General features: G+C 47.7%; 116 protein-coding genes and 2 pseudogenes (1 of these 118 running past the window's edge). 55 read left to right on the top strand and 63 right to left on the bottom strand.

Annotated features, from left to right (window positions below; translation table 11 throughout):
- Positions 1–463, bottom strand: the 5' portion of a protein-coding gene (locus KIU71_RS15935) for a DUF1285 domain-containing protein (protein WP_214132282.1). It extends 98 nt beyond the left edge of the window; the window shows 463 of its 561 coding nt (coding positions 1–463); it begins with the start codon at positions 461–463; its stop codon lies off the left edge, out of view.
- Positions 450–1,325, bottom strand: a complete 876-nt coding sequence (locus KIU71_RS15930; RefSeq protein ID WP_214132281.1) for a DUF3014 domain-containing protein — start codon at positions 1,323–1,325, stop codon at positions 450–452. The genes KIU71_RS15935 and KIU71_RS15930 overlap by 14 nt, the downstream gene beginning before the upstream one ends.
- A gap of 167 nt (positions 1,326–1,492) precedes the next feature.
- Here KIU71_RS15930 and KIU71_RS15925 point away from each other — a divergent pair, with 167 nt between their 5' ends.
- Both KIU71_RS15925 and KIU71_RS15920 read left to right on the top strand, forming a co-directional pair.
- Positions 1,493–2,713: a sterol desaturase family protein gene (locus KIU71_RS15925; RefSeq protein WP_214132280.1), complete on the top strand. Its 1,221-nt coding sequence runs from the start codon at positions 1,493–1,495 to the stop codon at positions 2,711–2,713.
- 100 nt (positions 2,714–2,813) lie between these two features.
- Positions 2,814–3,119 (top strand): DUF6482 family protein, encoded by a 306-nt coding sequence (locus KIU71_RS15920; RefSeq protein ID WP_214132279.1) that lies wholly within the window; start codon positions 2,814–2,816, stop codon positions 3,117–3,119.
- 7 nt (positions 3,120–3,126) lie between these two features.
- Here the strand turns inward: KIU71_RS15920 and KIU71_RS15915 are convergent, their stop codons facing one another.
- From KIU71_RS15915 to KIU71_RS15905, 3 genes are all read right to left on the bottom strand, one after another.
- Complete coding sequence (locus KIU71_RS15915; RefSeq protein WP_214132278.1) at positions 3,127–4,440, bottom strand: ABC1 kinase family protein; 1,314 nt, start codon at positions 4,438–4,440, stop codon at positions 3,127–3,129.
- Positions 4,441–4,512: 72 nt separating this feature from the next.
- Positions 4,513–5,028 (bottom strand): DUF6702 family protein, encoded by a 516-nt coding sequence (locus tag KIU71_RS15910; protein WP_250207576.1) that lies wholly within the window; start codon positions 5,026–5,028, stop codon positions 4,513–4,515.
- Positions 5,000–7,429, bottom strand: a complete 2,430-nt coding sequence (locus KIU71_RS15905) for a M1 family aminopeptidase (RefSeq protein WP_214132312.1) — start codon at positions 7,427–7,429, stop codon at positions 5,000–5,002. Before KIU71_RS15905 ends, KIU71_RS15910 begins: the two co-directional genes overlap by 29 nt.
- Positions 7,430–7,725: 296 nt before the next feature.
- On the opposite strand from KIU71_RS15905, the gene proB reads away from it, so the two are divergent.
- From proB to KIU71_RS15890, 3 genes are read left to right on the top strand one after another with little or no spacing between them, the layout of a single operon-like run.
- Positions 7,726–8,865, top strand: coding sequence for a glutamate 5-kinase (proB, locus tag KIU71_RS15900; protein ID WP_214132277.1), 1,140 nt, complete (start codon positions 7,726–7,728; stop codon positions 8,863–8,865).
- Positions 8,862–9,857 carry a D-2-hydroxyacid dehydrogenase gene (locus tag KIU71_RS15895; RefSeq protein WP_214132276.1) on the top strand — a complete coding sequence of 332 codons (996 nt, stop codon included), beginning with the start codon at positions 8,862–8,864 and terminating at the stop codon, positions 9,855–9,857. The genes proB and KIU71_RS15895 overlap by 4 nt, the downstream gene beginning before the upstream one ends.
- 25 nt (positions 9,858–9,882) lie before the next feature.
- Entirely contained in the window at positions 9,883–10,773 is an 891-nt protein-coding gene (locus tag KIU71_RS15890; RefSeq protein WP_214132275.1) for a DMT family transporter, read from the top strand.
- A 49-nt stretch (positions 10,774–10,822) separates the two neighbouring features.
- Here KIU71_RS15890 and KIU71_RS15885 read toward each other — a convergent pair whose 3' ends face one another.
- The 3 genes from KIU71_RS15885 to KIU71_RS15875 form a co-directional block, all read right to left on the bottom strand.
- Positions 10,823–11,587 (bottom strand): MipA/OmpV family protein, encoded by a 765-nt coding sequence (locus KIU71_RS15885; protein WP_214132274.1) that lies wholly within the window; start codon positions 11,585–11,587, stop codon positions 10,823–10,825.
- Positions 11,588–11,694: 107 nt separating this feature from the next.
- Positions 11,695–12,255 (bottom strand): hypothetical protein, encoded by a 561-nt coding sequence (locus KIU71_RS15880; protein ID WP_214132273.1) that lies wholly within the window; start codon positions 12,253–12,255, stop codon positions 11,695–11,697.
- 105 nt (positions 12,256–12,360) lie between these two features.
- Positions 12,361–12,762 carry a DUF2177 family protein gene (locus KIU71_RS15875; protein ID WP_214132272.1) on the bottom strand — a complete coding sequence of 134 codons (402 nt, stop codon included), beginning with the start codon at positions 12,760–12,762 and terminating at the stop codon, positions 12,361–12,363.
- Positions 12,763–12,909: 147 nt separating this feature from the next.
- On the opposite strand from KIU71_RS15875, the gene lexA reads away from it, so the two are divergent.
- The 5 genes from lexA (at position 12,910) to KIU71_RS15850 (ending at position 18,225) form a co-directional block, all read left to right on the top strand.
- Positions 12,910–13,536 carry a transcriptional repressor LexA gene (lexA, locus tag KIU71_RS15870; protein ID WP_214132271.1) on the top strand — a complete coding sequence of 209 codons (627 nt, stop codon included), beginning with the start codon at positions 12,910–12,912 and terminating at the stop codon, positions 13,534–13,536.
- A 432-nt stretch (positions 13,537–13,968) separates the two neighbouring features.
- Positions 13,969–15,084 carry a cytochrome c oxidase subunit II gene (gene coxB / locus KIU71_RS15865; RefSeq protein ID WP_250207584.1) on the top strand — a complete coding sequence of 372 codons (1,116 nt, stop codon included), beginning with the start codon at positions 13,969–13,971 and terminating at the stop codon, positions 15,082–15,084.
- Positions 15,085–15,093: 9 nt separating this feature from the next.
- Positions 15,094–16,701 (top strand): cytochrome c oxidase subunit I, encoded by a 1,608-nt coding sequence (ctaD, locus tag KIU71_RS15860; RefSeq protein ID WP_214132269.1) that lies wholly within the window; start codon positions 15,094–15,096, stop codon positions 16,699–16,701.
- A gap of 18 nt (positions 16,702–16,719) precedes the next feature.
- Positions 16,720–17,319, top strand: a complete 600-nt coding sequence (locus KIU71_RS15855; protein WP_214132268.1) for a cytochrome c oxidase assembly protein — start codon at positions 16,720–16,722, stop codon at positions 17,317–17,319.
- A 12-nt stretch (positions 17,320–17,331) separates the two neighbouring features.
- Positions 17,332–18,225, top strand: a complete 894-nt coding sequence (locus KIU71_RS15850; RefSeq protein WP_214132267.1) for a cytochrome c oxidase subunit 3 — start codon at positions 17,332–17,334, stop codon at positions 18,223–18,225.
- A 68-nt stretch (positions 18,226–18,293) separates the two neighbouring features.
- Here the strand turns inward: KIU71_RS15850 and KIU71_RS15845 are convergent, their stop codons facing one another.
- A complete protein-coding gene (locus tag KIU71_RS15845) occupies positions 18,294–18,503 on the bottom strand; it encodes a DUF2909 domain-containing protein (RefSeq protein WP_214132266.1) in 210 nt (69 codons plus the stop codon).
- Here KIU71_RS15845 and KIU71_RS15840 point away from each other — a divergent pair, their 5' ends adjacent.
- The 7 genes from KIU71_RS15840 to KIU71_RS15810 all read left to right on the top strand — a co-directional run bounded on the left by KIU71_RS15840 (position 18,504) and on the right by KIU71_RS15810 (position 24,274).
- Positions 18,504–19,220 (top strand): SURF1 family protein, encoded by a 717-nt coding sequence (locus tag KIU71_RS15840; RefSeq protein WP_214132265.1) that lies wholly within the window; start codon positions 18,504–18,506, stop codon positions 19,218–19,220.
- Positions 19,204–19,758: a hypothetical protein gene (locus KIU71_RS15835; protein ID WP_214132264.1), complete on the top strand. Its 555-nt coding sequence runs from the start codon at positions 19,204–19,206 to the stop codon at positions 19,756–19,758. The genes KIU71_RS15840 and KIU71_RS15835 overlap by 17 nt, the downstream gene beginning before the upstream one ends.
- A gap of 12 nt (positions 19,759–19,770) precedes the next feature.
- Positions 19,771–20,748, top strand: a complete 978-nt coding sequence (locus tag KIU71_RS15830) for a COX15/CtaA family protein (RefSeq protein WP_214132263.1) — start codon at positions 19,771–19,773, stop codon at positions 20,746–20,748.
- Positions 20,749–20,781: 33 nt separating this feature from the next.
- A complete protein-coding gene (cyoE, locus tag KIU71_RS15825) occupies positions 20,782–21,684 on the top strand; it encodes a heme o synthase (protein WP_315853309.1) in 903 nt (300 codons plus the stop codon).
- 2 nt (positions 21,685–21,686) lie between these two features.
- Positions 21,687–22,355 (top strand): SCO family protein, encoded by a 669-nt coding sequence (locus KIU71_RS15820; RefSeq protein ID WP_214132311.1) that lies wholly within the window; start codon positions 21,687–21,689, stop codon positions 22,353–22,355.
- A gap of 18 nt (positions 22,356–22,373) precedes the next feature.
- Entirely contained in the window at positions 22,374–22,997 is a 624-nt protein-coding gene (locus tag KIU71_RS15815; RefSeq protein WP_214132261.1) for a GNAT family N-acetyltransferase, read from the top strand.
- Positions 22,998–23,173: 176 nt separating this feature from the next.
- Positions 23,174–24,274 (top strand): energy transducer TonB, encoded by a 1,101-nt coding sequence (locus tag KIU71_RS15810; RefSeq protein WP_214132260.1) that lies wholly within the window; start codon positions 23,174–23,176, stop codon positions 24,272–24,274.
- A gap of 144 nt (positions 24,275–24,418) precedes the next feature.
- Here the strand turns inward: KIU71_RS15810 and KIU71_RS15805 are convergent, their stop codons facing one another.
- On the bottom strand, positions 24,419–25,489 hold the full coding sequence (locus KIU71_RS15805) for a polysaccharide deacetylase family protein (RefSeq protein ID WP_214132259.1): 1,071 nt from the start codon (positions 25,487–25,489) through the stop codon (positions 24,419–24,421).
- A 108-nt stretch (positions 25,490–25,597) separates the two neighbouring features.
- Here KIU71_RS15805 and KIU71_RS15800 point away from each other — a divergent pair, with 108 nt between their 5' ends.
- Complete coding sequence (locus tag KIU71_RS15800; RefSeq protein ID WP_250207575.1) at positions 25,598–26,893, top strand: MATE family efflux transporter; 1,296 nt, start codon at positions 25,598–25,600, stop codon at positions 26,891–26,893.
- Between the two features lie 259 nt (positions 26,894–27,152).
- Here the strand turns inward: KIU71_RS15800 and nfuA are convergent, their stop codons facing one another.
- Positions 27,153–27,731 (bottom strand): Fe-S biogenesis protein NfuA, encoded by a 579-nt coding sequence (gene nfuA, locus KIU71_RS15795; protein WP_214132258.1) that lies wholly within the window; start codon positions 27,729–27,731, stop codon positions 27,153–27,155.
- 163 nt (positions 27,732–27,894) lie between these two features.
- Between nfuA and KIU71_RS15790 the strand changes: the two genes are divergently transcribed.
- Entirely contained in the window at positions 27,895–30,465 is a 2,571-nt protein-coding gene (locus KIU71_RS15790; RefSeq protein ID WP_250207574.1) for a M14 family zinc carboxypeptidase, read from the top strand.
- A 19-nt stretch (positions 30,466–30,484) separates the two neighbouring features.
- On the opposite strand, the gene KIU71_RS15785 is transcribed toward KIU71_RS15790, so the two are convergent.
- Positions 30,485–31,174 carry a ComF family protein gene (locus KIU71_RS15785; RefSeq protein WP_214132257.1) on the bottom strand — a complete coding sequence of 230 codons (690 nt, stop codon included), beginning with the start codon at positions 31,172–31,174 and terminating at the stop codon, positions 30,485–30,487.
- Positions 31,175–31,209: 35 nt separating this feature from the next.
- On the opposite strand from KIU71_RS15785, the gene bioH reads away from it, so the two are divergent.
- The 3 genes from bioH to KIU71_RS15770 all read left to right on the top strand — a co-directional run bounded on the left by bioH (position 31,210) and on the right by KIU71_RS15770 (position 33,390).
- Positions 31,210–32,013 carry a pimeloyl-ACP methyl ester esterase BioH gene (bioH, locus tag KIU71_RS15780; RefSeq protein ID WP_315853308.1) on the top strand — a complete coding sequence of 268 codons (804 nt, stop codon included), beginning with the start codon at positions 31,210–31,212 and terminating at the stop codon, positions 32,011–32,013.
- Between the two features lie 84 nt (positions 32,014–32,097).
- Positions 32,098–32,430: a hypothetical protein gene (locus KIU71_RS15775; protein ID WP_214132256.1), complete on the top strand. Its 333-nt coding sequence runs from the start codon at positions 32,098–32,100 to the stop codon at positions 32,428–32,430.
- A gap of 33 nt (positions 32,431–32,463) precedes the next feature.
- The gene (locus KIU71_RS15770; protein ID WP_214132255.1) at positions 32,464–33,390 is read left to right on the top strand and encodes a putative metalloprotease CJM1_0395 family protein; all 927 of its coding nucleotides are present in this window, start codon (positions 32,464–32,466) and stop codon (positions 33,388–33,390) included.
- 10 nt (positions 33,391–33,400) lie between these two features.
- On the opposite strand, the gene KIU71_RS15765 is transcribed toward KIU71_RS15770, so the two are convergent.
- Positions 33,401–33,625 (bottom strand): YheV family putative zinc ribbon protein, encoded by a 225-nt coding sequence (locus KIU71_RS15765; protein ID WP_214132254.1) that lies wholly within the window; start codon positions 33,623–33,625, stop codon positions 33,401–33,403.
- 176 nt (positions 33,626–33,801) lie between these two features.
- On the opposite strand from KIU71_RS15765, the gene KIU71_RS15760 reads away from it, so the two are divergent.
- Genes KIU71_RS15760 through KIU71_RS15745 form a run of 4 tightly spaced genes read left to right on the top strand, consistent with a single transcriptional unit; the run spans position 33,802 to position 37,454 of the window.
- Positions 33,802–35,727 carry an ATP-binding cassette domain-containing protein gene (locus tag KIU71_RS15760; protein WP_214132253.1) on the top strand — a complete coding sequence of 642 codons (1,926 nt, stop codon included), beginning with the start codon at positions 33,802–33,804 and terminating at the stop codon, positions 35,725–35,727.
- A gap of 1 nt (position 35,728) precedes the next feature.
- Positions 35,729–36,223 (top strand): DUF2390 domain-containing protein, encoded by a 495-nt coding sequence (locus KIU71_RS15755; RefSeq protein ID WP_214132252.1) that lies wholly within the window; start codon positions 35,729–35,731, stop codon positions 36,221–36,223.
- 5 nt (positions 36,224–36,228) lie between these two features.
- Positions 36,229–37,242, top strand: coding sequence for a hydrolase (locus tag KIU71_RS15750; protein ID WP_214132303.1), 1,014 nt, complete (start codon positions 36,229–36,231; stop codon positions 37,240–37,242).
- Complete coding sequence (locus tag KIU71_RS15745) at positions 37,239–37,454, top strand: YheU family protein (protein WP_214132251.1); 216 nt, start codon at positions 37,239–37,241, stop codon at positions 37,452–37,454. The genes KIU71_RS15750 and KIU71_RS15745 overlap by 4 nt, the downstream gene beginning before the upstream one ends.
- A gap of 12 nt (positions 37,455–37,466) precedes the next feature.
- Here KIU71_RS15745 and KIU71_RS15740 read toward each other — a convergent pair whose 3' ends face one another.
- The 4 genes from KIU71_RS15740 to nudE all read right to left on the bottom strand — a co-directional run bounded on the left by KIU71_RS15740 (position 37,467) and on the right by nudE (position 40,568).
- Positions 37,467–38,261, bottom strand: a complete 795-nt coding sequence (locus tag KIU71_RS15740; RefSeq protein WP_250207581.1) for a dihydrodipicolinate synthase family protein — start codon at positions 38,259–38,261, stop codon at positions 37,467–37,469.
- A gap of 333 nt (positions 38,262–38,594) precedes the next feature.
- Positions 38,595–39,221, bottom strand: a complete 627-nt coding sequence (locus KIU71_RS15735; RefSeq protein WP_250207572.1) for a YceI family protein — start codon at positions 39,219–39,221, stop codon at positions 38,595–38,597.
- Positions 39,181–40,002: a 3'(2'),5'-bisphosphate nucleotidase CysQ gene (cysQ, locus tag KIU71_RS15730; RefSeq protein WP_214132249.1), complete on the bottom strand. Its 822-nt coding sequence runs from the start codon at positions 40,000–40,002 to the stop codon at positions 39,181–39,183. The genes KIU71_RS15735 and cysQ overlap by 41 nt, the downstream gene beginning before the upstream one ends.
- A 2-nt stretch (positions 40,003–40,004) precedes the next feature.
- Entirely contained in the window at positions 40,005–40,568 is a 564-nt protein-coding gene (gene nudE / locus KIU71_RS15725) for an ADP compounds hydrolase NudE (RefSeq protein ID WP_214132248.1), read from the bottom strand.
- 111 nt (positions 40,569–40,679) lie between these two features.
- Between nudE and yrfG the strand changes: the two genes are divergently transcribed.
- A complete protein-coding gene (yrfG, locus tag KIU71_RS15720; RefSeq protein WP_214132247.1) occupies positions 40,680–41,369 on the top strand; it encodes a GMP/IMP nucleotidase in 690 nt (229 codons plus the stop codon).
- 4 nt (positions 41,370–41,373) lie between these two features.
- Positions 41,374–41,907 carry an inosine/xanthosine triphosphatase gene (yjjX, locus tag KIU71_RS15715; protein WP_214132246.1) on the top strand — a complete coding sequence of 178 codons (534 nt, stop codon included), beginning with the start codon at positions 41,374–41,376 and terminating at the stop codon, positions 41,905–41,907.
- On the opposite strand, the gene KIU71_RS15710 is transcribed toward yjjX, so the two are convergent.
- The 12 genes from KIU71_RS15710 to gspC are packed head-to-tail and all read right to left on the bottom strand — an operon-like array spanning position 41,897 to position 53,291.
- Positions 41,897–42,649 (bottom strand): type II secretion system protein N, encoded by a 753-nt coding sequence (locus tag KIU71_RS15710; RefSeq protein ID WP_214132245.1) that lies wholly within the window; start codon positions 42,647–42,649, stop codon positions 41,897–41,899. The genes yjjX and KIU71_RS15710 overlap by 11 nt on opposite strands.
- Positions 42,646–43,125, bottom strand: coding sequence for a type II secretion system protein GspM (gspM, locus tag KIU71_RS15705; protein WP_214132244.1), 480 nt, complete (start codon positions 43,123–43,125; stop codon positions 42,646–42,648). The genes KIU71_RS15710 and gspM overlap by 4 nt, the downstream gene beginning before the upstream one ends.
- Positions 43,126–43,127: 2 nt before the next feature.
- A complete protein-coding gene (gspL, locus tag KIU71_RS15700) occupies positions 43,128–44,321 on the bottom strand; it encodes a type II secretion system protein GspL (protein ID WP_214132243.1) in 1,194 nt (397 codons plus the stop codon).
- Positions 44,322–45,362 carry a type II secretion system minor pseudopilin GspK gene (gene gspK / locus KIU71_RS15695; protein ID WP_214132242.1) on the bottom strand — a complete coding sequence of 347 codons (1,041 nt, stop codon included), beginning with the start codon at positions 45,360–45,362 and terminating at the stop codon, positions 44,322–44,324.
- A complete protein-coding gene (gene gspJ / locus KIU71_RS15690; protein WP_214132241.1) occupies positions 45,359–46,003 on the bottom strand; it encodes a type II secretion system minor pseudopilin GspJ in 645 nt (214 codons plus the stop codon). The genes gspK and gspJ overlap by 4 nt, the downstream gene beginning before the upstream one ends.
- Before the next feature lies 1 nt (position 46,004).
- Complete coding sequence (gene gspI, locus KIU71_RS15685) at positions 46,005–46,406, bottom strand: type II secretion system minor pseudopilin GspI (RefSeq protein ID WP_250207571.1); 402 nt, start codon at positions 46,404–46,406, stop codon at positions 46,005–46,007.
- On the bottom strand, positions 46,403–47,041 hold the full coding sequence (gspH, locus tag KIU71_RS15680) for a type II secretion system minor pseudopilin GspH (RefSeq protein WP_315853305.1): 639 nt from the start codon (positions 47,039–47,041) through the stop codon (positions 46,403–46,405). The genes gspI and gspH overlap by 4 nt, the downstream gene beginning before the upstream one ends.
- Positions 47,041–47,466: a type II secretion system major pseudopilin GspG gene (gspG, locus tag KIU71_RS15675; RefSeq protein WP_214132240.1), complete on the bottom strand. Its 426-nt coding sequence runs from the start codon at positions 47,464–47,466 to the stop codon at positions 47,041–47,043. The genes gspH and gspG overlap by 1 nt, the downstream gene beginning before the upstream one ends.
- Positions 47,467–47,479: 13 nt before the next feature.
- Positions 47,480–48,700, bottom strand: a complete 1,221-nt coding sequence (gspF, locus tag KIU71_RS15670; RefSeq protein ID WP_214132239.1) for a type II secretion system inner membrane protein GspF — start codon at positions 48,698–48,700, stop codon at positions 47,480–47,482.
- Positions 48,701–48,702: 2 nt separating this feature from the next.
- A complete protein-coding gene (gene gspE, locus KIU71_RS15665; RefSeq protein ID WP_214132238.1) occupies positions 48,703–50,310 on the bottom strand; it encodes a type II secretion system ATPase GspE in 1,608 nt (535 codons plus the stop codon).
- A 1-nt stretch (position 50,311) separates the two neighbouring features.
- Complete coding sequence (gene gspD / locus KIU71_RS15660; protein WP_214132237.1) at positions 50,312–52,363, bottom strand: type II secretion system secretin GspD; 2,052 nt, start codon at positions 52,361–52,363, stop codon at positions 50,312–50,314.
- Positions 52,364–52,373: 10 nt separating this feature from the next.
- Positions 52,374–53,291 (bottom strand): type II secretion system protein GspC, encoded by a 918-nt coding sequence (gene gspC / locus KIU71_RS15655; protein WP_214132236.1) that lies wholly within the window; start codon positions 53,289–53,291, stop codon positions 52,374–52,376.
- Positions 53,292–53,456: 165 nt separating this feature from the next.
- On the opposite strand from gspC, the gene hslR reads away from it, so the two are divergent.
- The 5 genes from hslR to KIU71_RS18145 all read left to right on the top strand — a co-directional run bounded on the left by hslR (position 53,457) and on the right by KIU71_RS18145 (position 56,707).
- Positions 53,457–53,861: a ribosome-associated heat shock protein Hsp15 gene (gene hslR, locus KIU71_RS15650; RefSeq protein ID WP_214132235.1), complete on the top strand. Its 405-nt coding sequence runs from the start codon at positions 53,457–53,459 to the stop codon at positions 53,859–53,861.
- Positions 53,862–53,879: 18 nt separating this feature from the next.
- Positions 53,880–54,797 (top strand): Hsp33 family molecular chaperone HslO, encoded by a 918-nt coding sequence (gene hslO, locus KIU71_RS15645; protein WP_214132234.1) that lies wholly within the window; start codon positions 53,880–53,882, stop codon positions 54,795–54,797.
- A 39-nt stretch (positions 54,798–54,836) separates the two neighbouring features.
- Positions 54,837–55,097, top strand: a complete 261-nt coding sequence (locus tag KIU71_RS15640; RefSeq protein WP_214132233.1) for a Rho-binding antiterminator — start codon at positions 54,837–54,839, stop codon at positions 55,095–55,097.
- 72 nt (positions 55,098–55,169) lie between these two features.
- On the top strand, positions 55,170–56,375 hold the full coding sequence (locus KIU71_RS15635; protein WP_214132232.1) for a hypothetical protein: 1,206 nt from the start codon (positions 55,170–55,172) through the stop codon (positions 56,373–56,375).
- Positions 56,372–56,707 carry a helix-turn-helix domain-containing protein gene (locus KIU71_RS18145; protein WP_214132231.1) on the top strand — a complete coding sequence of 112 codons (336 nt, stop codon included), beginning with the start codon at positions 56,372–56,374 and terminating at the stop codon, positions 56,705–56,707. Before KIU71_RS15635 ends, KIU71_RS18145 begins: the two co-directional genes overlap by 4 nt.
- Here KIU71_RS18145 and KIU71_RS15625 read toward each other — a convergent pair.
- Positions 56,700–57,932 carry an HD-GYP domain-containing protein gene (locus KIU71_RS15625; protein WP_214132230.1) on the bottom strand — a complete coding sequence of 411 codons (1,233 nt, stop codon included), beginning with the start codon at positions 57,930–57,932 and terminating at the stop codon, positions 56,700–56,702. The genes KIU71_RS18145 and KIU71_RS15625 overlap by 8 nt on opposite strands.
- An 85-nt stretch (positions 57,933–58,017) precedes the next feature.
- A complete protein-coding gene (locus KIU71_RS15620) occupies positions 58,018–58,395 on the bottom strand; it encodes an MGMT family protein (RefSeq protein ID WP_250207570.1) in 378 nt (125 codons plus the stop codon).
- A 470-nt stretch (positions 58,396–58,865) separates the two neighbouring features.
- Here KIU71_RS15620 and KIU71_RS15615 point away from each other — a divergent pair, with 470 nt between their 5' ends.
- Positions 58,866–60,302 carry a sulfatase-like hydrolase/transferase gene (locus tag KIU71_RS15615; RefSeq protein WP_214132229.1) on the top strand — a complete coding sequence of 479 codons (1,437 nt, stop codon included), beginning with the start codon at positions 58,866–58,868 and terminating at the stop codon, positions 60,300–60,302.
- 711 nt (positions 60,303–61,013) lie between these two features.
- Here the strand turns inward: KIU71_RS15615 and KIU71_RS15610 are convergent.
- Positions 61,014–61,526 carry an HAD family hydrolase gene (locus KIU71_RS15610; RefSeq protein WP_214132228.1) on the bottom strand — a complete coding sequence of 171 codons (513 nt, stop codon included), beginning with the start codon at positions 61,524–61,526 and terminating at the stop codon, positions 61,014–61,016.
- 93 nt (positions 61,527–61,619) lie between these two features.
- Between KIU71_RS15610 and KIU71_RS15605 the strand changes: the two genes are divergently transcribed.
- The gene (locus KIU71_RS15605; protein WP_214132227.1) at positions 61,620–61,907 is read left to right on the top strand and encodes a YebG family protein; all 288 of its coding nucleotides are present in this window, start codon (positions 61,620–61,622) and stop codon (positions 61,905–61,907) included.
- Positions 61,908–61,942: 35 nt separating this feature from the next.
- Here KIU71_RS15605 and KIU71_RS15600 read toward each other — a convergent pair whose 3' ends face one another.
- The 5 genes from KIU71_RS15600 to hppD form a co-directional block, all read right to left on the bottom strand.
- Positions 61,943–63,883, bottom strand: a complete 1,941-nt coding sequence (locus tag KIU71_RS15600) for a sensor histidine kinase (protein WP_214132226.1) — start codon at positions 63,881–63,883, stop codon at positions 61,943–61,945.
- Positions 63,883–65,028 (bottom strand): sugar ABC transporter substrate-binding protein, encoded by a 1,146-nt coding sequence (locus tag KIU71_RS15595; protein ID WP_214132225.1) that lies wholly within the window; start codon positions 65,026–65,028, stop codon positions 63,883–63,885. The genes KIU71_RS15600 and KIU71_RS15595 overlap by 1 nt, the downstream gene beginning before the upstream one ends.
- A 192-nt stretch (positions 65,029–65,220) precedes the next feature.
- On the bottom strand, positions 65,221–66,231 hold the full coding sequence (locus KIU71_RS15590; RefSeq protein ID WP_214132224.1) for a fumarylacetoacetate hydrolase family protein: 1,011 nt from the start codon (positions 66,229–66,231) through the stop codon (positions 65,221–65,223).
- Positions 66,228–66,791 (bottom strand): VOC family protein, encoded by a 564-nt coding sequence (locus KIU71_RS15585; RefSeq protein ID WP_214132223.1) that lies wholly within the window; start codon positions 66,789–66,791, stop codon positions 66,228–66,230. The genes KIU71_RS15590 and KIU71_RS15585 overlap by 4 nt, the downstream gene beginning before the upstream one ends.
- 2 nt (positions 66,792–66,793) lie before the next feature.
- A complete protein-coding gene (gene hppD / locus KIU71_RS15580; protein ID WP_214132222.1) occupies positions 66,794–67,882 on the bottom strand; it encodes a 4-hydroxyphenylpyruvate dioxygenase in 1,089 nt (362 codons plus the stop codon).
- Positions 67,883–67,942: 60 nt separating this feature from the next.
- Here hppD and KIU71_RS15575 point away from each other — a divergent pair, with 60 nt between their 5' ends.
- A complete protein-coding gene (locus KIU71_RS15575; RefSeq protein ID WP_250207567.1) occupies positions 67,943–68,503 on the top strand; it encodes a MarR family winged helix-turn-helix transcriptional regulator in 561 nt (186 codons plus the stop codon).
- 1 nt (position 68,504) lies between these two features.
- Here KIU71_RS15575 and KIU71_RS15570 read toward each other — a convergent pair whose 3' ends face one another.
- Positions 68,505–69,377 (bottom strand): alpha/beta hydrolase family protein, encoded by an 873-nt coding sequence (locus KIU71_RS15570; protein WP_214132221.1) that lies wholly within the window; start codon positions 69,375–69,377, stop codon positions 68,505–68,507.
- A gap of 87 nt (positions 69,378–69,464) precedes the next feature.
- Here KIU71_RS15570 and KIU71_RS15565 point away from each other — a divergent pair, with 87 nt between their 5' ends.
- On the top strand, positions 69,465–69,635 hold the full coding sequence (locus KIU71_RS15565; protein WP_214132220.1) for a hypothetical protein: 171 nt from the start codon (positions 69,465–69,467) through the stop codon (positions 69,633–69,635).
- On the opposite strand, the gene KIU71_RS15560 is transcribed toward KIU71_RS15565, so the two are convergent.
- Positions 69,627–70,226, bottom strand: a complete 600-nt coding sequence (locus KIU71_RS15560) for a uracil-DNA glycosylase family protein (protein ID WP_214132219.1) — start codon at positions 70,224–70,226, stop codon at positions 69,627–69,629. The two genes, KIU71_RS15565 and KIU71_RS15560, sit on opposite strands and share 9 nt — an antisense overlap.
- 67 nt (positions 70,227–70,293) lie before the next feature.
- Here KIU71_RS15560 and KIU71_RS15555 point away from each other — a divergent pair, with 67 nt between their 5' ends.
- Together KIU71_RS15555 and KIU71_RS15550 are read left to right on the top strand one after the other, a co-directional pair.
- Positions 70,294–70,704, top strand: coding sequence for a response regulator (locus KIU71_RS15555; RefSeq protein WP_214132218.1), 411 nt, complete (start codon positions 70,294–70,296; stop codon positions 70,702–70,704).
- Positions 70,705–70,730: 26 nt separating this feature from the next.
- Positions 70,731–72,275 (top strand): sensor histidine kinase, encoded by a 1,545-nt coding sequence (locus KIU71_RS15550; protein ID WP_214132217.1) that lies wholly within the window; start codon positions 70,731–70,733, stop codon positions 72,273–72,275.
- A gap of 44 nt (positions 72,276–72,319) precedes the next feature.
- Here the strand turns inward: KIU71_RS15550 and KIU71_RS15545 are convergent, their stop codons facing one another.
- Positions 72,320–73,396, bottom strand: a complete 1,077-nt coding sequence (locus tag KIU71_RS15545; protein ID WP_214132216.1) for a methyl-accepting chemotaxis protein — start codon at positions 73,394–73,396, stop codon at positions 72,320–72,322.
- Positions 73,397–73,497: 101 nt separating this feature from the next.
- On the opposite strand from KIU71_RS15545, the gene KIU71_RS15540 reads away from it, so the two are divergent.
- Positions 73,498–73,785 carry a SemiSWEET transporter gene (locus KIU71_RS15540; protein ID WP_214132215.1) on the top strand — a complete coding sequence of 96 codons (288 nt, stop codon included), beginning with the start codon at positions 73,498–73,500 and terminating at the stop codon, positions 73,783–73,785.
- On the opposite strand, the gene KIU71_RS15535 is transcribed toward KIU71_RS15540, so the two are convergent.
- From KIU71_RS15535 to xylB, 4 genes are all read right to left on the bottom strand, one after another.
- Positions 73,782–77,096 carry a S41 family peptidase gene (locus tag KIU71_RS15535; protein WP_214132214.1) on the bottom strand — a complete coding sequence of 1,105 codons (3,315 nt, stop codon included), beginning with the start codon at positions 77,094–77,096 and terminating at the stop codon, positions 73,782–73,784. The two genes, KIU71_RS15540 and KIU71_RS15535, sit on opposite strands and share 4 nt — an antisense overlap.
- 55 nt (positions 77,097–77,151) lie before the next feature.
- Positions 77,152–77,856 (bottom strand): hypothetical protein, encoded by a 705-nt coding sequence (locus KIU71_RS15530; RefSeq protein WP_214132213.1) that lies wholly within the window; start codon positions 77,854–77,856, stop codon positions 77,152–77,154.
- Between the two features lie 101 nt (positions 77,857–77,957).
- A complete protein-coding gene (gene xylA, locus KIU71_RS15525) occupies positions 77,958–79,277 on the bottom strand; it encodes a xylose isomerase (protein WP_214132212.1) in 1,320 nt (439 codons plus the stop codon).
- A 14-nt stretch (positions 79,278–79,291) separates the two neighbouring features.
- Positions 79,292–80,752 (bottom strand): xylulokinase, encoded by a 1,461-nt coding sequence (xylB, locus tag KIU71_RS15520; protein WP_214132297.1) that lies wholly within the window; start codon positions 80,750–80,752, stop codon positions 79,292–79,294.
- A gap of 155 nt (positions 80,753–80,907) precedes the next feature.
- Here xylB and KIU71_RS15515 point away from each other — a divergent pair, with 155 nt between their 5' ends.
- Positions 80,908–82,080, top strand: coding sequence for a XylR family transcriptional regulator (locus KIU71_RS15515; RefSeq protein WP_214132211.1), 1,173 nt, complete (start codon positions 80,908–80,910; stop codon positions 82,078–82,080).
- Between the two features lie 86 nt (positions 82,081–82,166).
- Positions 82,167–83,183: a glycoside hydrolase family 5 protein gene (locus KIU71_RS15510; protein ID WP_214132210.1), complete on the top strand. Its 1,017-nt coding sequence runs from the start codon at positions 82,167–82,169 to the stop codon at positions 83,181–83,183.
- A 15-nt stretch (positions 83,184–83,198) separates the two neighbouring features.
- On the opposite strand, the gene KIU71_RS15505 is transcribed toward KIU71_RS15510, so the two are convergent.
- On the bottom strand, positions 83,199–85,619 hold the full coding sequence (locus KIU71_RS15505) for a PilZ domain-containing protein (RefSeq protein ID WP_214132209.1): 2,421 nt from the start codon (positions 85,617–85,619) through the stop codon (positions 83,199–83,201).
- 103 nt (positions 85,620–85,722) lie between these two features.
- On the opposite strand from KIU71_RS15505, the gene KIU71_RS15500 reads away from it, so the two are divergent.
- The 6 genes from KIU71_RS15500 to ylqF all read left to right on the top strand — a co-directional run bounded on the left by KIU71_RS15500 (position 85,723) and on the right by ylqF (position 90,884).
- Positions 85,723–87,123 (top strand): NAD(P)/FAD-dependent oxidoreductase, encoded by a 1,401-nt coding sequence (locus tag KIU71_RS15500; RefSeq protein WP_250207566.1) that lies wholly within the window; start codon positions 85,723–85,725, stop codon positions 87,121–87,123.
- A 124-nt stretch (positions 87,124–87,247) separates the two neighbouring features.
- A complete protein-coding gene (locus tag KIU71_RS15495) occupies positions 87,248–87,892 on the top strand; it encodes a YceI family protein (RefSeq protein WP_214132208.1) in 645 nt (214 codons plus the stop codon).
- An 11-nt stretch (positions 87,893–87,903) separates the two neighbouring features.
- Complete coding sequence (locus tag KIU71_RS15490; protein WP_214132207.1) at positions 87,904–88,467, top strand: cytochrome b; 564 nt, start codon at positions 87,904–87,906, stop codon at positions 88,465–88,467.
- 73 nt (positions 88,468–88,540) lie between these two features.
- Positions 88,541–89,032 carry a YceI family protein gene (locus KIU71_RS15485; RefSeq protein ID WP_250207565.1) on the top strand — a complete coding sequence of 164 codons (492 nt, stop codon included), beginning with the start codon at positions 88,541–88,543 and terminating at the stop codon, positions 89,030–89,032.
- Positions 89,033–89,053: 21 nt separating this feature from the next.
- On the top strand, positions 89,054–89,743 hold the full coding sequence (locus tag KIU71_RS15480) for an extensin-like domain-containing protein (protein WP_214132205.1): 690 nt from the start codon (positions 89,054–89,056) through the stop codon (positions 89,741–89,743).
- Between the two features lie 118 nt (positions 89,744–89,861).
- The gene (ylqF, locus tag KIU71_RS15475; protein ID WP_214132204.1) at positions 89,862–90,884 is read left to right on the top strand and encodes a ribosome biogenesis GTPase YlqF; all 1,023 of its coding nucleotides are present in this window, start codon (positions 89,862–89,864) and stop codon (positions 90,882–90,884) included.
- A 17-nt stretch (positions 90,885–90,901) separates the two neighbouring features.
- On the opposite strand, the gene KIU71_RS15470 is transcribed toward ylqF, so the two are convergent.
- Positions 90,902–92,578, bottom strand: coding sequence for an NAD(P)/FAD-dependent oxidoreductase (locus tag KIU71_RS15470; protein ID WP_214132203.1), 1,677 nt, complete (start codon positions 92,576–92,578; stop codon positions 90,902–90,904).
- Between the two features lie 165 nt (positions 92,579–92,743).
- Here KIU71_RS15470 and fdxA point away from each other — a divergent pair, with 165 nt between their 5' ends.
- Positions 92,744–93,070 (top strand): ferredoxin FdxA, encoded by a 327-nt coding sequence (gene fdxA / locus KIU71_RS15465; RefSeq protein ID WP_214132202.1) that lies wholly within the window; start codon positions 92,744–92,746, stop codon positions 93,068–93,070.
- Positions 93,071–93,076: 6 nt separating this feature from the next.
- Here the strand turns inward: fdxA and rlmE are convergent, their stop codons facing one another.
- Positions 93,077–93,697: a 23S rRNA (uridine(2552)-2'-O)-methyltransferase RlmE gene (rlmE, locus tag KIU71_RS15460; RefSeq protein ID WP_214132201.1), complete on the bottom strand. Its 621-nt coding sequence runs from the start codon at positions 93,695–93,697 to the stop codon at positions 93,077–93,079.
- A gap of 140 nt (positions 93,698–93,837) precedes the next feature.
- On the opposite strand from rlmE, the gene KIU71_RS15455 reads away from it, so the two are divergent.
- The 6 genes and pseudogenes from KIU71_RS15455 to KIU71_RS15430 form a co-directional block, all read left to right on the top strand.
- A complete protein-coding gene (locus tag KIU71_RS15455; protein ID WP_214132200.1) occupies positions 93,838–94,581 on the top strand; it encodes a TrmH family RNA methyltransferase in 744 nt (247 codons plus the stop codon).
- Between the two features lie 43 nt (positions 94,582–94,624).
- Positions 94,625–95,050: a DUF1801 domain-containing protein gene (locus tag KIU71_RS15450; protein WP_214132199.1), complete on the top strand. Its 426-nt coding sequence runs from the start codon at positions 94,625–94,627 to the stop codon at positions 95,048–95,050.
- A 25-nt stretch (positions 95,051–95,075) separates the two neighbouring features.
- The gene (locus KIU71_RS15445) at positions 95,076–95,354 is read left to right on the top strand and encodes a hypothetical protein (protein WP_214132198.1); all 279 of its coding nucleotides are present in this window, start codon (positions 95,076–95,078) and stop codon (positions 95,352–95,354) included.
- A gap of 15 nt (positions 95,355–95,369) precedes the next feature.
- Positions 95,370–95,786, top strand: coding sequence for a DUF5412 family protein (locus KIU71_RS15440; RefSeq protein ID WP_214132197.1), 417 nt, complete (start codon positions 95,370–95,372; stop codon positions 95,784–95,786).
- A 311-nt stretch (positions 95,787–96,097) separates the two neighbouring features.
- A complete protein-coding gene (locus KIU71_RS15435) occupies positions 96,098–96,610 on the top strand; it encodes an OmpH family outer membrane protein (protein WP_214132196.1) in 513 nt (170 codons plus the stop codon).
- Positions 96,611–96,779: 169 nt separating this feature from the next.
- A pseudogene (locus tag KIU71_RS15430) lies at positions 96,780–96,923 on the top strand (IS481 family transposase); the annotation flags it as partial.
- A gap of 531 nt (positions 96,924–97,454) precedes the next feature.
- Here KIU71_RS15430 and KIU71_RS15425 read toward each other — a convergent pair.
- The 16 genes and pseudogenes from KIU71_RS15425 to tnpB all read right to left on the bottom strand — a co-directional run bounded on the left by KIU71_RS15425 (position 97,455) and on the right by tnpB (position 115,340).
- Positions 97,455–98,123 carry a hypothetical protein gene (locus tag KIU71_RS15425; RefSeq protein WP_214132195.1) on the bottom strand — a complete coding sequence of 223 codons (669 nt, stop codon included), beginning with the start codon at positions 98,121–98,123 and terminating at the stop codon, positions 97,455–97,457.
- Positions 98,124–99,314, bottom strand: a complete 1,191-nt coding sequence (locus KIU71_RS15420) for a nucleotidyltransferase domain-containing protein (protein ID WP_214132194.1) — start codon at positions 99,312–99,314, stop codon at positions 98,124–98,126.
- Positions 99,307–100,461 carry an HNH endonuclease gene (locus tag KIU71_RS15415; RefSeq protein ID WP_214132193.1) on the bottom strand — a complete coding sequence of 385 codons (1,155 nt, stop codon included), beginning with the start codon at positions 100,459–100,461 and terminating at the stop codon, positions 99,307–99,309. The genes KIU71_RS15420 and KIU71_RS15415 overlap by 8 nt, the downstream gene beginning before the upstream one ends.
- A 9-nt stretch (positions 100,462–100,470) precedes the next feature.
- Positions 100,471–100,839: a metal-dependent hydrolase gene (locus KIU71_RS15410; protein WP_214132192.1), complete on the bottom strand. Its 369-nt coding sequence runs from the start codon at positions 100,837–100,839 to the stop codon at positions 100,471–100,473.
- A 1-nt stretch (position 100,840) separates the two neighbouring features.
- Positions 100,841–101,014: a hypothetical protein gene (locus tag KIU71_RS15405; protein ID WP_000224748.1), complete on the bottom strand. Its 174-nt coding sequence runs from the start codon at positions 101,012–101,014 to the stop codon at positions 100,841–100,843.
- Positions 101,015–101,142: 128 nt separating this feature from the next.
- Complete coding sequence (locus KIU71_RS15400) at positions 101,143–101,694, bottom strand: MarR family transcriptional regulator (RefSeq protein ID WP_214132191.1); 552 nt, start codon at positions 101,692–101,694, stop codon at positions 101,143–101,145.
- A 22-nt stretch (positions 101,695–101,716) separates the two neighbouring features.
- Positions 101,717–102,760 carry an ATP-binding protein gene (locus KIU71_RS15395; protein ID WP_250207564.1) on the bottom strand — a complete coding sequence of 348 codons (1,044 nt, stop codon included), beginning with the start codon at positions 102,758–102,760 and terminating at the stop codon, positions 101,717–101,719.
- A 79-nt stretch (positions 102,761–102,839) separates the two neighbouring features.
- Positions 102,840–105,953, bottom strand: a complete 3,114-nt coding sequence (locus KIU71_RS15390; RefSeq protein ID WP_214132190.1) for an HsdR family type I site-specific deoxyribonuclease — start codon at positions 105,951–105,953, stop codon at positions 102,840–102,842.
- Positions 105,950–107,023 (bottom strand): virulence RhuM family protein, encoded by a 1,074-nt coding sequence (locus KIU71_RS15385; RefSeq protein WP_214132189.1) that lies wholly within the window; start codon positions 107,021–107,023, stop codon positions 105,950–105,952. The genes KIU71_RS15390 and KIU71_RS15385 overlap by 4 nt, the downstream gene beginning before the upstream one ends.
- Entirely contained in the window at positions 106,986–108,227 is a 1,242-nt protein-coding gene (locus KIU71_RS15380) for an AAA family ATPase (protein WP_214132188.1), read from the bottom strand. Before KIU71_RS15380 ends, KIU71_RS15385 begins: the two co-directional genes overlap by 38 nt.
- The gene (locus KIU71_RS15375) at positions 108,227–109,429 is read right to left on the bottom strand and encodes a restriction endonuclease subunit S (protein WP_214132187.1); all 1,203 of its coding nucleotides are present in this window, start codon (positions 109,427–109,429) and stop codon (positions 108,227–108,229) included. Before KIU71_RS15375 ends, KIU71_RS15380 begins: the two co-directional genes overlap by 1 nt.
- Positions 109,426–111,006, bottom strand: a complete 1,581-nt coding sequence (locus KIU71_RS15370) for a type I restriction-modification system subunit M (protein ID WP_214132186.1) — start codon at positions 111,004–111,006, stop codon at positions 109,426–109,428. The genes KIU71_RS15375 and KIU71_RS15370 overlap by 4 nt, the downstream gene beginning before the upstream one ends.
- Before the next feature lie 69 nt (positions 111,007–111,075).
- On the bottom strand, positions 111,076–112,029 hold the full coding sequence (locus KIU71_RS15365) for a WYL domain-containing protein (RefSeq protein WP_214132185.1): 954 nt from the start codon (positions 112,027–112,029) through the stop codon (positions 111,076–111,078).
- Between the two features lie 256 nt (positions 112,030–112,285).
- On the bottom strand, positions 112,286–113,476 hold the full coding sequence (locus KIU71_RS15360) for a Tn7-like element transposition protein TnsE (RefSeq protein ID WP_214132184.1): 1,191 nt from the start codon (positions 113,474–113,476) through the stop codon (positions 112,286–112,288).
- 108 nt (positions 113,477–113,584) lie between these two features.
- Positions 113,585–115,115, bottom strand: a pseudogene (tnpC, locus tag KIU71_RS15355) (IS66 family transposase).
- A 72-nt stretch (positions 115,116–115,187) separates the two neighbouring features.
- Positions 115,188–115,340 (bottom strand): IS66 family insertion sequence element accessory protein TnpB, encoded by a 153-nt coding sequence (gene tnpB, locus KIU71_RS18070; RefSeq protein ID WP_315853307.1) that lies wholly within the window; start codon positions 115,338–115,340, stop codon positions 115,188–115,190.
- Positions 115,341–115,343: the final 3 nt, after the last annotated feature.

The following is a 115,343-nucleotide window of genomic DNA, read 5'->3' as shown; positions in this document are numbered from 1 at the left end:
CAGCCCATTGGTAAAATACATTCTGATGTACGCGAGCCCACAAATTTCTGCGTACGTTTACGTAAGGTATGTGAGTGCTGCTGTCATCATCCCAGCGCAGTTCTACCGGATGCTTTTCACTGATGATGAAACTATCTTGGGTTTGCGTGCTGACCTGAATAGCGCCATCATCGAGCCGCTGCCATTGAGTAATAATAAAGGGTACATCTTCGACGGACAGCGCTATTTTTTCAACGGGCGTTACCAAAAAATAGCGATCACCTTCGCGCTTGATGATGGTGGAAAAAAGCTTAACCAACTTGGCTCGGCCGATGGGAGAGTCGTTGGTCAACCATTGGCCGCTGCGATTGACGGCAAGGCCAATGTCACCGCAGTAGTCGGGGTCCCAATCTTCAACCGGTGGCAAGTTAGCAGAACCACCGGTTGATCCGTCGATTGATGAGGCTAGCTTATTGAGATCCATCTTCAAGCAGTTGTTGTAGTTCGCGCAATTTAGCTTTGATCCGGCGCATATTGTCAGGGCCCGTTCGCAGAAGCTGTTTTTGCGGCTCACTTAAATTTTCAATACGCTCGTCAGCGAACTTGTACGTTACACTATCACTGTAAACTTCCACTGGCGTGGGGATCTCGGGTGTATCCAAAAGCTCGTCAATTGCATTAACAAACACATCAGTGAACGGTTTATCCGGGTCACCAATTTCCGAGTATTTTTCCTGAATTTCCGGAAGGTACGTTTGATACAGAGAGATCAATTGGTCGTTGTCAAGGGTTTCAAGCGCCTCGACATAATCGTTGTAACGCTTATAGCTTGCGGGATCTATCCATTCTTTGCCGGCCTGCTGATAAACACGAAATGACTGTTCGGGCACAACAACCAACTCGTGATTGGGCGCTCTGTCTTCATTCGCTAGATTGGTTACGTTAACGACAAAACGTTGCAATAAGCTGTCATTCACCAACAGTCGCCCGATAACAGGGGCTTGGGCGATTTCGAGTAGTGCGCTCTTAATGGCGGCATCAGATGTGTCAACAATAGTCGATAAATCTGGTATCACAGGTTCTTGAGGCTCAGGATCTTCAACCGGATCCAAAACAACTTCACCGGGCGTTGGGGGGGGCTCAAATGCCTCTGGCTCGGTAAGCGTTTCAGCCTCTTCTAAAGGTTGTTCATTAACATCGGGAGGGGTTGCTGGCATGACCACATCTTCTTCTGGAAGTTGTTCAGAAGCGGGCCACAGCAGTACGACTGCAATGATCGCAATAAAGATTGCCCCCAACACAATGTGTGGAATCATAGTCTTTTTCTGTTCAGCGCCGTTGCTCATAGGCTTCCCTCTTTAATGTTTTGCACACTACTAGTGTAGTAGACATATTGTTAAACCGTGAAAATTCAAGAGTCTACATTTATTCGGGCGTTCGACGGTTCGGATATTTTGTCACACCCCTGAATTTAATTTAGGATAGCAAGAGTCGCCTGAATTAACGATGAACAATGACTATAATTCTTTTTGCCATTCCTGCGTTTTTTCTTCTAATCGCTATTGAGTTGGTTGTTGATCGCATAAGACGCACCGGTTATTACACCCTCAGTGACGCCGTTAGTAGCCTCAGTGTCGGCATGATGAGTCGGGTAGCAACGCTGCTTTATACACTTATTCCACTCAGTATATACGCGTTAATCGTTGAAGATATAGCACTGTTCAGTTGGCCGACTGGCTTGCTGGGCTGGGTCGTGGCATTCGTGCTGTACGATTTCTTATACTATTGGAATCATCGTTTGGGGCATGAAGTAGCCGTGCTCTGGGCAGCCCACGTTGTGCACCATTCCAGCGAGGAATACAATTTAACCACGGCATTGCGCCAGACCAGCGGTTCGATCCTGAACTGGATATTTTTCATTCCTCTGGCACTCATTGGCGTGCCGCTGGAAATGATGTTAAGTATTGCCGCGCTGAATTTGGTCTATCAATTTTGGGTGCATACTCGCCATGTGGGTAAGCTGGGCATATGGGATCGCATCTTGGTGACTCCGTCCAACCACCGTGTGCATCATGCACAAAATCAGCGATACATTGACAAAAATTACGGTGGTGTTTTTATTCTTTGGGATAGACTTTTTGGTACGTTTCAGGACGAAATTGATACTGATCCACCCGTTTACGGGATCCGTTCGGCGCTACGCAGTTACAATCCCATCAGAGCAAACATTCAGGTGTATCGCCAACTACTTAGTGATTCGTGGCACACCGTGCACTGGAATGATAAGTTTAAAGTCTGGTTTGCGCGTACTGGGTGGCGACCACAGGACATCAGCGCGAGCTTACCGGCAAAGCCAGCATTTGATGCAACCAATTTCAGTAAGTTCGTTGTGCCTATCACGCCGCAGCGAAGCGTTTATGCCTTGCTACAATTATTTCTCTCATTTGCGCTGACACTGTCAGTCCTGCTTACCATTGATGTGCTTGAGCCCGCTCAAATTCTGGCTTGGGCACTGGTTTTATTTTGCAGTCTGGTCAGCATAGGCTTGTTGCTTGAAGATCACGCGCTGGCACGTTGGGCTGAAACTACAAAATGGCTTTTGGTAGTCTCAGCGCTGATGTTTTTACCTCAACAAAGTTGGTTAGCACCGGCTTTCGCTGCGCTGTTAGTCATGCATCTGGTCTGGCTCATGTGGAAATGGAGCGATCCTGCACGTCGCATAAACCGTATCTAAACTAAATTTGGGATAAGAAAATCTGAGGAAATTTCAATCTTCTTATTCATCCCGAGTTTAGGTTATTGAGTGCCTTTTCCATTTTTGATGAGTTGTGCCGGTGAAATTTAAATATTCAAGCATCCCTTTGCAGGGCTTTCAGATTGATTTATTAGAAGTTCATTCGTTTGAAATGAACGTGTACCTTGTGGCGCTAAATGTTGGTCGAAACAGCGGTATGGTGTATGACGATAAGAACAAGCCTAAGCGGTTTTATAGCACACAGCAAATACGTGAGGCCTTTGCTGATTGCAGGGTAGAAAAAGCCGTTATGGTGCACGACACCCCTTATGACGAGATGATTGGAAACCCACCTAAGGCGAGCAATAAGATGGCACTGCCTTTCTCTATGCAGCAGCCCTATTAACGCCATCTCATGGCAGTAAAAAAGGCTTAGCTATCTGATACAGGTTCACTTGTGCTTTTAACCGACAGGCAAGCAAAAGTAGGCCGCCTAGTTTTCGGTGTAAGAATACGGAGTCTGCGGGTGGCACATGCCAAAATGCATCGTTGTCACTCAGTGCCATGCCCTTCTCTTGAAGGCGTTGGCTTAAATCGCTGCTACCGAAATCGTAGGTCGTATCGTTTTGCAGTGGCTCACACGCATCAAAGCACATTTGTACAACGAATTGTTGTAAATCTTCATCAAGTGACTCGCTGATAAGCCCAATATTTTGGAGCGCTTCTGCGACGCGCGCGGGTTGATTATGCATCACGCCACTCATTAGCTGCTGATACTTGTGCACGAATGCTCCGGGATACGCTCGCGTTGCGCCGAAATCAAGCAACACAATACGCTGGTCGTCGGGGTCGTACCGATAATTAGCGAAGTTTGGGTCGGTTTGTATCAGCCTAAATTCAAAGGTTTCTTTAAAAAACAGCTCGAACAGGGCGGCGATCACGGCATTGCGCTCAGATTGTGATGCATGCTCAAGTGATTCAATCGGGTCACTTTTCATGAATGACATCGCCAGCACATTCTCTCGCGTAAAATCAGCATAGAGCGCGGGGATGGCGAAGCGCTCATCGTTACCAACCTGCGTGCGATACCGTTGCAACATATCGGCTTCCTGTTGATAGTCGGCCTCACTGTGCAACTGGCGTTTGGCTTCATCCAGTAGGGGCGTAAAATCGACGCCTTTTGGCAGTAGCCCGGTGATGGATAGCAAGGTTGCTACGTTATCAACGTCGCTATCGATACTCTGTTTTACGCCGGGATATTGGATTTTCAATGCGAGCATGTCGCCGTTGGGTAATATGGCCTTGTGCACCTGGCCAATTGACGCCGCCGCTATCGGCGCATAACTAAAATACAAAAACTGGTCAGCCCAGCCGGCGCCCAAGGCGTCATCCAGTACTCTCTGCAATTGCGATTTTGGCATGGGGTCGGCATCGTTACGCAATCGAGCCAGAATGGCAGAAAGTTCAGGCGGTAAGAGGTCGCCTGCATCCATCGAAATCAACTGGCCGACCTTCATTGCTGCGCCGCGCATATTGGCGAGTTGATCAGCGATACGAGCGGCATTACCCGGTGTCAGCAACAAATTTTTGAGTGCTGGTTTTTCGCCCCGGGCAAGTTGCGCTGCGCCATGAAACAGCATATTGCCTGCAACCCGAGTTGCCAGCGAGCCAAGCATGCCAACACGAGACACTCTTCCGGTCGGTACCGCACGAGATTTCTTAGTCATAATTGCCTATCACGCAACGTCAATAGGGTTAGATTACACTGGATCCTCTGCAAATAGCCAATCGCAACTAACCTACTCGAATGTCACTTGTTGCGCCGAGTCATTCGCACCGAACATGAGAGTTTGAACGGGGCCCTTGCCCTCTACATTGACCGTGTTTGTCTGCGCAGGCCATAAATCATGAAGCGCACGGTGTTCAACGATCAAACCTTGAATATCGGGCTGTTGAGGTGTCTCTTGATAGACCCACATAAATTTCCCATCCACTTCAAAACCGACTTCGCTGAGCGGTAAGACGTTACCGTTTTGGTCGCTAAGCGAGAAGCGATCCAGCACATAGTCACTAAATTGCCTCTGCGTTTGGGCGGAACGATAAATGTCGGCATCACCATCAAATAGTCGTTTTACGGCGTGCTCTGCATCGTGGAGTATAAAACGATGCATCACCTCAATATTGTTCGTGCGTGGGTTAAACAGAACTTTCGTAATGGCCGCCTTTTGTTGATGCGCTGCCACAGGGCAGCACACCAATACCAACGCGAGTAAGAGTACCTTAATTTTACTCAGTTTCACCATCGTTCTCGTCATCACTGGTCAATTCAGTTTTACTGTCATGCATAATGTCACGATACACTTTGCCGCTACGAGGCTCAGATTTGTACGCTTCGATCCGCGAAGGAATGATACGGCGCGGATAGTGATTGTTTTCTACGTTAACGTCAGCGGTTTCCCAACGCGGATCAACCGTAACCGAGATAAGCTCTTTGTCTTTCTCAGTGACAATCAATTTGCTCACAGCCTTAGGCGTCCGACGCCAGATTTCAGCGGGAATGCGCAGCATTTCTGTACTTTCATCGGCAAACGTCAGCTCAAGGATAATTGGCATGACCAAACCACCTTGATTTGAAAATTCAAGCACGTAGTAATTCTTGTCTTCTTTGACTGCGCGTTCAAACGCTTTTCGCTCCCAGGGCTCCAAGCTTTTAAGGAATTTCTGGTAGGCGTTACGCTCTTTGTTGGTTACCGTGAACCGGTCATTCTCATCATAAAAGTCAGTAATGTCTGAGAAGCGCTCAATCCACAACTGCTTGCCTTCTGCACGATTACGTTCATCCGTGAGCGACAGCGGCTTGTCCTTTTCAGCTTGACGTTCGCGAGCGAAATCAATATCGGGGTTTTCCGTATCAAGTCTTAGCTTATAAACGCTGTCGAGCGAGATATCTACGTGATCGGTGGAATAGAACCAACCCCGCCAAAACCAATCCAAATCCACCCCGCTAGCTTCTTCCATCGTGCGGAAAAAATCCGCGGGCGTAGGGCGCTTGTATTTCCATCGTTGGGCGTATTCTTTAAAAGCAAAGTCGAACAATTCTCTGCCCAAAATCGTTTCACGTAATATATTCAACGCCGCCGCGGGTTTCGTGTAAGCATTGGGTCCGAGGCGCAACACGGAGTCCGACTGAGTCATAATCGGCACTTGGCTACTGGATTTCATATAGTCAACGATGTCGCGAGGTTCAACGCCCCAGGGGATATTTGGGTCCCATTCTCGACCCGCAACGCCATCCAAAAACGAATTCAAGCCTTCGTCCATCCATGTCCACTGGCGCTCATCGGAGTTCACTATCATCGGAAAATAAATATGACCAATTTCATGGATAACTACGCCAATCAGAAAGCGTTTTTCAGCCTGCGAATACGTGCGACTGCCATCGTCTCGCAATTCAGTACGTGGCCCGTTGAATGTGATCATGGGATATTCCATACCACCGACTGGGCCATTCACTGACTGGGCTACAGGGTAGGGGTAGTCGAAAGAAAATCGAGAGTACACATCCATGGTGTGGATCACCGCCTCGGTGGAATACTTCTTCCATAGGTCACCACCTTCTTTGGGATAAAATGACATCGCCATGACCAGCGGCTGAACATCTCCACCCTGCTGATAACCACGCGCATCCCACATGAATTTACGCGACGACGCCCAAGCAAAATCGCGAACATTATCCGCAGTGAATCGCCATGTCTTCTGCTCTGAAGTGCCCTCTTTTTCGTTCTCCAATGCCTCTTCTTCGGTCACGACAAACACAATCCGTTCAGCGGTTTTCGCCTGTTCTAAACGATCTTGCTGTTTCTGGGTGAGGACATCGCCTGGGTTTTGAAGGACGCCGGTAGAAGAGACGATATGATCAGCGGGAACAGTAATGCTCACATCATAATCACCAAACTCTAGGGTAAACTCACCGCGGCCGATAAATTCTTTGTTGGTCCAGGCTTCATAGTCGGTATAGGCAGCGAGACGCGGAAACCACTGCGCCAAGAGAAAAATATCGTTACCGCCTTCACGTGCGTCGTCAGGAAAATGCTCATAACCAGCGCGGGCAGAAACGGCATCTTCTTCAACGATATTAAAGCCAAAATCGATATTAAATATCACACTTGAGCCGGGTTTGAGCGGCTGCGCGAGATCCACGCGCATCAACGTTCCCACTACGGTGTACTGAAGTGGTCTGCCATTCGCATCGGTTACCGCGTTGAGTTGATAGCCTAATTCGTTGTCTTCAACAAATTGTTGGCGACGCAGTGCGCCAATACTCAGTCGGGCGGGCTTGTCGCCTGAGGCACCTTGCGTAGCTGGCCCTCGATTACCAATGCCTCCAAACGTGGTGGTAAGCGCTGACATCGAGTCGTCGCGGAACTTGTTTTGATCAAGTTGTACCCATAAATACTTGAGCGTGTCGGGCGAATTATTTTGATAAACAATGTTTTGCTGAGCGTCTAAACGACGCTTTTCTTCATCTAATGTCACGTTGATCTGATAGTCGACCTGCTGCTGCCAGTATTGGTGACCGGGTTCCCCGGCCGCATTACGATAAACATTTGGTGTGGGTAAGACTTCATCAAGTTGACGGAACTTGTCTTCGAAATCGCCTTTGGTTTGTTGAATAGCAGCGCTGGCTGCCGTGGCAAAAAAGCAGGCTATAACCATTAAAGCCCGACGTAGTACATACGATGCACCTGAGCAGCGCACTGAGGGTTGATTGTTCATTGAGTATTCCCGTGATCTTTACATTGCCCCTCTGGCGGGGGCATTGTTACTGTCTATCAGTGTTATAATATAACAAAAGTTGAGCCTGTAATGCAGAGGCTTAACCGTGTTTTTTGCTCACTTTGTCTCGTACAAGCGGCGTTGGTCAACGATGAAATGACCTCTCCCACGCATTCACCGCTTGTGTATTTAGCCAATTTTCGTATTCTCTGATATTTTACAGGCAAGGTCTTATCATGCAGCGGTTTACGTGGCAGCGGGCGGTCGTCAAAGTGGGTAGTTCGCTGGTGGCGCCGACAGGCTCGAAATGCACCGGTCAGTTTATTCTTCCGCTTGTGCGTTTTATCTCAGAGAGCCGAGCACTAGGAAAAGAGGTGATCATTGTCTCGTCCGGCAGTGTTGCCGCTGGTCGCGAGGCTGTGCCCGTTACCCACGTACCCAGTATCGCTGAAAAGCAAGCCATGGCGGCCATCGGACAGATGCAAATGATGGCAAATTGGGCGCGGTTTTTCGATGTGCCTTGCGCGCAAATCTTGCTGACAGCGGACGATTTTGCCAATCGCACTCGCTACGTCAATATTCAAAATACCTTACGCGAACTGTTTAAACACGGAGCTATGCCCATCGTGAATGAGAACGATACGGTAGCGACTGCCGAGTTAAAAGTGGGTGACAATGATAATCTTGGCGCTTATACCGCTTTGGTTGCTCAGGCGGATACCCTGATCATGTGCTCAGATATCGATGGTTTATACACTGCCGATCCGCGTAAAACGGTGGACGCTAAGTTGATACCTCGAGTCGAGGAGATTGATGAATCCATCCATGCGCTAGCCGGTGGGGCAGGCTCGACCGTCGGTACGGGCGGCATGAGAACCAAAATCCAAGCGGCCGAGAAATGTGCTAACAGCGGCATCCAAACGCTCATCGTCAATGGCAGGAAAAGCGACGTGTTTGACAGCCTTTTGTCCGGAGTTTGCCCTGGCACAGTGTTTGTTGCCAGTCGTTCACCTGACAGTGCTCGCGCAAAATGGTTGCGATATTCTCTTCGCTCAAGAGGACAGCTCACCATCGATAGTGGTGCGGCGCATGCTTTAAGAAATAGAGGTTCTTCACTTCTTTGCGCAGGTATTGAGAAAGTGAGTGGTCACTTCGATGCCGGGGATTGTGTTGAATTTGTGTTCCGCGATGAGGTTTTAGGCCAAGGGCTTTGCCTTTACAATAGTCAGGACTTGCAGCGAGTGAAAGGCCTACACAGCCAGCAAATCAGTGATGTGTTGGGCTACAGTCATGGCAAAGTCGCTGTGCACAAAGATGACTTAATCATTATGGGGAAAAACACCACCACAATCCAACCGATAAAGGAAGAAGAGTGAACCCCCACAACCGTAACGCTGCGCATTTAACCGGTGTGGTACTTGATTTTGATTCTCTCTCGCCAGAATCACTCGATCTGACCGCGTTGGAACAGTTGCAAGGAGTCAAATGGCAGTTTTACTCGACGACATCAGCACAGGAGGTCGCCGAGCGCATACGTGAGGCGCACATTATTCTTGTCAATAAGGTACCGTTAACGCAAGCCATTTTGCAGGATCAACCCCAGTTAAAGTACATCGGTGTTTTGGCTACTGGCATGAACAATATCGATCTCGATGCATGCGACAAACTCGGGATCTGCGTGCGCAATGTGGAAGGTTATGGCACAGCATCGGTAGCCCAGCATACGTTAATGCTGATCCTTACCCTGGCATGCTCAGCGCACCGCTATTTCGCAGACGTCAGAGACGAGCGGTGGTCAGCATCCAAACAGTTCTGTTTGCTCGATCACCCAGTGATGGAACTTGAAGGCAAGCATCTTGTCATCGTTGGTTATGGTGAGCTGGGGCAAGCGGTCGCCAAACTCGCGAAGGCATTTGGTATGCGCGTTTCTGTGGCACAAAGACCGGGAACTGAGCGGGCTGCCCATCAGGTTAACGATGTTTCTCGTCTGCCATTGGACGAGCTATTACCCGAAGCTGATGTGATTAGTCTACATTGCTTGCTTTCTGATCAAACGGCGTTGCTGATAAACCGTGAGCGTTTGGCAAAATTAAAACCAAATGCATTTATCGTGAATACCGCCAGAGGTGGGTTGATTGATGAGAATGCGCTGCTGCAAGCCTTACAGTCAAATCAGCTCGGTGGGGCAGCGCTTGATGTGCTAAGCCAAGAGCCCCCGCCGAAACATCATGTCCTTCTCAATACGGGGTTGCCCAACCTGATTATTACGCCGCATACCGCGTGGGCAGCGCAACAAGCAAGACAAAGACTGTTAAATATCGCCGTCGAGCATTTACAACAATTTTTAGGGTGCGAGTTGGATCAATGATGAACAAAATGAGTAATTACCGCGCATGAACGCAGCACTTTTTATTGCGTGTACATTAATATGGGGCTCAACATGGATTGCGATTTCATTTCAGATCGGTGAAGTCGAGCCAGTAGTTGCCGTCGCCTGGCGCTTTAGTATTGCCGTGGTGTGCTTGGGACTGTGGTGTTTGTTGACTCGAAGACCGCTACGGTTACCAGCGCACATTCATGTAAAGGCGGCGCTGGTGGGATTGTTTCTGTACACGCTGGACTATTCGTTTCTCTATGCTGCTCAACAACACATTGTAAGCGCCTTACTTGCGGTTTTAAGCTCCAGTGTCATCTATTTTACCGTGTTATTTCGGCGTGTATTACTGGAGAAGCCGATGCGCATGGAAGTTATTATTGGGGCGACGCTGGGCTTGGTAGGAATTATCTGCATTTTTATGCCAGAGTTTACCAAAATGTCTGCCCAGCAAGGTCTTGCGCTAGGTTTATTGTGGGCCTTGATAAGCTTCACCTGTGCGGCCATTGGTAACATTATCTCTGAACGTATTCTCGATGAAGGCACGCCCGTGGTGCAAATGAACTTCTATGCAATGGGATACGGCTTAATCTTTATGTACGGGTTTGGGCTTGTGTCCGGCGCGTCTTACACATTACCTACCGAGCCAGATTTTTACATCGCCTTGTTCTATCTTGCCGTGTTTGGTTCCGTACTGGCGTTTGGTTCCTATATGAAGTTGTTGCAGCGAATTGGTTCAGACAAATCCACCTATGTGGTACTGGTGTATCCGATTGTCGCTTTAGGTATATCTACGCTGTTCGAAGGGTATCAATGGACAGCAGTAGCGGGCATTGGGGTGGTGATAGTGTTGTTAGGAAACGCGGTGGCCATGGGCAAGCTGAACGTGCTATTCCGGTCATCGCAATGATCGGCCATTGCACCGTACGAAAGCGTGCCCATTACTGATAGCGGCCTCATCAGAACGAATAAGTGACACCCAAAAATGCATCCAGTGAGTGATTACTGTCAACAATCGGGCTATCCTTGATGTCACTGGCCAGACTCTGAACTCGTGTATTGGCGATGATGCGCCAGCGTTGATCAAAGCGGTAAAATCCACCTAGTGTGAGTGCTGGCTGGAACACACCACCCACATCGTATGTGGCTAAACCGGTGGTTGCTGCTTCGTCTTCAGTAACGCCGAAATAGTAATCAGCATAACGATCAGTTAGGTATTCTATTTCAACGCCCGTATTCACTGCCCATTTAAATTGCGGGTGGTGAAACAAGGTTTTCTCAAAGGTCGCTTGGAAGCGTTGTCCATTGTGCTTACCCGTTACGTCACTTTGTGCCCTAAGCATGAAGTTTCCCCAATCACTGGGGTATTCATATCGGATCCCGGCAAGTACTGAAAAGTCTCGGCGATCAATACCCTGTAATTGATCGCTGTCGTCAGGATCAAACTCATTGGGCGCCAATCCTACGTCGATGGACCAACTCGGTGTGGGTTGACTCTGGCGAACACCATAACCCGTTAATTTGTATTGCAATGAGGGGCCGCGCCAAGTCAATCGCTCGCCTTCGTACGCTACGATGGGTATCACCTGCACATTGACGTCAGCCCCAGCGTAGGGAGTGCCAGGAACAATTGAACCTACACCCACTGACCATTGCGCAGCGCTATAAAACGGCATCAATATCAGAAGACCAGTCAGGCTAGAGAACGGAATAATCTTTTTCATATCAAACTCTGTGTTTAACGGATATCACTCGTACGCGTGGCATCGCGGTAAAGTTTATTGATGACAAAAGCGTAATACTTTTCACTCGCTTGTGCGGCGTAGTGCGGCTATTTAACAAGATCCTTTATTGGATGAGACACGTTCGCTTCGTCTAAAACATCAACTAGCTTTTGATACTGTCGGCGGTCGCTTTGCAACATAGTAAGTCGAGAGGCTGTCTGTAGAAACTCAGTGAGTTGTGTGAGCAAATCCATTAATTCTTGTTGCGCTTCTGCCTTGATAAACAGCTCAGCTAACAACGTTCCAGCATACAAAACCGTATCCGTGTGCCGGTGCTCTAATGCAACGGAAAGGCCGTTATGAGCCGCCGCCAATGCTTTTTCCTTTTCACCCGCGTGGCGGTAATAAAAAGCTAAACTGACATAAAAATCAGCAATTTGTGCCTTCGCGTTATGGGCTTTAGCCAATGCTAATCCGTCGGATAGCATCTTGAATGCAGTATCTTGTTTGTCCAACAAATAATAATTGCTTGCCGCATTTTTAAGTGCATTTAATTTGACGATAGTATTGCCAGAAGCCAAAGCCGAACGGATGGAAAACAAAGTACTTTGCTCTAACTCCGCCAGATTTTGGCTGGTTGAAGCTCGCATCATAATACTTTGCATCATTGCCGCCGTTGCTTTTCTCGACAAATTAGGCCACGCGTGTTTATTAATGTTGGGAAAATTGGGCGCAGTATGATCGGGTATCAATATTTGCGATTACAGGCAATGTCATTTCAGTATACGCTTTATGCCAAAACCACAGAGACTGATAACGCCCGTTACAAACGTACCCCACGCCCAATCTTTAACAGTAATACTTAACGGCCAAGACTCTAAAATAGCGTAGTTGGTCATGTTGTATGCACCATATGCTGCCAGCCCTAGACACACACCATTAATAAATGCAGTTCGCGCCTTACCGTTAGGTGGTATAGGCTGAATCACCAGACGCACAACCACGGCGCTGTAAACACTATAGAATGTGACCCATGGCCACACAGGAATTTGCTCGCGCATTAAATGCCCGATGGCGCTTTGGTAACTTGCTTGAGACACAAGTCCAAGCCAGATAAAGTCCAGCAACAAGTAGCTCCCTAACACGGCGAGATACACCACAAAATACTGCTTCATACATGCCTCCACTGATTAAATTTATGCCGTTTTTGATTATCATCGCTTTCTCACCACATAGCATGCAACGATTATGCTCAACAATCGCTTGTTATTTCACTTCGACGGGGTATACTTTGTTGAACTGTATAGAAAAACAGGCTGTTTATGCGTCCATTAACTCAACGTCAAGAGCAAGTGCTCTCGCTGGTCAAAAACACTATGGCGACCACGGGTATGCCGCCAACGCGCAAAGAAATTGCAGATCAGTTAGGCTTCAGATCAGCGAATGCCGCTGAGGAACACCTTAAGGCGCTAGCGAAGAAAGGCGTTATTGATATCTTGCCTGGCACTTCGCGTGGTATTCGGTTGAACATCCCGCTGGATGAGGCGGAGGCCGAGGAAACGGGTTTGCCTCTGATCGGCCGTGTCGCTGCTGGGGAACCGATTCTTGCGCAAGAACACATTGAATCGCACTATAAAGTTGACCCAGAGCTATTCAAGCCGCGAGCTGACTTTCTGCTTAGGGTGAACGGCATGAGCATGAAGGACATCGGTATTTTAGATGGTGATTTGCTCGCCGTACACCGCACGTTGGATGTGCATAACGGTCAGGTGGTGGTTGCCCGCGTTGATGAAGACGTGACCGTAAAGCGCATCGAAAAGCGGGGTAGAGAAGTAGTGCTGCACGCTGAAAACGAAGACTTTTCGCCTATCAGAGTCGATCTGGCATCACAGCCTTTTTCGATTGAAGGTATCGCAGTGGGTATTATTCGCAACGCGGATTGGATGTAATTCTCTGTTGGTCCGAGCGCAGGTTAAATAAGTTTGTTCTTTCATAAACCGCGCTGTAGCGTTTAGCTACAGTGCGGTTTTTTGTTTCTGCACTCAACTTCGGTGAAGCCGGTATTTGAAATTTGATGGCTCAATTTTGAATAAACGGGGTAGAGCATAGAGAGTTATCTATATTTCATATCAAAATGCTTAAAAAACAACCGACTGGTAAAAAAAACCGAAGAAAACACTAGACTCAGCCTACCTATCTGAGTAATTCTTATACACCTCTTTACATAAGAATAACAATAGCCTGTTAAACTGTTTACACGGGTGTCTCGAATAGTCATCTCGCTAACGAAACCCCATGCGCACAATGCGTAACGTTTGACCAGACATTCACGGAGGTGTTGAGTGAAATCGCTCATCTATTCATCGATAGCAACGGTGGGACTGTTATCTGCCGGTGCCGCATTTGCGCAAACCGGTACAAAGTCCGATCCGTACCAATTGAATCTAACCAATGGCGTCACCGACATCAGTAACCAAGTCTACGGTTTGCACATGTTGATGTTTACCATTTGCGTAGTGATTGCAGTGTTAGTGTTCGGCGTGATGTTTGTGTCCATGTACCTGCATCGCAAGTCGAGAGGCGCGAAGCCCGCTAACTTCCATGAAAGTGTCAAAGTTGAAATAGCATGGACAGTGGTGCCTTTCGTGATCCTGATTTTGATGGCGATCCCTGCGACAAAAACCCTCATTGCGATGGAAGACACTACCGAACCTGACATGTCAGTGCTGGTTACGGGCTCGCAGTGGAAATGGCACTACAAGTATATGGATAACGACGTTGAGTATTTCTCATTGTTAGCCACACCGCGAGAGCAAATCGGTAATCGTTATAGTAAAGGCGAAAATTATCTTCTTGAAGTTGATAGACCATTGGTGATCCCAACGGGTCAGAAAGTGCGGTTCTTGATCACGTCTGACGACGTGATTCATTCATGGTGGGTGCCCGATTTCGCGGTCAAAAAAGACGCCAATCCCGGTTTTATCAATGAAGCATGGACCATGGTCAACGAACCGGGTGTCTATCGTGGCCAATGCACCGAGTTGTGCGGCAAAGACCACGGCTTTATGCCGGTGGTGGTGATTGCCAAAGAGCCTGCTGAGTATGAAGCGTGGATCACCGCTAGAGAAACAGAACAACGCAAAGCGAAGGAAGAAGAGCAACGCCTATTGGCCATGAGCATGAGCATGGAAGAGCTAATGAGCGAGGGTGAGCGAGTGTACAACGCGGCGTGCGCTGCTTGTCATATGCCCAATGGTGAAGGCTTACCAGGGGTGTTCCCAGCCCTGAAAGGCAGCTCAATGGCGCTAAATGATATTCCCGGCCATATTGATATCGTACTCAATGGTAAAGCCGGTACAGCAATGCAAGCGTTTGCCAAGCAATTAACATTGTCAGAAATCGCAGCGGTCGTTACCTATGAGCGAAACGCGTGGGGTAATAACACCGGCGAAATGGTGCAAGCCAAAGATGTAAACGCCATCGCAACAGGGCAATAGGAGATCATCATGAGTACTGCAACTGAACACGTCGGCCACGATGCCGAGCACGCTCACGGCGAGCATCATCATGGCGCCCCAGCGGGTATAAAACGCTGGCTGTTTACTACCAATCACAAAGATATCGGGACTCTGTACCTATGGTTCGCGTTTATCATGTTTTTGGTGGGTGGCGCGATGGCGATGGTCATCCGTGCAGAATTGTTCCAGCCCGGTTTGCAAATTGTTGAGCCTAACTTTTTTAACCAAATGACGACAGTTCATGGCCTCATTATGGTTTTCGGTGCGGTCATGCCAGCGTTTACCGGGTTAGCGAACTGGTTAATACCTATGATGATCGGTGCGCCCGACATGGCGCTGCCACGTATGAATAACTGGAGCTTCTGGATTTTACCCTTCGCTTTCCTTATTCTGCTGTCGTCATTGTTTGTCGAGGGTGGCGGTCCTGCGTTCGGCTGGACATTCTACGCACCTCTTTCGACCACATACAGCGGTGATAGCACGGCATTGTTCGTATTCTCTGTGCATATTATGGGTATCAGCTCAATCATGGGTGCAATTAACGTGATTGTGACGATTTTCAACATGCGTGCACCGGGCATGACATGGATGAAAATGCCATTATTCGTCTGGACCTGGCTAATCACAGCATTCCTGCTGATCGCGGTAATGCCGGTGCTAGCAGGTGCAGTCACCATGGTATTGACCGACAAATTTTTCGGTACGCACTTCTTCGATGCGGCCGGTGGTGGCGACCCTGTGATGTTCCAGCACATTTTCTGGTTCTTTGGTCATCCTGAAGTGTACATCATGATTTTGCCAGCCTTCGGTATCATCTCGCAAATTATCCCAACGTTCGCGCGAAAACGCTTGTTCGGCTATGCATCAATGGTCTATGCCACTGCATCCATCGCCTTATTGTCATTTATCGTATGGGCTCACCATATGTTTACCACCGGAATGCCGCTGGCTGCCGAAATGTTCTTTATGTTCGCAACCATGCTGATTTCGGTGCCAACAGGGGTGAAAGTGTTTAACTGGGTGGCCACTATGTGGCGCGGCTCCATGACGTTTGAAGTGCCCATGCTGTTTGCACTGGCATTTATTGTTCTATTCACCATTGGTGGCTTATCAGGATTAATGTTAGCTATCACGCCAGTGGACTTTCAGTACCATGACACCTATTTTGTGGTGGCGCATTTCCACTATGTATTGGTGACCGGCGCGGTCTTTTCCATCATGGCGGCGGTGTATTACTGGTTGCCTAAATGGACGGGTCGGATGTTTGATATTACGTTGGCTAAGTGGCATTTTTGGTGCTCACTCATTTCAGTCAACGTTTTATTCTTCCCTATGCACTTTGTTGGCCTGGCAGGTATGCCACGCCGTATCCCGGATTATGCGTTGCAGTTTGCTGATTTTAACAAGTGGATCAGCATCGGTGGCTTCGCGTTTGGGCTGTCGCAACTTATTTTCTTGGCGTTGTTGATCAAAGCGTGCCGTCATCAAGGCGAGAAGGTGTCTGATCAAGTGTGGGAAGGTGCAGAAGGACTAGAGTGGGAAATACCCTCGCCAGCGCCTTATCACACATTTGATACACCGCCAGTGATTAAGTAGCACTCAGGACAATTTTTGATGACACAGCCTAAAACCACGAATCCCAACAACCGACTTGTGCTTAAGTTGGTTGGGATTGTGCTTGGCATGTTTGGTTTCGGTTTTGCGCTGGTACCCTTGTATGACGTGTTTTGTGATATCACGGGGATTAATGGCAAAACCGAAAACACGGCGGCGACCTATACTGCTGTTGATGTGGATGAGTCCCGGTGGGTCACAATCGAGTTTCTAACGCGCACCAACAGTGGTATGCCTTGGGAGTTTGAAGCTAAAACCAAACGAGTACGGGTTAATCCGGGAGCACTGAATACGGTTGAGTTCTATGTGCGTAATCCAGCACGTCGAGATATCGTCGCTCAGGCGATACCGTCAGTCTCGCCAGGAACTGCAGCGCTGTATATCAATAAGACGGAATGCTTCTGTTTTAATCATCAACCACTCGGTGCGGGTGAGGAGGCTTTAATGCCGATGCGATTTTATATCGACCCTCAGTTGCCGGAAGATATCACCTTTTTCACATTACAATACACGCTGTATGACGTTACCGAAGCTGCACAGAAGAATGCACAGTCTACAGTCGCGAAAACAACATCATATTTAACCGATAAAAATGGTTAGCAGGAGAACATCATGGCTCAGCAAGAAGCGCCCGTAGCGTACGAAAAATATTATGTACCTGACCAGAGTCCTTGGCCTATCGTAGGGGCTGTTGCACTATTTCTTATTGCCGTTGGCGCAGGCAATTTCACTATTGAAATGACAAAGGGTAAAGAAGGCTTTGGCGGCTACACGTTGGCGGCAGGGTTGTTCCTTTTGATGGTCATGCTGGTTGGCTGGTTTAAAAATCAGATTGATGAAAGTATGAGTGGGCTATACAGCGCTCAGTTAGGGCGTTCATATCGGCAGGGCATGCTGTGGTTCATTTTCTCTGAAGTCATGTTCTTCGCAGCCTTCTTCGGTGCATTGTTCTACGCGCGGATGATTGCGATTCCCTGGCTCGGTGGCGCTTCAAACAACGCGATGACTAATGAAGTATTATGGCCGGGTTTTGAAGCGATGTGGCCGTTAGTGTCGACTCCAGGTGGTATTCAAACTCAGGCGATGGGCTGGATGGGGTTGCCTGCTATCAATACCGTGATATTGCTTATTTCATCGGTCACTCTGCACTATGCCCATGTGGGCCTTGAGCAGGCTAAGCGTAAGCAGTTGACCGTGATGCTAGGTGTCACTATTTTGCTCGGCTGTATTTTCCTTGGCTTACAAGTTCAGGAATATGTACACGCCTACCGCGATCTAGGCCTTACCCTGCAAAGTGGAATTTATGGCAATACCTTTTTCTTACTTACTGGTTTCCATGGTCTGCACGTCACACTAGGAACCATTATTCTTATTGTATTGTTTTTCCGCGTGTTGAAAGGTCACTTCACGCCGAAAGAACATTTCGCATTTCAGGCGGGCAGCTGGTACTGGCACTTTGTTGATGTAGTTTGGGTCATGCTGTTTTTCTTTGTTTATATTTTGTAGGACTCGCAGGGTTCTCATACAGCCACTCCTAATGGAGTGGCTTTTTGTTCAACACGGGGAATATTTTGTTAGTAAGGGCGAGGATTGGGAGTGATGATACCCATGGCCATCGCTAACAATATCATGACAACAATGATCAGCGACGTTATTACTCGTCGGCCGATGTATTTGCTCATCGGAGCTCCGTCAGGATCATGCTTAAGCATAATTCTCATCGCCATAAATAGGTTGTAAACCATATACAGCAGTAACCCACCCACAATGACTTTGACTAACATATGAAATCTACTTTTCCAACGATTGCTCTGTTATTGACGATAGCAGCTATCGGAGTGATGCTAAAGCTAGGATTTTGGCAATTAGATCGAATGCAGGAAAAAGAGCAAAGGCTTGCTACGATTGAGCAGCGCAACACACTCACACCGATGACGCTGACCGAGTTGCTTGACGCGTTCGATGACCCTCGCGATGTGGCCGTTTCGTTTTTGGGTACACCTGATCTTAGCCGCGTCTTCTACCTTGATAATCGAATCGTCGATGGCAGTGTTGGCTATGAGTTGATTGTACCGGTCGACACGAATATTGGGCCAGTCTTAGTGAATTATGGGTGGCTAGCTGGCGGTACGGATCGACGCTATTTACCCGGTTTTCAAGTCGATGACGGCTTGCAACGTTTTGACGGTGTAGTCTACCAACCTAGTCATAACCCCGCGATCCGTGAAACTGCAGATGCTGAAGACGGGTTTCCAATGCGGATCCAACAAATCGACCTTGACCGTATGGGGACTTTGGCAGGTGCCCCATTCGAATCATTTGTTGTGGTTCTGCCAACGGGTTTCAATGAGCAGTTTTCAGGAAACTGGCAGCCTGTTGTTATGCCACCGGAAAAACACTTAGGTTATGCTGTGCAATGGTTTGGTCTGGCATTAGCTGCCGCAATTATTTTTATTTTTGCCGTTATAAAAAGGAAAGGGCGTTATGAAAAACAACAGTAGAACTTCCGCTATTTTGCTCGCGGTAGTTTTCGTGTTACCCGTTGTGCTTGCTTGGTTTGCATTACAGAACGACTGGTTTACGAAAGGCTCAACCAATCGGGGTGAGTTGCTACAACCAACGTTAAATGCACAATCCTTGTTGTCTGAACAGACGCCATTGTGGCGTATTCTGTATGTTGTTCCTGCCGACTGCGACGCCGAATGCACCAACGCGTTGTATAGTATTGAGCAAATTTGGCTTGCTTTGGGCAAAGAGTCTGACCGCGCTCAAGCAACAGTATTTGTCACGGAAGAAAGCGATCCATCGGCAAGCTCAATTGATGAGCGGTACACGCACGTCAAGGTGTTAACGGTTGATCAGCAAAATGTTAAACAAGTGTTTAAAGATGGGGCGAGTGATGGTATTTTCTTGGTCGATACATTGAATAACGTCGTGCTACGTTATCCTGTGCATCAAGAACAACAACAAGCAGTTATGCACAGTCGCGATATTCTGGCGGACTTAAAAAAGTTGCTTAAGTTATCGCGTATCGGTTAGGGGCAGTATTGAATGAGAAAGCTGGTTTTAACGAGTATTTTACTAGCACTCGTGGTGATCGTGTTGGGTGCCTATACGCGCTTAACTGATGCAGGTCTGGGCTGTCCTGATTGGCCTGGCTGCTATGGCCATCTTATCGTGCCGCAAACAGAAGTCCTCATTGATCAAGCAAACACGGCATTTCCTGAACGGCCGGTTGAAGCAGAGAAAGCGTGGAATGAGATGGTACATCGCTACTTTGCAGCGGCGCTGGGGCTACTTGTTCTCATTATTGCGGCGCTGGCTTTCATTAAACGCAGTCATCATACACCACTCAAGTTACCCCTTTTACTGGTTGGTTTAGTTTGTTTTCAAGGCGCATTGGGCATGTGGACAGTTACGCTGAATTTGCTGCCCGCCGTAGTGATGGGGCATCTGCTGGGTGGCTTTACGGTATTATCTTGCCTGTTTCTTTTGTACCTACGTCTGACTCATTACCGCATACCCGGTGGTGACCCGCAGTTAAAGCCCTACGCAAAGTACGCCGCCATTGGCATCGTGATTTTGGTCGGTCAAATTGCGCTAGGCGGGTGGACATCGGCCAACTACGCTGCGTTAGCGTGCACTGAATTTCCATTGTGCGAAGGAAATTGGTTCGATAGGATTGATGTGCTTGGGGCTTTTTCAATCCCTGAAGCGCAAAATTATGAATTCGGAGCGCACAGCTACCCTGAGCGGATGACAATGCATATTGCACATCGGATAGGTGCCATATTTACTGCTGCCTATTTGCTCTGGTTGGCCTTCACATTGCACCGCAAAGCGTCGTCCGGTGTGATCAAGAGTCTGAGTGTTTTGATCGTTGTTATGCTAAGTGCACAAGTTCTTCTTGGTATCAGCAATATTGTGTACAGCTTGCCGTTAGCGGTCGCTGTTGCGCATAACGCTGTCGCCGCTTGTTTGCTGTTAGTCATGGTGTTGGTGACGTACAGCTTGTATCGAAAGATTTAATTTTAGGAGGCTTTTGTGGCTCGTTCAGCTTCAATTTCCGCTGCCGAAGCGCGCAGCGCAGCAAATCATCAGAGCGCCACTTGGCGTGACTATTACGAGCTAACCAAACCTCGCGTGGTTATGTTGTTGTTGCTTACAGCACTTGTGGGGATGTGTTTAGCCAGTGATACGTGGATCGCTTGGGATATTTTGGTTGCAGGCATTATGGGAATTGGCTTTTTGTCTTCCTCGGCTGCCGTTGTGAATCACGCTGTTGATCATCGTATCGATAGCCAGATGGCCCGCACCTTTAACCGGCCTGTAGCGAAAGGCAAAGTTTCTATTCAACGGGCCTTGGTGTTTGCTGCTGTGCTGGGAATTGTTGGGTTTGCGGTGCTGATGTTGTTCGTTAATGCATTGACTGCATGGTTAACGTTGGCGAGCCTGGTCGGCTACGCGGGTGTGTACACCATGTTTTTAAAACGCGCCACGCCGCAGAATATTGTGATTGGCGGGCTTGCGGGCGCAGCACCCCCACTGTTGGGCTGGGTTGCTGTTACCGGTGAAGTGCATGCATACAGTCTTCTCCTTGTGTTGATCATCTTCACATGGACACCACCTCACTTTTGGGCACTGGCGATCCACCGTGAGAAAGATTACGCCAAGGCGAAAATTCCGATGTTACCGGTGACGCATGGTGTCGAATTTACGAAAACGTCGGTATTACTCTACACCGTGTTGTTATGCCTCGTGTGTTTGTTGCCTTATCTAGTGGGAATGACAGGTATTATTTACCTGGCTGGATCATCCGTATTGAATTTGATTTTTCTATACTACGCTTGCAAACTTAAATTTGCGGCTGAAGCTGGTACAGCGATGCGTACGTTTACCTTTTCGATTATTCATTTGATGTTACTCTTCGTGGTACTACTCATCGACCATTACGTGACAATTTGATGATGAAACAAAAAACGATTGCGGGCATAGTGGCGGCGATAGCACTGGTTATTGGTGTTTATGCTGCCACCATCATCGCGCCGCCCAAGCAGGGGATCGGAGAACAACCTGGTAGCGCTGGCGATACAGCTTTCATGCAACGTTACCCTCAGCCTCGTGAGCTCAGCGAATTCACACTAACGTCGCACGACAGTGAAGTTTTCACTAAAGATGATTTTCGCGGAAAATGGTCTCTGCTATTTGTCGGGTACACATACTGCCCCGATATTTGCCCAACCACATTAGCCGAACTCAATAATGCATATCCTGATATTATAGCCGCTGCGGGCAACGAGCCTCTGCAAATTGTTTTCTTGTCGGTTGACCCGAAACGGGATACGCCAGAACGGCTTAAGCAATATATGCAATTCTTCAATGAAAAATTTGTTGGTGTGACTGGCGAGCATAGTGAGCTGTTTCCGCTGGTCAGAAGCATGGGCATGATGTACTCGATGACAGAGAGCACAGATAATCCAAACTACTTGGTTGATCATAGTGCTTCCGTAGTGGTCATTAACCCACAAGCGCAGGTCATAGGGCGTTTTAAGCCAGAGCACAAGCCCGGTGCGATACCCATCAGCGACACTGCACAGATTATCGCCGACCTCCCTCGTATTATGGGTAGCCGTTGAACAGTGCCGCACTAGCCTGTGACTATTTCGATTTTTCGGGCAACGCCGGACAATAGTCGCGTTTGTGCAGCGTTACTGCTCTCGTCAGCGCCGAAAACGCTAACGCATTTGCTGGCGCAAGGGAATACCCAAAGGGCGTTCGATTATTTGACTCAAGCATGGGCGTTCGGTGGCGGTCAGTTTGGTTGCGATAATCACTGGTTGGCGCAGCAAAACGGCACCACGGTGGGTATGGTGAGCGCATGGCATGACGCGTTACCATCTGATTTCGACGCTGCAACACTGGCGTCGTTGCGCAGCTACTTCTCAATAGAGGAATGCCTGCAAATCCTGGCTCGAAATGCTGCGCTGGCTCAGCAGCTACCCAAGCCTGAAGTTCAGCAAGTCATACTTGGCCATTTGAGTGTTCATGAAGCGTACCGTCGACAAGGTATTGCGCGCAAATTAATCAATCATGTCATTGAATTTTCCCGGCAGAAACAAAAAACACAATTGGTTGTTGACGTAGAGTCCGACAATATCGCGGCAATCCAATGTTATTTATTGAGTGGTTTCACACGCTCAGACAATGCCTCCACAAATACACCACAGCCTGAAACTGAGTTAAATCAGCGCCTTGAGCGGTTAATTTTGGCCGTTTAAGCCATTTAACATTTTTTCGACTCTGTGCAGTTGCGGTTCAACCGGGGCGTGCTAATCTTCTCAATAGATGTTTTGTCTAAATTGTCGTCAAAACACTGAAAAGACACTGTGCATAGATCACTATGCTTTGGGTCTCTGTAAAGACTCTACTCATGACTTCGAAGGGAACCGATGTAATGAAAGCTTGGATTTTAAGCCTATCTCTATTCGCCGCGGGCATTCATGCGGATGATTTTTCAAACGCCTTCTCGCAATATAAGCAAGCGCTCGAAAACAACGATGTGCGCAGCGCGCTTATTCACGCCAAAGAAGCCTGGGTATATGGCGAACTTAAATTTGGTAAGCGCACTGAAAATACACTCAACCTGCATTTCAATTACGCCAATATGTTGGCTCAAAATCATCTGTTTGATGAAGCTTTTCAGGAATACGGGCTGGTTGAAGAAGGTTATCGCAGATCGCTGGGTGCCTACTCCGAGCCAGTCTTTAATGTGCGTTTAGAGCGTTATCATGCTGGTTATCAATACTCGATGATCAATAGCGAATACAAATTGTTCCAAGCAAAACGGATTGGCAAGAAATTGATGTCACATGCGCTGGAACTCTCTGAACAATACCCGGCGCGCGCCGCTGATTTTCACCATCGCGTGATCAGCGTTTTTCAGAAAACCTCAAGTGCTGTGTACTCGCACACCCGAATGATCAGATTTGCAAAAAATGCAGAAGCGTTGTTGATCGCAAAGTACGGCGAAAGTGATGGTCAGACGATTGAAACTCGATTCTATTTGGCCAAGCTTTACCGAACAGACGGTCAACTCAAAAGCGCGGCTTCGAAGATGGAGGAAGTTGTCCACACATTGAAAAGCATCACTGCTTATACCCATCCCTGGCAAGTGAAAGCGCACGCGCAGTTAGTCGGTATTTATCAGGAGATGGGCAACACCGATAAAGCCGATGAGCACAGTGTAGCGATCGGCGCCATGACGCCTTGGAATGAGGAAACCATTGAACCTGAGCCCATTTACCGGGTGCAAGCTGACTATCCTCAAAGCTATGCGATGGTGCGCAAAGAGGGTGTCGTCATTGTCGAATTTGATATTAGTTTGACCGGCGAAGTGGTCGCCCCCAGAGTCGTCTCTTCAACCGGAGGTCGGCGCTTCGAAGAATCAACTTTAGACGCCATTCAACAGTGGCGTTTCGCGCCTAAGTTTGTCAGCGGCGAGGCTCAGATTGCACACAATCGCTTACTGACAATGCGCTTTATGATAGCTCATTAAGGGCCTGATTCTTTCATCAACTTCGTCATTTGTCGCTAATTTGGATTAACCAAACCACGCTCCTCATTCCTAGCCGATGAAAGAATCAGACTCCAGCCTGTGCCGGTCAGCGTTTGCATAGTATGAGAGACCAACAGGCCCTTGTTAATCAGGGTAACTACCGTCTTTTCGCGCCACGAAAAACGGCTGAGAATACCAGTAAAAACGACCTTTCTCGCCAGAAGGCGCTGTGCAGTTGACACGTGTTCTGCCAGCCTTGAGCGGCGCAGGCATGCGGAATTCAACCGTGTTACCTTCGAGCTTGAGCGCCAGTGTTTCACTGTTATGGAAACACGTTACTGAGCTAGGGTTTACGCTATTGTCTGATAGCACTAAGGATACACTGGGTTGACTACCCAGCATTTGAGCAGGTTCGTGCAACTCTGATTGCAACGGTAGCGCCTTACTTGCCATTTTGGTTTTTAACGTATTCAGATTGGCGTAAATCCCCGCGGCGGGAAACCGAGGCAGTGCGCCAAGTTCACTGCCTGTCGCGACAGCTCCAGAATGCTGGCCAAATCCAACGTAGCCCCGTTGACGCAGAGCATCAGCCAGTGCGAGATTAAATTCGCCATACGGATAAGCGACATATTTCAAAGAGTACCCGAGCTTTTCGCTCAGCATCGCTTCGGCGCTCTCAATATCATCGAGCGTGCGGGCCAACCACTGACTATCGCTCTCGTTGCCGTTACGGGTGAGCAGGTGATGATGATGCTGTGTGTGGTTGGCGAAAAGCACCCCCTCTTTTGCCATGCGCTTAATGTCTGCCCAATCAAGATGGCTAGCCTGAACACCCACTAATGCCGGATTGACGAATATCGTATAGGGCATATCTCGCTCTGCTAGCAGAGGGTGGGCGTTGTCGAGGATGTTTTGGTAGCCATCATCAAAGGTGATCGCAAGCGCCCGGTCAGGCAATGCAGTGCCATCTTGAATGGCTGTAACAATCTCAGTGAGGGGCAACACGGTATAATGCTCAGCAATGTAATCCAGATGCGAAGCAAACTGCTCTTGCGTCACGCTCGTGGATGCGGGCGTGTCTGCAGATACGTGGTGATAAAGCATAATGGTGGCGTGATTTTCCACAGCCGCAGCGCTGGCCGCTCCGAGCAAGCTCAATAGTGTCGCCATCGTCTGAAAAAGAACGGTGGCACATACAGTTAAAGACTTCAGCATAAGCACTCCCCTAAAAACACACAATTGCGTTATCCTACCATCTCACGGTTTTAACACACGAGATCAATTATCACCTTTTCAGTCAACTGGGCAGCCCATTCCAGGCTCATGGCGCTTGCTATCCCGATGATACTCGCCAATATTACAACGCCGTTGTTGGGCCTGGTGGACACGGCCGTACTAGGCCATTTGCCCAGTGTGCACGCACTCGCCGGTGCGTCTGTGGCGGCGCTTATCATCACGCAGCTCTACTGGGTGTGTGGTTTTCTCCGTATGACGGTGACCGGTTTAAGTGCACAACAGCGCGGTCACTACAAAAATGCACCCGACCCAGATTTGCAGTACTTTCAACCACTTGTGCAAGGCATGGCTTTAGCGCTTGGCTTGGCGCTTGCGCTTTTTATTTTGCAGTTACCGCTGTTCTCACTCGGCACGTATTTCGCCGAGGCCACAGAGGCAACGCGTCAAAGTATGCAGGCATATTTTTTCGTACGCATTTATGGGGCACCTGCTGCGTTAAGTAATTTGGTATTGATTGGCTGGCTTGTGGGTCAGCAGCAAACACGTGCGGTAATGCTGATCCAAATCGGCGGCAACGTGGTCAATGTGGTGCTCAATCTTGTGTTTGTTTTACTGCTTGAGTGGGGAGTTCGAGGTGTCGCTGCCGCAACCGTTATCGCTGAATTTGCCATGCTTATTGCTGGATTGATTTTGGCCTTGCGTACGCAGCGGCGCTTGAAGATTGACCCATCCTGGTTCACAGTGCCTGCGCTCAAAGGCCTGTTTTCACTGAATACCGCAATGTTCATCCGTAATTTACTCCTTCAGGCATGCTTGGCTTTTATTACCTTTAAAGGCGCACAACTTGGTGCAAGCATTGCCGCGGTCAATGCAATTCTGATGCAGTTCTTCGTCTTGATTGCGCTGGGCTTAGACGGGATTGCTTATGCGGTAGAGGCGCTGATTGGTGAAGCTAAAGGTGAGAAAAACATCAATCGTCTAGCCGCACATGCCACACGAGGATTGCTCTGGTCGAGTATTTTTGCATTGGGGTACAGCGGCTTTTTTTGGTTGGGCGGTGACTGGGTGATTATGCAGTTAACCAACCAAGCAGAATTGCAAAGCGACGCCATCGGCTTTTTACCGTTGATGATTGTCTTGCCACTGATTGCTCACTGGTGCTTTCTATACGACGGAATTTATGTTGGACTGAGCCATGCTAAAGCGATGCGAAACAGCATGTTAGTCAGTGCCGTCGGCGTGTTTTTCCCGACTTGGTGGCTTCTTCAAAACCAAGGAAATTGGGCGCTTTGGTACGCATTTAGTGCTTTTCTGGGGGCGCGCGGCGTGACTTTAGCGTGGGCTTTTCGTCGGGATCTGCAAACGGGTCATGCGCTGCGTTAAGCGCTCGCTGTTCAAGTATGCGAGCAACGCGATTGGCAAACATACCCCAATAACCGTTTGCAGCAACAATGAAGCCTGTCAGCACCACGACGATGCCGGGCCAGTAGAGCAGTGAGTGGAGCCGCACCGATCCGAATAACAGTATCAACCCTACAGCAAAGACCAGCAGCCCAAATAGGAAGCGCTGCCAACTTTGCTTAGGATGCTGGCCTGCTCGATATAACCTCGCCTTTACACTCACGCGACACCATAGCGATAATCAGTAATAGGAGTGCTCACCGGCCTCGTGCTCAGTAGCGTCTTTGACACCCGTGAGTTCACCTGAAAATTGCGCCAGCATCTGTTTTTCAATGCCATCTTTGAGCGTAACATCTACCATTGAACAACCATTACAGCCTCCGCCGAACTGCAGTACAGCGATGCCTGATTCCGTTACCTCAACCAGAGATACACGCCCGCCGTGGCTGGCAAGGTTCGGGTTGATTTCTGCTTCAATCATATAGTTAATTCGTTCAACCAATGGAGCATCATCATCCAGCTTGCGCGCTTTGGCGTTAGGCGCTTTCAGCGTTAACTGAGAGCCCATTTGATCAGTCACAAAATCGATTTCAGCTTCTTCCAGAAAAGGAGCACTTTCCTGATCGACCACGGCATCGAAGCCATTGAAATTCAGAGTAATATCAGTGGGCTCGACCGCGTCTGGTGGGCAATAAGATACGCCGCATTCAGCACCAGATGTGCCAGGGTTCACCACGAAAACGCGAATATTGGTACCCTCAGCTTGTTTTGACAGCAACTTGCCGAAGTGCGCTTGGGCTTGTTCTGATATAGTGATCATAATAGCAACCTCATTTACTGCAATGAACCTATGATAACAAAATTACTTGAGTAAAACACTCAAGTATTCGCGATATTCAGGATTTTATCGACCCTAGCGGTGTGGCAGAATGAATCGTTTTCGCGCTGAGGCTCGAATTCATCCAATGATTGTAAGGGCATGTATGAAAAGTTTTACAACACACAATATCAAGCACACAGTAATCCTGTTGATCAGCATGGCTGTTGCGTTTCCCGTTATGGCAATTAAAGCGGATCGTGATTATTTACCGAGCGATATTGAGTACGATCCTAGCATACCAACCCCCGCAAGCGTATTGCATGCGAACGTTGGAGAATGGCATGTACGCCCTGATCAACTAGTGCATTATATGCAGACTCTCGCTGACGCATCACCGCTCGTCAGCTTAGTTGAAACTGGAAGAACGCACGAAAACAGACCCCTGTTGTTATTGCAAATCACCTCCGCAGAAAAACAATCTCAACTTGAATCGATTCAGCAGCAGCACAAACAAACGCTTCAGTCGGGCGATAAGCCGACAGCAGATGCACCGCTGATTTTGTATATGGGCTACAGCGTTCATGGAAATGAGCCTTCTGGCGCGAACGCTTCGTTACTCATCGCTTACTATCTTGCTGCAGCGCAAAGCCCTGATGTGAAAACGCTACTCGACGAAAATGTTGTATTACTTGACCCGGTGTTAAACCCAGATGGGTTGGCGCGTTTTGCTCAATGGGCGAACATGCATCGTGGCCACACGCTAAATGCAGACAGTGATCATCGAGAGCATCAAGAAGGTTGGCCGTCGGGTCGCACTAACCATTATTGGTTTGATTTAAATCGAGATTGGCTTCTGCTGACACATCCAGAATCGCGCGCAAGAATTGCCCAGTTCCACGCATGGCGACCGCATATTCTGACCGATTTCCACGAGATGGGAACCGACAGTACGTATTTTTTCCAGCCGGGGATCCCGAGCCGCAAACACCCACTGACACCACAATCGAATGTCACACTGACTGCTGCTCTGGCAGACTTTCATGCCGCCGCGCTGGACGAAACCAAACAACTTTATTTCAGTGAAGAAGCATTTGATGATTTTTACTACGGAAAAGGCAGTACGTACCCTGACGCGCACGGCAGTATCGGTATCTTATTTGAGCAAGCCAGTAGCCGTGGTCATCTTCAGGAGTCAATTAACGGTGAGTTATCTTTTAGCGATACAATCCAGAATCAAGTGACCACGAGCCTGTCTACTTTTAAAGGCGCATTAGCCAACAAACAAGCCATATTAGCCTATCAGAATCAATTTTATGACGAGACTAAGCGCCTTCGCAGTGATGACAAGGTTAAAGGTTACCTGATCGCGGGTAGCAAGGATCATCAGCGCGTGGATGCGCTGCTAAACATTCTCGACCAGCACGAAATCAGCTATTCGCGCCTAAAAGAAACAACCAGTGTCGCGGATCAGGAATTTGCCCGTGGCAGTGTGTTCGTGCCAACTGACCAAGCGCAGTACCGTTTGATTAAATCATTATTTTCCACACAAACAAGCTTCGCTGATAACACCTTTTATGACGTCTCTAGCTGGAACTTACCCCTGGCTTTTGATTTGGCGTTTGCCGGTGTAGAGAAAGGTGAGCAGCGTCGACTTAAATTCAGTGACAACGTAAACAGTGTCTCTACCGTAACTTTGCCGAGCGATAGTTACGCGATTGCATTTGAGTGGCATCACTACAACGCACCAGCATTGTTGACGCAGTTGCTTGCAGAAGGGGTGCAAGCGCGTATTTCAGGCGCTGCATTCACAGCCAAAGTGACCAATGGCGAGCATGATTTTTCAGCGGGCACAGTGGTTATTCCATCAGCTCTTGAGCAGCCGCATAACATTAATGACTTGGCAATGTCACTGGCGCAACGCTATGAAATGCCGCTGTTTGCGATCCAGTCTGGGTTGACTGCCAAAGGTGTGGACTTAGGGTCGCGCCAACTGATGCCTGCTAAGTTGCCTAAAATTGCGCTGGTGGGTGGGCGCGGTACATCGCAGTATGAAGTGGGTGAAATCTGGCACTATCTCGATACTCGTATGCATATCCCGGCAAGTATTATTGAACAGTGGCGTTTAGATGAAACGGATCTGGGCCAGTACACACACATTGTGTTCGCAAGCGGCAATTATCGCGCTATGAATGAGTCTACGCGAAACGCGATTGAAGAGTGGGTGAAAGCCGGGGGGGTATTGATTGGTCAGAAATCAGCCACAGAGTTTTTTGCTCAGCAACAATGGTTGCAAGCCTCATTTATCCCAGACAGCGACATCGACGACCTTTTCGACACTGGAAAGTTAGCCTATAGTGATCGAGAAGCGCTACGCGCGCGCAAACTCATTGCCGGCGCAGCGTTTGCGGCTCGCGTCGACCTAACGCATCCGTTAACCTTTGGTTTAGATGATGATCAATTACCCTTGTTCAAAACTAACAACGCCGTATTAAAACCCACGGATGTCCCATTTATCGCACCGTTTATCTATACGCAGGAGCCTCTTTTATCTGGCTATGCTGATCCTAAGCTCGCCGATCTCATTGGCGAAACGCCTGCGGTCATTGCTCATCGACTCGGGCGCGGCGAAATCATTGGTTTTGTTGACAATCTGAACTTCCGTGGATATTGGTATGGCACCAGCAAAGTGTTCGCTAATGCAATCTACATGGCTGAGTTTATTGAGGCTCGTTGAATCAGGCTGAGTCGTATTTTTATAAAACCAGAGCCACACACCAAGCCTCGACAAGAACGTTGGGGTTTTTTGTTTTCACGGCGCTGAGCATAGCCTGCATTGTTGCACCGGTAGTGATCACGTCGTCAATTAATGCGATGTGAGTGATGTGTGAAGGAAGCGTTTCTGCGACGAACGCATTTGCCACGTTATCGAGGCGTTCCTCACGTGATAACTCAGATTGTGCGCGGGTGGCGTGGGGGCGTGACAGCACACTATGAAGCGTGTCGACGCCAATGGCGCCACCCAGCGCGTTAGCGATCTCAATAGCTTGATTGAACTGTCTTTTTGCATAGCGTTGACGGTGCAGAGGCGCCGCTAAAAGTGCCTGAGGTAATGGTCGCTGTCGATCCTGTAGACTATAAGCAAGCACCGCCGCTAGTACATTGGCGTAACGCAGGCTCGTGTGGAATTTAAGCGCTTGAACCCAATGACTGACTGGAGCTTCATATCGGCAGCAAGCATGTAATGGGGCAAGATCATGCGGGCTCAGCGCTTTCGCGACAGCCGGCCATTGCTGTAAGTCATGCTCATAATCACGTAACTCAAAATAGGGTAAAGCGGCAAGGCAATATTCACAAAGGGGCGTCAGTGAGGGGAGTTCGCAGCCGACACACATCTGCGGCCATTGAACAAATTCGCTGAGCTTTGTGAACAGTTGTTTTATCATGTCAGCGCTTTTTTAGTGACCTTCAGGAGACCGTTATCGGTAATGAACATCTAGCTTATCCCAGCGGCGGTGCACTGAACAGCCGTACGTATGGGGCAGGGCGGCCACTGGTTTTATTGCATGGGTGGGGCCTAAATAGCGGCGTATGGGATGTCGTTTTACCCCGTTTAGCCAGCCAGTTCGAAATCACCTGCATCGACTTGCCGGGGTGCGGGGTCAACGCAGGTAGTCTACCTGAACCCTATTCTCTGGAGAACATCTCTGCTCAGTTAGCGAAGTCGATCCCTGCACATTCGATTGTCGTTGGCTGGTCGCTGGGAGGACTGATAGCGCAATATTTGGCGTTGCATTATCCGCACAAAGTCGCAGTGCTCGTGGGCGTTGCAACCACTCCGTGTTTCGAACAAAAATCTCAATGGCCAGGTATTCACCCTGCAACGCTCAAGCAGTTTCAACGCCAATTAGCGCTCAACTTTCAAACCACATTGGCTCGGTTTTTGGCCATTCAGGCTCTGGGAAGTCCAAATGCAAAATCAGATATCAAGCAATTGCAGCAGAGCATTTCCCGCTATCCTGCTCCGGCGTTATCCGCCCTAAAACAGGGACTCAAACTGCTATCGAACACCGACATGCGCGCAGAGATAGCACGGATCACGCAGCCAACGTTGAACATTTACGGGCGGTTAGATTCTCTGGTGCCGGCAACCGCGGTTGAGCTGATTGAGCAACTGCAACCTGCAGCGTCGCAAACGGTTATTGCCCATGCCGCCCATGCGCCATTTGTTTCTCATCCGGAAGAATGGCTGTCTGCGTTATTCAATTTCTTTGATTCTCAGTAGACTTCAGCTCGCCATGTACTAAAAAACTTTCATTTTACGCGCTTTTGTACGATAATTAACCAGAGGTAGTGTGAGGGTAAATGTATGCCAATTGAAACAGGTAATACGATTAATTCAGCGATTCTGTCAGGCCAATTCGGTTTACAACGGGCGTCTGATGGTATTGCGCAGGCGTCGTTAAATATAGCGCAGCGCGTCGCACAGCAGGATGTCGCAGAGAACGGCCCTGCCGGCGTGCTAGTTAATGCTGCCGAGCAACAGATTGGTAATGTGCGAAACCTGCTTCCTAGTGGTGGCGACTCCATCACTAACGATTTACTCTCTTTGCAAGTCAACAGTTTGAATGCACAGGCATCTGCGAAAGTGGTTGATACGGCCAATGAAACGGTCGGTCGTATTATCGACTTATTTGCCTAGCGTATCGATACTGTCAACCGAGGCCTATAGAGAATGAATATTGTGACACCTATCCCGACAGGAATCGTATTCACCAACGCGAATGTGAATACCGAATCCGTGCGTCGTGATAATTTGTTACGCGAAACCATTCCGCAGGCGGCGAGCAATGACAATTCTGAAGCCAAATCGGGTTTAGGCTCTGAGTCTGATCGCGCCAAAGCACCGGGCCAAGTTAACGGCCCATTGGTGTATGAGCGCCCTCAGAATAATCCGAACGGGGTTTTTCAAGGGCTAGGTAGTGAAGGGTCGCAGACCGATAACGCGCAGGACGAAAGTGCCGGGCGGGAAGGTGCAGAAGCGCGTCAGCAGCAACAACAAGAGTTGGCCGAACAACGCGAAATTCAAGAGCTTAAGCAGCGCGATCAGGAAGTACGCGCTCATGAGCAGGCGCATGCCGCCGTTGGGGGCCAGTATGCAGGTGCGCCAAGCTATGAGTTTGAAACAGGACCTGACGGACGCCGTTATGCGGTGGGTGGGGAAGTTTCGATCGACATTGGCGAAGAGCGCTCACCCGAGCAAACATTACGTAAAATGCAACAGGTCAAAGCCGCTGCGCTTGCGCCTGCCGACCCTTCGCCGCAGGATTTACGTGTTGCCTCGGAAGCGACTCAAAAGGCATTTGATGCGCAAAGTGAAATTAATCAGGAGCGCAGTGAAGCACTGGCTGAATCACGCCAGAACCGTCGTAGCGGCGAAGCACCTGATCCCATTGCGTCACAAGTCCCTGAATTAGAGGATATTGTTGATGGTATTGATATCAGCGTTCCACAGCGCTCGTTAGATGAATCAGCACGCCTTGCCACCGAAGAAGACGCTCCTCAACAAAGTGAGTCTATTTTACGTCGGGTCGACGTTATCCAGTCGCGTTACCAAAACGCCTTTAGCGAACAGGTACCGGGCCTCTCATTGAGTGCTTAAGTGCATATTCTTACTCAGGTTTGAACACGCCAATAATTCCTTCCGCGCCTTTAGCAGCCGTTTTTACATCCTGATTAGACTGTGACTGATGATAACCACAGTGCGCACATTCCATTTGTTCAACATTATTCTCAAAATACAGCATTAGCGTATCCAGCTTTTTACATTCAGGGCAGATAGCGCCAGCAATAAAACGTTTGCGGGTGCGTTTAGCGGAGAGATCTTGTTGGGACATAAGCGTGTTATTTTTACCTCGATAAGAATTGGTTGCACATAATCATTCATCTCGCTAGCGCGTCATTGTAACTGATCACAACGCTTTTTACGTCAAATCAGGCAGATACGATCGCTGTGAATTTTGCTATCATGAGGGTGTTACTGCTTAACCTCGTACCAACTTATAGAGCCTTCATGATAAAAATCACAGACGTGTCCCTAATGCGTGGCACGAAAATGTTGCTAGACACTGTCAGCGCAGAAATTTCGCCGAAACAAAAAGTGGCTCTGATCGGCGCAAACGGCTGTGGAAAGTCAAGCCTGTTTGCTTTACTGCGGGGTGAGTTAACGGTTGAATCTGGTGAGCTTTATTTACCCAAGCAATGGCAAATAGTGTCGGTCGCGCAGGAAGTGGCGATGAGTGCAAAACCAGCGCTTGAGTATGTCATAGATGGCGACAAACATCTTCGCGCAATTCAGCACGCGTTGCGTGAAGCCGAGGGAATGGCTCTTGTCGACGGTAAACGCATTGCTGAACTCCACGCCAAATTGGAAGAAGCAGGTGCCTACACCATAGACGCAAGAGCCAGCACTATTCTGGCGGGATTAGGCTTTTCTCAGGAGCAATTAACGCAGCCGGTTAGTGCGTTTTCCGGCGGATGGCAAATGCGCCTGAATCTCGCGCAGGCGCTGCTTTGCCCTTCAGACCTTCTTCTGCTGGATGAACCGACTAACCATCTTGATTTAGATGCTGTTATTTGGTTGGAAAAATGGATCCAACGCTATGAAGGCACCCTGTTACTGATTTCACATGACAAAGCGTTTATCGACAGTAGTGTAGACAGGATTTTAAGTGTTGAACAGCAGCAGTTGTACACGTACACCGGCAACTACAGTGCTTATGAGAAACAAAAGGCGGAGCGTCAACGTTTACAGAACCTTGAATATCAAAAGCAACAAGAGAAACGCCAACACCTACAATCATTTATAGATCGCTTTAAGGCAAAAGCGTCTAAAGCGAAACAGGCGCAAAGCCGGATCAAGCAATTAGAGCGCATGGAGACATTAGTGTTGGCGCATGCGGACTCGCCTTTCTCGTTTGCGTTCGATGCACCGGATAAATTGCCTAATCCACTGGTGAGTATGGAAAACGTGACGGTGGGCTATGACACCACGGTGGTGTTAGATCAGGTAAAGTTGAATCTCGTGCCGGGCAGTAGAATAGGACTACTCGGGCGAAATGGAGCCGGTAAGTCAACATTGATCAAATTGCTGGCGGGTGAAAAAAAGCCCATGAGCGGACGATATGACATCAGCGCGGGACTTAACGTAGGTTATTTTGCTCAGCATCAATTGGAATATCTCGATTTAGAGGCTTCTGCACTCACACATTTGCAGCGCTTGGATCCGCGCGCCACGGAACAGTCTTTACGAGACTTTTTAGGCGGATTTAACTTTCAGGGTGACTCGGCACTGAAGCCTGTTGCGCCTTTTTCAGGTGGCGAAAAGGCACGCCTGGTGCTGGCCATGATTGTGTACCAGCGACCCAATATCTTGCTATTGGATGAACCTACCAATCACCTTGATTTAGATATGCGTCAAGCGCTCAACCTCGCCTTACAAGGTTTTGAGGGGGCTATGATTTTGGTATCGCATGACCGTTACCTGCTGACATCAGTATGTGAGGATTTCTATCTGGTGGACAGTGGAGCAGTAGCGCCATTCAATGGAGATTTGGAAGATTATCGGCAATGGTTGCTTGATTCAGAAAAGCAGGCTGAACAAAGTGGTGTTGATCCCGTAAAGCCAACACTGGACCGAAAAGTAATTAAGCGACTCGAAGCCGAATTCAGGCAAAAGACCAGTGAGGTCCGGATGAGCATCGCAAAAGCCGAAAAAGGAATGGAGAGCGCATCGAATCGTCTTTCGGCGCTGCAAGAAAAGTTAGCAGACATGGATCTCTACACCGAAGAGCGCAAAGCAGAGTTAAAAGACTTACTCAATCAACAAAAGGAAAGTGAGCAATTACTTAGTCAGCACGAGTCTTCGTGGATGGAGGCACAGGAAGCGCTTGAGGTTATGCAGAGTGAATTTGAGCACACCGTCAGCGGTAACCGCTAGTATGTCAGCGTCTGTACATGTGGAGGGTGGAGCTGCATGGCAGCACGCACTTCAACAATACGATAAAGGCACAGTTGCCAAGCGATTGATTGCGTTGCAAGATTGTTATGGTATCAATATCAATCTCTGTTTGTTGTTTGATTATCTTGATACACAAGGCTTTGTGTTCAATGACCAATGCTTTTCGCACCTCGCTGAGGCGATTAACGCGTCTGAGCAGCAATTAGCGCGCCATCGAGCGGCGAGAAGAACAGCCAAGGAAACACAACCGACACGCTACCAAGCGCTGTTAAGTGAAGAGCTTGAGCTTGAAAAGCAACAACACGGTATCATCATTGATTATCTAAATCAGACGACGAACGCTGTGAAATACCGTGTCTGTGAGGCTAACGTGAAACCGCCTCATGCATTGACCGATTATTTAACGTGGAAATCTGTGCCTGATGAGCAGATCACTGCCCTTCGGGCGCAAATAGAGAGTATTCAACAGCAGTGAAGGGAATAGACAAACACAGCCAGGCGCATGGCAAAGTATTACGCAGTGAGTTTACGCCGTCGGCATGGGCCAAGAATCGTCATGTGCAAACCATCTGGCCTCGCTTTTTTCAGCGCCGACAACCCCTAACGTTCACTGAACAACGCGTTGAAACACCGGACAATGACTTTGTTGATCTTGCATGGTCTGCTGAACCTGAGCCGTGTAAAGGTATCGTCGTCATTTTTCACGGTTTAGAAGGCTCCATTCGTTCACATTACGCCAATGACATCATGGCTTTTTTGTATACGCAGGGATGGCGTGTGGTTTTAATGCATTTTCGCGGTTGTAGTGGCAGTGTCAATAACACCACCAAAACCTATCACTCTGGAGACACTCTGGATGCCACCTTTATTTTAGAACGATTGCGTGCGCAATTTGGCGAGCAACTGATGATAGGCTTGGGCTTCTCGCTGGGCGGCAATGTGTTGCTGAAGTTATTGGGCGAACAACCGAAGCAGAAGTGGTTGCAAGCCGCGTGCGTGGTGTCTGCACCGCTCAAGCTGGCAGAATGTGCCTCCAGCATGCAGCAGGGATTTTCTCGTGTCTATCAGCGCTATTTGCTAGCGAGCATGAAGCGCACCCTGCTGAAAAAAATGCAACGCATCGATTACTCTCGCGTATTACCCATCACCGAAGCGCATGTTAAAGACATAACATCCTTTCGACAGTTTGACGAACTAGTCACTGCGCCATTGCACGGGTTCGAGGATGCGGTGGATTATTACGAAAAATGCAGTGGCTTTTATTTTCTCAGCGCCATTAGAACGCCAACGCTAGTACTGCATGCCAAGGACGATCCCTTCATGAATGAACAGGTCATTCCCGAGCCAAGTGATCTCAGTAGCAGCGTCACGGTAGAGTTGAGCGAATACGGTGGCCATGTAGGCTTTATGCAAGGTACACCTTGGCGCCCGGTTATTTGGTTTCATCAACGCGTGGCCTCCTACCTCGATCAACAAAGAGAGGCCCATTCGTGATTGTCCCGATTGACGAACTTGATTCTGAAACGCTGCGCAATATCGCTGAAAGTATTGTGCTTCGTGAGGGTACTGATTACGGCGAAGAGGAAGTGAGTTTTGAAGAAAAAGTGACTCAATTGCTCACTAAACTCAAGGCTGGCGAAGTCTACATCGAATATTCAGAGCTGCACGAGAGCATCACGCTTATCGCTGCAGATGGCTCCTCTTAACATCACTCAATACTAACTTTTCGGTAGGTAGGGGGTTAAATCGGGAATGTCCGCCGGCAATGTTAGCGGCGCGGGAAGTTCGCAAGCCCACTGCCGTTGCTTGGCCAACGCATGCATCATCCGATAGCCTGAATGGCTGCGCATAGCATCGTACAACGGCTGATTGTCACGGTTCAATTCGCGTGCCCGGTCAAAATCTCCCGCCTTAACCGCCGCCATAATCGGCACTACACGTTCTGGTAGCGTGCCAGCTAAGGTTGAGTACCACGCGCTACCGCCACTGATCATGGCTTCACAACAACGTGCGTCCACCGCATAACCGGGTTCGATAGCTAACTTACCGAGCCGCTCTTGCTGTATTCGGTTATCTTTCTGTGCAAACACTTTAACGGCGTGAATATTTTCGTGCAGAGAAAGTGCATGAATCAATTCATCGCTCAACGCCAGTCCTGTGGTGACCGGATTGTCATAAACACACACTGGCAGGGGGCTTGAATCCGCAATATTAAGAAAGTAGTTTCTTTGTTCCTCATCACGCAGCCCCACATAAGAAAATGCGTTCACGATAACGCCTTGCGCGCCATTTTTCTCAGCAGCATGTGCTAATCGAACGGCGCCCGTTGTGGTTGTGGCACTGATGCCGGCTATCCAAGGGGTTTTCAGCTCGCTCCAACACGCCATCACATCGATGCGCTGTTGTTCACTCAAATAAGCAAAGCTGCCTGTGCTGCCAAGCACGCCAATGGAATCCAGCCCGCTGTGATCTAAATGCTCGCGGATTTTGGCCGGGGCCTGTTGACCCTTCATATTATGCAACGTCGAGCGCCCAATATTTCACAATTGAGGCGTGAATGCCGAAATTTAGTCACTCTAAATGAGGGATTCACAACAAAAAGTGTGGATTATTGGGACTCGACCCATGGGCTGGGCCTGATTCTTTCATCAACTTCGTCACTTGTCGCTAATTTGGAATAACCAAACCATGCTCCTCATTCCTCGCTGATGAAAGAATCAGACTCCAGCGTTGTACAATATGAAGGGTGAACAGGCCCCAATAGAAAAGTCAATTGTGCCACCGCGCATTGGGGTAATGGGAAAACCACATAGGCCCTTAAAGATCATGTTAGCTTGCGACGCTGATTATTGAGGCGCAAAGGTCACCGCAAAGCTGACAGGAACGGTATGACTAATATTATTTAATGCAGCAATCGCTTGTAAAGCATCGACACCTGTCTCTAAATCAAACTGACGAGCATCAACCAGTATCGGTTTTACTGTTACGGCACTAAACGTATTGTCGATGAGTTTTGTCACATGCACTGTCACAGGCATTTCAACTGTTTTGCCATGCAACGTCAGTGAACCAGTAATGGTCAGCATCCGCGCATCGCCGGTTGCCATCGCCATGACGTCTGCAGGCAAAGCCGTCATAAATTCTGCAGTGGCAAAATCGGACACGTTGAATAACATGTCTCGCATACGGGTGTTACGAATATCTATCAAAGTGTTAACCGACGCCACATTAATCGACACCGTTAACTCACCTTTATTATTGAGCTTGCCGCTGAACTCATCAAAAGAATGTGTCTCAGCAATATGCACATTCTTTGTGGAAACAAAATGCAAGGCGCTGCGTTGCGGGTCTAAGCGCCAATCGGCATTTGCATGAAAAGAAACTAAAACCAAAAAAGTGGCAAACAAGCGCATTGCGGCGGCTCCTAGTGGGTTAACGGTACTGAACAACATCGCGCCAATTGACACGGTCATCACCCAGCACCACAAAATCGGGGTTATCTAAGGTTTTACGCAGGTTATATGTCAAAGGCTCAAATGTGGCACTCAATATCTGGCCACCCGCTTCACTGACGATGCACTGTGAAGCGCCAGTATCCCATTCTCCTGTGACGCCCAAGCGCATGAAAACGTCAGCTTTGCCTTCGGCAATAAAACAGGATTTTAATGAGCAACTACCTAATGGAAGTGTTTGATAGGTGCGCTCTTCATTCATACGCGACAATACTTTGTCACGTGATTGGCGGCGACTGATGGCAATGATCACAACGCTATCATCTGGCTCATCGAGCTTGCGCACATGGATCTGTTGCTCGCCCTCAGGGCTGCGTTTGAAGGCACCCTTTCCGGCAGAAGCATAATAAAGTGATTGCCCGGGCGGCCAGTAAATGACCCCAATGGCTGGCTGGTTGTTTTCAATCAATGCGATGTTAACGGCAAAATCGCCACTGCGTGCGATAAATTCCTGCGTACCGTCAATCGGATCAATCAACCAATATCGGGGCCAGTGTACGCGGTCTGCGAGATTTTCCAGCGTTGACTCTTCGGACATGATCGGAATATCAGGCGTAGCGTCCTTCAAGCGCGCGGTAATGATTTCATTCGCGCGATAGTCTGCGCTCGTCACCGGAGATTCATCGGCTTTTTCGTAGCTTTTGTAGTCCCCTGAATCATAGATTTCCAGTATCGCATCCCCAGCGGCTTTGGCGGCGTCAATCGCGAGGTCGAGAAGTTGCTGCGTACTGTATTTATCCATGTTTATTGGTCCTTTAACCACCGTTGTAAAAGAAAGAGTGCTGCGATGCCACGCGCTTCGACAAAGTCTGATCGCAAAAGTAGCTCGTCCGCTTCAGCTATCGGCCATTCGACCACCTCCAATGGCTCAGGTTCATCGCCTTCCAGTGATTGGGGATATAAATCCTGAGCAATCACGATATTCATATGCGCATTGAAAAACGTTGGTGCCATGCCAACCGTATGGATATCATGCAACGTGCGTGCAGCATAGCCGACCTCTTCCTGAAGTTCTCTATTGGCGGCTTCGAGTGGTGTTTCCCCAGCGTCTATCAGGCCTTTCGGAAAGCCTAATTGGTATGAGTGAGTTCCTGCTGCGTACTCACGGATAAGCAGCATCGTGTCTTTATTCAGCAATGGCACTATCATTACTGCACCACGGCCCTTGCCTGCCATTCGTTCAAATTGCCGTGTTGCGCCATTGGAAAACTCTAAATCAACTCGTTCCACTTTGAAAAAGTGACTCGTGGCAACAATTTCGCGCTGATGAATAATCGGCAATTGCTTGTTCGGGTCTATTTTACTCATGTATTGAACCGGCTACACTGTACATAGTTTGTTATACCGCTTTTTAGTGCTAAGTGATCGTAAAGTATTCGCTTTCAAGCCACAAGCTTACTGCAAAAGAAGGAAATCCGCTTGCCATTTCTGCCTTGGAAAAATATCGACACCGTCTTGCTTGATATGGACGGTACGCTACTCGACTTACATTTTGACAACCATTTTTGGATAGATCATTTACCGGTGAAGCTTGCCGAAAAGACCGGCCGAAGTGTTGAAGACTGTCGTTCGCAGATGCACGCACATTATGAACGTGTGATGGGCACCATCGACTGGTATTGCCTAGATTATTGGGCAGAGCAGTTAGACATGGATATCATGGCGGCGAAGCGCGAAGTGCAGCATCTGATTGCGATGCGACAGGATACGATCCCCTTTTTGGATGCGCTGCACGATAGTGGTCGCGACGTTATTCTACTGACTAACGCGCATCCTAACAGTCTGTCGCTAAAGGTTGAGCACACACAATTGGATAGTCACATTGACCGATTAATCTCCACCCACCAGTACGGCGTGACCAAAGAGTCACAGCAACTGTGGCAGGCACTGCACGCGGATATCAAGTTTGACCCGGCCAGAACGCTGTTTGTAGACGACAGCTTGCCTATTTTAACAAGCGCTAAAACTTTTGGCATTGCGCATTTACTCGCAGTTGCAAACCCAGATAGCCAACTACCTATTCGCACCATCACGGAATATCCGGCGGTGAGTGATTATCGACATTTACTCGATGAGATCCGAAATAATCCGGTAATGGCAAAGGCCTAACAGCATGTTATCAATTCAGGTCGGATCAACGAATCCAGTCAAAGTCTCGGCTGCGCAGCGTGCTATCAGCCAGTGGTTTGCGGATCGCCACGTTGTGGCTCAGGGGGTTTCAGTGGCATCAGGTGTCGCAGACCAGCCCATGAGCGAAGCGGAAACCCGCCTTGGCGCGGTGAACCGAGTGAAGCACTGCCTTGATTTACAAGTGGAGTCCGACAAGCACTATGCTTGGACACTAGCTTACGAAGGCGGGGTGGCCAGATTTGAAGACGGCCCAGCAACCTTTGCCTATGTGGCAATCCATCACAACGGTCAGTTAGCTGTCGGACGCAGCGGTAATCTAGCGATACCAGAGCCTGTCTTTACCGCCTTAGAGGCTGGTGAAGAACTGGGTGATGTGATGGACCGTGTTTATCGTACTCACAACATTAAACAAAAAGGCGGCGCTATAGGCTTACTGACCCGAGGGCTAGCGAGCCGCACCAGCGTTTACGAGCTTGCGACGCTCATGGCAATGTCACGCTTCGAGTTTATAACTTAATCGGAAAATACCCTTGCGCGTCAGGTTGACCGAAGAAACGCGCTGCTTGATGGACTTCTTCAGGTAGTTCTGGATCAGGCTTAAACTGACCTGTTACACGGATATTGCGTAGGCCCGCCATGGTCGCGCGAAGTGTTAGTCCCAACCGATTAGGTTCTTCCACCGTAGCAACAATTGCATTATCTTCGCATCCGAGCAGCGCACTAAATGTACCTAAATCGATGGGGCCTTGTGTTCCTGCTACGCTGGCATTTAGCCATTCCCCATACGCGACCAGCGACTGGCACTGCTGGTCAAAATCCAGTTCGTCAACAATCACGCGAAAACGCCCCCCAGCAATAACCGGTAGTGGTAGCGCAACATTTGCCAATACTTGGTCGGTGGGCAGAAAAATAATGAAGTCGTCGCTGCTAATGTTAGACGTGTCGGTGAGACGAGTGGTTATCTCACCCTCAAACGATATTTCGTCAACCGCGCGATTATTTCCCGCGCTCACATCTAGCATAACGGTTCCCCACAAAAGCGGTATTGCTCTGAGTTGCCATTCAACTCGTTTTATTGGCAAGCCATTCACCGTGACACGCGTTGCGTTACCACTCCACAGCGTGCCGCTTACGCCAGCAATGTGCAAATTGCTCGGCAACGTGATACGCCCTAAAACTTGGTTGGCAGGTAGATAGGCGACCAAAAATATGAGAAACAGAGCGATAGCGGCTAGTGTTAGCCCTATTTTAGATTTCATGCTTTTCCTAACTGTAAACGTCGGATACGAATTTGACCGGGAGACTCGGCTTCAGTTACGTCAACCTGCAAAATCACAACACCCATCGTTTCCAGTGCATTGAGCCAATCGATCACACTATTAAAGGCAGCTTGGTCGACCCAGACCTGTAATTCATCTCCCTGCGGCTGCATGCGTGAGATTGCAATGTCATAACGAGCTGTTGTTTGATTAACCGCTTGAGGCAGTGATCCATTGAACGCACCACCGGAGCGGCCTGACTGACGTAGTTGAATGGCACGTTGGGCACTTTGCTGTACCCACGTAAGTAGTTCCTGCTGATCGGCAATGGTATTGCGCTGACGCTCGATATTGGTATTTAGCGGCGACCAGATGAAGAAATAGAATAAACCAATGAGTACCACAACGCTGGCCGTAATCACCAGTATTTGCTCGCGCTCAGTGAGCGCGCGAAAGCGGGCTAATAATGCCTGCATGCTCAGCCCCTTATGGCGATAGACCCAATCACTTGGTCATCGCGGTTGTTGATAGCACCTTGTTCAACAGTATAACCTGCCGCTTGTGCGAGATTCCGAAAGCGCTCCAGCGCTTCAAAGTCGGTAGCAGCTGCCTGCATTCTCAACTCGCCACGTTCACCGTCATAACGAATAGACTGAGGTTTCACGTTTGTCTGATCGAACGCACTGGCCAGCTGGTTGAGCATGACTAACATGGAAACCTTGCCACCCCCTTGTTCGAGCTTGGCCAATTCGCTGCCTACACCACGCTTCACATCGCGGTAACCCCCTATGTCCGGGAAACCACGCTTAATTTCGGCATCAATCTGAGCGGCTAATGTTTCTTGCTGTGCATTCAACGTTGTTAACGTGATGACCCGGTCAACCAGTGATAGTGTCAGCGCCACAACCGCTAATATCGCGGCCAATCGCCATTGACGCCACTGACTGTTACGTTGTTTTTTAACTTTGAAGTCACCTTGCAATAGGTTGAAGCTGGCATCTTCACAACCTTTCACTAAAACGTGCATCGGAAGTTCAAGTGTTTGTGGCTGCCAATCAACATTCGGCGGAACGACAATTTCCAAGCCACTGTAATCATGAATGGTTAACGGCGTTTCCTGTTGCTTGGCATAATGAGAAATAGCAGGCATTAGCCAATCAGGCTCGCCCTGCATACCGCTCCATTCATCTTGCCGAATAAGCCAATTAGTGCCTAATGAAAGCAGACTCCACCCCTGTTCGTTGACAGGCAGTGCCAGCACGTCGGGCAGCAACTTCTCGCAGCTTAGGTCGGCATTAGAAAGCATGCTTTTCCAACGCTCCATCTGGGCTCTTGCCACAATCGCGACCGCTTGCTCGTTACCTCTCTTTGGACCTATGGCAAAGAACTGTTCGCTCACATCGGTGGAGAGCTCATCCTCTAACATATAGGGAATGGCCGCGATAACTTTGCGCCCTGCACGGGGCGGTAGTGTAACCCATTTCAGAAGAATATCGCTGGTCGGTGCTAAGGCAATAATCGGGCGCTCGCCAGCACGTTCTGACAAGCTAGAAAGCGCATCAGCGTTAGGCAGCTCGCCTGAAGCAATGATTTCTTGCTCGGATTGCGACCATACTATCCAGTGCACGGGCTGATGGTGATCTGAGCCTAGCCTGACAATCAGTTGCTCCATTTAATATCTGCCTCCAAATTCGCGCCGAATGACGCTGACTTTTTCACTGTCGTCGATATAAAAAACAGACGACATCGAAAACGTGGCGTTATTGTACCGGGTCTTAGTGTATAAAATAAAATGCTGTGTTGTCACGGTGAACCACTGGCGTTGTGCGTCAGTAAGTTGCAGTGCCTGAATATCCGGTTCGGAGAAAAAAGCCTGCGTGTCCTGCCAGCCATCTTGTGGACGTGAAGCAATCAGCGCAGAAGCTCTGCCAGCGTCGAGTCCGGTCAGTGCCGCCAGTACAGGCGCCTGATCTTCCGAAACGGTATTCACGTTGAGCTGCATAGATGCATCATTGGGACGCGCGCAGACGTACGCAAACAACGTATTAATCCACTGTGCTGACACGCCGTTGACCATGCGTAATTCTGACTTATTTTGCATCATCGCGTTGGCAGCGAGATAGGGGTGAGGCAGCGACTCATAATCAACATCTTCAGCACCAAATGCTCGAATATTATCATCTGCGTCCAGCCAATCAGCGAGTGAATCACGCACCGTATCCGCGGTGAAGCTATCCATGTCGGGGATCATGCCCTGGGTAAGTAGCAGTCGGTGAAATGCCTCCATGGCTGGCGTAACTTCAACATCGGCGGGATTGGTACTTTGCCCCTGCTCCTGGCCGTTCGCATTCGCGTTGCCGTTAGCAGGTATAACCGCATTCAGGTTAAAGCAACTCTGCATATCCACAAGATCCGCCTGTATACCGCCATTATCCAGAGGGTAGAGAAATTGCTCAGACCAAGGTTGATTCAGGTGGATGACACCATCGGCCTGCTCCAGTAAAAGTTTGATCGACTTTCGCGCGTACTGCTCTGCGCCCAATGCATACCAGTAAGCTTGGTTACTGTCTTTGATGTTTGCAGTACGTTGAATTTGCAGCTGCAAACGCATACCCATCTCAGTCCCCAGTATGGCCACAAACGCGACGACCATGAGCACGATGAGCAAAGCAACACCCCGTTGGTGTCGAGCGAAACGATGGTGAATGATCATTCCGACTGCCCGCCACTGGTAATAAATTCCCGGCGGATCTCGCCAAATGCCTCTGTCGTGATGATAATGGCGACCGCGCGTGGCAGCACAGTGCCTTGATAGCTCTCATTCCAGTCACGCTCATCTTCTGGTGCTCCGCTATCTTTCACGAAGAACTCGACTTGAAAGTCTTCAACACCCTCTATCAGGGTGCGAACCTTGGGCTCAAAGCCAATCACATTGTCGACATAATTACCGTACAGTCTTTCCACCGTGTCATCTTTTAGTCGATACGCTACGTATTGCATGTTGCTGCGCGGTAGCATGAACTGAGGGTTGTGCCACCCGCTGCGAACAAAGCCAATGCCATCCGCATCACTGCCACTGGTAACGCCACCCGACATCACATTTTCGTTGATATCGCCATCCACGCGAATAGGCCGAGCAATGGCTTGCAATAAATCGCGTTCGATAATCAGCATGCCTCGTTGTAACTTTTCAAGTTGCGCAAATCGTTCATCACTGAGACTGTTGCTGTCGATAACGCTACTGAGCAACGCTGTGGAGGCAATGCCAATAAGACTGAAAATCGACATGGCGATAAGGATTTCTAGTAGTGTAAATCCGCGCGAGCGGAATACATTGCATGATCGGCGCCGCATATTAGTCGCCACCTGTTGCTTTGGCGACGAAGCTCATTGCGCTGCTTACGCTGTCTGAGTAGTCCTGGCGTAGCCCAACTTTCACTTCAACGGCGCGAAGATCCTTATCATTTGTTTGTGTGACAATCTGCTGCCAATACCACACCCTGCCAGCCATCTCGGCGCTGCCTCGCAGATTGTTTTTCGGCGGCCATTGGTCATCCAATTGGGCGCGGGTGAGCTGGTTATTTGCAACCCACGTTGCCATGGTGACTTCTTCAATTTGACCAACACTGCGTAAGTGGTCACTGGCGGCTTTCAGGATAGCGGTACCGGTAAGTGCAAAGATTGCTAAAGCGACCATGACTTCAATTAGCGTCATGCCAGATGTGCGCGGTAGGCCCGCGTGTTGCGGCTTGATCATGGCAATACTTCATCCGGAGAATTCAGCGGACCAATGCGTTCCAAAGGAACAGTTTCCTGTCCTGTCAGACGAAAATACACGGGTTGATCGCCACCAAAGTCGGGCTCGTAGGCAAACTGCAAACTAAAAGGCGTGATGTCGCCGCTCGACAGGATCAAGATCTGTGGAGGCGGGGGAGGCTCATCCTCTTCGCCGATGCTCACGCCGTCTTCGGCTACGCTGAGTGACTCATCGAAAACACCGCGATCAAACAAGCTGTCTTCTTGCTCCCAAGGTAAATCGTCCAGATTCAGTTCCAAATAGAATAGCTCTGGTAGCGTATGTTCCGCAAACGTGGGGCTTTCCTGAATCGGCTCCCATTCTTGTTCTTCATTGAGGATAGCAAAATGGTAGCGCTGGTTTTCCTCATCGATATAGAGGCCAAGCTGCTGCTGATTCAATACAGCAAAATCAGACGCCATATCGAACACAACCTGAAGACGCTTCACCTGCTCCTGTAATCGGTCAGCCTGACTGGCTGAAAATGCATTAAACAATACAACGCCCGCCGCTAAGCCGATGAGCAATAGCACGATCATCACTTCTAAGAGTGTAAAGCCTCGTATTGTGTGGCTTTGCGAATCGGGTGTTGTCACTAGTTTAGGTATTCGTTGATATTCCAGTTACCGATATCGTCGTCTGTACCGGGCTGACCATCAGGACCGTTGGAAAAGATATCGACGACACTGAGCTCTCCAGGGCTAATTAAGCCGTAAGGATTGCCCCACGGATCATCAGGCAAGCGCTTGATAAATCCACCGTCGGGGTAATTGCGCGGTAAGGGTTCAATGGTAGGGGCAGTTACCAGCGCGTCCAAACCTTGTTCTGTGGTCGGGAATGTGTTGTTGCGCAACTTGTACATTTCGAGTGCCCCTTCAAGTTGCTGAATATCCACCGCCGCTTTTTTAAGCTGCGCTTCTTCCTGATTGCCTAAAATGTTAGGCGCAACGATAGCTGTCATGATTCCGATAATCAGTATCACAACCATCACTTCAATTAAGCTGAATCCTTTATTTTTCATCGCGGTTCCTCGTCTAAATCATGTTGTTCAAAGAAATAATGGGCAGCAAAATGGCGATGACGATAAAAAACACAATGCCAGCCATTGCCAGGATCAACACCGGCCCCATAATCGCCAACGCAATGTTGACTTGAGTTTCAAATTCGCGTTCCTGATTTTTGGCGGCTCGCGCCAACATATCTTGCAATTCGCCACTTTTTTCACCCGATGCAATCATGTGGATCATCATGGGTGGGAAGACCTTGGTTGCCTCTAGTGACGCACGTAAACTGGAACCTCCTTGTACTTTGGCAGCAGCGTCTTTAATAAGTTGCTTAATATAGGTATTTTCTAACACATTACCTGAGATGCGCATACCCTCTAGAACCGGCACTGCACTGGCGGTTAAGATACTTAACGTGCTTGCAAATCGAGAGGTATTAATACTTTTGATGACGCGACCAAATACCGGTATTTTCAAACGCACTTTGTGGGATTTTAGGCGAAAAGTGTCTGACTGCATAAGCTGACGATAAGCCACATAACTCAGCACTAAAAACCCCACAAACCACAGGCCGTAGTCCGTGGTTGCTTCGGATAACGCAATCAGAAACTGCGTCACGCCGGGGAGTTCCTGCCCCATGTTGTCAAACTGACCGATGATTTTCGGAACCACATAGGTGAGCAGCAAACTGACGATACCAATAGCAACCACCAACATAATGATGGGGTAAATCATGGCTTGAGTGATTTGGTTTTTGACCAAGTTGCGTTGCTCAGTATAGTCAGCCAGCCGGTTTAAAACGGTGTCGAGGTGGCCACTTTTTTCGCCTGCCGCGACCATCGAGCGGAACAGATTGTCAAATACGCTGGGGAACTCGCCCAGTGCGTCGGCTAAGGCGAAACCCTCGACCACTTTAGAGCGGATTGCCATCATCATGTTCTTGTGCCGAGGTTTCTCGCTTTGCTCAGCGACTGCCAGTAACGCTTCTTCTATCGGCAGGGCGGATTCTACCAAAGTCGCCAACTGGCGGGTAAGTAGCGCCAAGTCAGCTGCAGAAATGCGCGGTTTGAACAGTGAGAAGCCGGTCTTTTTCTGATTGGCTTTGGCTTTTTCACTGACTTCACTGACTTCAATCGGAATTAGCGCCAAGTCGCGCAGTTGCTGTCGCACCTGGCGTTGATTATCCGCTTCTAATACGCCAGACTTGTTGCGGCCACCTTGCGTCAGCGCTTTATAAGAATAAGCTGGCACGGCTAGTCCTCACGTGTAACGCGCAGGACTTCTTCAAGCGCGGTGACACCCTGCAAGACTTTGCGACAGCCATCATCACGAATACTCGGTGTTGTCGTTCTAATATGTCGCTCGATGCTCTGTTCACCTTTGCCGGCATGCATCAAGTCGCGAACTGACTCATCCACCACTAACAGTTCATGGATACCAGTACGCCCGCGATAACCCGTTTGATTACACTCCGCGCAGCCCTTTGCGCTAAATATCTGGGTGGTTTGCGCGTCAACAGGGGACAGATTTAAGATAGCGGCCTCTTGCTCGTTCGGCGTGTGAGGCTGCTTACAGCTTGGGCACAATGTACGTACCAGCCGTTGCGACAATACTGCCAGTAATGAAGAAGACAGCAGAAAAGACTCAATCCCCATGTCTTCTAAACGTGTGATTGCACCTGCCGCAGTATTGGTGTGTAAGGTGGATAACACCAAATGGCCTGTCAATGAGGCTTGCACAGCGATTTGCGCCGTTTCAACGTCGCGAATTTCCCCCACCATCACAACATCCGGATCTTGGCGAAGAATCGCCCGAAGACCTCGAGCAAAGGTCATGTCGACACGTGGATTGACCTGCGTTTGACCAATACCCTGAAGGTCGAATTCAATCGGATCTTCAACCGTCAGGATATTGCGATCCTTACTGTTTATTTCGCTTAAACCAGCGTACAGCGTGGTACTTTTACCCGAACCGGTTGGGCCGGTCACCAAAATAATGCCGTGCGGCTTTCTGATCAGCTCAGAAAACAGTGTCCGATTGGCTTGCGTCATGCCCAAATCTTCCAGATTTAAGCGCGCATTGTTTTTGTCGAGTAAGCGCAAGACCACGCGCTCTCCATGGCTTGACGGCATAGTAGACACCCGCACGTCAACGGCGCGGCCAGCAATACGTAGCGTAATTCGGCCATCTTGTGGTACTCGTTTTTCGGCAATGTCCAGTTTGGCCATAACCTTAATACGAGATACCAGCATTGATGATAATTTTCGGTTCGGGCGGAGAATCTCGCGCAATACACCGTCAACACGAAAGCGCACAACTAATTGGTTTTCAAAGGTTTCGATATGAATATCGGACGCGCCTTCCTTAATCGCTTCACTAAGCATGGCATTGATCAACTTAATGATCGGCGCGTCGTCTTCACTTTCCAGTAAGTCTTCTGTATCAGGCAGCTCTTCAGCCAATGAAAACAAATCGCTTTCGTTGCCGAGATCCTCCATCAACTGTTTAGCCGCAGAAGAATCCCGCTGAAACGCGTTAGTAAGTACATACTCAAAGCGATCGTTCGAAATTTCTTCAAGTACAAAAGGCGCACCAAAGAAGCGGCGAACCTCAGCAAAAATTTCAAACGGTGTTTCGTCAGTGTGGTAAAGTTTTGCAGGCGATTCGTTGGTTTCCAAAATCACTTTATGCCGCTTAGCGAAACCAAACGCCAATTGCTTTTGACCATCTTCTGTTTGCGCTTCAAGCACGTCATCACTGACCAGCTCGCTAGCTTGCTGAGCGGCCTCTAATGTGGCGCTATCAAGCGCCCTATCATCGGGGCTGTTATCTGATGCATTTGATACTGGTGGCGTGCTCATATCAATCCTGCTCTTTTTCCGCTTTTTCCTTTTCCATCAGATACTGGTCATAGGTTGGTGGTAATGCCAATTTGTCGTTCCATTCCGGTATGATGGGACCTTTCGTATTCGGCATCAACGGCACACCCTCGGATTGGCGTTTTAATTGCTGAGCACGGATATAGTTATACTTGCCGTGGCTAATATTGGTCATAGTGGCGCCGTCACGCACTATAGTCGGGCGCAAAAATACCATCAAATTGCGTTTACGTTTACTGGTCGAAGTCGTTTTAAATAAATGTCCTAAAATGGGAATGTCACCCAACAGTGGCACTTTGGAAACACTTTCCTGAACATCTTCGTCAATCAATCCACCCAACACGATAGTGCCGCCGTCATCGACAATCACTGTGGTTTTGATTTCCCGTTTATTGATGGAGATATCCACAGAAGTTGCGCCACTCACACTAGACACTTCCTGTTCAATCAGAAGCTGCACGGCGTCACCTTCATTAATTTGCGGCGTCACTTTCAACTTGATACCCACTTCCTGACGATCGACCGTTTGAAAAGGGTTGGAGTTATTGTTACCCGTGGTGGTGCCGGTAATGATGGGTACTTCCTGACCCACGATAAAGAAAGCTTCTTCGTTATCCATTGTGGTTAAGTGGGGAGTGGCGAGAATATTAGAGTTCGTGTCGGTACTCACTGCCTGGACCACCGCGCCCCAGCCATTATCAATGATGCCGGCAATGAGCCCGTTTGCGCCGCCTAATAAATTTGCCAAAGGCGTTAAATTTCCTTCAATCGTATCTGTTGACTCGACAACCTGGCCATTGGCAGTGGTGGTTGTGCGAGTCACTTCGCGATCTTCTGCCTGATAGAGCGCGACACCCAGAGCGCCCACCGGGGTGACACCATTAGTAAACTGCGTACCACCGCCCTGTTCGGAAACGAGTTGAACGCCTAACGTTGTGCCGTCACCTTCAAACACTTCTACAATAATCGCTTCAACCTGAACTTGCGCGCGGCGCACATCAAGGCGACGGATCACTTCTTCGAGTGAGCGCATCATGTCTGGTTCAGCGGTAATCACTAACGCATTTGAGTCTTCATGTGAGTCAATACTCACTTCGCGATCTGCCCCGCCCCTACGGCTGGTATTACCGCTTCCTTGTTCCTCAGCCTGAATACTTGCGCTCACGCCCTGCAGCACTTTCACCAGATCTTCAGCTTTTGCGTAGTTTAAAAACAGTACGCGTGTATTACCATTGCTCTCAAGCTCCTGATCCATCCGGGTGATCAAGTTGATCAACCGCTGACGTGCTTTTACATCACCGCTGACGATGACACTGTTGGTTCTATCATCGGCAACAACACGCGGATCAGACTTGGCGCCCGTGCCTGCTTGCTTGCCTTGCGATTTGTTAATACTGTCGATGATGCGTACCATTTCAGAGGCAGAAGCATATTTTAATTTAACAATTTCAACCTCTTCATCACCGGCACGGTCAACGCGTTCTATAATTTCCACCAGCCGATTCACCACGGCTGCGCGACCCGTTAACATCATTACGTTCGACGGATCGTGGCTCACCACATTACCACCACCGGCCTGATCATTCAGTTGGCGCAGGATAGGCGCCAGCTCTCGCACCGGCACGTTGTAAACAGGCACAACACGCGTGATGAACTCATCACCATTCATCAATGCGCCTTCAACGACAGGAATGTTTGACGCCTTCGCATCTTTCGACCGTACCACCTTTAAAATACCACTGGGCATTTCCACGACAGCAAAATCGTAGACCTGTAATACATTTAAAAAGAATTGATAGTACTGTTCTTCGGTGAGTAAATCGTAACTACGTACCGAAATTTTACCGCGTACGTTGGGATCAACGATGATGGTTTTTTGTAAGTTTTTACCCACGATATTGATGAACTCACTGATTTCCGTATCTTTGAAATTTGGGGAATACTCCGCGGCCGATATCCCAATGGATGACGTCAGCACAAGTGAGGCAGCCGCAACCACCCAGATTCTACATTTTAGTTGGCGCAAAAAGCCCATACACATCTTCCTATTCGTCAATGCCTGGCTCTGGTAAATCCAGATACAGGGTAAGATATTCGTTGTCGCGCAACACAGTTAACTGAAGTGTTTCCGCCGAGCGGAGTTCGCCTAGAGCCTCAGTTGCCTGTTGAGGATCGGTCACATTCAAGCCGTTAATTTCGGTGATGATATCGCCTGCCACTAGCCCCGCAGCTTGAAATAAGGCAGGATTTTTGCCGGGTTGCAAACGATAACCAAGCAACTGACCATCTGCCTGCGCTGGCGACACCGAGATAAAGTCGGTAAAGCTCGCAGGTTGGTCACGAAGCTGGTGAGTGGCTTCAACGGCATCTGGGCTCAACCGAGAAGCTTCTCGCGGGTTTCTTTGCTCGGGCTGGCGGGTCGTTTGTTGGCGCTGTCTGCGTTTGTTGGCTTCATCAAAATCGATACCATCCAACATTAATGTTTCGTTTTGAGGCCCATTTCGAATAATAACACGATCGCGAAATACTTCGCGGAGACTTGCGTTGGTCCCTTCGATTTTATCGCCAATACCGTAAGTTAATTGATCTCCGCGGTTCTCGATGACGGCCGCCCCCTCATTCTCGATACTACTGGCAACCACGCCAGTGAGGGTCAGATTCAAATTTGTTTCCGGGGCATCGGTAACGGTTTCTTGCGTTTCCGCTTGTGAAGGAGGGGTAAACTGCCCAAACAAATTGAGTTGCTTGATACGGGCGATATTCACGCGCGCTGACGTCTGTGTCGAGTTTACGTTCACGCTGCTTGTCTGTGCCGCGCCGCTGTTTTCGGGCGCAGGAACAATCCGCCACGTAAGCTCTGCGGTGTAGGCAATCAAATAGATGGCCAGCAAAACCACGATGACCGTATTGATGAGTGCCTGTCGTTGGCTGATAAACTGTGTCACTGACTGCAAATTTGACATTAAGAGTATTGATTACCACTGCTGAGCGTCGTGTTAACGCAGATTTATTCTTATTGTTGAGAAACCACTATCACGCCCCATAATAGCCTAGTCGGCAGGAGGGTCACAACAGTAAAGCATGACCATGATAGAAATATGACACCTACGGTACTACATTAATTTCCTATGGACGAAGTAAAACAAGCAATTCGGTTAGACAAATGGCTATGGGCTGCGCGCTTTTTTAAAACACGCGCGCTGGCCAGAGAAGCTGTGCAGGCGGGTAAAGTTCAGTACAATGGTCAGCGAAGCAAGCCGGGGAAGACCGTCGAGTTGGGAGCACGAGTGTGCGTGCCCAGTGGTTATGATGTGCGCGACATAGAAGTGATTGAACTGTTTGATAAACGCAGAGCTGCGCCGCTGGCCCAACAAATGTATCGGGAAACGCCAGCGAGTATGCTTAAGCGCCAGCAAAATGCTGAGGCGCGCAAAGCGAATGCATTTCACAACCCTCATCCGGACCACCGACCTGACAAAAAGCAGCGGCGTCAATTAATTCGAATGAAGCAGCCGCGACACAATGACGATTAATCAACGAGATCCAACGTTATGACAGACCAATTACAACGCTATTTATTTGCGGACCACCACGTTCGTGGTGAACTTGTGCAACTTGATGACAGTTTCACTCAAATACTTGCCACACAAGACTATCCTCAACCGGTGCAGCGTTTGTTAGGTGAAATGCTGGCAGCAGCAACGCTGCTCACTGCTACGTTGAAATTTAAAGGCGAAGTAAGCCTGCAAATTCAAAGCGAAGGAGCGATTAAATATGCGGTGGTAGATGCTACCCATGACCAAAAGGTACGTGGCGTGGCTCGCTATGATGACTCGCTGACAGACGACACTCAACACGACGCCATTCCATTCAGTGACTTATTTATTAAAGGTGTCATGGCAATTACCATTACCCCCGCAAAAGGCGAGCGATATCAAGGGCTGGTCGGATTAACTGAGTCAACGCTGGCGGCATGTTTGGAAGACTATTTTACGCAGTCTGAACAATTGGCGACTCGCGTACAGCTGCTAACCTCTACCGAGGACGCGACTAAAAGGGCAGGTGGCTTATTGTTGCAGATCCTTCCTGAGTCGAGCGCCGCTTCTGACGCTACCCAAAATCACGCCTTCAATGATTTAGCGATATTAACTGACACAATGACCGCCGATGAGTTATTTAGTCTGGATGCAAAGACATTACTGCATCGTCTGTACCACGAGTACGATGTCACACTTTACGCACCGCATGACGTGGTGTTCAGTTGCAGTTGCTCGAAAGAACGAAGCGCGCAAGCACTGCAAAATATCGATAAACAGGAATTACTCGACATCGTCGCGGAAGAGGGCTGCATTTCGATGGATTGCCAGTATTGTCATGCGCAATACCAGTTTGATGCGATGGATATAGAAGCGATCCATGCCGGTTTTTCACAATCTGTTAGCCAGCAAGATGGTGATCTTACCCAGTAGTTTGGCCTACGCCCTAACCGTTCGTACGGAATTACTCTGATGTCAGTGGATCCTTTTCGCTGCCAAATTACCGACTATTTTGAAGCGGCCATTGTGCTCAAATATCAGCTTGAGGTAACGCACAATACGCATGGCATGCTGTTTGGAATAGCCGTGGATATGAAACCAATTGATCGAAAAGAAACCGTCATTTTCAAAACGCCGACACGTGAGTATCGACTATTGCTGGATGACATTTCGCACGTAAACGTTCTTACTCCGGGCGCCCAATTCAAAACGATACCGTATTTTCTCGGTTAAATTTGCGCGTTTTATTGCTCATTACATATGTTATGGTTTTATAATGAGCGTAAAAACGCGCGGTTTAAAACTATGTTCGCGATTGATATTCAATTAAACGGTGACTGGCACACGGCTGGGCACCTCGTTGAAAAGGCAGGTTCACTGGCTTTCGAGTATGACCAAAATTATGTTATCGAAAGCCACCAGAGGTTCACCTCATCTGCGCAACGGTTAGCGGCAGCGGTCCACTCAACGCTTCCGGTTCATTTGATGGAACGGTATGAAGGTGCCAGCTTGACTGGATGGTTGAACGACATGGGCAATGTGGAAGATAGCCTTCCCGGCTGCGACAACCAATTGGGCAATCAGCGCTGGCGTCATCAAATGGATAGTGTCGCTGATGAAGAGATGCAAAATCCGATTGGCATGACTCTTGACGACGTATGGGATGCATTGCATAACCCTTCACCGAACTCGTCGCTCGCTCGGTACGCGCACCGCAACACGTCAATCGATTGGCTATTGGGCGCAACCGACGGGTATGAACTCTTTCCAACATCAGCGGCTTTTGTTGAACAGACTCAATTAACACCAATAATGATCCCCCAGCTGGGGTTGCAGCCACGCAGCGCATCACGACATGAAACCCGAAAACTTCAATTGGGGTTAGTTGCACTGAACCGATTTATTTCAGACGTTTTCGCCAACCGAAGCGCGTATGATCTGCCGTCGCACCTGCCCGCTGAACTTGTTTTAGCGCGCCCCGACGTAAACGATGGCGAAAAAAGCACGCTTGTTGCTGTCGATTCACTGGCATCGTTGGGTTTTCACTATCGAAATGATTCCGTTCTTGCATCGGATATTATTGAATTTGTGAGTACTAACAAACTGATGAAATCTGGTCACTTTCCAGTGAGTACGTTTCTAACGCAATTGTTGACACACCGCCTGATTTGCAATGTATTGGAGGTACCCTTCTCCAGTGAGTGCGTCTTGCTGAATCGAAGCGAACAGGGTTTCAGTCTTATACCGCCATTGGTGGGCTCTCTGAAAACTCGGGATTACAATGACTTTGAAAAATGTTTTGTTCTCGACTATGCACATCTCGCCAACGAATTGTCCATGTTGCTCGATCCACATGAACTGCTTTACACGCTCAGTGAGGTTGCCGACTGCCTCAGCGCACTACCAGGCGGCCTGCTTGCGCGTTTGGGCAGCGACGCCGAGACAATCATCCAACGGATGGGCTTACATAAAGTTTCACATCGCCTCGCTCGGCAGGGTTTATTGCTATGAGACCGCGCCGAACTCAGTCAATCCAGCGACAAAAATCCACTGACAATAAAGAGCAGATCTTGTTTGAGGCCATCGCCGATTTACTCCGTGGGAGTCGAACGAGGGGAGAAATATTACGTGACCTGCGAAAGAACGTTTTGAAAATGAATCAACAGGATTTTTGTAAACTGAGTAGGATTAGTAGGCGCTCACTTACTGATTTGGAGAACGATTACGGCGGTCTCAATGAAGAGACGGTCAACAAGGCATTCGAAATCTTCGGACTCAAGCTCGGTTTGGTTCCGTGCTCGGATTCTCACGTGGAGAAGCTACTCGCAGGGCAGCTTAAATAGCGATTTTTTCTTCAAAGAAAGCGTTGAAGTCGATTTTGTAATCGCTCGCAAGCACTGCCTTCTCAACACTGACTTTCGCTGTCTTGGCGGCTAGATTGATGTCTTGTGGTGCGACATAATGATTTCCTTTCAGTGAGTAAAATACCTTCACTACAGGCTTTAGCGGGGAGTCCTCATTATGCTTAACCACCATCGCTATCGTCTCGTCATTGAGTTTGACCAAACTGCCGACTGGATAGATGCCAATGCACTTAATAAATTTTTGCACCAATTCCCTGTCGTATTTATCGGGTGTATCTTTAAGTAGAATCTGGAGCGCTTTTTGACTCGGCATTCCTGCCTTGTAAACACGATCGGCGGTTAACGCATCGTAAACATCAACAATGGATATCATGCGACCGTAAAAGCTGATTTCGTCATCGCGTTTACCTTCCGGATAGCCAAAGCCATCGAGGCGCTCATGGTGCTCGCCAACAGTACGGATCATACGTTCCGGTATATCCATTTCTCGCAATGCTTCAATGCCAAAGACCACATGATCGCGCATCACATTCATTTCCTGATCGGTTAGGCGGCCAGGTTTATGCAAAATCTTATCGGGGATTTTGATCTTGCCAATGTCATGCAGAAAACCTGACAATGCAAGCTCTTGCACGATTTCCTCTTTCAACCCAATATACTGCGCGAAGTTGGCGAGAAGAATCGCGACATTCAGTGAATGCTCTAGCAAATAATCGTCTTTCTCACGTATTTTAGTCAAACAAAGGAGAGCATTTGGGTTTCTGTCGATGGAGCCGACCAAATTCTTCGAGAATTCTTCTGGTACCGCAATATCTGTTGGTAAACCTTTCGCTACATTGCTGAGCATGCGCTTCTGTATCGATTTACCTTTTTTATGCAGCTTATTGGCTATCGCCACCTCGTCGTCAAAGGTCACTTTTTTGCGTACCGGCTCTGGCTTGGATTCTGGCGTCGGAATTTCGATGTCGTGTACGGCTTGCTCGATAGGTTCGGGAGGCGGCGCATCTTCTGGAATGAATTGTTTTGATGTATCGACTATGACTGCAGTCACACCACGTTTTTTTAATGAAGCAACGATAGCGCGTTTTGTGACTTTGCCACGGCTAGCAACCTGTAAATTACCCTTTTGCTCGGCGATTTTTTCGACATACATACCGGGCTTGAGGTCGTTGATGCTAATTTTAACTAAGGTATCAGAAGCCATTTAAAATAATTCTTCACTGCATTGAGCAAAATTAAAGTAAAACGCGACTCGACACAAGGATTAAACGGCTGCATTTGGAGACAGATTAAAACTCAAGTTCATAGAGTAGCGTTGATATTTCAGGTTTCCATCCAAAACGTTGCATGCAAATCTGCCTGCCATTGACGTGAACGCCCTCAGCGATCAATCGGACTCGCTGCGTTTGTGCGAGCTCACTCCCCGCTGGAAACGCAATTTGACCGGTACTTCTGACAATGCGATACCACGGCAGTCCCAAGCTTTCCGGAGCTTTACCCAGCGCCTTGGAGGTTAACCGGGCGCGCCCTGGCAAGCCTGCTAAGTCTGCAATCTGCCCATAAGAAGCAACGCAACCTGAAGGAACTAACGTGACAACTCGCCAGATTTTCTCGAAATTACCCACAGCGCGAAAACGGTTAAGACTTGAGCGCTGATCATAGCACAAAAACCGAAATCATCTACGGTTGTGCGGATAAGGCAAGACTTGTACTAAATTACTGGTCGATGATGGTTTTAAGGGATATCCAATCCATCAATGAAAGGCATTCTATTAGGGCTTAGGTCATCTCATCACCAAGATTTAATTATCAACGGTCAGTCTGCGTTATGAAGATAAATTGGAACGCTTAATCGTTCATCTCAAAATGAACAAAAGCCAGCGCCTAAGCCAAACTCACAATCAGCTTACATTGTTTGCAGTAGTCAGTTCTGCTTGGTTCTCTACTGTAAGGTTGATAGCTAACAAAATTGGATAAACATAGGGACATATTGCAAGCACGAGAGCACTAGCATACACTCCAACATCAAAAATATATCTTGGATTAAATTGTGATAGGTGCTGTGATTAAAGGATTAATTTTGGTTTTTACGGTAAGTATACTTGCTGCTTGTTCGGACGATGTACAGGAAGTTAATGTGCCATCCCAACCCAAGCCGGTTGCGCCAGCGCCCCCACCTGAGCCGGCAAAACCTACGAATGTTATCGTGTTTTTTACCGACGATCAGGGTTATGCTGATATCGGCATTCATAATCAACGAAACGATATTCGCACTCCAAATATCGACAGCCTAGCGAATGATGGTGTCTTGTTTACCAATGGTTATGTTACCTCTCCTCAGTGCAGCCCATCCCGAGCCGCATTAATTACCGGACGCTATCAGCAGCGTATAGGTTACGGTGAGAATAAGTTTGGTCCATTATCCGTTGATACCGATACTCTTGCCGATCGATTCAAAAGCCTTGGCTACACTACCGGTATGATGGGTAAGTGGCATCTTGAGTTGCAGGGAAACATGACTGAATGGTTATCACAAAATCTTGAAAGCTACTTTCCTGGCGACAGAATAGACATCAATCAAGTGCCACTTGAGCTCAAAATGCCGTTTATGCCTGAGTCACGGGGGTTTGACTATGTATTTGACGGTTATTACAAGTATTATTGGACTAACATGCAGCGAAACGGCACTGAGAAAGCATCTGGATGGGTTGAAATAGACAACTATCGTATTGACGTTATATCGGATGCTGCGGTGGGCTTTATCAATAGCCATCATGAAAAACCCTTCTTCTTGCACGTGGCGCATTACGGTCCGCACGTTCCCATTGAAGCGACCCAAGAATTGCTAGATCAGTTTCCCGACGATATGCCTATACGACGAAAATATGCCCTCGCTACCATGCTGGGCATTGACAATGGTGTAGGCAAAGTTATCCAAGCTCTAAAAGAGCACGATATTTTTGAGAATACACTGATAGTGTTTATGAGTGATAACGGTGCACCCTTAGATACAGACAGGGCTGATGTGCCTTTAGATAGTCGAAGCAGTTGGAATGGATCGAGAAATGATCCCCTACGCGGCGAGAAAGGCATGCTGATGGAAGGCGGAATAAAAGTGCCATACATCATCCATTATCCGCGTTTTAATGCTAGTGGTATTGTTATCGATGAACCTGTACTGAGTTTAGATGCCGTTGCGACAGCGCTGAAACTAGTCGGTGGTGAAATAGATGACCTAGACGGCATCGACTTGCGACCGGCAATTAGCGGCGATAGAGAATATCTCAATGAACGCCCCATGTTCTTTCGCTTCCAAAATCAAAGAGCTATAAGGCAAGGTCGTTGGAAGTACCTAGAAGCCGGGTGGAATGACTATCTTTTTGACATGTATGCAAACGATCCCGAAGCGAATAATATGATTGAGGCCTTCCCGGACATCGCAGAGCAAATGAAAAATCAATATTTCGAATGGTCTGGTCAGATGCCGCGCCCTGATGATATGTCGCGTATTTTAATTCCTTTCCAAATGCGTTACGACTATCACCTCGACCCTGAGCGCGACCCAACGCAATAACGAGATTTAGTTGCATGAAATGCCTCCTATCATAGCCGACAACTGACATCTGCGAATTTAATCTGCATGATCCTGTTAAAGTCGATGAACTATCTCGGCTCAATTCGATCGAAATTAGCGCTTTCACTCGATGAGCCGTATCGCACCTTCGTGGTTGGCCTGTAAAATCATTATTTAGAGAGAGCTCACCAACTGATTGGGTAAGATGAAGTGCCTTTAACTTCGCATTACATCCGTTTACGACCTAACTACCAATACTCTCAGGTTGCACAAATTAGAACATGAACGTTGTTGAGCGACTAGAGTAAGCGGCCGGGGCGATATATATGACAAGCCCACGATTAGGTAAGAACGGCAAATACCCTAACTACAGACCAGCACGCGCGTTCGAAAACCTAAAGTTGCCAACATTACTGAATGGGCAGTGTCTGTATTATTTAATCAAAAGTGTAGTCACAGGTGCTATGGATCGCGGTAGAACTTGCCAGAGCATTTGGACGGCAAGCATTTGAGCAACATCACATCGTTAAATGTTATCGATTAGGTTCAATATCTTATTAACTCAATATCGGTGGTGCTGATGGCCGCTGCCGCCGTCGAGAAATGCCAACGAAATTCAACCGTCAACTTTGCCGCGTTTTTTACGCTTAACTTGTGCACACGAGCAACCTTAAGGCGCATTGCATCGTCCAACAAAGAACAACGACTACATCAGCCAAAAGGAGTGTGTATGTACTGCATTCCGGCATTTTTTGCAGCGTGCTCATCGTACACATAATCGCCCACATACAGAATACGATGAGGTTCGATTTGCCACAGGCTGGCAATATGCAATAGCGCCGTGGGGTCCGGCTTTGGCGGCGCATCTTCGCGGGTGACGATGATATCGATCGGCACCTTGTTATTGCGGAGCTTAATTTGAGTGGCTTCCACACTATTTCGAGTCACGATGGCCAACGGCATTTTTTGCGCGACCAGTGCGTTGATGTACTCACATGCCCCAGTTAGCCAACGCGCGTTAGAGGCATCGGCTAACTCGTGTCGCAGCACAATCTCAGAAGCCGCATGGCGCAAGTGTTCAGGTTGTTTATCGATAAACGTCAGTACATCTTCATCAACCGGACACTGTAGCTCTCGCCGGATCTGGCTGAAGTCCAAATTCGATTCAAGCAGAGTGCCGTCCATATCGAAAATGACCGCATCAATGTTTTCAAGTGGCAGCATTTTAACACGCTCCAAAATTAACTGTTTATTTATACAGTTTAATGGCGTAATCTTGTACACACATTATGACCGACCCAAGCACAGGAGCATTCCATGGCTATCACTGTACAGTATGTTGTTACTCATAAAGGAGTCGAAAAGTTGGTTACTGCAGATAAAAAAGCTGCTGATCAGTACGATAAGATGCTTGATGTTGCCGACAACCTTCAGCACTACTTAGTCAGCAAAGGCGCAGAGTTGTCTGAAGCTGACCTTGAATCGTTGGTATTAACCCTTGCACAAAACAAAGACAGTATCGGTAAGATTTTGAAAGGGACTGAGGCGGATAAGCTTTTGAGCGCCGAAAGTGCCGAAGTGGTTAAGATCAAAGCGTCTAAGTAACGAAGCCAATCTCGCGGGCACCGATGACGAACGTGTTAGGAAGCGAGTTGCTCTAAGTGCCTTACTGGAAAGGTAATGGCGATAGAAAGCCCCGAATCCTGCGGATTGAAACAGCGGATTTTTCCGCCTAACCGTTGTGTCGCTAAGTTATACACGATACTGAGACCTAGTCCGCTGCCGCCAGATTGGCGGCTGGTTGTGTAAAAGGGCTCGAAGAGTTTAGGCAAGTTCTCAGGTTTTACGCCCTTGCCGTTGTCGCTGAATACGATGCTAAGCTCCTCGCTCTGTGAGAGCGTAACGTCAATGGATATGGCTCTGTGCTTGATATCGGTGCCTGAAAAGCCATGCTTTATTGAGTTGAGTATCAGGTTGCTGATGATCTGACTCAGCGCGCCGGGATAGGTCTCTATTCGTTGATGAGTGTTTCCTGAAAAATTCACGCTTATCTGATGGCGTTCAATGTCTTTTTGAAGACTACGCACGATCAATTCTAAATAGTCGTGTAGCTGTATTTCACGTTTTCTGTCGCTGGATTGATCAACCGAAACCGCCTTAAAACTTTGGATCAGCTCGGCCGCCCGCTCAGTATTTTTGGTTAGGATGTCCACGCAATTGCTGGCGTTTTCGATGAAATCATCGAGATCCTTTCGTGAGATATTATTGTTCGCATACGCTTTTTTGAGCGCCGCTAATCGCTCCTCTAAAATACTGGTTGCCGTGACACAAACGCCAATGGGCGTATTCACTTCATGCGCAACGCCCGCAACCAAAACGCCTATTTGCGACATCTTTTCTGACTCGACCAATTGATTTTGGGTTCTAATTAACTCGCGGTTAACTTTCTTCACATCAATCACTGCATTTTCCAGTTCTTCAGTACGCAACTGCACTTTGCGTTCAAGGTTTTGCTGAAACTCTTTTATGTTACTCGCCATGTGCTCCAGCAAAACAGCAACTCGGTCAATCTCCACAAACCGAAAGCGCTTGTTGTGCGCAGAGAAATCGCCACTGCCAAATTGCGCAACGATGGCATTCAATTGTTCAATAGGTTTTAGCTCCAACCTGACAAACAACCAGCCGAGAAGAATGAACACTAGCATTGCGGCAGACGTGTAAACGGTATACTCCAACGTTAAGCCATCAACCGCAGAAAGCGCATCGTCTTCGGTGCGATAAAACCGTGCTTCAACGGCGATATCGCTGAGCGGAACGAGCATTGAAGCCGTTGTGCGAATACTGTCTTGCGGCATGATATCTTGATAAACATCTATCGCACTGCTACCTATCGAAATACTGTCGAGTAGCAGATTGCCACTTCGTTGATAAATCAGCTTGGCGAGGTCGCTAAAAAGTACCAGTGATACTAGCGTACCCGTATGACTACTTCGGGAGTCAAGCACCTCCGTCTCACTGACATAAAGCGGCGCTGAAATCACCAAAATCCCCGTTTCATCTTCTGTATTAACGCTGTGTGGGCGTGTAAAACGTCTTAGCTGCATGGCAAATTGAGGATGACTGATGACATCAATATTTGCGCCATGTGCCGCAGAGTGTGGATCGAGTAGTTCACGCTGCTTCAACGGATAAACATCCAACAACAAGGCATCTTCTGGATAGGCTTCGACGATATTGCCCTGATTATCGATCAATACCGCAGCAGCCACAAAATGGTGACTATTCACATGCTCGTTCAATGCGTTAGCAGCACTGTAGCCAAATAGCGCAGATTGACCGGCTAGCGCCACATTGGTGTCGCGACTGGTTTGCACTAACGACAATTCAGCTCGCTCCAACGCAAACCTCGCGCCTTGCATCACAGAGTCAGCAATCGCCTGTTGTTTCTCTATCTGCTCATCAATCTGGATATTTCGAAAACTTGATATCAGCACCGCACTGATCACAACAAGTGGCAATAGCGCACATAACACGTATTGTGTTATCAAAATCACTTTAAGACTGAAACGAGGCCTTCGCATCAGTTCGAGCGCTCACTTTGTGACATCTTGTGAAAGTCAATCAATGCCTGTTTCTGCATAAAATCGGCACTAGCCTGAGCCGATAAACGCTGTCGTTGATGCAGCTTTAGGCCGCGTCGCATTCCGCTCCAGATAGACACAAATGCTCTACTCGCCGGCATCAGTACAATTTCACTACTGAGTTGGCGCTGTGCATGCACGAGAGGCACCATAGAAGGACTTTCAATTATTTTGTCGTCAAGTGGCCAACTATGGGTTTCACGCAACAACGCGCGCTGGGCTTCTTCAGTTTGCAGGAACTCAACGAATTGATGGATCGCCGGCCCGTTCTCACCTGTCAAACTGTTGTTCGGAAACGACAACGCCACCAGTGAAGAAAGCGCTGTCATCTGATTACCTCGATAGGACGGCAACGGCGCAATACCCAGATCATCACCCAGCGCTTTGTGAGCTTTTCGCAGCGACCAGACACCGTTGAGTGCGTAGGCAACTTTGCCATTAAAGAAGTCGACTGAAACACAGTCGTAGCCACATTGATCGTCAATCACGCCTTTAGTAGCCAATGAACGAAAGAAATCCAACGCCTGCGCCACCGCCGGTGAATCCAGAGCAGGCTTGCCATTTTGAACGAATTTTCCGTCGAATACACTGACAAAGTGAGCAAACCAATAGGGCTCGGCATACAGCACGCCCACAGGCAACAGGCGATTTTCTCGAAAATGTGCGGCTTGGGCGATGAGAGCCTCCCACGAGCAAGCTGGGGTTTGTACCAACCGTTTGTTATACAACATCAATAATCGACTATAGCGCTGGAGAGGAATACCGTAAAAAATGGAGTCTACTTGAAGTGCAGCCATTTCCTGCTCAGTGAGAAAGGGCGCAATGCGCAGCGACGCTGTCTCGGGATCAATCGCACTAAGCTTCATCACATTGGCATAAACCAGATTGTCGGATGAAAAAATAGCGATGTCAGGCGCATTACCGGCCATCACTGTTTTCACTATCGATGTTTTTAATTCCTCGTTAGGCAGTGTCACAATAGTGACGTGCTGGTGAGGGTTCTGTGTGGAAAATGTTGCGGCAAGTTCAGTGAGAACATCTTCTAGTTGTTCTGAGGCTGACCAAATCGTTAACGATTCTGCCACACACCTCGACGAGGCTGACGCGGTGAGCACAGCAGCAGCAAGACAACTTAAAAACAGGCGCGTGTAGGTCAAAAGCAGTAAGCACGATAAGTGGGCAACTTGCCGAAGTATAGACTAAACGAGCGCAGCTTGGCGAATCCCAAACTGCGCTCGTTAACATTGCAAACAATCGCTTCGTGGCAGGAAGCGGCGTTATTTGGCCTGTTCGACGGTTTGCGCGATCTGGCCAAACAGGGATTGACCCTCTTGGTCGAACATCTCAATACTCACCGAATCCCCGAACTTCATAAATGGGGTTGTTGGTTTACCGTCTTGAATAGTTTCGATCATACGTACCTCGGCGATACAGCTATAACCTACACCACCATTCGCAACATGTTTGCCGGGGCCACCATCCAATTTGTTTGATACCGTACCAGAACCGATAATCGTTCCGGCTGCCAACGGTCGAGTCCGTGCTGCATGAGCGATCAATTGGCCAAAATCGAATGTCATATCGACGCCAGCTTCAGGTTTACCGAAAATTTCGCCGTTAAGGTGAGACACCAGCGGCAGCGAGAGTTTGCCGCCCTGCCAGCGATCACCGAGTGTATCAGGCGTTACGCAAACCGGGCTGAACGCACTGGAAGGCTTAGATTGAAAGAAACCAAAGCCTTTGGCAAGTTCGCCCGGGATCAAGCCTCGTAAAGACACGTCGTTTACAATCATAATCAAGCGCACATAATCCAAGGCATCCTCAGCAGATACGCCCATAGGAACATCGCCCGTGACCACGGCAACCTCAGCTTCAAAATCGATACCGAAGCCTTCGTCCTGTGGCATAACAATATTGTCTCTTGGACCAATAAAACTGTCTGAACCGCCTTGATACATCAGTGGATCAGTCCAGAAGCTCTCCGGCATTTCAGCATTTCTGGCTTTTCTGACTAATTCTACATGATTGACATAGGCGCTTCCGTCGGCCCATTGATAGGCGCGAGGCAATGGAGAAGCACATTGCGTTTGATCGAATGCCTCCCCCTCTGAATCGCTTGATTCAAGTTGGTCAGCCAAGGCTTGTAGCTTAGGTTGTACGTCGTCCCAGTTATCCAGGGCATTTTGCAAAGTCGGTGCTACGTCAGTTGCATCAAGCATGCGGGTTAATGCCGCATTGACGACAACTAATTTGCCATCTCTACCGTGTTTCAAGCTCGCTAGTTTCATTGATTTCCTCCTGGAAAGCCTTGGCCATTGTGCAGCCAATCAGCATGTTTCGGCGCTTTTTTCGTTTCTGACCACTCTGCCAGCATGGCAGGAGCAACGCGTTTTAACTCTGCCATCATTTCAGGTGTGTGGGTGTTTGCGGCTAATTCAATCCGATGACCATTGGGATCGAAGAAATAAATGGATTTAAAAATACCGTGATCGGTCGGGCCAAGCACCTTGATATCGTTGGCTTCCAATCGTGCTTTGGCAGCTAACAGTGTGTCCATAGATTCTACTTCAAAAGCAATGTGCTGAACCCATTCTGGCGTATTTCCATCGCGACCCATTTCTGGCGAGTTTGGCAGTTCAAAGAAAGCCAGAACGTTGCCGTTACCCGCGTCTAGAAACACGTGCATGTAGGGATCTGGCGCTTGCGTTGAAGGCACTTTATCCTCTGCGATTGCCAATTGAAAATCCATATCGAGCATGGTCTGATAGAATTCGACCGTCTCCTTGGCATCCTTGCAGCGGTATGCTACATGATGGATACGAGAAAGTGACAAAGGTGAGTCTGCCATAATTACGCGTCCTCTTTTGATTTGATAACACCACGTGCGACTTGGTCTCGCTCGATAGATTCAAATAACGCCTTAAAATTTCCTTCACCGAATCCATCATCTTGCTTGCGTTGAATAAATTCAAAGAATACTGGGCCCAGCAATGTTTCAGAAAAAATTTGCAGCAGTAAACGTGGCTGGCCGCCTTCGGTGGTGCCATCCAGTAAGATGCCACGGCTCTGCAATTCGTCGACGGGCTCACCATGATTAGGTAGACGTTCTTCCAGCATTTCATAATACGTTGCCGGAGGGGCGGTCATAAATTTGGTGCCCTGCGCCTTGAGGCGATCCCAACATGCTAGCAGGTCATCACACGCAAATGCGATGTGCTGGATCCCTTCGCCATTATACGCCATCAAGAATTCTTCAATCTGGCCACCGCCGCCACCGCCGGCTTCTTCATTGAGCGGAATGCGAATTTTACCGTCTGGAGCAGTCATCGCTTTAGACAGCAAACCGGTGTACTCGCCTTTGATATCAAAGTAGCGAATTTCGCGGAAGTTAAACAGGTTAGTGTAAAAATCAGCCCAGTAGCCCATGCGACCACGGTATACATTGTGAGTAAGGTGATCGAGTGTATGGAAACCGCAGCCTTCTGGATGACGGTCAACGCCCTCAATCCATTCAAAGTCGATGTCATAAATGGTTTCGCCTTCTTTATAGCGATCAATCAAGTATAAGGCAGCACCGCCAATACCTTTGATTGCCGGCAAACGAAGCTCCATTGGGCCGGTGTACATCTCGACCGGCTGTGCGCCTTTGCGCAACGCTTCGTTGTAGGCAAACTGTGCATCTTTAACACGAAACGCCATGCCACAGGCTGAAGGGCCATGCTCTTCAGCGTAATATGCTGCAGGGCTTTTAGGCTCATAGTTTGTGATGAAATTAATATCGCCCTGACGCCACAATGCCACATCTTTTGACTTGTGGTTTGCCACTTTTGTGAAACCCATGGTTTCAAAAATAGGCTCAAGGACACCTTTTTTGGGTGCTGTGAACTCAACAAACTCGAAACCGTCTAATCCCATAGGGTTTTCAAATAAATCAGTCATCGTGGTACCTCAATCATGTGAAATTTGACTATCACGCGCATTTGTACGTTAATAGTTGCTATGACAACTAAATTAGTTGCTAATACAACTATTGTCAAGCTAAGCGGTTATTTAATCATTCAGCGTTACCTTAAAGGCAGTGACTCCATGACAGCACCATCATCACATCGCAGTATGCCTAATCAGTTAAATCTCGCACGGTTCCTGCCGTATCGACTATCAATCCTGTCCAACAAGGTCAGCGGCATCATTGCGCAGACCTACAAAGACAAATTTGCGCTGTCGATTACTGAGTGGCGCATCATGGCGGTTCTGGGAGAGCATAGTGGTATCTCGGCAGATGAGATCTCAGTGAAAACGCAAATTGAAAAGTCGATACTTAGCCGGGCAATCAGTAAATTGTTAAATCGACACCTGATAGTTCGTACGATAGCAGAGGATGACAGGCGTCGCTCAGAGATCCGGTTGTCTGATACCGGGCAGACGGTTTATCAGGAAATCGTACCGCTTTCTTATGCGTATGAAGAAAAGTTGTTAAGTTGTTTGTCTTCGCAGGAACGGCATCAGTTTAGTGAGTTGATCGACCGGCTCGCCGCGCACGCAGAGTCTATGCAGCCCTAGACTATTGCGTGGGCGTATGCCGTTCAAAAAACTCAAACGTATCCTGCCACAGCGAGCTAGCAGCACTGCGAAAGTAACCCATGTGCCCAATTGAATCGAGCCCTGCATTAGCAGGGGCTATATCCACACTGCGTAGTGCTGCGGCGCTATAAAACGGCATAAACGCATCGCGCGATGCCGGCATGGCCCATTTATCGTCCATGGCATTGGCGGCTGTGATGGGAACTCGTACCTGTGAGAACTGCGCTTTCATTTCGGGCGTATCTGGGTCATCGAAAAAATAATGTGGAAACCCACACCACCGTTTCCACTGGGTATACACGCCTTTGGGCAGGTCTTCACCCATACCCAATATGCTCCAGCCCAAATAGCCTTTCAGTCCAACAATAATGGGAGCGATGATATGCCAGAGTAGAAGAACGCGAACTTGCTCTGATTTAGGCATCCAGCCATGCCATCCCGCCCCAGTGCCAAATGTGTACGCTGCGCTCAGTTCGCCATGGTTTTGTGCTAATCCCAGTGCGTGCCCACCGTACGAATGACCGACCAAAAAACGAGGCAGATTGGTTTGAACGGCGTATTCAATGGCTGCTGACAGGTCGTAGCGCCCCCAATCCCGATAATTCATGTCGTACCCGCGCAGCGACTGAGGTGCGCTTTCACCGATGCCGCGATAATCAAACGTGACGACATCATAGTGTCGTGCTACTGCTTCAAGCGCAAATTTTCGATAAAACCCTTGTGGAACGCCAGTCGCACTGGCGACGATGATCACCCCAACCGGCTGGGACGCTTGGTAATGCAGGCCGACAAGGGCCTGGCCGTCGCTGGTGGTTAATGAGATGCGCTGCGGGTTATTGTTAGGTTCAGACATATTCTGCTCTTCAATCACGTGATACTGGTATCCTAAACGATGGAGTATACTCCACAGTCAAGTGCTTTTAAGGTGGAGCTGAGTGCAATGAACGCTGCTGAAGTCGCGCTGCTGACCAATCCGCAGCCAGATTGCCCGTTGTTGAACAATGCGTTGACGGAGCAATTGTCACGTATCAACGCGCGGATCGAAGAACTGGAAGAAGCAAAATCAACTATCACACGCTGGTTGTCTACATTGCATGAGTCTTCAAAATAGCGAACGTACCTTTGCTTGGAGTACAGGCACGTGCTCGCTTTCAAACCATGTGTGACGGGCTAGCCAGCGATTATTCCGCCCCGACGGATGGGGTAGTGCGCACACGTTACCAACCAGATTAGGTGCATTGATTGAAGCGGGGGTTCTCGTCGCCTGAATAGCTCGGGTGAGTGTTTGATATTGCGGCAAGTAATGCTGCTGTGCGTAGCGACCAATCACCAGGATTAGCGCGGGCTTCATCGCCGCCAGAAACCTTGGGTGCCACATTGGTGCACACGGTTTTAAAGGGGGAGCATCTGCATTGTTTTTGTAACCGGGAAAACAGAAACTCATTGGCACAACAGACACCGCATTCGAGTCGAAAAACTGTGCTCGACTCAGGCCTAACCAGTGTCGTAGGCGATCACCCGACGGGTCATTCCACGCTATCCCAGAGTCATGCGCCAGTTTTCCCGGCGCCTGACTGATCAAGCAAAGCTTGGTTTCCTGCGCCAGCATAAAAACAGGATTTGGTTCGTGAGGTATTAGCGCAGCGCAATGGCGACAGGCTCGCGCCTCATCGCGTAAGTTTCCCAACAGGTTATTTGACATGTGAGGGTGTGATTTCCCGTGTAGCAATGTATCCTAGTTATTATGAGCGAATACAGCCTTTAGCCCAATGATGAAATCACCAATTTTACTAGTTGATGACAGTGAGATAGATCGTTACATATTGAAGCGTCAACTAAAGACTATCGGTTTTACCGATGTAATAGAAAAGCTCGATGGCATAGAAGCGCTCGATTATTTAAAGCATTTAGCCGCCACGCCTGCTGGCAAACAGGTTCCTTTACTGATAATTTTGGATGTGAATATGCCACGAATGGGCGGATTTGAACTACTGGCAAACACAGTTCCCCTGTTTGAAGAAGTGCTCAAAGATACTACCGTAATGATTTACTCGGGTAGCGAGAGTGAGCTGGAGAAGCAACAAGCAGCGGCTTATCCTTGGGTAAAGGGTTTTCTGCCGAAAGGTGCAACACCTGAGCAACTTGAGAATCTTGTGGGCCACTTTCGAGTCCCCTCGTAATAGTTACTGACCATAAATAGGAAACCATGCACAAACCGACACTGCCCGACAATGAAAGCCAACGTTTAAAAGCCTTGGTCAGTTATCAAATCATGGATACTGATCCCGATCCGGTATTTGACGACATTACGGCTATGATTGCTGAGCTGTGCGAAACATCTATTGCACTGGTGAGTCTGATTGATGATTGTCGTCAATGGTTTAAATCAGCGTTCGGATTAAGCGCCACCGAAACAAGTAAAGATATTGCTTTTTGTGCCCACGCGATCCATCAAAATGACATTTTTGAAGTGACAGACACACTCAAAGATGAACGTTTTCACGATAATCCATTGGTTACTGACGAGCCCAATATTCGATTTTATGCGGGTATGCCGCTCGTCGACGAGCAAGGTTTCGCGTTAGGTACACTGTGTGTTATCGATACTCAACCTAAGCAGCTTTCAGTTCGCCAACGCCGCTATCTTGCAGTGCTTGCCAGAGAGGTTACAGCGCGCCTTAACCTGATACGCAAGAATCGTGAACTGGAAGAAGCAAAAGCATTGCAAGAGCTAATTACTCAAACCAATCAAGATTACATTTTTGTAAAAGACAAAGATTTCCGTATTGTTCAAGCAAACCCTGCGTTTATGTCGCTATATCCTGAACACGCGCGAGATAGCGTGATCGGCTTTACCACGATTGAAGAGTTTGACGCACAGGCGGCAAATGAATTCCTAGAAGATGACCGACGAGCCTTCGAAACGGGTCGAAATGAAACTGTGGAAACACTGGTGTGCCCGGATGGCAAACTGCATACCATTCACACCCTCAAAATTCGTTTTGAAGATCACCGTGGTGAACCTTTCATTTTAGGGGTGGGCCGCGATGTTACTGAGCGGGAAGAGTTGATTGCATCGTTGACACGGTCGAATAAGGAGCTGGATGAATTCGCTTATGTTGCTTCCCATGATTTGCGCTCGCCGCTCACCGCTATCCGGCGCTTAATTGGCTGGGTTGAGGAAGATGAAGAATCTCAGTTAAGTGAAGAAAGTGCTTCTCACATTGCGATGATAAACGTACGTGCAAACCGTATGGACCGATTATTAACGGATTTACTCGACTATGCTCGTGTCGGTAAGGAAGAGCACCAAGCAGAACCACTTAATTTTCGTAAAGTTACCATGGATTGCGTGGCGCTGCTGGATATGCCAGCGAGCTTTAGCCTCACAGCGGAGGATAGTCAGCTTCAACTTCCTAAATTACCACTGCAACTGGTCCTGACCAATCTGATATCGAATGCCATAAAGCACCATGATCGTAGTGACGGCAATATCCGTGTGCAGTGTTCTCATCAGCAATTCGGTTACGAGATCACAGTGAGCGATGACGGACCAGGAATCGATCCGGCTTATCACGAAAAAGTCTTCCAACGTTTTCAAACGTTGCAACCCAGAGATAAAGTGGAAGGCACCGGATTAGGGCTATCAATGGTGCAGAAAATGGTAGAGCATTACGGCGGTTCAATTTCGCTGACGTCATCGCCAGGTCAAGGGGCTTCTTTTACGATCGTGTGGCCAGTAGAAAAGTAAATCATCTGACCACACGTTTGGTACTTTAGATGTCCTGACTGGTCTTAAACCAGCTTATCCAGTTCTCGCATCACGGTTTCGCTGGCGGTTTCCATGGCCACTAGCATGGCGTTGCATTGTTTAGCATTTTTCTGCTGAGCCTGCTTTAGGGCTTCAACGCCAAACTTGTGCATCTCCATATGAGGTTTTTCAAGTGCTTTAAACGCGGGGTTGGCACCAAATTTAGCGCGGCCTTCACTTTGATACCATTGACCCAGTCGGCTGCTGTGGTGATCAGAAAAATCTTCAACCGCTTTGTTGCTCTGGCCGCACACCACGGCATACACCTGACTCTTCCAAACGAGATGGTCGAGTTTGACGGTCTGAATGAATGAGCGCAGTGACGATGAACCAATCGTGCGTTTCATGCTGTCACAAGATTGGATGATGGCAGCATAGTTGTCATTGAGGTGACCTACGCCTGTCGCCAATTCATCGTTATTGCCTTTCAAGTCCTGAACAGAGTCTACGGCGCTGCGCGTTGACTTAATAATACGATTAACCAACTCGGCGACTTCACTGGCGGATTTATTGGTTTCGTTTGCCAATGCGCGAACTTCGTCTGCGACTACGCTGAATCCACGGCCCGCATCACCTGCACGAGCCGCCTCAATAGCCGCGTTTAATGCGAGCAAGTTGGTTTGATCGGAAATACTGGTAATCGTGGTGACGAATTTATTAATATTGTCAGCGGTAACCGAAAGGCCCGAAATTCCTTCGCTCATGCTACCCATTTGAGAGCTCAGGCTGTCCATATTCGTGACAATATTGCCAAGAGCAGAGGTGGAATGATCAAACAACTCATTAATGTTGTCGACCGACTGGCTTTCTTTTTTAATGTGTTCGTAGGACTGTAAAACGGTTTGTCGGATCCCTTCAATTTGTTTCATTGAACCCAGCATACATTTTAATAATGCCTGCTGATCAGCGCTAAACTGTTGGCTTTGCTCCGCGGCTTTCGCTTTTAACATTTGATTTTCGGCGGCGAGACTATCACTAATTTTCACCTGTTTGGCATGCTGTTTGAGCAACTCTTGATGCTCCGCCACTAATGCCTCGTACTTTGATTTTGAGACCAGCATAGTTTTTTATTCCTTCTACTTCGTAATATCAGTACAAATTCACTTGCGTATGGTTCTTAAAAGACTCAGGCTAACAAACCTTGTGCAGCAATGAGTAGACCATGGACGCTTTACACCTAATCGGCTATCTCGCAGCCATTTGTACTACCTGTGCATTTTTACCTCAGGCGCTCAAAGTGCTGAAAACCGGCGACACTCATTCTTTATCGTTAATGATGTACATTATCTTTAGTACGGGCGTAGCGCTATGGTTAATTTACGGTCTGCTGAAAAAAGATCTCCCCATCATTGCTGCGAACACCGTAACCTTGGTTTTCGCGCTCCTGATCCTATCTGTGATCATCAGAAATCGCCTGCGCAAAACCGCGCAGGCAGCTCAACTGGATTAGCGGTTAGGGTTTCGCACACTGTGTCCCGGGCCCATATCAGTAGGGAAAGGCTTCGCTTTTAGTGGTTTCACGGGCGCGTCTTTCAAGCGTTTAGTTAACCATTTTATGGCCTCTTGCAACTGTACATCGTTGCCGTTAAAGGTGGCGTGCGGTAAATTGTCCACTTCCACATCAGGCTCAACGCCATGGCCTTCTACAATAAATTGGCCATCGGTATTAAATACCGGAAACTCAGCCACCCGTGCAATGCCACCGTCGACTAAGCGATTGCGACCGGACAACCACACGCCAGCCCCTGCCGTTTGTTTGCCAATTACGGTGCCAAGGTCCAGTGCTTTCACGCCGGCGGTAAATGTTTCGCCGTCTGAATAAGTAAATTCATCGGCAAGCACCACCAGATGACCGCGAAATGTCTGCTGCATATTAGTAAATTGCTCGCCATTGGTTGATTGCCAGAACGCCCATGTGCGTTTAAGCAACTTTTCCAGTATCCAGGCATCAATATTGCCTCCGCGATTACCTCGAACATCAATGATCAATGCAGGTTTATCGTATTGCGCGTAAAACTCCCGAGCAAAATGGGCGATGTCACGACCGCCCATCGCATAGAGGTGCAAGTAACCAATGTCGGCAGAGGCCTTAGTTACCTTTTCGAGGTTTGACATTGTCCAATCCTGATAGCGTAGACGCGCTGCCTGCTGCGCTGATACTGGCGTGACGACCGCATTGAATGACTCACCTTTGCGGGTGAGCGTTAGCAAAACCTGTTTTCCTGCCTGATTGCGTAACTGGGTCGCTAGTGCCGCATTGTGCTCAACAGGTTGATTGTTCACTGCGATAAGTACATCACCAATACTGACATCAACGCCTGGCTGATTCAGTGGTGAGGCATCGCTTGGAAGCTCGGGATCAGTGCGATAGATGTGCGACACTATCAGCCCCGCATCAGCATCCTCAAACACCGCGCCCAGATCAGCTGGTTTAGGTGCGTCTTTGTCACGGCTTACGTCGCCGCCACGAACCTGAGAGTGAAGCGTGTTGAGTTCGCCCATCATCTGTTCAAAAATATCATTCAACTCGTGTCTGTCGGTGATCCGAGCTAACAAAGGGGTATATTTTTCGCGCGTAGCTTGCCAATCCAGACCGCGCATCGTTGCATCAAATAGCGAGTCTCGATGCATTAACCACGCATCACGGAATATCTGCTGCCATTCTTGGCGGGGATCGATGACCAATTTCCATTGTGCGGTATGCACCTTGGCATTTTTAGTGTCTTTTGGAAACGTACCGGCCGCATCTACAATGAACAGGTTTGCATTGTCACCGCCTTCTTTTCTGACAAACATACGCTTGCCATCATAGGAAAGTCGATAGTCGACAATCCCTTCAGCAAACGTCTCCGGTTTAGCATCATGCGAAAGCGCTAACGATTTTAATACCGGCTTTGAATTAGGCTCTGAAACGCGATCACGCACGAACAGAAATTTCTCATTCATACTCAGCATAGCGTAATTTCCAGACGGCATCGGCACTTCCCACAGGCGTTGGGCGATATTGTCCCACGCGATCTTCGTAGGAGAAGGTGGGTTAGCACCTTGTTCTTCTGATTCTGAATCTGGTAGCTGAGTTTGTTCTGTGGCCGCGTTATTTTTTTCACTTGCGCGTGCGTCGGTGAGCTCATTGGGTGGTTGAAAAGCAAAGTCGGCACTCGGGTCGAGGCTCACCGCATAAATTTTGGTACGCCTATCAAACATGGGCCCCATATTGCGGTCGCCCCACGGCGCGCTTGGCGAAGCAATGAAGTCGCGGTCAGAGAGAAAATATAACCACTGATTGTCACTACTGAACGCGGGTGAATACGACTCATATTTTTCTGATGTCAGAATACGTTGCTTTTGCTCCGCTAGCGAGTAGAGCAATATCCGTGGTCGCTCTACTTGTTTTTGACGATACGTGATCGCCAGCAAATGGCTATCGTTAGACCAAACCACATCAGAGATCGGATCTAAACCGGTGTTGTCGTCAATGATGGCTGTGTTTTTGCCTGACTCAAGGTTGAGTAACCAGAGATTCCCCGCTTTATCGTCATGCGCAATCCATTTTCCGTCAGGAGATGGATACAGGCTCCAACGCATCGTGCTGCCATCAAAGGTTAATTGTGTTGCACTGCTCTTACCATCAGCTGAGAAACGCCAGATTTCGGTTTCACCTGAGGCATCACTCAAGGCGTACACCCATTTCCCTTCGTGACCAAGTATGGCTTGTCGGGTGCGGGCTTTTGCATCCGTGGCTATTGGCGTTAATCGTGCTGACGTGATCCCAGCAACAGCGCTGTGGCCACGTGCTGTCAATGTAACTCTGTCACCGGCACCGGAATAGCGGGCGGACTCCAACTGTTTGAGCGGTTGGTTGATCCAGTTTTCTCGCAACGCCGGAAAGTCAGAAATAAGCTGAGGTTGAATCGTGTCGACTTGGCCTGTGGCCAACGTAAGGATCTTAATATCAGCGCCGTGCTGAAAAGCAATACGACCGTTGTTCAACATGGGCTCACGCACGGCCCAGTCGTCAAACTGAGTCACTTGTTCAAGCGCTTTACCCTCAATGGTCATTGACCATATATTGTCTAAGCCACTGTCATTACTAATGAAATAGACTTTGTCACCTGCAATCATCGGCGACCGCACTGAACCTGCGTGCGCGGCAGTTAAATGCGTTGCTTCCCGATCCGTGTTGAGTTCAAAGCGCCATAGTTCACCTTTCGCTCCGCCACGATAACGGTTGGCATTATCAGTTGATACCTGCAAACCGTGCTGCGCAAATACCAGTGTTGAATTGTCGATGTCGCCTTCCACCGCATTGGCAACGGGTAATACCGTGCTTTTTAAGGTGTCGGGGTTAACTCGCTTTAACACCCATGAGCCTGCGGTACCAATACGATTCGCGGTGGCGAACAATATGCCGTCTTCTGACCAGGCATGTAACTTAATCTGGTGGTTTTCAAATGTGACGCGTTTAGCAACCCCGCCACGCATTGGCATCGTATACACCTCGGTCGCGCCTTCATAATTGGCTGCGAAAGCAATCTGATTGCCGTCCGGTGATATAACGGCACTGTGCTCTTCAGCGGGGTGGGTGGTCAATCGCATCGCGTGTGAGTCACCCAATTGCATACGCCAAATATCACCTTCAGCGGTAAACACAAGGGTATCGCTATGTAGCGAGGGAGCTCGGTAGTAACCCGGTTCAGCAGCTTCCGATAAGAACGGCATTGCCAACGATGCAGCAAAAATAAACGTAATTATAATTTTCATAGGGTTTTCTTCTTTTTAATATACCGACTAGGTTATAGCGAACGCGCCTGATTTTCTAATCATTGTCGCGAGCGAACCGTTTGATGTGCTCATTCACACTGACAATGAATGCCATCAGCCGCGGACTGTTGCGGCATACAAATGCCTCATGAGAAATATAAACCGGTTTATCTTGTGCGAAAAAATCAAGGGGGCGGTGCGCTTCACGGTAGATGGTTTCAATATCACTCAGGTAGGCGATAAACGCATCTGCTCGTCGCAGGGCGAGAAATTGAACAAGCGCCTGTTCGGAGTCTAAATCGATATACCGAGCCGGTAAGGTTTCTCGAATGCCACCCACAGACATGCCGCGGCGTATCGCAATCGTTTTACCCGCAAACTCTTGAATATCGGAATAAGGGTAGGGGCTGAATAAATAGGCGGGAGATTGAGTGAACGGAAGACTTTCAATCAGTTCATCTTTATTTGGGATCGTAACCGTGCTGGCAGGAAACAGGCAATCCACCTCGGCACGATCAAAGAGGCGCTCGACTCTACTGTAAGGGGCAAAAATCAGCGTCACATCGGTTAACTGAGCCAGCAACTGGTCGTATTCACCATTCGACTGGCCGTGTCGGGTCAATTGCCCTGGAATTTCGGTGGTGCCGATCACGACGCTATGCTGGTCTGCATGCACCGCATTGCTCATCAGCAAAAACGCAAGCAGCAGAGTGCTATATTGAAAAGCATACTGAAGCAATGCGGTTGCCTGTTTAGACATAATCGACTAATTCAAGGGTTCGTATTATTCAAAAAATACCACACAGATTTAAAAACGCGAGCCAAGCTCGATGAATTAAGCAAATTTGCCGATGATAATCCTTATCTGAAAATTGAGCGAATAACCGCATTTTCCAATTGCTCTTGCTGGCCGCTTACGGCTCGGGGCGAGATATTCCGCTTAAGCGACCAATCGGCAAGTGATGCCAAAGAAAATTCTCCTTGCAAAATATCCTGGCCAGTAGGATGTTTCCAAGCTGAGTATCGAGTCTCAACAGCCCTGCTTAACGCTTCGCTTTCTAGCAGACATACCGCTTTTCTGAGCGCTAATGCAAGCGCGTCCATTGCACCGATATGACCGTGGAATAAATCCGCAGGGTTGCAGCTTTGGCGGCGCAGTTTACAATCAAAATTTAAGCCACCAGTGGTAAACCCACCAGACTTAAGGATTTCATACAAGACCAAGGTTAACTCTTGGATATCATTTGGGAATTGGTCTGTGTCCCAGCCGTTTTGCGCATCCCCTCGATTGGCGTCAATACTACCAAAAATACCCAACGCGATAGCAGTGGCGATTTCGTGGTGAAAAGAGTGCCCTGCAAGGGTGGCATGATTTGCTTCAATATTAACCTTAAATTCTTCTTCAAGGCCGAACTGTTTCAAAAATCCATAGACTGTCGCGCTGTCATAATCGTATTGATGCTTGGTAGGTTCCTGCGGCTTAGGCTCAATCAGTAAAGTGCCCTGAAAGCCGATTTTATGTTTGTGCTCGGCCACCATGCTGAAGAATCGACCTAATTGCTCGCGCTCGCGCGCCATATCAGTGTTTAACAGTGTTTCGTATCCTTCTCGACCGCCCCATAACACATAATTTTCACCGCCAAGTCGATGAGTTGCATTCATGGCGTGGAAAACCTGCGTTGCGGCGTAGCTGAACACTTCAGGGTCCGGATTGGAAGCCGCACCGGCAGTGTAGCGCGGGTTGCTGAATAGATTTGCCGTTCCCCACAATAATTTAACCCCGGTCGTATCCTGTTTTTGCTCAAGAACATCAATCATGCTGGCGAAGTTATTCACATAGTCGCGCAAATTATCGCCTTCTGGCGAAACATCAATGTCGTGAAAGCAGTAATAGGGAACAGTCAGTTTTTCAAAAAACTCAAATGCCACATTGCACTTTTGCTTCGCTTGGGCCATTGAGTCTGCGCTTTTCAGCCAAGGCCGGTTAAAGGTGCCTTGTCCAAATACATCAGCGCCATCCCAACAGAAATTGTGCCAATAGCAAGCAGCAAAACGCAGGTGCTCTCGCATTGTTTTACCCAAGATCACCTCATCAGCACGATAATGGTGAAAGGCTAACGGATTGTCTGAGTCTGGACCTTCATACGTGATCGTGGGGATAGCATCAAAATAAGTCGACATAATGGTTTCCTACGTTAAGAGTGGTAGTGCCCTGACAGCGCAGAATACAAGGCAACGAATTTGTGGCGCCGCTGCGCCAACACCGCATGTTTAGCAGGAGTGGGGTGGTAGCGTTTAATCAGACGTGGCTGAGTGCATATCTGTGACACAGTTCGGTGTGTTTCTATGGCAATTTGCGCAAGTTTTGCCGCGCCTAATGCGGGGCCGACTTCGCCATCTTCTCGGTAATCCAAAGGCAAATTCAGAACATCTGCCAGCATCTGTCGCCAAAAGTCGCTGCGAGTACCACCACCAATCAGGGTAATATTCTGTGCAACCGTACCGGTATTGTGCAAAACCTCTACGGCATCGGCAAAGGCAAAGCTAACGCCCTCTAACACGGCAACAAGCATTTGCTGCTGAGTGGTTGAGTGCGTTAAGCCGATGAAGCTTCCCTGCACTAACGGATCGTTATGCGGTGTGCGCTCACCACTCAAATAAGGCAAAAAGTAAGGGATATCTTCGGCAATGGTGCATTCGGACTCGACTGACTGCATTAACCTGTCTAGCGGCTGTTTGGCAACCTGATCAGCGAACCATTGCAAACAACTTGCCGCACTGAGCATGACAGACATCAAATGCCATTGATTGGGTAACGCGTGACAAAAACTGTGTACCGCGTCTTCACAGCCTTGTGAATAACGCTGCGCCGACACAAAGTAAACCCCAGACGTACCCAACGACAGCATTCCTCGCTGCTGACCGACTACGCCCACACCCACTGCGCCTGCTGCATTGTCGCTACCGCCTGCGACGACAGCAACACACTGCATCCCCCAACGTTTTGCCAGCGCAGGTTTGATGATCCCCGTGATTTGCGTTCCCTCATACAGGCGCGGCATGTGCGAGCGGTCAAGTCCACAGGCTGTCAGCATGGTGTCAGACCAGTCTCTGCGAGCAACATCAAGCCACAAGGTGCCGGCGGCGTCAGATACATCAGTGGCGTAATCATTGGTTAAGCACCAGCGCAAATAATCTTTGGGTAGCAATACCTTATGAATACGCGCAAAAGCTTCAGGCTCGTTTTGTTGTAGCCACAGTAGTTTGGGCGCGGTAAAGCCTGGCATGATCAGGTTGCCGGTAATTACCTCAGAGTCTGCCACTTGGTCTTTTAACTGTTTGCACTGCTCTGACGAACGCCCGTCATTCCATAAAATAGCCGGACGGATTACATCGCCGTGCGTGTCGAGCAACACAGCGCCATGCATTTGGCCGGTAAGACCAATCGCTTCGATACGCGCGGCGTCGTTTCTCTGAATCAGGCTCTGCATGGCCGCGTCGAACGTATGCCACCAGTCGTTCGGGTGTTGTTCAGACCACAGAGGGTGAGGTCGCTCTACATTCAACGGTGAGGATACCGAGTCGATCAGCTTTCCTGAGCTGCTAAGCAACACCAGTTTTATGTTTGAAGTGCCTAAATCTATGCCTAAATACATCGCCATCACGTGTTAACCAAGTCATGCTCTTATCGTGACACTCGCACCACGAAAAACAATTACGAAATTTCATAATTAAATTTCGTAATTTCTTCAAGGCTGAGTGTATTCTTCTGTATAGTGATTTACGTCAGGATCAACATAAGCATCAGTTCATGCAACAACGGCGTATCGGACTTCTTTTCAACGCGAATAAAATTTATGACCGTCACGTGATTGAGGGTATTGGACATTATCTGCAATCAACGCAAGTTTGTTGGGACGTGTTTTTGGAAGAAGATTGTCTGGCTCGACTCAAAGAACTCCACCAATGGGAGGTGGACGGGATCATCGCCGACTTCGATGATCCAGAAATCGAAAATGCCTTGCTGGGTAAACAAATACCGGTTGTCGCTGTAGGGAGTTCGTATCACGATGAGTCGCTTTACCCGAATGTCCCCTACGTTGCGACTGACAATAACGCCATCGTTGCATTGGCGTTAGCCCATCTGCGAGAAAAAGGGCTTGAGCGTTTCGCATTTTATGGCTTGCCTCACGATAATCGACATCGATGGGCACGTGAGCGAGAACGCGCAATGATATCGCAATGCCGCGATGCGGGCTTCTCGCTCAGCGTCTTTCGTGGAGATGTTACACGCGCAACAACCTGGGAAGTCTCTATGCAGCGTCTGGCGGGTTGGATTAATGAATTACCAGTGCCGGTAGGCATTTTGGCCGTAACTGATGCCCGTGCCCGGCACATTTTACAAGCGTGTGAGCGGACCAATCGGGCTGTGCCTGATCAGGTGTCGTTGATTGGGATTGACGATGATGATATCGCACGTAACCTCAGTAAAGTCAGTCTGAGTTCTATCAACCAGGGGTGTTTTGAGATGGGATTTAGCGCAGCAAGGCTGCTGCATCTGTGTCTCACTTCACCAGTTTCACGGTTACCCCCGAGGCTATTGATCGCTCCCACCGGCGTCGTGCAGCGGCAGTCAACGGATTTTAAGTCACTCAATGATCCTTTAGTGATACAAGCGATGCACTATATTCGGCAGCGCGCCAGCCACGGAATAAAAGTGGAACAGGTAGCGCAGCATCTGGCAGTCTCGCGCTCACAGTTGGAAACTCGATTCAAGCAGGAAGTGGGGATGTCGGTGCACCAGCAGCTGCATTTATGCAAGCGCGAGGAAGCATGCCGATTACTAAAAGACACTGATTTTTCACTAGACGATATTGCCAAGCGCAGTGGCTATCCATCGCAACAGTATATGCATGCAGTCTTGAAAGAACACTATGGCAAAACTGTCAGTCAACTTCGCCTGCAATTTAAAAACGCCGATTAAGTCATATTGGTTAGCGGATTTGTATTATCGCGCCAGCAAAAATCCGTATTAGCCTTAACCTACTGTTTTCAGATGGTTTACGAACAATGCCGAATTTACGCGTTCTGTTTGCTTTTTTCAGTCAGCCCTGTCTAGCATTGGCTTTACTCTTCTCGCTGTCAGTTGGCGCAGCACCAGCCGGATCGCCGGTCGCCCTGTATGGGCACCTTGCGACCAAACAAGGCTATTTGGTGAGTGAAACTAACGTGCCGCTATCATTGGCAGGGCCAAGTTTGTTTTGGAGCAACAGTGGGTGGCCGGGAGAGGCATTCTACAACGCTGGCGTGGTAGAAACCGTCGCTAAAGACTGGAACGCCAGTGTGATCCGCGCTGCCATGGGCGCTGATAGTGGCGGCAGTTACATTAAAGACCCTGAAGCCAACAAAGCACGAGTCATCGCCGTGGTTGAGGCCGCTATTGAACAGGGAATTTACGTTATTATCGACTGGCATTCGCATCGGGCTGAGGATATCGAAGCACAGGCCGTCGCATTTTTCTCAGAAATGGCGACGCGCTTTGGCGATTCACCCAATGTCATCTATGAAATTTACAATGAACCCCTTAACACAACCGATTGGCAGGATGACGTAAAGCCTTATGCCAATAAGGTGATTTCAGCCATTCGTAAAATTGACCCCGATAATGTAATTTTGGTCGGCACTCCCACATGGTCTCAAGATGTTGATCTTGCGGCGAAAGACCCGCTAATTGGCTATGCAAACATCGCTTATGTATTGCATTTTTACGCTGGCACTCACAAGCAGCCGCTGCGTGATAAAGCGCAAAAAGCGATTGATGCTGGCTTAACACTGTTTGTTTCCGAGTGGGGCAGTGTAGAGGCAACCGGGGATGGCGACATTGACCTTGAAGAGTCGCTGCGCTGGTTAGTGTGGATCAAGCAAAATCATTTGTCTCATGTGAGTTGGTCAATCACGAATAAACAGGAAGGCTCTGCGATGTTGTTGCCACACGCGCCGACCAATGGCAAATGGAAGGATGAGCACTTGAGTCCGAATGGCTTATTTTTGCGTGAAATATTTCGAGCCTGGCAAGTTACACCGTAGACGACGCACCGAGAATCAGGTGTTATCGGCAGCGATACTGGAAGTGTCCAACGGGGTGCTGGCCTGCGGCGCGGGGGCAATACCAAATTTAAGCAGGATATTATGAAAATCAGCTACATTTGACAGATAGAGCACGTGCGTATAGCCGGATTGCATAATTTTAAGTTTCTCATACATGTCGATATCAATTTTAGATAGCTGTGCAAAACGCTTACTGGTCAAGGGGGTTTCCGCAGTATTGCACCGAATGGCGCACAAGTGAGTCACGCACGCTTTAACATTCTGTTGAGCAACGTGAGCGCTGATCTGTAGCCTTGTTTTGCCATACAGAAAATCATGCTCTTTGACATAAATGATGCTCTGATCTTTGTTCTTCACCACGTGAATAACGTGCACATCGCGCTGGTCATGTTTAAGCATGTTGTCAAGTGTGGTCGATTTTGGTTTTGTTGCCTCTTTATCCGCAAAAAATCCATGTAATGGCACTTCGTTGGCCAGCACGCTAAACGGCTCAAGGTCGCGATCATTTTCAGCATGATATACCGTTTTGAGCCGATCAATTGTGAAGCGATTGTTGCTGATCAGCACAGACGCGCAGGGCAGATTACGAATACACAACTCCCACAGAAAACGATGGAAATTGCGTTGCTTGCGACTCAGATCGCGCTGTGAAAAATAGTCGGCGTTGTGGCTGAATAGGCGTTTCAGGCGGCTGCGGTTTGATGCTTTGTTTTCGTTGGGTAATTTTAAGCGTAGAATGCCAGAGCTGCTGTTATAGCCTGCCACTTCATACACTTCATTGCTCACTTTTAAATCTTTGATGCTTACTTTGACTGTCTGGGACGGCTCGAACTCTTGAGGCTGGCTCATGATCAACTTTAGCCCACTCGCTGAGAGGTCGACCAGCTTTGCGGGAGCTTGCGTGAAAAGTCCTGTTTTAATACTCGATTCTGAGTCCATCACGTAGCGTGCTTCTTTGCGCCGATCAGAAGCTTGCTCCATGACAGCCGTCAGTGGCCACTCCGATGCATCATCAATGATCGATTTCGGAAACGGTTTAAATGGCTCGGGTGCGGCGACCACCAAATCGCCTATCCAGTTTGTCACATCCTTACAAAATAAAATGTGCTTGACGCTGGATAGTTCAGGATAATCATTCGCAATCATATCGTGAATATCCATTGCCAGCGCTTTATGCGCCGCGCTAACGGAGCGCAGCCGGCACTGCAGCACTTTAAAGCTGCCCGATTGCGCCGCTAGCTCAATGAATTGTTTAACGCTGTTGGTCTTACATAAATCGCGATAGGTAATCGCGACATTAAACGACTGCTCGCCGCGGGTAAAAATCCCTTTGAGTAAAAAAGTTTCCTGATGCTCAATCAGCTCGCTCATTAAGCGCTGAAAGATAGCGGAACCTGGAAGGTCTCGCGCGGGTACGAACGCTTCATTGTATTCAGCGTTAGTGGGCGTGATTAATTGAAACCTTGGGGTGAATTTTTGTGCGTCGCCAGCCACAAAAATCGGGATCCATGGGCTGAATGAAAATATTCGGTCTCGTTCCAAGTCCTGCATCACGCGTTCAATTTCGAGATCGCGCTGCAATGGCACCTGATTAACCATTTTTTCAACGTAATTGGACAGGCGCTCGACCAGCTTCCGCGGTGTTCCCTTTGCTAGCGTAAACTGGGTTTCAAACACCGAGAGCGCGCGATTGAAACGACTTTCACCCATCTCAAACGCGATCTGTGTGCCTTTACTGGTTAAACCGGCAATGTCTGGGAAGGTGAAAGACAACGTATCATGCTCGCCCTCCACAATCGGCGCTCGCTTGGTTTCAACGATCATTCCTGAGCTAGACAGAGCCGCAAGGGGACAGTTTCGGCCTTTATCAAACTCAGCACAAAATACAGTAAAGTTGGGCTTAATGGCCAAGTCGTCGGCAAAATCGATATCTTTAAACGACTGAGACTCAACACTAAAGGCTTTAACGATCTTTTCCTGCTGTTCCTGCCGAACTTTCGATTGGTAATGCTCAGAGTTCATCACCGACTCGAACACACCAACCGTGTAGCGGTCGAGAAAACGTTTGGTTTCACGGTCGAGAATTTCTTTGCCGACTTTATCCAGCCGCATGGGGATGCCGAAGTGTTTAAATTTCAGCACGGGGAATTTTGCAAACTCGGAATTATCCGCGCTGGCGTCGGTCAATGAGGTGAGTCGAATCACTTCCTGCTTGATAATATTGCGAACGCGACTAGGAATTTTATCCGAAAACTTATTCAAGCCTTCTAGCAGGCGGTTTTCCTGTTGTAATGGAATAAGCTTGTCAATCAGAGGCTTATACTTTTGGATCAGTAAAGCTTCATCACTAATTTGACCGGCGCCTATCGGTTTGTCACTCACCTGCCCAACACCCTCTCCATTGGATTTCTGCACAGCTGTCTTTGTGTATAACGTAACTTTCACTCAGTGTCTATTAAATCAACGCTGGTCGGTGCTGATTATTTAGCATGAATTGCCAGTTTGGATAACGACGGCAATGCCAGAGTTTGATAACATGAATCGCATTCAAAGGACTGTCGATTTCTGCGACATGACTGACTACCAAACTACCGGAGATCACCCTGTGTCACAACTTGCCAACTCACCCGAAGACCAATGCACACTCATCATTGGTGGCGGTGCAGGCGGACTTGAACTGGCTATCAAGTTGGGGCGTCACTATCGTGGCTTTAATCACAAAGTTATTCTGGTTGATCAAAATCGAACGCACATTTGGAAGCCGCTACTGCATGAAGTGGCGGCTGGGGCGATGGATCCCGATATTGACGGCGTGGACTATCTATCTTTAGGCAACAAAAATGGATTTGTGTTTCATTTAGGTACCATGGTGGGGTTGGATCGCGACCGCTGCGTTGTGCAGTTAGCTCCCTTATTGGACAACGAAGGGCAAACCGTGCTGACACAACGTGAACTGCATTACACTCGGCTGGTTTTTGCGCTCGGTTCAGTCACCAATGATTTTGGTACAGAGGGCGCGCGCGAGCACTGTATATTTTTAGACTCACCGCAAAGCGCGCAGCGCTTTCATACACGCTTGCTCAATGAATTTCTCAAACTGCAAGCAGATGATACCAAGCATACGCTCGAAATCGCGATTGTGGGTGCCGGAGCAACCGGCGTGGAACTGGCGGCAGAATTGTACAAAACCACCGAGCTGTTAAAGTCATATGGGTACAACCATCTGTCTAAAAATCGCTTAAAAGTACGACTGGTCGAGGCTGGGCCTCGATTACTGCCGGCTTTGCCTGAGCGTATTGCCAGTGCCACTAAACGTGAATTGGAAAAGTTAGGCGTCGAGATATTACTCAATACGGCAGTATCGAAAGTTGAGGCGGACGGTCTGCATACTCGTGAAGGTGAATTTATTTCCAGTAAAATGTCGGTTTGGGCAGCGGGCATCAAAGCACCGGATTTTCTGCATGAGATTGGCGGGTTAGCAACGAACCGGATCAATCAAATCAAAGTGGATCGCAAGTTGGTCAGTACCGTGGATAGCGCCATATTCGCATTGGGCGATTGCGCCCACTGTGAAATGCCAGACGGTTCGAAAGTGCCGCCTCGCGCACAATCTGCACACCAAATGGCCTCGCATGTGTTGAAAAACATCAAGTTGATGGATGCCTATAAACCGTTACAGGATTACCAATATGTGGATTATGGTTCACTGGTTTCCTTGTCGACCTATTCGACGGTAGGCAGTTTGATGGGCAACCTCACTAAGGGCAGTATGTTTATTGAGGGTCGGTTAGCCAGAATGGTCTACATCAGCCTTTATCGCATGCATCAGTTCGTGATCTATGGGCGCTTGAAAACCCTGTTATTCATGTTGGTGAACCGGATTAACCGACGTTTGCGGCCAACCCTCAAACTGCATTAGCTTGGCGTCCAAAACAGTTGTTAGTCTCAGAGTGTACGCTGTTGAGCGAAACTGTTGAGCACAATGAAACCGGAGCGGCGTAGTTTGCGTATTGTCGATTAATCAAAACTGACCAAGGATTGTGATGAAACTAACTCCGCATTTGCTGCCTAAAATCGTTATCGTGGCTACCCTCAGCTTAACTGGCTGTATCAGTTGGGTATTTGCCAAAAGCACCTTCAATGAAATGCCCAGCGGCGAATATACCGTCGATCTTACTCACGCCAGTATTGTCTGGAAGGTGTCACATCTTGGTTTATCAGATTACACCGCACGCTTCGCTGATTTTGATGCGAGTATCACCTTCGATGCAAACAACATCGAGAAAAGCACGGTCACCGCCACAATTAATCCGATGTCCATTCAAACCGCGTACCCCAATGCCGATGAAAAAGACTTCGACAATATTTTAGCCACAGACGAGGCATGGTTTAACGCCGGGAAGTTTGCCAATATTACCTTTCGCTCAACGGGCATCGATATGCTGACGGAACAACGCGCTGAGATGAGCGGTGAGCTGACCTTCTTAGGCGTTACCAAGCCTGTGACGCTAGACGTCGAGTTTAATGGTGCAATGCAGCGCCAACCCTTCAGTGGAAAGCCTACGATGGGCTTTTCTGCAACCACCACAATCAATCGTTCTGAGTGGGGTATGACGAAGTACGTGCCGAACATTGGCGACAGCGTTGATGTGATGATCGAAGGCGAATTTATTAAGACTGACGAATAGGTAACAAAGCAATGGCTGCGCGTTACCATAGTGTGTCGATTGCTCTGCATTGGCTGATTGCGCTGGCGCTGTTGTTTATGTTCGCAAGTGGTTTGTTCATGGTGAATGTCGATATGAGTAAGGCAGACCAGTACAAGCTGTTTCAAATACATAAAAGTGCCGGTGTGTTGGTATTGCTGAGCATTGCGCTGCGGTTAATTGTACGCTGGATAACCAGCCAACCGCGTCTGCCAGACGCAATGACCCATCAGGAAAAGCGCTTGGCAAAGTGGGGGCATTGGGCGTTATATGCTGCGATGATCGTGATGCCACTGTCTGGGTGGTTAATGGTGTCCGCCAGCCCCTTTGGCTTACCTACCATTGTATTTGACTGGTTTGAATGGCCACACATCCCAGGTGTCGAACGCAATAAAACCATTGAATCAATTGCGCGTGAAATCCATTGGTACACTGGGCTGACGTTCCTTTCGCTAATGATTTTGCATATTGCCGCTGTCATTAAACACCGCGTGAAAGACAACCTCAATTTGCTGCCGCGTATGTGGTGGCGAACACACATCAAGGAAAAACCCTAGCATGCTCAATCGTCTTCTATCAAAAGACTTCCCTGTACGTTGCCGGTGCTTATGGCTAACAATGGTTATATTGATGAGCGCACCGTTTGCAACTGCCAATACTATCAACGCCAGCGACGCCAACAGCACACTTATATTCCGTGGTGAGCATGCCGGTATGCGTTTTGAAGGCAAGTTCGACAATTGGCAAGCAACGCTGGTTTTACCGCCCGCGGATAACCCGCAGATCACGGCAACCTTTGATCTTGGCTCGGCAAAAACCGGCGACCGTACCTACGACAGTACATTGCCAGAGGGAGATTGGTTCGATACGGAGAATCATCCGCAAGGGCGCTTCACGTCTACGGCTATTAAGACGACCTCAAAGGGCTACGCCATAACCGGCGATCTAACATTAAGAGGGGTCACCAATCCGGTCAGCTTTGAACTGATGAATGACGCCGAAAACGCAATGACCGCGACCATCCGCGTTGACCGCCTTGCGTTTGATATTGGCAAAGAGTCTGACCCCGATGCGGAATGGGTTAGCCGTGAGATCGAATTAGATCTCACAATAACCGACTAGAACGTGATTTAGGCAGAGTTTATGCGGCGATGGTTCATCCTTTTGGGTATTGCCCTGATGATTGCTGGGCTTGGCTTCTTGGCTTACCAGTATCTGCCGGATCGTTACAACCCGTGGGCCGTATTGAATATGGATTCGCAACCCACATTTGTCACCAAATTTAAAATTATGCAACTGAAAAACGCGCCAGAAGATTGCTTCGAGGTGCTATCGAACAGCGGTGTGAACTACGAGCGTATCACCGATCGTGAAACCGGTGAGTCGTGTGGCTTTAAAAACGCGGCAGTGCTTAAGCAATCGGGTATTTCCTATGGGGGAGATATTCGCCTTACCTGTCCGGCATTGGTGAGTTTGCTACTGTGGGAACGTCATGCAGTGTTGCCGTTGGCTCAGACGTATTTAGGTCAAGATGTTCAGCGCATTCGCCACTATGGCACCTACGCGTGCAGGAATATCAATAATGCTCGAACAGGAAGGCGCAGCGAACACGCTTACGCCAACGCGATTGATATTGCCGGCTTTCAACTGGCTGACAACACAGAGATATCGGTACTCGACGATTGGCCCGAGGCAACACCAGAAGGTGAATTCGTGCGAGCGATGCATGCGTCAGCCTGTGACTATTTTAAAACCGTATTAGGGCCGGAGTATAATGCGCAACATGCCAACCATTTCCACTTCGACTTTGGTGGTTCATTCGTGTGCCGCTAACTCGGCACTGGCAAGGCAACACGTCTTAGTTTCTGTGTGAGTCTTCATTTATCCATTGCAGCACTGTGCGCAATAATCCAGTAAACTAGCGATCAGTTTGACGTAAAAGGCAGTTAACGTGGCGTTACAATGGTTTCCGGGGCACATGCACAAAGCCCTTAAAGAGATAAAAGAGTCGCTTACTCAGGTCGATATTTTAATTGAAGTACTTGATGCCCGTATTCCTTATTCCAGTGAAAACCCTGAAATCGCTAAGATTCGCGGTGATAAGCCGTGCTTAAAGATCCTGAATAAGTTCGATTTAGCCGATCCGGAAATAACGGCCAAGTGGCAGGCTCATCTGGAAGCCGAGCGCGGGGTCAAGACGCTTACGACATCCAGTGATGATCCCGCTAATACAAAGCAAATCATGGATTTAGTTCGTTCTATTTGCGCGCAAAGGGATGCCTCGACCAAGAATATTAATGCCATGATCACTGGCATTCCTAATGTGGGCAAGTCTACTTTGATCAATATTCTGGCTGAACGTACTATTGCCAAAACCGGCAACGAACCCGCGGTGACCAAGGCGCAGCAGCGTATCAATCTTGGTAGCGGTATCGTTCTGTTTGATACGCCGGGTGTGCTGTGGCCGAAGCTTGAAAACCCGCATTCAATCTATCGCTTAGCGGCTTCTGGCGCGGTGAAGAACACTGCGATGGAGTACGATGACGTCGGGTTTTACGCGGCCGATTACCTCATTAAAGCCTACCCTGATGCGCTAAAGACACGCTTTAAACTCGATCAGATTGCAGACACAGAAATCGAATTTCTGGAAGCAGCGGCGCGCTCACGTGGCGCCATAATGAGAGGCGGCAGGGTGAACTTACATAAAATTTGCGAAGTACTGCTACACGAGCTTCAATCGGGGAAATTAGGTCGGATCAGCCTTGAAACCCCTGAGATGCTGGTGAAGGAAGAGCGAGCAATGGCGGAAGCTGCCGAGAAAAAACGCGCTGATAAAGCGAAGCGTAAAGCGCGCTTTAAGACCGGCTCTCTGACGCCAGATAAAAAAGACCGCAAAGAAAAGCGCACTGAGAAACGTGCAGCGCAAAGCCAGCGCATGAAAGCTGAACATCAGAACAAAAAGCGCGGTGGCTAATGCCGTGCATTAGTGGATTAGTTCTCGCCGTTCAGATTCGCAGGCTGAGCCTCGGGATGTGCCAACGCCAACGCTTCGGCAACACGGATACCATCGATCCCTGCAGACCAGATCCCACCGGCATAACCCGCGCCTTCGCCCGCCGGATATAGCCCTTTTACATTGATACTTTGATAGTCAGCGCCACGCTTCACACAAACTGGAGAGGACGTGCGTGTTTCCACACCGGTCAGCAATCCATCCTGCTTGGCGAAACCGCTGATCTGACGGTCAAATGCCGGTATGGCTTCACGAATAGACTCTGTCACATAGTCGGGTACAACCGTGCTTAAATCAGTCAACGTAATGCCCGGCGTGTAAGAGGGTTTGACCTCGCCCAGTTCATTGCTCGGTCGACCTGCCAGAAAGTCACCAATCAACTGAGCGGGCGCATGATAATTCTCACCGCCCGCCTGATAGGCCAGCGCTTCAAGCTTGCGTTGCAGTTCAATACCCGCCAGTGGGTGGCCGGGGAAATCTTGCTCTGGCGTGATGCCAACGACAATAGCGCTATTTGCGTTGCGCTCATGGCGCGAGTATTGGCTCATGCCGTTGGTCACAACCCGACCCGGTTCCGATGCTGCTGCGACGACGGTGCCACCAGGGCACATACAAAAGCTATACACGGTACGACCATTGTCGCAGTGATGTACCAGTTTATAATCGGCTGCGCCTAAAATCGGATGGCCAGCATTGTCACCAAATCGGCATCGGTCAATCATGCTTTGTTCATGCTCAATCCGAAAGCCAATTGAAAACGGCTTTGCTTCCACATACACGCCTTGGTCGTATAAGGTTTGAAAGGTATCTCTGGCACTGTGTCCGACGGCCAAAATCACTTGTGAGCATGGCAGATAGTCGCCAGTCGACAGGTGCAATCCGCGCAGGCTCAAGTTTGAAATAGCCTGATCCTGTGCAGCGTTTTCAGCGGCGTCATCGGGAACCAAATCGAATGAATCAACGCGCGTGCTGAAACGGATCTCACCGCCCAGTGCGATAATTTGCTCGCGCATTTTTTCGACCATATTGACCAGTTTAAATGTACCAATGTGGGGTTTACTGACGTACATGATTTCTTCCGGCGCGCCGGCAACCACAAATTCATGCAGCACTTTGCGGCCATAGTGCTTGCGGTCTTTCACTTGGCTATACAATTTCCCATCAGAGAATGTGCCCGCGCCCCCCTCACCAAACTGCACATTGGATTCGGGATCAAGCGGTTTTTTGCGCCAAAACCCAAACGTGTCTTTGGTGCGATCTCGCACAGCTTTACCGCGTTCTAACACGATGGGCTTGAATCCCATTTGTGCCAGAATTAATGCTGCAAACAACCCACATGGGCCCAACCCTACCACGACCGGACGAGATGTGATTGTGGGCGGCGCGTGAGCTACAAACTGATAGCGCATGTCCGGTGTAACGCGAACGCGTGGATCCTGAGCAAACTGTGATAACAATTCTGCTGGGTTTTCAACGTCTACATCCAATGTGTAAATCAGTTGAATATCCCGATTATTGCGCGCGTCGTAGCCACGCTTAAACACATCAAATGAGCGTAACTGCGTCTTATCAATCTTGAGTTTCGTCAGAATAGCTTGCTCCAGCGCAAGCGTGTCATGATCCAATGGTAATTTGATGTCAGTTAAACGCAGCATAAAATCAGTTACTCTTGAGTGGCGCTAAATAGTCTCCCCAGCAGGGGGCGTGCAGTTTAGTGTAGTTGATTCGCTTTAGGTAGGTAAATCGACGTTTCCTCGCTTGAGTTTTCAAAACGCTACTTTACACTTAGCGGCATTTCCCCTTAACCAAAGCTAACACGCATGACCTTTGTAGTGACTGACAACTGCATCAAGTGTAAATACACCGATTGCGTAGCGGTGTGCCCGGTGGACGCATTCTTCGAAGGGCCTAATTTCTTAGTGATTGACCCTGCCATTTGTATCGATTGCGCATTGTGCGTTCCGGAGTGCCCGGCGGATGCCATTTTTCAGGACACTGAGTTACCAGCCGAGCACGGAGAATACCTTTTGCTCAATGCTGAACTCAGCCAAACCTGGCCTAACATCACTGAATTAAAAGCGCCGCCTGACGATGCGGATGAATGGAACGGGGTAGAGAACAAGCGCCAATTGCTGGAAGGTGAATAAGCGCTATTACCCTTTAAAACCTTTTGCAACAAGGTAGACTTCGCGTGAGCGGGGTCTGGATGCGGCAGGTTTTCGTACAAATACCTGCTTAAACGAACTGCGCACGTCCTTGACGTACTCTTCGTAGCCAACACCCTGAAAGACCTTTGCACAAAAAGCGCCATTTGCACGCAATACATTGCGAGCCATATCAAGTGCTAGCTCAACCAAATACATCGAACTGTACTGATCAGTGGTATTCACGCCACTCATATTGGGTGCCATATCGGATATCACCACATCCGCCTTACGATCACCGAGTGCGTTTAGAATGGCGTCGTAAACCGCTTCCTCAGTAAAGTCGCCCTGAATAAAGTCGACACCGATGATGCTGTCCATCGGCAGGATGTCAGACGCAATCACCTTGCCCTTATCCCCCACCACAGGTGCAACAATTTGTGACCACCCCCCCGGCGCTGAGCCCAAATCGACCACCACACTGCCCGCGCTGTAGAGTTTATCTTTATTATTAATTTCTAACAGCTTATAGCTTGCTCTGGAGCGATAGCCGTCGGCCTGCGCTTTTTTCACGTAGGGGTCATTAACGTGCTCATCGAGCCATTTTTTACTGGTTTTAGAACGCGCCATAGCATGAGCCTGTTGTGAGTATCGCTGAGACCGCGCTATTGTAGCCCCGCATCAGTGATTTGCAACCGAACGACGCGCTGAGGCAAGAGTCGTGATAACCTTAACCACACTGAATCACGATCCTACAGCACCGCCCGTTTATGAAGCTCGATGACCTCAAAAAACTTCATCAAAAGAAATATCGCACTCAGTTTGGCTACTACCTCGTTGAAGGCGAACATCTGTTATTAGAGCTGTCAAAAGCCTATGGTCACAATGCTGAACGCAGCGGTATAACGGTGTACGTGACAGAGGCCTATCGCGCTAAGACTAAAAATGCCCTCACTGTGTTTGAAACGATTACGGTAAGCGAAAAACACATGGCTCACATCAGTGACACGAAAACGCCTCAAGGTGTGGTTGCGTGCGTACCCATCACCAAGGTGCCGGATAGCAGCATGTCGGTAGGGCAGGATAGGCGTTGTATCTATCTGTATGAACCACAGGACCCGGGTAATCTCGGCACGATTCTTCGCAGCCTAGCCTGGTTTGGTGGATTCCAGTTGCTCCTTAGCCCAAACAGCGTCGACCCCTTCAATCCTAAAGTGGTGCGAGCGAGCATGGGCGCTATTTTTCATGTACCGATGGAACTCGATGTGTCTTTGGACACGCTGCAAGCACGGTTTGAACGCTTTGCCTATCTAGATCTGCAAGGTGACAGTATCCGCACACCGGCGTTTTCAGCGTTTGACTGTTACTTATTTGGAAACGAGGCGCGTGGTGTGCCCGCAACAACACTGGCGGGTTTGAACGCTAAGGCATTTACGATCGCCGGTACGGGCGATATCGAGTCGCTGAATCTGGCCAGTGCGGTTGGTATGTGCGCTTTTCAGTTGTCAGCATAGCGGGGCGTTAAATTGGCCCGAATATTAAAAAAGGTACATGCAAATGAGCCAAAATAAAACTCAGCCTACAACGCAGCAGGTGAAGCAATTTATAGAGGGCGTTGAGAATGAAAAAAGGCGTGACGATGCGAAAACGCTGTTAAGAATCTACCATGATGTGACGAAAATGGAGCCAGTTATGTGGGGCCCCTCAATTATAGGTTATGGTCAATATCACTACACAACCGCAAACGGCAAAAAACACAAGTTTTTGCGCACCGGCTTTTCACCACGTAAATCTAACTTATCGATTTACTTGATGAAAGGAATGGAGGAAGCTAAAAAGGCTGAGTTGCTCAGTCAATTGGGTAAACACAAAACGGGTAAATCATGTCTATATATCAACAAGTTAGATGATGTTAACCTCAACGTTTTAGAGGCGCTCATTACATTGGACTTTGAACAAATGAACGCAACATATCCATCATAAAAAATAATTGGAAAAGGATGTACAAATGAAACCTTATACAAACGTAACTACGCATAATTTGGGATTGTTATTGCTGCTCGCCAGAGTAACGGCTTATGTAGGCTTTCTATTAACGGTCATAGCCATTGTGGCGTCTATGGTAGGGTTTTTGACAGCCAGCCTCGTTAGTGTGATTCCGATGCTCACTTTAATTCCTATGGCAGTATCGGTGCTGTTCTTTTCAGGTGTTATGGCCGCCATTGTTGCCTTTGAAGAAAGCTACAGGAAACGAACTGAACACCTGATAAGCGATCACGAATTGTAAGGTGATTACCCGCCAGTGAAAACGTGGAAGAAAGTTGTCCTTTGTGCAGGATCAGTGATTGTTGGTATTCCAATAGCGATGGTGGGCCTGTTCGTCTATGTGACGAGCGACATGTGCGGCAACGACATCTATTCTGAAACAGTCTCGCCTAACGGAGATCTCAAAGTCGTCGTGTTTCAACGCGATTGTGGCGCTATGACGGGGTTTAGTACTCAGGTTTCCATCATTGACGCTGATGACACGCTGGAGAATGAAGCGGGCAATATTTACATCATTGATGGCCATCCTGAGATCTCCGAGCTCATCATAAACTGGGCTTCTGATAATGAAGTTATGATTGAGAAAGGCATCGCTAGCAGGGAGTCTAAAGCCGAATCTAGCTGGGGGTTCTTCGACAAAATAGAAATACGTTACAGTAAAAGCACGAAGTAACGAATGCGAGAATATCAACAGGCCCTCGACATTCAAAAATCATGGTCGACCAAATAGTGTGTAGCACTGGCTGAAAAAATGTTTAGTGCACTGTTTAAAACGCAGCCGGCGACCCTGTCCGATCTACTTTGACGATTGGCTGTGGATGCGGAGGATAAAACCGTTTAGGGTACTGATGGCGCTTGCCTCCGACACTTGCGACAGATAAAGGCGTCGAAGGTAACTGAGCGATATTAATACCTGTCAACTCAGTCGATAAGTTTGCGATAACTTCACAACATCACTTTTATGTGTATAAGGAGAATTTTATTTTGAAAAATTTCAGTATCGCCATTCTAGCTTGTTCCTTTCTGCTAATTCCGAATGTGCAGGCGCAAACCATTGCGCATGTCGATTATGAAAAAGTCATGTTGGAAATGGTTGAATATAAACAAGCAACAAAACAGCTTAGAAACTATAGTAAATCTATTCAAAATACCTTCGAAAAAAAACAAGAAGAGTTTAAAGAATATCAGAGTCAAATTGAGAACAAAATTGAACAAGGGCTGCTAAACCAAAGTGAGATATTGCGTGAGCAGACAAAAATCAGACAAAGATACAATGACTTAGAGCAGGAATTATTGCTAGCAGAGGTCGATCTCAAAACAAAGGAGCAAGCGCTAGTTGCTACTGTTCACAATAAACTAAACGATGCAATCAAACTGCTTGCGAGGGAAAATGGATATGCGTACATCGTTGACAAAAATCATTTTCTTTACGTTGACGGAGGAATTGATGTAACAAACGACCTAGCGTTGACAGTGGGAATTGTCGGTTTTCGATAACACAGCATTTAACAAAATAGTTTGAATTAGTTCCGACCAGATCTGACACAGCTTCTTGAAAAGGTGAGAGTTACCCGTTTTGATAAAGGTGCTGAATCTTTAATCAAAACATACAAAGAGGTAACTCTCATGCTTCATACTAACAACACAGTCATCAAACACAAAGCTGGTTTACTCAATCTGGCTACGCCACGATTTGGAAAACTTCAAAAAGCGCCTGAAAGCGTTGGAAGCAAAAGTCGCCCAAGAAGGCATTATCCTCACGGATGCACAGGTTGCGGCACTTGAAAAGAAAAAGAACGATGATGAGGCATTATTACAAGAGATAAGACCGACGTTGATATCTCGTGGTTAAAGGATGATTCACTTGAAGATACCGAAAGGGTTCAACCTCCAGCGGTTATTGCCAGTGAAATAGTTGAATTATTGACGGCAACGCTCGAAGAGTTCGAAAGCGTCGAAGATGCGCTCGTTGAGGAAAATCCTTTTCTTGATTAGTTAAGCGTCATTTGTGGGGCGCACAAAAAACGAACCGAAAGGTTCGTTTTTTTTAATTAAAGAAAGTGAAGAGCAACTCCTAAAAGCCTGCATGTCTGAGTTTCAAACTTTAATATCCAGTTTCAAACGTTAATATAGTCGTTCAACTGTGGGAGGACATTAAAGATTGAAACTTTTCTCTCGTGCAGGCCTTAATTTCATCTAGCACCAAATATGAAAAAACGACAATAAAGTTTGAAATTAATCTAATAGCACTTCAATGAATATCATAATTAATGACAATAAAGATCGAAACTAGCTAATTGTGATCCTTTACTTTTGGCTGATTAATAATTTACAGGTCCTTTTAATTGGTTTTATCAATCGGTGTAAAAGCTTCTTGTAGGTGATCGCGAAACCATCGGCGGCGCTCAACTTGACGAAACTCGTTCAAGACAAACCGATAGTCACACGAGCCAAGACGATCACCACAACCACATGGACAAGGTAATTTATTTGCCTCACGCTTGCGCAAACCTAACGCTTTCAGTGCCCGTAGAACTGATGCTTTACCATTAACATTGAACAACTGAGAATAATCATCAATCAGGCCTTTCTCACCATGGTCCAGTTCGCCATAGGGAAAGTTGCCAAATTCAACCCTATGGGACACCGAATAAAGAAACCTGACAACAATCTTTTCGAAAAAGGTTGTCAATGACGAGTCGGTTTTCAAAATTGACTTAATTTTCAGGTCTGAGCCAAGACAAAATGATCCGTCAGAGTAAGTATGGAAGTCCTGATTACGAGGAAAGTAACCAGCGGTATCAAACACCACTGGTAAAGCCCTAGGATAATCACTTGGGCATACAATCCTTAGAGAAAATGTTCGCTCTATAAACCGACTTCCAGCTAGCTGTGCTTTTAACAGATACTCTCCCTGCAACTCAACCTTATCTGCATGGACATCTACTAATCTAATGTTCGGATAAGCCGAGAGAAAAGCCTCTAGGCCTACAGCCTTCCAGTGCTTCATCTATTGCTTAAACCATGGCTTTGGATCAGATGATTGAATTGCGAAAGTTGGTTTTGCTGTCACCGCAGGAATACCCAAGAGACGTGCTACCGAACTTGAATCAAGCTTCAGATCCAAACCATTTTGCGCCGCATTTACTATTCGTTGCGTATCATTACTTGAGCAAAGAGCACTAAAATCAGCTCTAGCTTGATACAGCCATTTATAAAAGTTTTCTTGTAATCGGTATTGAGCAGATTTTTCGTCATACCACTTGTCTGCAAAATCTTCGGCTGGGTTAACTGGGTTCGGAATCATTGGCGCTTGTGCAGAAATATGGTCATCCATCTCGGAGAGCACCGTATTCAACGCTGAAGCCAAATCACTTTCACCTTTATATGATTTAGCAGCCAATGTAGTGATGATTACCGATATTGGCTTACTATCCTCATTGTTTTTAAACGTAGTGTCACGATGACGCTTCAATAATTGGATAACCTGCTGTAAGGGTGTCTTCCATTGATAATATGGCAGACTATCTATACTGGCTTTAAATCGCATTTCACGTTCGTTTATTACTAACCGTGCCGTCTTCATGCGCGTTTCAAACCATCGAGCATATCCTTCAGGATTGCTGATACGCCAATTTTCATCCACAACTGCATAAGTGGAATCTGTGTTGTCGGTAATCGAAACTGCGAGCTGAGACACGTTTTGAGCCAACTTTTCATCAAACTTAGAGTTTTCGACCATCCGCTTTTTCAACAGTCCTCTTCCTGTATCACTCTCTGGCACACACGGAACTATGTCCATGTGAAAGCTAAGCCCATCGGCATACTCTAAGCGCCAACAGCGTTTCTTCTCGGCTAGCTCTTCCTTAATGCCTCTGGCATTTCGATAAAGCTCTAATTCATGACCGACTAGGTGCTTTAATTGCTTTTGAGTGATAGACGCTTTATCAAGGCCACGCCGAAGATTGCACCCCATGTCTAGGTCATACTGTTCTTCTGAATCGGGCCTAATCGCCGTACCTAGACGAAAGGAACCTTGAGAAAACACGTGGGGATCAAAATTCACACATGTTGACTCTGGGCGATGTAACCAATCACCTAGATCCTTATAGCGTTTTTCAGCCTTTTCATAAGCACTGTCAGGTAGCTCAATTTTTTCGAGAATTGTGTTTAGAACATCGTTACTTTTGCTATTACTCATATAGATCTCCTCGAAGCTCGATTGCCATTACAAATTGTTGTGTTTTTATGTCGTGGTCATAAATAAGCCATGGCATATCAGCCTTAGGCATTCTGGCCCGTCCTAATTCGACGGCACACGATACTGGCATCACAGGAAAAATTTGCAGTGGCGTCGCATCCCCGTGTGTATTTTTAATTTCAACAATCAGCTTTCTTATGCACTTTCTGAACAAGGAGAGCTGCTGCTTTGACTGCATGAAATCATTATGAGGCTGCTTGATAGTCACTTCCCAAATCGATGTATCTGGCCCTATAACCCGAGTAATTCGCTCATGCGACACATGGTCACTTAAAGAAAGTACCAGGGCTGGCTTTCCCTCCATATTTTGAGGTCTGTTGATGATGTACTCAAAATCATCTGAACAGTCTTGCCAAAACCAGCCTTTAGGCTCTCGATGTAGCTGATAAGTCTCGACGTCAATTTTGTCGGTGAGCAAAGCGCCAAGTTTTATTAACAATGGTTGAGGAGCTAACGCGAACAATGAAAAATGCTTACAAGAATCCTCTTCGATGATTGATGAAATTTTACTTTGAAAACGCTTCGTTAGGTGTTGCGACTCTGCTTGCCAAAATTGTTCAGAGTGATCCTTCAGCTCTGATACCATGGATAGTGTCACTGGCTTTTCAGTTGCCGGATACAAATTCGGAAACATTGCCTCAACACAACTGTGATAACTTATCGGTGATCTTTCAGTTCCAATATTGGCACCATATAAAACAACATTTGATTTACGATCAGGAGAAATGCCCGTGAGGATTTCTATACGTTGCTCATGCTGCATTTTCCAACTAATCAAGAGGTCGGCTGGATACCTATCTTCGCTGCCTTTCTGGTCAATTTTTTTGTGACAGTCGTAGCACAGCAACATGAGGTTGCTGACGTCATTCAAACTGGTTGGCTTAGTTTTAAAGAGTCCCCGACCACGAGGCCCATTCTCCGAAAATGCGTAAATATGAGCATTTTGAGAGACATTGACCGATTCCTGGGTCACCGCTGATTTGTATAACAATTTATGACACCCGCTAAACTGACAACGAGCAGCTGCGCGAGCCCAAAGCTCCCGCTCAACAGGACGCTTAATGTGCCTCGTGACTTCAACGACCATTCAAAACTCCTATAGTTTGCCAATTAAAGGAAGTGAGCGCGGTGTTGTCGCATCACAGAGCAAATGGCTGACATAAGCACATCCGGCGATTAGCCCCAGCCCGCGAAGACACTGATCAATTGCCTCTTCCGGTTGCCACTCATACAAATGTTTGAGACCAACACCTAGTGCAGTTAACACCAATAGACTGTGGCAAAACTGACGATGGTGAGGGTTACCCAAAGAGGGTTCCAGAATATCTGGAAGCTTGCCAAATAGAGAGCCAACCGTAATGGCAGTTAGAGGATGGTGACTGACAGCTTGTTTTTTGTTGTCCGCTAGGGCAACGGTTAAACCAACCGCAGCCCCGACGACCAAATGGGTTTTACCATTAGCCAAACTATTTCTCCTTCCTGACGCCTTTAAATGGCGTTTTGTCAGATGTCTTTACATCCATGAATCGACCAGTATCAGCATCTCGCTTTACCCAATGTCCGCTTGGCGTCTGAGTCTGAGATCGACCTTTAACGGCACCGTTTCTGTGTCCGTCACCTGATGGGGGATTTGTAGCCATAAAGCCTCCTATTCTGCTTAACTTAATCACATTTATCAGATATTGATAAAAAAGATCCAAAGGATCTGATCAAATAATAAACTTTGATTCTGATTAACGCAAGCAGATTAACCAGAAAACCAAAAAAACTACACAATTGATCGGTAGACAAATTCCAGTCCACCTGACTCTGCCACTTCTTTTTGACCTAACACAAGACCTGTAGCATGAAGCTTCTTTAATCGACCACTGGCATTCTGTGCTGAAATGTCAAAGTGCTTAGATACATGTGACGAAGTCACTGTCTTTTTTGCAATAACAAAATCTAGAAGCTCTTTGACAGTCGCACTGAGTTTTACTCCAAGCACTTCGTAACCGCTATCGCTCTTGACTAGAAGAGGTTGATCCTTGGCTTTAGCGCCATAAGACCAATTGTCCAGAAGATCACGACTCGGTACATTAGAAAGGTAAAAACCTTTTTCTCCTTTTAATGCTTTAGCCAACGAGATTACACTTTCACGAGGAAATGAAGCATCAGTGAATCGAATCCCTTCCAAGCTGATAGCAAAAATGTCGCATGATGGGTGACCATCAACGATCTTTTTAATCTTCACATAGGCTTCACTACCTTCATCGTTACCAAAGGCATGGTCAGAACCTACGACTTCTGAAAGAAGAATTTTATGAGTTAACTGTTTCATCTGCTTAAGTTGACACTATTTATCAGAAATTGTCAACATAGAAGTCAAAACAGATATGGGTTCCCGTGATAGGGACTAACCCTCGATCTTCAGAAACATTGATGAGTTGACCCTTCGAGTATTCCAAAGCCAATGAGAAAGTTAGCTGCCTAATAACAATGATAACTTTCTCTTTGCTAGCGTGCTCTCGACTACTCTTAAAGCCTAGCCCCCGGCCTTTACCAAAGCGACTAACCTCACCAGATGTAAATGCTTTTTGAACGAGCGCAATGTCATTCTCAACAGTTTCCGCTGAAAACTGTGCGTACAACTTCGGATGTTCACTTTGTAACGTTGTTCTCAAGGTAGCGGCAATACCTAAACCAGAGTCAGATATGACTGTTTGAATATGCTTTGGTTTATTATACGGTCGATACACTTGCAGACCTGCTAGTCCAGGTATTTTGGATTCACTGTGATCAGTAACGTTGCCTACAAGCTCTGAAAAAACAGTCTTAGCCGCTAAGAAATAGCTAGCTGAAGAATGCTCTACAAACCTGTCGCCCAAACGAATTACAAGCTCCTTGTTTTGGGTTGGCTGTGCAATTTCTCCTAGTTCGACCAAGGTATCGCTATTATCCCGATAAGTTTTAGCAGCTGACAAAACGGGCCTTTCAGGAAGACAAGTGACACTTTGATTAAGATAATCAAAGAAGCCATTTCTGCTGAAAAAACCGCGTGTATTAGGACATGCTGTAGTATCCATCACCACATCCTTCCCATTCGCAGTAAGCTGATTCGCGAGAGCAAGAAAACGGGCCAATGCTATCAGCAAAAACTTACAATCGATGCCGAATCTAAATGTTATCTTGTTTGCATCTTTTTGATACGCAAGCTTACCGATAGCACTCTCAAAGGCTTTATCATCAATCCAACCTGTAGCGAAATCAATTTCCACATGCTGAGCCCGTATCAAGCACCATTCATGATTTGAGTCTTTCACAAACGTATCCTGGTTTTTGTGAAGAAACGAGTTCACTTGAGACTTATCCAGCCCCAGCTCCTTGGCAATTTGTCGCCCTTTCATTCTCGGTGAACGGTACAAAAAGTCTGATATAGCTCTTAGCAAACCGTTTCCTCCATTAATATCTTCCGTAAAATGCCTTCTATATCTGCCCACCCACGCCTTTGAATTTTTCAACAAAAGCGGCAATTTTCTGAAAAACCGTTTGCTTCTGGGTTCGGTACTGTGGGTTCAATGGGCTAAGTTTGGGCAGCGCTTCATTAAGTGCAGTGCCATTTTCAGAGGCGTACTCACGTTTGAGTGATGACGCAATATAGCGTTTGGCAGCATCGATATTGAGCTTTTCAGAGGCAATAATTGCATCGGCTTCGCGCTTCTGCTCCGCCTGGGCGAACCTGAAGAAAGCGTCGATAATGCTGGCTTTGTCATTGATTTCATCTAGGTTTGTTTGGTTTATAAAATCCACCACCAAACTCTCTTTTGCTCTATTGCCAAGGCTACCGCGGATCATACGACGAACTTCTTCAATCAAGCCTTCTTTGCTCTTGTTCTTCTTATTGTGATCAAAAATCAGTTCAAGAATGTATTCGAGGTTTATTTCTTGGGATTTAAGCAAATCAATTTCAAAGACCACATCGTCCCAGTCTACCGTTGACTTATCTTTGTCCTGACCTTCTTTATCGCGTCGCAACCAGTCGCGGGTATCGTTGTAGGTAGAGCGATAATCTTGAATAGCACGCTCGCTTGGCATATTGATGGTTTGCATTGCCTCGATGTCAGCATCATCCAGATAGTACTTTGACTTAAACTCTTCAACAGCTTGTTCATCACTGGTATCTAAGCTTTGCAGTGCTTTTAATCCAGTAAACTCATCGTAGTTTTGTAAAATATTTTCTGCTTTTAGGTATTCACCAAACAGCTTGGCAAATTCTTTTTTATCTTGTTCTTTTTCAATATTTTCTGGGTTTGGAAAACGTTCTTGCAGCTCTTTTACGATATCAACAAAACCTCGACGCGCTTGGCCAGTAGCAATATCGTTAAAGCCTTCCATGTATTCTTTGTAGCTCTTCTCCAACACCACGTTTTTGGTGTTTTTGTCACCAAACAAGGTGATAGCATCAATGGTTGCCTGTTCCAAGTCCCGGAAGGTCACAATATTGCCAAAGGTCTTCGTCGCATCATAAATGCGATTAGTGCGGGAAAATGCCTGCATCAAGCCGTGATAACGCAAATTCTTATCAACAAACAAGGTGTTAAGCGTAGGCGCATCAAAGCCCGTTAAAAACATACCGACCACTATGAGCAGATCTATTTCTTGATTCTTCACGCGCTGTGCAAGGTCACGGTAGTAATTCTGAAAACCATTACTGTCCACGCCGTAGTTAGATTTAAACATGGCGTTGTAATCGTTAATCGCGGCGCTCAAAAACTCCTTTGCGCTGCTGTTCATGGCACTAACTTCAAAGCTCTCATCAAAAATATCACCGATAGCGTCCTGCTCTTCATTTGCAGCAAATGAGAAGATAGTCGCTATGCGCAGAGGCTTACTCGTGGGTTCATTTTCGGCCTCGGCCTGCAATGTTTTGAAGGTTTCATAGTACGCTTTCGCTGCATCAACACTACTTACCGCAAACATGGCGTTAAACCCTTTGGCGCCAGAATAGGCTCGATGCGTTTTCTGGTTAAAATGGTTCAGAATATACTGCGAGATTTCACGAATGCGCATTGGATGTAAGAACGCTTTCTTGTTCTCCGCCGCACTAAGCTTCTTATCATCCTGCTCAGTCTCAATGCTCTTAAATTGAGGACGAACATCGTTATAGTCCACTTTGAACTTGAGTACTTTTTCATCACGAATGGCATCAGTGATCACATAAGTGTGCAACTGCTGGCCAAACACGCTACCCGTGGTTTCAGCACCCAAGGCGTTTTCAGGGAAAATTGGCGTACCGGTAAAGCCAAACTGGTAGTACTTTTTGAATTTCTTCTTCAGGTTTTTCTGCGCTTCACCGAACTGGCTTCGATGACACTCATCAAAAATAAAGACAACCTGCTTGTTGTAGATAGCTAAATCGCTTTCACTTTTGATTAAGTTATTGAGCTTTTGGATTGTGGTGACGACAATCTTGTTATCGTCTTTATCCAGGTTACTCTTAAGCCCTGCGGTACTGTCTGAACCGTTCACACTATCAGGCGAGAACCGCTGATACTCTTTCATCGTCTGATAGTCGAGGTCTTTTCTGTCCACCACAAAAAAGACTTTATCGATACAGTCTAAATCGGTGGCCAAACGTGCCGCTTTAAAGCTGGTGAGTGTTTTTCCTGAACCGGTAGTGTGCCAAATGTAGCCACCGCTCTCGGTGTTGTTCCAGTTCTTAGCGTTAAACGCGCTCTTTATCTTCCATAAAATGCGCTCAGTGGCGGCAATCTGGTAGGGGCGCATTACAAGTAAGGTATTGCTGACGTCAAACACAGAGTAACGCAAGATCACTTCAAGCAGCGTCTCTTTCTGGAAAAATGTGGCGGTAAAGTCTTTTAAATCCTTAATCAGCGTATTGTCTGACTTCGCCCAGTTCATCGTAAAGTCGAAGCTGTTTTTATCTCGTTTAGTGGTATTGGCAAAATAGCGCGTGTTGGTGCCATTAGAGATCACAAACAGCTGCAAGAACTTGTACAACGAGTTCTCTGCATTAAAGCTCTCTTTGCTGTACCTATGAATTTGGTTAAACGCCTCACGGATTGCCACACCACGCTTTTTAAGTTCGATTTGCACCAAAGGCAAACCATTGACCAAAATCGTCACATCGTATCGGTTGGCATGGCTTCCCGTTTGCTCAAACTGCTTAATGACCTGCACTTTGTTGCGAGCAATGGCTTTCTTGTCGAACAGGTAGATGTTTTCGATATGGCCATCATCAAAGACAAAATCGAAGATATAGTCACTGTGCACCTTGCGAGTTTTATCAAGAATATTATCGCTTGGGGTGTTTAAGTATTGCTCGCAAAAGCGAGCCCACTCGGCATCAGTAAACTCGACTTTATTAAGGGCTTGTAGCTGCTTGCGAACATTCGCCAGCATGGCGTCTGGTGTCGTTAGCGCGGGTAAATACTCATAACCTTGATTGCTTAGGTCTTGAATCAGCTCACGTTCTAAATCACCTTCGCTTTGAAAGCTTTCGTTAACCTGCCACTCTTTAGTGTATTTATCTAACACAATAAAGTTATTGGATTCTGCCACCGCTTTATAAGTCGTCATTCGTTTACATCCTTTTTCTTACTTCCATGCCCAAGTAGCTTTTTAACTTCACGGTCAAAGTCAGACTCTATTTTTTGTTGTTTGTTAAATTGTTCATAAGCTGCATGGGCTTTTTGCTCGGCGGCCTTGCGCGTTACATTGCCATAGCCTTCTAATACTTGGTACTCATTAAACGCCAAAAACTTATTTACGCTTTCTGCAAAGGCTTCCATAGTAAAGGTATTACGGCGTTCAATAATGCCTTCTATATAATCAAAAAATGCTGACACAGCGCGTTCGAGCTTTTTGATTTCATCCTCTGCCAGATAGTTTTTTGCAATGGTAGTGTCTGACTTAAGTATCCGCCCTTCTGGGGCATTTTTATACGTTGTCATACCCATTAATGGCTGACTAGCATCGGCTTTTAAAGCGATGATTTCTGAGGATGTATGGCCGGTAATCGCAAAATGAAACTTGTCTTGTACATGAGCGTAAAACAAACGGGTGGTTTCAGATTTAGGGTCATAATCAATGCTGCATTCAGCAAAAATGTCAGTGATTTGCTGATAAATACGTCGCTCGCTAGCGCGTATCGAACGGACACGTTCTAGCAGTTCTTTAAAGTAATCTTTGCCAAAGAAGCGGCCATTTTTAAGGCGCTCATCATCCATAGCAAAGCCTTTGATGATGTAGTCTTTAATTAATGCTGTCGCCCAAATACGAAATTGCGTCGCTTGCGCTGAGTTAACGCGATAGCCAACCGAAATCACTGCATCTAAGTTGTAATATTCTAGCTTACGCTTAACCTCTCGCTTACCTTCTTGTTGAACTGTTTCCAAAATGGAAAGAGTTGCCTCGCGTTGCAATTCGCCTGAATCGTAAATATTGTCCAAGTGTTTAGAAATGGCCGGCACACCAACACCGAATAGCTCAGCAATACGCTTTTGCGTCAGCCATATGGTTTCGCCGCTGAGTAATACTTCTACTTTCACATCACCGTTAGGCGCAGTGTAAAGTAAAAACTCAGAGCTTTGATCTTGTATTGTCAAATTCTTATTGGTCACCTTCCGCCTCCTGTTTCCAAAAGCCATATTCAAGGCTTAAAAAATTAACAAGTTCTTTTAGTTTTACTTTGTCATTTTCATCAACATCTCCAGTCTCCTCACCTGCATGTGCAGAATGGCTAGATAACTGTAGAATTCGATTTGCATATGAGTCGAAGGAATTATCAGCGACTTTGGGGAGAAGGCTTTCCCATTTATCGTGCCCTAAAAATGTAGCGGTTTTCTCTAAAATATTTCTTAGAAAGTTAAAGTGATATTTTTTAACTTGATTATCATTAATGGCTTTTCTTATCTCTGACAATAAGTGCAAATGATATGAAAATGGCGTTTTTACACCAAGTTCAATTAAATCAAACTTCTCTTCGAGATTTTTATTTAAACGATATTTTTGACATTGGTTTGGCTTGTAAGTCCAAACACGCGGCTCAGCTTCAGGATTGTTACACCATTTATTATTAAACTCATTAGATAGCACATTATAAAAAAGCGGATTATGCGTGGTAATTACAAACTTAATATTACACTCACTTGATTTTATAAGGCTGGCCAAATTAACTGCTAATTCAATTAGGTGGTTATCATCTAAAGAGCTTACTGGATCATCGATAAAAACATATTCAAGCTCGTTAAAATAGTCATCTTCACGTTTATCCATATCAGGTTCTTTTAAGATCTCCATAACTTCTTCAAGTAGTGTAAAAAAAACACTCCATACGAAGTTACTTTCTTCACCTTTGGATATTTTAATCAGCGGGGTATGTTCTGTTCCACGCTCATAGGTAAATTTAACTTCCGGAAAGGTACTTATATTAACCCTTCGACCATTCTCAGATATTTGCTTTGTTTGCTCAATGAACTGAGGCGTTAACTTATTATTGGTATAGCGCTGAAAGTTGGTAATGATGTTTTGATCTTGTCCGCGATCTCTTATGATCCAATCAGTAAACGTATTGGGTTGGATTTTTAACTTCGGCTCTGCATCGGCATCTAAATCGTTATCCCAGTAAAACAAGTCTTCCGTAAACGCGTTGTAATATAAAATCTTGTGGCGCGACAGTGGCACTTGCTCTGCATCGTCAAGCGCATCTTGCCCATCGTCTTTTCGTGCTATGATCTCTTTAAATTCACGCGATAAGCGCGTCTTACCTGTGCCATTAAAGGCATAGATTAACTGTATCTTTTTGTCGGACGCTTGCAACAACTCTGCTATTTCCGTTAGCGTTTTACTCATTAAGCTGCCTCATCTGAATGAGATTTCGGGAAGCTCAACAGCAGGTCACGATAATAATCGTATTGTTTTTGGCGAAGCTCGATTTCGCGTGGGAGACCTTCTTGCAGCGAAGTTGTTAACGTGTCGAATTTATCCAATATAGCTACAATTCTCGCTTGCTCGACCAATGATTTCTCAGGATCGTTTGGAAATGGAATTGGAACAGTGATCTTTTTTACCATTGGAACCGTGAGTTGCGGAATTCCCCCTTCAGTACCACCAATCGGAGTCATGTCTAAAACATAATTTAAATATCTCGTGGTAACTAAATTTTTATCAGCAACTAAAACAATTAAACGAATAATTGGTGTGAACTTAGCTTCCCTTACAGTGTGATAACCGACTTTTGCACCACGCGCAGAAATAGTTACTGCATCACTATCAATCTTATAGTTATCAGTGAAACCATATAGCCCTTTTTCATCTGTAGCGTTTGCATAAATTGGGTATGGATATTCAGAAGTTGGTTCGGTTTGCCCTTTAGCGCTATTTTTAGGAACATCTCCACCGGCAGAGATGGATCTACAAAGGAACTCTAATGATTTCCACTCAACTTCACCATCTTCAAAACTTAGCAACAGGTCGCGGTAGTAGTTGTATTGTTTTTTCCGCATGTTAAGCTCGGCGGTCAGCTCGGCGGTCAGCTCGGCGGTCATGGCGGTAAATGCGTCCAGAATACGCACTATTTCAGCTTGTATTGCCAGCGATTTTTCTGGGTTATCTGGGCAAGGAATGGGGAGCGGTATATCAACCAATTTTCCTTTGGTCAGCTTGGCACGACCACCGCCAGATAAAAACGGAACAAAGTTAACAATACAAAGATAGTGATATAGGTAGCGTGTATTGAGACCTTCTTTACCTCTCACAACATGAACATGGTTGTTTGCCCAGAACCTACCCGTTGCGTATTGAATAGAGTAGTTCTCAAGACTTGCTGAACCATCTTCAGCAATAAGCACGAACTCACCATCATGTGTGTAGCCGTCAACATAGTCTTGAATGTTGTTTGCGCCATAATACGGCGTTTCTCCTGCTACACGCAGCGCTGCTTTTACGGGCTTTCGACCACTATTGGCTATTTCAACCGCGTGTTCATTCCCTAGAGTTGTCCATTCAACCTCAACCCCATCCAGCAGTTTCTCTAAACAGTTCAACTGACTCATGCCTCAAGCTCCTCACCTTCAATTTCTGCCACAATGGCGTCAATATCACTGCGAAGCGCATCAATTTTAGCAACGGTGGTTTTAAGCTCTGCGTTGAGCTTTGCAATATCTACCACCTCTCGGTTGTCTTTAGCTTCCACATAACTGCTTACCGAAAGGTTGTAGCTATTGCCTGCTATGACGTCCAAATCAACCGATTTAGCAAAGTGATCAACGTTCTCTTTGCTGGCAAACACCTTCATAATTTGCTGAATATGACCCGGATTTTTTTCGTCGTCGTTGTCCGTTAAGACGTTGTTATTGGTTTCTTTTTTAAACAAACCGCTGGCATCAATAAACTGGGTGGTAGTGTCGGTTTTGTGTTTAGACAGCACCAAAATATTCACGGCAATGGTGGTGCCAAAAAACAGATTAGGAGCTAATGAAATCACGGTTTCAACGTAGTTGTTGTCAACCAAGTACTGGCGAATTTTTTGCTCAGCACCGCCACGGTAAAAAATACCGGGGAAGCAAACAATCGCCGCACGACCTTTGCTTGATAGGTAACTCAGTGCATGAAGCACAAAGGCAAAGTCGGCTTTTGATTTGGGTGCAAGCACACCTGCGGGCGCGAAACGGTCGTCGTTAATTAGGGTTGGGTCGTCGCTACCAATCCATTTCACTGAATAAGGCGGGTTAGATACAATGGCATCAAAGGGTTTGTCATCTAAAAAGTGTGGTTCGGTTAAGGTATCACCCAACTGAATATTAAACTTGTCGTAGTTAATGTTGTGCAAAAACATATTCATACGCGCCAAGTTATAGGTGGTGTGATTAAGCTCTTGACCAAAAAAACCATCTTCAATGATATGCGCATCAAAGTGCTTTTTGGCTTGTAACAGCAACGAGCCCGAGCCTGCTGCTGGGTCATAGATTTTATTGACGCTGGTTTGGCCGTGCATGGCCAACTGTGCGATCAGTTTTGAGACGTGCTGAGGGGTGAAAAATTCGCCACCGGATTTACCCGCATTGGCGGCATAGTTTGAAATCAGGAACTCGTAGGCATCACCGAATAAATCAATTTGGTTGTCTTCAAAATTACCGAAGGTTAAACCTGCCACGCCTTTTAACACAGCTGCAAGGCGTTTGTTTTTTGCCTCTACTGTATTACCCAGACGATTACTGGTGGTATCAAAATCCGCAAACAAGCCTTTGATGTCTTTTTCTGAATCATAGCCATTGGCTGAGTTTTCGATTGCAGCAAAAATTGCTGCCAAATCCGTATTTAAATTTTCGTTTTTGTGTGCATTAGCCGCCACATTGCTAAACAACTGGCTAGGGTAAAGAAAATAGCCTTTGGTTTTAATGGCATCTTCTTTCGCAAACTTGATGTTTTCATCATCGTCAGACATGGCGGCATAGTTAACACTCTCGTCACCGCCTGTGATGTAGTTGACAAAGTTTTCACTGATAAAACGGTAGAACAGCGTACCCAGTACATATTGTTTAAAATCCCAACCATCCACTGAGCCTCTTACATCGTTGGCAATCGCCCATATTTGGCGTTGAAGTTCGGCACGTTGTTGTAAACTTGTCATTTGTTAATTCCTGCTTTTAATTCGTCATAATTCGTTTATGGGTTACGCAATGTTCACTGTCGACGAACATCATTCGTTAAACCCTGGAGCTAAATTCAAATTTCCGACCCCGTAGAGTGTCGGAGTATTCTTTAACCAAAGTTGGTATTCAGTGCCTTGAAGGCTGTGTGCTTTGGTACAATCCACATGCCATTGGCGAAGCAAATACCCAGCGGTTGCAGCTCTAATCTCAACCTTTAGAACGCCACCCGTCATGCCATAGTCCAGCTCTATTGCTTCGCTGTGCTCAATACGTGGATGCGGCACTAACTCAAGCTCTACAAAGCGATTCCATTGCCGGTCTTGGGTTTCGAGCTCCGTTTCAGACAACGTAGAGTCTTCAAGCACAACCGCTGCTTTAATTCGGGTCATTACAAAATCACGGAACTCAGCATGCTTGCGGTCAAAACCACGAACATGCCAACGCAGGCCATTGTCCACCAGCGTATGCGGCACAATTTCACGCGTGGTTTCACCGCTCGATAACGACACATAGGTGATACTCAAGGCTTTGCCTTTGTGGATGGCTTCGGTGACTTTCGCTACTATCGATAAACTGGGCTTGTTAAGGTGATAAGGCGCTTCACAAGCCAGAGGCGGTTTTACCTTGCCAGTGAAGCCATCGCCATAGCCTTGGCTAATCGTCGCCAGGGTTCTCACAACGTCATAGTCGAACAAGGGTTTAAATGCTTCGCCACGTTTATGCAACTTGAGCTTTTGGTCATACTCAATGTTGCCTGGCGCAAGCTCCCTATACATGGTGAAATCTTTCGTTGCTTGTGCAGCGGCTATGCTGAAGCGATCAACTAAATCCGCCCGTACCGCTTCGCCCTTAAACAATAAGGTGAAGTCGATGTGGGCAATGCGATCCCTGGTTGCTTGTGGCAACTGCGCTATCTGCGAAAGCCTATCTGGCTTTCCTTTCGCGCCTTCTTGAGCGAGTGAACTCGCTGCTACCGTTTGTTTCAGACCATCATTTGTCATGCGTCTTGTTTATCCAATTCAACCAGATTCTTAAAACTCTTTTTATAAAGTACCGTCAGACATCGCGGAATCACATTGAAAAGCATCACTCAATGCTGCTCTTCATCCGCAATGACTTAGAAATCTCTACCGGTTGAAGCTGGACAGATGGTCATAAAACACTGAATAGGCTTCAACCTAATTAATTTTATTAGGTATCATCCTATCACAAATTATTTTGTAGGGAAGAGTAAGCGGCAGCTACATGATCTTTAAATTAAAGCTTATTGGCGACCCTTCCAGCCCAATCCAAAATTGATTCCGTCGCGATACCTGTCGGATGTCCGTCAATAGACTTAGGGTGAGAAATTGCAATATGCTTTTTGAAGCCAAACATGGCATCCATCTCTTGCGTTGGCCATCCTAGATACTTCGTCACTACGCCTTTTTTGATTCGAGAAAACTGTTCTTTCCAATTACGAGTGTCAATTTCACGTATGCATTTAGTAGAAATCCATTTGTTCAACCCCGTTACATCAATCTCAAGCAAGTAGTTAACATGACCGTCCCGTTCAACTAAAACACATCGAATCGTTCTTTTCGCGCCAGAGTCAATCAAGTGGCATTTGCTACGCCCGACCTGATCAAGTTCATGAGTGTAAGACTCGATGATTGTGCAGGCGTATTTTTCTTCTAGCATTTGCACCATCATGTTAAAGGCCGCAAAGCGAGAGGCATACTCCTCTGACCTATCAGTGCAATCTTGCATACCTCCCCCCATATCTGCTGAAGGTATCTCGCCGTTACTACCAGGCTTATTGGTACTTACCGTATCACTTGCTTTCTTGGATGCATCTCTGCTTCTATCTGGTCGATGACTCCTTTGTGGGGTTGTTGCTTTCGACGTTGCAAAACGATTTTTAAACCTTATTGAGCAGGTATTTTCTCCCAGCAAAAATGCATGGTTCGCATCGGAAGGTTCTCTATCGTCATCGATAGTATGATCTTCCGGTCGCTCATACGGATCAGGCCCTTTACCACCAATTGTTGGCTTTTGGTTGTCATCAGGGTGCCTAAAAGATGGGTTATGGAAGAATATCCTAGATGGCATTTGAGCATTAATTTCAATATCAGTGATCACTTCAACCAGAAAATAGCGGCCACTTGGATCAATTCTGCCTTCATAGAAGAAAGACCACCCCGACATTTGAGGTGGGTCGAAATGAAATAGCCAACGTTTATAGCCCGCAGATACATCTTGTTCTTTCTCGACGTTAAAGTATCTAAAAATCGATTCGAACGAACGTTTTGCATTGCTATCAATAAGCAACCAACTCAACATAGCTCTTGTTGCAGAATCATTAAACGCCGAAGGAGGGAAATTTGACGTTTGTAGAACTTCGATGTTTGCATAATCAGCCCTCGCATTAACTTCTACTTTAAAGTCAGTTAGTAAACGAGAAGACATCAGTGATGCTCGAGCTAAATAAGAACTGGCGTAAAATAGGTAAGCGTACGGTCATGACACCTTGATCTCATTTTAAGTGTCCACTTCTTTTTTAGTGGACATCTATTTTTAGAGTGCGTCGGTAATGTGAGTTTGGGTTAAGTCGATATTCCACGGCAACAGTTCATCAACGCGATTGATGGAGTGTTGGCCAATGCGTTTGAGTACAGCGGTAAGATACTGACTCGGATTGAGTCCATTGAGTTTAGCTGTGCTGAGCAGACTGTATAATGTAGCAGCACGTTGCCCGCCTGCGACTGAGCCGGCGAACAGGTAGTTTTTACGCCCTAGTGCAATCGGGCGCAGCGAACGCTCTGCAGTATTGTTATCGATGGATACTTGCCCATTTTGGGTATACGCAACCAGCCCTTCCCATTGGTTTAAGGCATAGCGCACCGCTTTGGACAGGCTGGAGCCTTTCGATAGGGTACGCAATGTATTGCAGCCAGGTATGCAGTTCATCCAGTATGGGGATGGCCTGCTGTTGTCTGACTTGTTGTCGTTCGTCCGGCGGTTTGTTTTTGATATTTTTTTCAATGGCGTAAAGCCGTTGGATAGTGGCGATGGCCTGCTCGGCAATCGGTGAAGGACCCGATTGGGTTATGTCGTAGAACTTGCGCCTGACATGTGCCCAACACCCGATAAACGTGACCTCTTTACGGTATACGTCGTTATATCCGGCATAGGCATCAGTTTGCATTGAGCCTGTATACCCTTTTAGGTGCAACGTGGGATGAAGGCTCTTTCTGTCCTCAGAGTATTGCAGCCACACGGCTGGTGGGACATGCTCATTCCAATCACGCCCATCACGTACATAAGTCCAGTAGCGACCGGTTTGGGTTTTGCCCTTACCTGGTTTTAAGGTCGGTGCCGTGGTGTCATCCGCATAGAGATGGTTGGCGTTTTTGACGTGTTTACTGATGGCATCGACCAAGGGAGAGATAAGGGTACTGACCTGGCCCACCCAGCCTGCCAAGGTGGAGCGTTCGATATCCACACCTTCACGTGCCATGCGCTCGGACTGACGGTACAGCGGTTGATGGTCGAGGTATTTATCGACCATGACCTGGGTGAGCAACGCGCTACTGGCTAAGCCTTTGGGGATAACGCGCTGTGGCGCGTCACCTTGGATAAGCGTGTCACAGCACGCGCAGCTGTATTTGGGGCGCACGATTTTAATCACGCGGTAAGAGGCCGGCACCACATCCAACACTTCCGAGACATCATCACCGATAGGCTTAAGCTCGCCGCTGCACTCTGGGCACGTTTTAGCAGGCTCAACACGCATCTCTTCACGCGGTAAGTGCGAAGGCAAGGCGGCTCTGGGTTTAGGCGCATCCTTTGTTTCTGCACTGGGCAGTGTCACATCCGGTGTTTGTGCCGCCTGGGTTTCTAACTCTTCAAGCTGAAGCTCGATTTGATGGATTTGTTTGTCGACTTGCTCAGAGGAGCGGCCAAACTGACGACGACGCAACACCAACAACTGCTGTTGCAAGGTGAGAATGAGGGTATCCTTTTGCGCCAGTTGCGCCTGCATTTGCAACACGATTTGTTGCAGTTTCTGCGGGTCATCGGGCAAGGGTTGTGGCATCGTTTTCATGGCAGGATTATACCATTGATGCCACATTAACACATTGATTTACTGTGTTTTTACAGCACTTTTTATCACCCTCTACGCCGCGTTTTCAGGGGCTTTGCGACGTGCAGGCGGTCGCCAATCCACCCCTTCTAAAAGTAATGATAATTGCGCGTGGGTTAAGTGCACACTCCCTGATTGGGCAGCAGGCCAAACAAACTTACCTTGCTCTAATCGCTTGTAGTACAAACA

Source organism: Alteromonas oceanisediminis (assembly GCF_018474025.1).
GTDB lineage: Bacteria > Pseudomonadota > Gammaproteobacteria > Enterobacterales > Alteromonadaceae > Alteromonas_E > Alteromonas_E oceanisediminis.
The sequence above is the reverse complement of the archived record's forward strand: the minus strand, read 5'-3'. Positions and strand labels throughout refer to the sequence as shown.

Excerpts from the sequence above, each read along its gene's own strand:
- KIU71_RS15925 (WP_214132280.1), top strand. The coding sequence starts at position 1,493 with ATGACTATAATTCTTTTTGCCATTCCTGCGTTTTTTCTTCTAATCGCT.
- KIU71_RS15590 (WP_214132224.1), bottom strand. The coding sequence starts at position 66,231 with ATGAAACTAGCGAGCTTGAAACACGGTAGAGATGGCAAATTAGTTGTC.
- gspE (WP_214132238.1), bottom strand. The coding sequence starts at position 50,310 with ATGAGCACGCCACCAGTATCAAATGCATCAGATAACAGCCCCGATGAT.
- KIU71_RS15380 (WP_214132188.1), bottom strand. The coding sequence starts at position 108,227 with ATGAGTAAAACGCTAACGGAAATAGCAGAGTTGTTGCAAGCGTCCGAC.
- KIU71_RS15600 (WP_214132226.1), bottom strand. The coding sequence starts at position 63,883 with ATGCGAAGGCCTCGTTTCAGTCTTAAAGTGATTTTGATAACACAATAC.
- KIU71_RS15805 (WP_214132259.1), bottom strand. The coding sequence starts at position 25,489 with ATGCTGAAGTCTTTAACTGTATGTGCCACCGTTCTTTTTCAGACGATG.
- cysQ (WP_214132249.1), bottom strand. The coding sequence starts at position 40,002 with ATGGATAAATACAGTACGCAGCAACTTCTCGACCTCGCGATTGACGCC.
- KIU71_RS18145 (WP_214132231.1), top strand. The coding sequence starts at position 56,372 with ATGAGACCGCGCCGAACTCAGTCAATCCAGCGACAAAAATCCACTGAC.
- KIU71_RS15830 (WP_214132263.1), top strand. The coding sequence starts at position 19,771 with ATGAGAAAGCTGGTTTTAACGAGTATTTTACTAGCACTCGTGGTGATC.
- xylA (WP_214132212.1), bottom strand. The coding sequence starts at position 79,277 with ATGTCGACTTATTTTGATGCTATCCCCACGATCACGTATGAAGGTCCA.
- hslO (WP_214132234.1), top strand. The coding sequence starts at position 53,880 with ATGACAGACCAATTACAACGCTATTTATTTGCGGACCACCACGTTCGT.
- KIU71_RS15535 (WP_214132214.1), bottom strand. The coding sequence starts at position 77,096 with ATGAAAATTATAATTACGTTTATTTTTGCTGCATCGTTGGCAATGCCG.
- KIU71_RS15760 (WP_214132253.1), top strand. The coding sequence starts at position 33,802 with ATGATAAAAATCACAGACGTGTCCCTAATGCGTGGCACGAAAATGTTG.
- KIU71_RS15840 (WP_214132265.1), top strand. The coding sequence starts at position 18,504 with ATGAAATCTACTTTTCCAACGATTGCTCTGTTATTGACGATAGCAGCT.
- gspG (WP_214132240.1), bottom strand. The coding sequence starts at position 47,466 with ATGAAAAATAAAGGATTCAGCTTAATTGAAGTGATGGTTGTGATACTG.
- KIU71_RS15360 (WP_214132184.1), bottom strand. The coding sequence starts at position 113,476 with ATGTCTTCTCGTTTACTAACTGACTTTAAAGTAGAAGTTAATGCGAGG.
- xylB (WP_214132297.1), bottom strand. The coding sequence starts at position 80,752 with ATGTATTTAGGCATAGATTTAGGCACTTCAAACATAAAACTGGTGTTG.
- KIU71_RS15450 (WP_214132199.1), top strand. The coding sequence starts at position 94,625 with ATGAGCCAAAATAAAACTCAGCCTACAACGCAGCAGGTGAAGCAATTT.
- KIU71_RS15930 (WP_214132281.1), bottom strand. The coding sequence starts at position 1,325 with ATGAGCAACGGCGCTGAACAGAAAAAGACTATGATTCCACACATTGTG.
- yjjX (WP_214132246.1), top strand. The coding sequence starts at position 41,374 with ATGTTATCAATTCAGGTCGGATCAACGAATCCAGTCAAAGTCTCGGCT.
- KIU71_RS15485 (WP_250207565.1), top strand. The coding sequence starts at position 88,541 with ATGAGCGCACCGTTTGCAACTGCCAATACTATCAACGCCAGCGACGCC.
- KIU71_RS15445 (WP_214132198.1), top strand. The coding sequence starts at position 95,076 with ATGAAACCTTATACAAACGTAACTACGCATAATTTGGGATTGTTATTG.
- KIU71_RS15415 (WP_214132193.1), bottom strand. The coding sequence starts at position 100,461 with ATGGTCGTTGAAGTCACGAGGCACATTAAGCGTCCTGTTGAGCGGGAG.
- KIU71_RS15530 (WP_214132213.1), bottom strand. The coding sequence starts at position 77,856 with ATGTCTAAACAGGCAACCGCATTGCTTCAGTATGCTTTTCAATATAGC.
- KIU71_RS15565 (WP_214132220.1), top strand. The coding sequence starts at position 69,465 with ATGAACGCTGCTGAAGTCGCGCTGCTGACCAATCCGCAGCCAGATTGC.
- KIU71_RS15905 (WP_214132312.1), bottom strand. The coding sequence starts at position 7,429 with ATGGTTATAGCCTGCTTTTTTGCCACGGCAGCCAGCGCTGCTATTCAA.
- KIU71_RS15770 (WP_214132255.1), top strand. The coding sequence starts at position 32,464 with ATGAATATTGTGACACCTATCCCGACAGGAATCGTATTCACCAACGCG.
- KIU71_RS15570 (WP_214132221.1), bottom strand. The coding sequence starts at position 69,377 with ATGTCTGAACCTAACAATAACCCGCAGCGCATCTCATTAACCACCAGC.
- KIU71_RS15395 (WP_250207564.1), bottom strand. The coding sequence starts at position 102,760 with ATGAAAGGGCGACAAATTGCCAAGGAGCTGGGGCTGGATAAGTCTCAA.
- hppD (WP_214132222.1), bottom strand. The coding sequence starts at position 67,882 with ATGACTGATTTATTTGAAAACCCTATGGGATTAGACGGTTTCGAGTTT.
- KIU71_RS15420 (WP_214132194.1), bottom strand. The coding sequence starts at position 99,314 with ATGAGTAATAGCAAAAGTAACGATGTTCTAAACACAATTCTCGAAAAA.
- rlmE (WP_214132201.1), bottom strand. The coding sequence starts at position 93,697 with ATGGCGCGTTCTAAAACCAGTAAAAAATGGCTCGATGAGCACGTTAAT.
- KIU71_RS15515 (WP_214132211.1), top strand. The coding sequence starts at position 80,908 with ATGCAACAACGGCGTATCGGACTTCTTTTCAACGCGAATAAAATTTAT.
- KIU71_RS15735 (WP_250207572.1), bottom strand. The coding sequence starts at position 39,221 with ATGACCGTGTCAATTGGCGCGATGTTGTTCAGTACCGTTAACCCACTA.
- KIU71_RS15785 (WP_214132257.1), bottom strand. The coding sequence starts at position 31,174 with ATGATAAAACAACTGTTCACAAAGCTCAGCGAATTTGTTCAATGGCCG.
- KIU71_RS15585 (WP_214132223.1), bottom strand. The coding sequence starts at position 66,791 with ATGGCAGACTCACCTTTGTCACTTTCTCGTATCCATCATGTAGCATAC.
- KIU71_RS15540 (WP_214132215.1), top strand. The coding sequence starts at position 73,498 with ATGGACGCTTTACACCTAATCGGCTATCTCGCAGCCATTTGTACTACC.
- KIU71_RS15740 (WP_250207581.1), bottom strand. The coding sequence starts at position 38,261 with ATGAAGGGTCAACAGGCCCCGGCCAAAATCCGCGAGCATTTAGATCAC.
- KIU71_RS15790 (WP_250207574.1), top strand. The coding sequence starts at position 27,895 with ATGAAAAGTTTTACAACACACAATATCAAGCACACAGTAATCCTGTTG.
- KIU71_RS15755 (WP_214132252.1), top strand. The coding sequence starts at position 35,729 with ATGTCAGCGTCTGTACATGTGGAGGGTGGAGCTGCATGGCAGCACGCA.
- KIU71_RS15365 (WP_214132185.1), bottom strand. The coding sequence starts at position 112,029 with ATGACAAATGATGGTCTGAAACAAACGGTAGCAGCGAGTTCACTCGCT.
- KIU71_RS15490 (WP_214132207.1), top strand. The coding sequence starts at position 87,904 with ATGGCTGCGCGTTACCATAGTGTGTCGATTGCTCTGCATTGGCTGATT.
- KIU71_RS15625 (WP_214132230.1), bottom strand. The coding sequence starts at position 57,932 with ATGGCTTCTGATACCTTAGTTAAAATTAGCATCAACGACCTCAAGCCC.
- KIU71_RS15575 (WP_250207567.1), top strand. The coding sequence starts at position 67,943 with ATGACAACTAAATTAGTTGCTAATACAACTATTGTCAAGCTAAGCGGT.
- KIU71_RS15810 (WP_214132260.1), top strand. The coding sequence starts at position 23,174 with ATGAAAGCTTGGATTTTAAGCCTATCTCTATTCGCCGCGGGCATTCAT.
- fdxA (WP_214132202.1), top strand. The coding sequence starts at position 92,744 with ATGACCTTTGTAGTGACTGACAACTGCATCAAGTGTAAATACACCGAT.
- nudE (WP_214132248.1), bottom strand. The coding sequence starts at position 40,568 with ATGAGTAAAATAGACCCGAACAAGCAATTGCCGATTATTCATCAGCGC.
- nfuA (WP_214132258.1), bottom strand. The coding sequence starts at position 27,731 with ATGATCACTATATCAGAACAAGCCCAAGCGCACTTCGGCAAGTTGCTG.
- KIU71_RS15390 (WP_214132190.1), bottom strand. The coding sequence starts at position 105,953 with ATGACGACTTATAAAGCGGTGGCAGAATCCAATAACTTTATTGTGTTA.
- KIU71_RS15635 (WP_214132232.1), top strand. The coding sequence starts at position 55,170 with ATGTTCGCGATTGATATTCAATTAAACGGTGACTGGCACACGGCTGGG.
- KIU71_RS15765 (WP_214132254.1), bottom strand. The coding sequence starts at position 33,625 with ATGTCCCAACAAGATCTCTCCGCTAAACGCACCCGCAAACGTTTTATT.
- KIU71_RS15480 (WP_214132205.1), top strand. The coding sequence starts at position 89,054 with ATGCGGCGATGGTTCATCCTTTTGGGTATTGCCCTGATGATTGCTGGG.
- KIU71_RS15910 (WP_250207576.1), bottom strand. The coding sequence starts at position 5,028 with ATGACGAGAACGATGGTGAAACTGAGTAAAATTAAGGTACTCTTACTC.
- KIU71_RS15495 (WP_214132208.1), top strand. The coding sequence starts at position 87,248 with ATGAAACTAACTCCGCATTTGCTGCCTAAAATCGTTATCGTGGCTACC.
- KIU71_RS15885 (WP_214132274.1), bottom strand. The coding sequence starts at position 11,587 with ATGAAAAAGATTATTCCGTTCTCTAGCCTGACTGGTCTTCTGATATTG.
- KIU71_RS15845 (WP_214132266.1), bottom strand. The coding sequence starts at position 18,503 with ATGTTAGTCAAAGTCATTGTGGGTGGGTTACTGCTGTATATGGTTTAC.
- KIU71_RS15605 (WP_214132227.1), top strand. The coding sequence starts at position 61,620 with ATGGCTATCACTGTACAGTATGTTGTTACTCATAAAGGAGTCGAAAAG.
- KIU71_RS15855 (WP_214132268.1), top strand. The coding sequence starts at position 16,720 with ATGACACAGCCTAAAACCACGAATCCCAACAACCGACTTGTGCTTAAG.
- ctaD (WP_214132269.1), top strand. The coding sequence starts at position 15,094 with ATGAGTACTGCAACTGAACACGTCGGCCACGATGCCGAGCACGCTCAC.
- KIU71_RS15510 (WP_214132210.1), top strand. The coding sequence starts at position 82,167 with ATGCCGAATTTACGCGTTCTGTTTGCTTTTTTCAGTCAGCCCTGTCTA.
- gspI (WP_250207571.1), bottom strand. The coding sequence starts at position 46,406 with ATGATCAAGCCGCAACACGCGGGCCTACCGCGCACATCTGGCATGACG.
- KIU71_RS15555 (WP_214132218.1), top strand. The coding sequence starts at position 70,294 with ATGATGAAATCACCAATTTTACTAGTTGATGACAGTGAGATAGATCGT.
- KIU71_RS15425 (WP_214132195.1), bottom strand. The coding sequence starts at position 98,123 with ATGAAGCACTGGAAGGCTGTAGGCCTAGAGGCTTTTCTCTCGGCTTAT.
- proB (WP_214132277.1), top strand. The coding sequence starts at position 7,726 with ATGCAGCGGTTTACGTGGCAGCGGGCGGTCGTCAAAGTGGGTAGTTCG.
- KIU71_RS15405 (WP_000224748.1), bottom strand. The coding sequence starts at position 101,014 with ATGGCTACAAATCCCCCATCAGGTGACGGACACAGAAACGGTGCCGTT.
- KIU71_RS15560 (WP_214132219.1), bottom strand. The coding sequence starts at position 70,226 with ATGTCAAATAACCTGTTGGGAAACTTACGCGATGAGGCGCGAGCCTGT.
- KIU71_RS15915 (WP_214132278.1), bottom strand. The coding sequence starts at position 4,440 with ATGACTAAGAAATCTCGTGCGGTACCGACCGGAAGAGTGTCTCGTGTT.
- KIU71_RS15775 (WP_214132256.1), top strand. The coding sequence starts at position 32,098 with ATGCCAATTGAAACAGGTAATACGATTAATTCAGCGATTCTGTCAGGC.
- hslR (WP_214132235.1), top strand. The coding sequence starts at position 53,457 with ATGGACGAAGTAAAACAAGCAATTCGGTTAGACAAATGGCTATGGGCT.
- KIU71_RS15800 (WP_250207575.1), top strand. The coding sequence starts at position 25,598 with ATGGCGCTTGCTATCCCGATGATACTCGCCAATATTACAACGCCGTTG.
- KIU71_RS15470 (WP_214132203.1), bottom strand. The coding sequence starts at position 92,578 with ATGCTGCGTTTAACTGACATCAAATTACCATTGGATCATGACACGCTT.
- gspL (WP_214132243.1), bottom strand. The coding sequence starts at position 44,321 with ATGGAGCAACTGATTGTCAGGCTAGGCTCAGATCACCATCAGCCCGTG.
- KIU71_RS15875 (WP_214132272.1), bottom strand. The coding sequence starts at position 12,762 with ATGAAGCAGTATTTTGTGGTGTATCTCGCCGTGTTAGGGAGCTACTTG.
- gspM (WP_214132244.1), bottom strand. The coding sequence starts at position 43,125 with ATGCAGGCATTATTAGCCCGCTTTCGCGCGCTCACTGAGCGCGAGCAA.
- KIU71_RS15610 (WP_214132228.1), bottom strand. The coding sequence starts at position 61,526 with ATGCTGCCACTTGAAAACATTGATGCGGTCATTTTCGATATGGACGGC.
- KIU71_RS15550 (WP_214132217.1), top strand. The coding sequence starts at position 70,731 with ATGCACAAACCGACACTGCCCGACAATGAAAGCCAACGTTTAAAAGCC.
- KIU71_RS15710 (WP_214132245.1), bottom strand. The coding sequence starts at position 42,649 with ATGAAATCTAAAATAGGGCTAACACTAGCCGCTATCGCTCTGTTTCTC.
- KIU71_RS15545 (WP_214132216.1), bottom strand. The coding sequence starts at position 73,396 with ATGCTGGTCTCAAAATCAAAGTACGAGGCATTAGTGGCGGAGCATCAA.
- KIU71_RS15835 (WP_214132264.1), top strand. The coding sequence starts at position 19,204 with ATGAAAAACAACAGTAGAACTTCCGCTATTTTGCTCGCGGTAGTTTTC.
- KIU71_RS15455 (WP_214132200.1), top strand. The coding sequence starts at position 93,838 with ATGAAGCTCGATGACCTCAAAAAACTTCATCAAAAGAAATATCGCACT.
- gspC (WP_214132236.1), bottom strand. The coding sequence starts at position 53,291 with ATGTCAAATTTGCAGTCAGTGACACAGTTTATCAGCCAACGACAGGCA.
- lexA (WP_214132271.1), top strand. The coding sequence starts at position 12,910 with ATGCGTCCATTAACTCAACGTCAAGAGCAAGTGCTCTCGCTGGTCAAA.
- KIU71_RS15820 (WP_214132311.1), top strand. The coding sequence starts at position 21,687 with ATGAAACAAAAAACGATTGCGGGCATAGTGGCGGCGATAGCACTGGTT.
- KIU71_RS15890 (WP_214132275.1), top strand. The coding sequence starts at position 9,883 with ATGAACGCAGCACTTTTTATTGCGTGTACATTAATATGGGGCTCAACA.
- KIU71_RS15850 (WP_214132267.1), top strand. The coding sequence starts at position 17,332 with ATGGCTCAGCAAGAAGCGCCCGTAGCGTACGAAAAATATTATGTACCT.
- gspD (WP_214132237.1), bottom strand. The coding sequence starts at position 52,363 with ATGGGCTTTTTGCGCCAACTAAAATGTAGAATCTGGGTGGTTGCGGCT.
- KIU71_RS15640 (WP_214132233.1), top strand. The coding sequence starts at position 54,837 with ATGTCAGTGGATCCTTTTCGCTGCCAAATTACCGACTATTTTGAAGCG.
- KIU71_RS15370 (WP_214132186.1), bottom strand. The coding sequence starts at position 111,006 with ATGACAAGTTTACAACAACGTGCCGAACTTCAACGCCAAATATGGGCG.
- gspK (WP_214132242.1), bottom strand. The coding sequence starts at position 45,362 with ATGATCATTCACCATCGTTTCGCTCGACACCAACGGGGTGTTGCTTTG.
- gspJ (WP_214132241.1), bottom strand. The coding sequence starts at position 46,003 with ATGCGGCGCCGATCATGCAATGTATTCCGCTCGCGCGGATTTACACTA.
- KIU71_RS15400 (WP_214132191.1), bottom strand. The coding sequence starts at position 101,694 with ATGAAACAGTTAACTCATAAAATTCTTCTTTCAGAAGTCGTAGGTTCT.
- KIU71_RS15500 (WP_250207566.1), top strand. The coding sequence starts at position 85,723 with ATGCCAGAGTTTGATAACATGAATCGCATTCAAAGGACTGTCGATTTC.
- KIU71_RS15880 (WP_214132273.1), bottom strand. The coding sequence starts at position 12,255 with ATGATGCAAAGTATTATGATGCGAGCTTCAACCAGCCAAAATCTGGCG.
- KIU71_RS15375 (WP_214132187.1), bottom strand. The coding sequence starts at position 109,429 with ATGAGTCAGTTGAACTGTTTAGAGAAACTGCTGGATGGGGTTGAGGTT.
- KIU71_RS15385 (WP_214132189.1), bottom strand. The coding sequence starts at position 107,023 with ATGGCTTTTGGAAACAGGAGGCGGAAGGTGACCAATAAGAATTTGACA.